The sequence below is a fragment of the Lachnospiraceae bacterium oral taxon 096 genome (genome assembly GCA_018141845.1).
Lineage (GTDB): Bacteria > Bacillota > Clostridia > Lachnospirales > Lachnospiraceae > F0428.
The window spans coordinates 1,740,757-1,856,099 of sequence record CP073340.1; the positions used below are offsets into that span (position 1 = coordinate 1,740,757).

The 115,343-nt window shown below is 39.1% G+C and carries 107 protein-coding genes and 1 pseudogene (2 of these 108 only partly in view); 32 read left to right on the forward strand and 76 right to left on the reverse strand.

The features are described from left to right. On the forward strand, positions 1–1,340 hold the 3' portion of the coding sequence (gene htpG, locus J5A74_08455) for a molecular chaperone HtpG (protein ID QUI95406.1). 523 nt of this gene lie to the left of the window's left edge; 1,340 of the gene's 1,863 nt are visible here — the last part of the coding sequence; the start codon falls outside the window, past its left edge; the stop codon is at positions 1,338–1,340. Positions 1,341–1,350: 10 nt separating this feature from the next. Beyond that, on the forward strand, positions 1,351–2,199 hold the full coding sequence (locus tag J5A74_08460) for a DegV family protein (protein ID QUI95407.1): 849 nt from the start codon (positions 1,351–1,353) through the stop codon (positions 2,197–2,199). A gap of 34 nt (positions 2,200–2,233) precedes the next feature. Here the strand turns inward: J5A74_08460 and J5A74_08465 are convergent, their stop codons facing one another. Continuing rightward, positions 2,234–2,752, reverse strand: coding sequence for a small multi-drug export protein (locus tag J5A74_08465; GenBank protein ID QUI95408.1), 519 nt, complete (start codon positions 2,750–2,752; stop codon positions 2,234–2,236). Positions 2,753–2,866: 114 nt separating this feature from the next. On the opposite strand from J5A74_08465, the gene J5A74_08470 reads away from it, so the two are divergent. From J5A74_08470 to J5A74_08485, 4 genes are all read left to right on the forward strand, one after another. Next, positions 2,867–3,730 carry a patatin family protein gene (locus J5A74_08470; protein QUI96868.1) on the forward strand — a complete coding sequence of 288 codons (864 nt, stop codon included), beginning with the start codon at positions 2,867–2,869 and terminating at the stop codon, positions 3,728–3,730. A 64-nt stretch (positions 3,731–3,794) separates the two neighbouring features. Next, on the forward strand, positions 3,795–4,286 hold the full coding sequence (locus J5A74_08475; protein QUI95409.1) for an IS607 family transposase: 492 nt from the start codon (positions 3,795–3,797) through the stop codon (positions 4,284–4,286). Further along, a complete protein-coding gene (locus J5A74_08480) occupies positions 4,270–4,434 on the forward strand; it encodes a hypothetical protein (GenBank protein QUI95410.1) in 165 nt (54 codons plus the stop codon). The genes J5A74_08475 and J5A74_08480 overlap by 17 nt, the downstream gene beginning before the upstream one ends. Before the next feature lie 14 nt (positions 4,435–4,448). Further along, the gene (locus J5A74_08485; GenBank protein ID QUI95411.1) at positions 4,449–5,783 is read left to right on the forward strand and encodes an IS200/IS605 family element transposase accessory protein TnpB; all 1,335 of its coding nucleotides are present in this window, start codon (positions 4,449–4,451) and stop codon (positions 5,781–5,783) included. Between the two features lie 232 nt (positions 5,784–6,015). On the opposite strand, the gene J5A74_08490 is transcribed toward J5A74_08485, so the two are convergent. After that, positions 6,016–6,486, reverse strand: coding sequence for a hypothetical protein (locus J5A74_08490; protein QUI95412.1), 471 nt, complete (start codon positions 6,484–6,486; stop codon positions 6,016–6,018). Between the two features lie 166 nt (positions 6,487–6,652). Here J5A74_08490 and J5A74_08495 point away from each other — a divergent pair, with 166 nt between their 5' ends. The 20 genes from J5A74_08495 (at position 6,653) to J5A74_08590 (ending at position 30,876) form a co-directional block, all read left to right on the forward strand. Continuing rightward, positions 6,653–7,294: a cytidylate kinase-like family protein gene (locus J5A74_08495; protein QUI96869.1), complete on the forward strand. Its 642-nt coding sequence runs from the start codon at positions 6,653–6,655 to the stop codon at positions 7,292–7,294. Positions 7,295–7,317: 23 nt separating this feature from the next. Further along, positions 7,318–9,015, forward strand: a complete 1,698-nt coding sequence (locus tag J5A74_08500; GenBank protein ID QUI95413.1) for an SH3 domain-containing protein — start codon at positions 7,318–7,320, stop codon at positions 9,013–9,015. A 631-nt stretch (positions 9,016–9,646) separates the two neighbouring features. Beyond that, positions 9,647–11,908: a DUF87 domain-containing protein gene (locus J5A74_08505; protein ID QUI96870.1), complete on the forward strand. Its 2,262-nt coding sequence runs from the start codon at positions 9,647–9,649 to the stop codon at positions 11,906–11,908. Continuing rightward, positions 11,905–13,569, forward strand: a complete 1,665-nt coding sequence (locus J5A74_08510) for a formate--tetrahydrofolate ligase (GenBank protein QUI95414.1) — start codon at positions 11,905–11,907, stop codon at positions 13,567–13,569. Before J5A74_08505 ends, J5A74_08510 begins: the two co-directional genes overlap by 4 nt. Before the next feature lie 11 nt (positions 13,570–13,580). Beyond that, entirely contained in the window at positions 13,581–15,053 is a 1,473-nt protein-coding gene (locus J5A74_08515; protein ID QUI95415.1) for a UDP-N-acetylmuramoyl-L-alanyl-D-glutamate--2,6-diaminopimelate ligase, read from the forward strand. An 11-nt stretch (positions 15,054–15,064) separates the two neighbouring features. Beyond that, positions 15,065–16,450, forward strand: coding sequence for a UDP-N-acetylmuramoyl-tripeptide--D-alanyl-D-alanine ligase (locus J5A74_08520; protein ID QUI95416.1), 1,386 nt, complete (start codon positions 15,065–15,067; stop codon positions 16,448–16,450). Beyond that, a complete protein-coding gene (gene priA / locus J5A74_08525; GenBank protein QUI95417.1) occupies positions 16,422–18,629 on the forward strand; it encodes a primosomal protein N' in 2,208 nt (735 codons plus the stop codon). The genes J5A74_08520 and priA overlap by 29 nt, the downstream gene beginning before the upstream one ends. A 30-nt stretch (positions 18,630–18,659) precedes the next feature. Continuing rightward, a complete protein-coding gene (def, locus tag J5A74_08530; protein QUI95418.1) occupies positions 18,660–19,154 on the forward strand; it encodes a peptide deformylase in 495 nt (164 codons plus the stop codon). A 1-nt stretch (position 19,155) separates the two neighbouring features. Then, positions 19,156–20,103, forward strand: coding sequence for a methionyl-tRNA formyltransferase (gene fmt, locus J5A74_08535; protein ID QUI95419.1), 948 nt, complete (start codon positions 19,156–19,158; stop codon positions 20,101–20,103). Positions 20,104–20,105: 2 nt separating this feature from the next. Next, the gene (locus J5A74_08540; protein QUI96871.1) at positions 20,106–20,822 is read left to right on the forward strand and encodes a zinc metallopeptidase; all 717 of its coding nucleotides are present in this window, start codon (positions 20,106–20,108) and stop codon (positions 20,820–20,822) included. Between the two features lie 56 nt (positions 20,823–20,878). Beyond that, on the forward strand, positions 20,879–22,207 hold the full coding sequence (gene rsmB, locus J5A74_08545) for a 16S rRNA (cytosine(967)-C(5))-methyltransferase RsmB (GenBank protein ID QUI95420.1): 1,329 nt from the start codon (positions 20,879–20,881) through the stop codon (positions 22,205–22,207). 22 nt (positions 22,208–22,229) lie between these two features. Continuing rightward, positions 22,230–23,279: a 23S rRNA (adenine(2503)-C(2))-methyltransferase RlmN gene (rlmN, locus tag J5A74_08550; protein ID QUI95421.1), complete on the forward strand. Its 1,050-nt coding sequence runs from the start codon at positions 22,230–22,232 to the stop codon at positions 23,277–23,279. Continuing rightward, positions 23,280–24,014, forward strand: a complete 735-nt coding sequence (locus tag J5A74_08555; GenBank protein ID QUI95422.1) for a Stp1/IreP family PP2C-type Ser/Thr phosphatase — start codon at positions 23,280–23,282, stop codon at positions 24,012–24,014. Beyond that, positions 24,014–26,305 carry a Stk1 family PASTA domain-containing Ser/Thr kinase gene (gene pknB, locus J5A74_08560; protein QUI95423.1) on the forward strand — a complete coding sequence of 764 codons (2,292 nt, stop codon included), beginning with the start codon at positions 24,014–24,016 and terminating at the stop codon, positions 26,303–26,305. Before J5A74_08555 ends, pknB begins: the two co-directional genes overlap by 1 nt. Further along, positions 26,305–27,186: a ribosome small subunit-dependent GTPase A gene (gene rsgA / locus J5A74_08565; protein QUI95424.1), complete on the forward strand. Its 882-nt coding sequence runs from the start codon at positions 26,305–26,307 to the stop codon at positions 27,184–27,186. Before pknB ends, rsgA begins: the two co-directional genes overlap by 1 nt. After that, the gene (rpe, locus tag J5A74_08570) at positions 27,186–27,845 is read left to right on the forward strand and encodes a ribulose-phosphate 3-epimerase (protein QUI95425.1); all 660 of its coding nucleotides are present in this window, start codon (positions 27,186–27,188) and stop codon (positions 27,843–27,845) included. Before rsgA ends, rpe begins: the two co-directional genes overlap by 1 nt. After that, on the forward strand, positions 27,835–28,503 hold the full coding sequence (locus J5A74_08575) for a thiamine diphosphokinase (protein ID QUI95426.1): 669 nt from the start codon (positions 27,835–27,837) through the stop codon (positions 28,501–28,503). Before rpe ends, J5A74_08575 begins: the two co-directional genes overlap by 11 nt. A gap of 44 nt (positions 28,504–28,547) precedes the next feature. Continuing rightward, positions 28,548–29,144 (forward strand): ECF transporter S component, encoded by a 597-nt coding sequence (locus tag J5A74_08580; GenBank protein ID QUI95427.1) that lies wholly within the window; start codon positions 28,548–28,550, stop codon positions 29,142–29,144. A gap of 89 nt (positions 29,145–29,233) precedes the next feature. Next, on the forward strand, positions 29,234–30,514 hold the full coding sequence (gene serS / locus J5A74_08585) for a serine--tRNA ligase (GenBank protein QUI95428.1): 1,281 nt from the start codon (positions 29,234–29,236) through the stop codon (positions 30,512–30,514). Beyond that, positions 30,514–30,876, forward strand: coding sequence for a VOC family protein (locus tag J5A74_08590; GenBank protein ID QUI95429.1), 363 nt, complete (start codon positions 30,514–30,516; stop codon positions 30,874–30,876). Before serS ends, J5A74_08590 begins: the two co-directional genes overlap by 1 nt. A gap of 126 nt (positions 30,877–31,002) precedes the next feature. Here J5A74_08590 and glmS read toward each other — a convergent pair whose 3' ends face one another. Further along, entirely contained in the window at positions 31,003–32,823 is a 1,821-nt protein-coding gene (gene glmS, locus J5A74_08595; protein ID QUI95430.1) for a glutamine--fructose-6-phosphate transaminase (isomerizing), read from the reverse strand. A 36-nt stretch (positions 32,824–32,859) separates the two neighbouring features. Continuing rightward, a complete protein-coding gene (locus J5A74_08600; GenBank protein QUI95431.1) occupies positions 32,860–33,951 on the reverse strand; it encodes a tyrosine-type recombinase/integrase in 1,092 nt (363 codons plus the stop codon). Between the two features lie 234 nt (positions 33,952–34,185). On the opposite strand from J5A74_08600, the gene J5A74_08605 reads away from it, so the two are divergent. Together J5A74_08605 and J5A74_08610 are read left to right on the forward strand one after the other, a co-directional pair. After that, positions 34,186–35,931: a C40 family peptidase gene (locus tag J5A74_08605; protein QUI95432.1), complete on the forward strand. Its 1,746-nt coding sequence runs from the start codon at positions 34,186–34,188 to the stop codon at positions 35,929–35,931. Between the two features lie 26 nt (positions 35,932–35,957). After that, the gene (locus tag J5A74_08610; protein QUI95433.1) at positions 35,958–37,751 is read left to right on the forward strand and encodes an LCP family protein; all 1,794 of its coding nucleotides are present in this window, start codon (positions 35,958–35,960) and stop codon (positions 37,749–37,751) included. A gap of 100 nt (positions 37,752–37,851) precedes the next feature. Here J5A74_08610 and J5A74_08615 read toward each other — a convergent pair whose 3' ends face one another. Both J5A74_08615 and eno read right to left on the reverse strand, forming a co-directional pair. Further along, a complete protein-coding gene (locus J5A74_08615) occupies positions 37,852–38,211 on the reverse strand; it encodes a DUF1344 domain-containing protein (GenBank protein QUI95434.1) in 360 nt (119 codons plus the stop codon). Between the two features lie 78 nt (positions 38,212–38,289). Next, positions 38,290–39,588, reverse strand: a complete 1,299-nt coding sequence (gene eno, locus J5A74_08620) for a phosphopyruvate hydratase (GenBank protein ID QUI95435.1) — start codon at positions 39,586–39,588, stop codon at positions 38,290–38,292. A gap of 136 nt (positions 39,589–39,724) precedes the next feature. Here eno and J5A74_08625 point away from each other — a divergent pair, with 136 nt between their 5' ends. Further along, positions 39,725–40,780 carry a tyrosine-type recombinase/integrase gene (locus J5A74_08625; GenBank protein QUI95436.1) on the forward strand — a complete coding sequence of 352 codons (1,056 nt, stop codon included), beginning with the start codon at positions 39,725–39,727 and terminating at the stop codon, positions 40,778–40,780. A gap of 82 nt (positions 40,781–40,862) precedes the next feature. Beyond that, the gene (locus J5A74_08630; protein QUI95437.1) at positions 40,863–41,504 is read left to right on the forward strand and encodes a TetR family transcriptional regulator; all 642 of its coding nucleotides are present in this window, start codon (positions 40,863–40,865) and stop codon (positions 41,502–41,504) included. 39 nt (positions 41,505–41,543) lie between these two features. On the opposite strand, the gene J5A74_08635 is transcribed toward J5A74_08630, so the two are convergent. From J5A74_08635 to J5A74_08670, 8 genes are all read right to left on the reverse strand, one after another. Further along, on the reverse strand, positions 41,544–42,152 hold the full coding sequence (locus tag J5A74_08635) for a histidine phosphatase family protein (protein ID QUI95438.1): 609 nt from the start codon (positions 42,150–42,152) through the stop codon (positions 41,544–41,546). A gap of 271 nt (positions 42,153–42,423) precedes the next feature. Then, a complete protein-coding gene (locus J5A74_08640) occupies positions 42,424–43,968 on the reverse strand; it encodes a tetratricopeptide repeat protein (GenBank protein QUI95439.1) in 1,545 nt (514 codons plus the stop codon). Continuing rightward, positions 43,968–44,117, reverse strand: a complete 150-nt coding sequence (locus J5A74_08645; protein ID QUI95440.1) for a hypothetical protein — start codon at positions 44,115–44,117, stop codon at positions 43,968–43,970. The genes J5A74_08640 and J5A74_08645 overlap by 1 nt, the downstream gene beginning before the upstream one ends. Further along, on the reverse strand, positions 44,110–45,342 hold the full coding sequence (locus tag J5A74_08650) for a bifunctional folylpolyglutamate synthase/dihydrofolate synthase (GenBank protein QUI95441.1): 1,233 nt from the start codon (positions 45,340–45,342) through the stop codon (positions 44,110–44,112). Before J5A74_08650 ends, J5A74_08645 begins: the two co-directional genes overlap by 8 nt. An 8-nt stretch (positions 45,343–45,350) precedes the next feature. After that, the gene (locus tag J5A74_08655) at positions 45,351–47,993 is read right to left on the reverse strand and encodes a valine--tRNA ligase (protein ID QUI95442.1); all 2,643 of its coding nucleotides are present in this window, start codon (positions 47,991–47,993) and stop codon (positions 45,351–45,353) included. A gap of 10 nt (positions 47,994–48,003) precedes the next feature. Further along, positions 48,004–48,819 carry a hypothetical protein gene (locus tag J5A74_08660; protein QUI95443.1) on the reverse strand — a complete coding sequence of 272 codons (816 nt, stop codon included), beginning with the start codon at positions 48,817–48,819 and terminating at the stop codon, positions 48,004–48,006. Then, entirely contained in the window at positions 48,810–50,048 is a 1,239-nt protein-coding gene (locus J5A74_08665) for a hypothetical protein (GenBank protein QUI95444.1), read from the reverse strand. The genes J5A74_08660 and J5A74_08665 overlap by 10 nt, the downstream gene beginning before the upstream one ends. After that, a complete protein-coding gene (locus J5A74_08670; protein QUI95445.1) occupies positions 50,048–53,608 on the reverse strand; it encodes a hypothetical protein in 3,561 nt (1,186 codons plus the stop codon). Before J5A74_08670 ends, J5A74_08665 begins: the two co-directional genes overlap by 1 nt. A 144-nt stretch (positions 53,609–53,752) precedes the next feature. Between J5A74_08670 and J5A74_08675 the strand changes: the two genes are divergently transcribed. Further along, positions 53,753–54,268, forward strand: coding sequence for a DUF4364 family protein (locus J5A74_08675; protein QUI95446.1), 516 nt, complete (start codon positions 53,753–53,755; stop codon positions 54,266–54,268). Here J5A74_08675 and J5A74_08680 read toward each other — a convergent pair. From J5A74_08680 to J5A74_08975, 60 genes and pseudogenes are all read right to left on the reverse strand, one after another. Beyond that, a complete protein-coding gene (locus J5A74_08680; protein ID QUI95447.1) occupies positions 54,252–54,845 on the reverse strand; it encodes a YihA family ribosome biogenesis GTP-binding protein in 594 nt (197 codons plus the stop codon). The two genes, J5A74_08675 and J5A74_08680, sit on opposite strands and share 17 nt — an antisense overlap. A gap of 68 nt (positions 54,846–54,913) precedes the next feature. Next, positions 54,914–56,167 carry an ATP-dependent Clp protease ATP-binding subunit ClpX gene (gene clpX, locus J5A74_08685; GenBank protein QUI95448.1) on the reverse strand — a complete coding sequence of 418 codons (1,254 nt, stop codon included), beginning with the start codon at positions 56,165–56,167 and terminating at the stop codon, positions 54,914–54,916. 8 nt (positions 56,168–56,175) lie between these two features. Next, complete coding sequence (clpP, locus tag J5A74_08690) at positions 56,176–56,757, reverse strand: ATP-dependent Clp endopeptidase proteolytic subunit ClpP (GenBank protein ID QUI95449.1); 582 nt, start codon at positions 56,755–56,757, stop codon at positions 56,176–56,178. A 30-nt stretch (positions 56,758–56,787) separates the two neighbouring features. Further along, positions 56,788–58,074 carry a trigger factor gene (gene tig / locus J5A74_08695; GenBank protein QUI95450.1) on the reverse strand — a complete coding sequence of 429 codons (1,287 nt, stop codon included), beginning with the start codon at positions 58,072–58,074 and terminating at the stop codon, positions 56,788–56,790. Positions 58,075–58,334: 260 nt separating this feature from the next. Continuing rightward, positions 58,335–59,141: an RnfABCDGE type electron transport complex subunit B gene (locus J5A74_08700; protein QUI95451.1), complete on the reverse strand. Its 807-nt coding sequence runs from the start codon at positions 59,139–59,141 to the stop codon at positions 58,335–58,337. Positions 59,142–59,154: 13 nt separating this feature from the next. Beyond that, positions 59,155–59,730, reverse strand: coding sequence for an electron transport complex subunit RsxA (rsxA, locus tag J5A74_08705; GenBank protein QUI95452.1), 576 nt, complete (start codon positions 59,728–59,730; stop codon positions 59,155–59,157). Between the two features lie 3 nt (positions 59,731–59,733). Further along, on the reverse strand, positions 59,734–60,495 hold the full coding sequence (locus J5A74_08710) for an electron transport complex subunit E (GenBank protein QUI95453.1): 762 nt from the start codon (positions 60,493–60,495) through the stop codon (positions 59,734–59,736). An 11-nt stretch (positions 60,496–60,506) separates the two neighbouring features. Then, positions 60,507–61,121, reverse strand: coding sequence for an RnfABCDGE type electron transport complex subunit G (locus J5A74_08715; protein QUI95454.1), 615 nt, complete (start codon positions 61,119–61,121; stop codon positions 60,507–60,509). Further along, positions 61,122–62,090 carry an RnfABCDGE type electron transport complex subunit D gene (locus J5A74_08720; GenBank protein ID QUI95455.1) on the reverse strand — a complete coding sequence of 323 codons (969 nt, stop codon included), beginning with the start codon at positions 62,088–62,090 and terminating at the stop codon, positions 61,122–61,124. Next, on the reverse strand, positions 62,091–63,455 hold the full coding sequence (gene rsxC, locus J5A74_08725; protein ID QUI95456.1) for an electron transport complex subunit RsxC: 1,365 nt from the start codon (positions 63,453–63,455) through the stop codon (positions 62,091–62,093). A gap of 170 nt (positions 63,456–63,625) precedes the next feature. Then, entirely contained in the window at positions 63,626–65,395 is a 1,770-nt protein-coding gene (gene argS, locus J5A74_08730) for an arginine--tRNA ligase (protein ID QUI95457.1), read from the reverse strand. A gap of 52 nt (positions 65,396–65,447) precedes the next feature. Continuing rightward, on the reverse strand, positions 65,448–66,008 hold the full coding sequence (efp, locus tag J5A74_08735) for an elongation factor P (GenBank protein ID QUI95458.1): 561 nt from the start codon (positions 66,006–66,008) through the stop codon (positions 65,448–65,450). 48 nt (positions 66,009–66,056) lie between these two features. Beyond that, positions 66,057–66,497 carry a type II 3-dehydroquinate dehydratase gene (gene aroQ / locus J5A74_08740; protein QUI95459.1) on the reverse strand — a complete coding sequence of 147 codons (441 nt, stop codon included), beginning with the start codon at positions 66,495–66,497 and terminating at the stop codon, positions 66,057–66,059. 2 nt (positions 66,498–66,499) lie between these two features. Then, positions 66,500–66,778: a hypothetical protein gene (locus J5A74_08745; GenBank protein QUI95460.1), complete on the reverse strand. Its 279-nt coding sequence runs from the start codon at positions 66,776–66,778 to the stop codon at positions 66,500–66,502. Next, positions 66,765–67,394, reverse strand: coding sequence for a hypothetical protein (locus tag J5A74_08750; protein ID QUI95461.1), 630 nt, complete (start codon positions 67,392–67,394; stop codon positions 66,765–66,767). Before J5A74_08750 ends, J5A74_08745 begins: the two co-directional genes overlap by 14 nt. Further along, positions 67,395–67,889: a YqeG family HAD IIIA-type phosphatase gene (locus tag J5A74_08755; GenBank protein ID QUI95462.1), complete on the reverse strand. Its 495-nt coding sequence runs from the start codon at positions 67,887–67,889 to the stop codon at positions 67,395–67,397. Beyond that, a complete protein-coding gene (gene nrdR / locus J5A74_08760; GenBank protein QUI95463.1) occupies positions 67,883–68,344 on the reverse strand; it encodes a transcriptional regulator NrdR in 462 nt (153 codons plus the stop codon). The genes J5A74_08755 and nrdR overlap by 7 nt, the downstream gene beginning before the upstream one ends. A 126-nt stretch (positions 68,345–68,470) precedes the next feature. Further along, entirely contained in the window at positions 68,471–68,911 is a 441-nt protein-coding gene (locus J5A74_08765; GenBank protein QUI95464.1) for an Rrf2 family transcriptional regulator, read from the reverse strand. Between the two features lie 18 nt (positions 68,912–68,929). Next, positions 68,930–70,240: an O-acetylhomoserine aminocarboxypropyltransferase/cysteine synthase gene (locus J5A74_08770; protein QUI95465.1), complete on the reverse strand. Its 1,311-nt coding sequence runs from the start codon at positions 70,238–70,240 to the stop codon at positions 68,930–68,932. 27 nt (positions 70,241–70,267) lie between these two features. Continuing rightward, the gene (gene cysK, locus J5A74_08775) at positions 70,268–71,203 is read right to left on the reverse strand and encodes a cysteine synthase A (GenBank protein QUI95466.1); all 936 of its coding nucleotides are present in this window, start codon (positions 71,201–71,203) and stop codon (positions 70,268–70,270) included. A gap of 175 nt (positions 71,204–71,378) precedes the next feature. Next, positions 71,379–72,053 carry a GntR family transcriptional regulator gene (locus J5A74_08780; GenBank protein ID QUI95467.1) on the reverse strand — a complete coding sequence of 225 codons (675 nt, stop codon included), beginning with the start codon at positions 72,051–72,053 and terminating at the stop codon, positions 71,379–71,381. A gap of 157 nt (positions 72,054–72,210) precedes the next feature. Further along, entirely contained in the window at positions 72,211–73,611 is a 1,401-nt protein-coding gene (gene gltA / locus J5A74_08785) for an NADPH-dependent glutamate synthase (GenBank protein ID QUI95468.1), read from the reverse strand. After that, on the reverse strand, positions 73,611–74,501 hold the full coding sequence (locus tag J5A74_08790; GenBank protein QUI95469.1) for a sulfide/dihydroorotate dehydrogenase-like FAD/NAD-binding protein: 891 nt from the start codon (positions 74,499–74,501) through the stop codon (positions 73,611–73,613). Before J5A74_08790 ends, gltA begins: the two co-directional genes overlap by 1 nt. 77 nt (positions 74,502–74,578) lie before the next feature. Further along, complete coding sequence (locus J5A74_08795) at positions 74,579–75,091, reverse strand: dihydrofolate reductase (GenBank protein QUI95470.1); 513 nt, start codon at positions 75,089–75,091, stop codon at positions 74,579–74,581. Beyond that, positions 75,091–75,456 (reverse strand): metal-dependent transcriptional regulator, encoded by a 366-nt coding sequence (locus J5A74_08800; protein ID QUI95471.1) that lies wholly within the window; start codon positions 75,454–75,456, stop codon positions 75,091–75,093. Before J5A74_08800 ends, J5A74_08795 begins: the two co-directional genes overlap by 1 nt. Positions 75,457–75,521: 65 nt before the next feature. Continuing rightward, positions 75,522–77,636: a polyribonucleotide nucleotidyltransferase gene (locus tag J5A74_08805; protein QUI95472.1), complete on the reverse strand. Its 2,115-nt coding sequence runs from the start codon at positions 77,634–77,636 to the stop codon at positions 75,522–75,524. Positions 77,637–77,783: 147 nt separating this feature from the next. Beyond that, a complete protein-coding gene (gene rpsO, locus J5A74_08810) occupies positions 77,784–78,050 on the reverse strand; it encodes a 30S ribosomal protein S15 (GenBank protein QUI95473.1) in 267 nt (88 codons plus the stop codon). A 100-nt stretch (positions 78,051–78,150) separates the two neighbouring features. Continuing rightward, a complete protein-coding gene (locus J5A74_08815) occupies positions 78,151–79,107 on the reverse strand; it encodes a bifunctional riboflavin kinase/FAD synthetase (GenBank protein QUI95474.1) in 957 nt (318 codons plus the stop codon). Between the two features lie 19 nt (positions 79,108–79,126). After that, a complete protein-coding gene (gene truB / locus J5A74_08820) occupies positions 79,127–80,029 on the reverse strand; it encodes a tRNA pseudouridine(55) synthase TruB (protein ID QUI95475.1) in 903 nt (300 codons plus the stop codon). Beyond that, the gene (locus J5A74_08825; protein QUI95476.1) at positions 80,010–80,987 is read right to left on the reverse strand and encodes a bifunctional oligoribonuclease/PAP phosphatase NrnA; all 978 of its coding nucleotides are present in this window, start codon (positions 80,985–80,987) and stop codon (positions 80,010–80,012) included. Before J5A74_08825 ends, truB begins: the two co-directional genes overlap by 20 nt. 3 nt (positions 80,988–80,990) lie before the next feature. Then, positions 80,991–81,359, reverse strand: coding sequence for a 30S ribosome-binding factor RbfA (gene rbfA / locus J5A74_08830; GenBank protein QUI95477.1), 369 nt, complete (start codon positions 81,357–81,359; stop codon positions 80,991–80,993). 23 nt (positions 81,360–81,382) lie between these two features. After that, positions 81,383–83,491: pseudogene (infB, locus tag J5A74_08835) on the reverse strand (translation initiation factor IF-2). Positions 83,492–84,041: 550 nt separating this feature from the next. Beyond that, positions 84,042–84,347: a ribosomal L7Ae/L30e/S12e/Gadd45 family protein gene (locus tag J5A74_08840; protein ID QUI96872.1), complete on the reverse strand. Its 306-nt coding sequence runs from the start codon at positions 84,345–84,347 to the stop codon at positions 84,042–84,044. Further along, a complete protein-coding gene (locus J5A74_08845) occupies positions 84,334–84,612 on the reverse strand; it encodes a YlxR family protein (protein QUI95478.1) in 279 nt (92 codons plus the stop codon). The genes J5A74_08840 and J5A74_08845 overlap by 14 nt, the downstream gene beginning before the upstream one ends. After that, complete coding sequence (gene nusA / locus J5A74_08850; protein QUI95479.1) at positions 84,602–85,789, reverse strand: transcription termination/antitermination protein NusA; 1,188 nt, start codon at positions 85,787–85,789, stop codon at positions 84,602–84,604. Before nusA ends, J5A74_08845 begins: the two co-directional genes overlap by 11 nt. Positions 85,790–85,810: 21 nt before the next feature. Continuing rightward, on the reverse strand, positions 85,811–86,275 hold the full coding sequence (locus J5A74_08855) for a ribosome maturation factor RimP (GenBank protein ID QUI95480.1): 465 nt from the start codon (positions 86,273–86,275) through the stop codon (positions 85,811–85,813). 98 nt (positions 86,276–86,373) lie between these two features. Beyond that, positions 86,374–86,850, reverse strand: a complete 477-nt coding sequence (locus tag J5A74_08860) for a VanZ family protein (protein QUI95481.1) — start codon at positions 86,848–86,850, stop codon at positions 86,374–86,376. Continuing rightward, entirely contained in the window at positions 86,832–87,992 is a 1,161-nt protein-coding gene (wecB, locus tag J5A74_08865; GenBank protein QUI95482.1) for a UDP-N-acetylglucosamine 2-epimerase (non-hydrolyzing), read from the reverse strand. Before wecB ends, J5A74_08860 begins: the two co-directional genes overlap by 19 nt. Positions 87,993–88,028: 36 nt before the next feature. Beyond that, positions 88,029–89,261, reverse strand: a complete 1,233-nt coding sequence (locus J5A74_08870) for an NAD-dependent epimerase/dehydratase family protein (protein ID QUI95483.1) — start codon at positions 89,259–89,261, stop codon at positions 88,029–88,031. Beyond that, on the reverse strand, positions 89,261–90,313 hold the full coding sequence (locus tag J5A74_08875) for a polysaccharide biosynthesis protein (protein QUI95484.1): 1,053 nt from the start codon (positions 90,311–90,313) through the stop codon (positions 89,261–89,263). The genes J5A74_08870 and J5A74_08875 overlap by 1 nt, the downstream gene beginning before the upstream one ends. Before the next feature lie 4 nt (positions 90,314–90,317). After that, a complete protein-coding gene (locus J5A74_08880; GenBank protein ID QUI95485.1) occupies positions 90,318–91,784 on the reverse strand; it encodes a flippase in 1,467 nt (488 codons plus the stop codon). Beyond that, complete coding sequence (locus J5A74_08885; protein QUI95486.1) at positions 91,774–92,583, reverse strand: glycosyl transferase; 810 nt, start codon at positions 92,581–92,583, stop codon at positions 91,774–91,776. Before J5A74_08885 ends, J5A74_08880 begins: the two co-directional genes overlap by 11 nt. Next, complete coding sequence (locus J5A74_08890; GenBank protein QUI95487.1) at positions 92,580–93,602, reverse strand: glycosyltransferase; 1,023 nt, start codon at positions 93,600–93,602, stop codon at positions 92,580–92,582. The genes J5A74_08885 and J5A74_08890 overlap by 4 nt, the downstream gene beginning before the upstream one ends. A 16-nt stretch (positions 93,603–93,618) precedes the next feature. Next, a complete protein-coding gene (gene tagD / locus J5A74_08895; GenBank protein QUI95488.1) occupies positions 93,619–94,074 on the reverse strand; it encodes a glycerol-3-phosphate cytidylyltransferase in 456 nt (151 codons plus the stop codon). A 10-nt stretch (positions 94,075–94,084) separates the two neighbouring features. After that, positions 94,085–94,921 carry a LicD family protein gene (locus tag J5A74_08900; protein QUI95489.1) on the reverse strand — a complete coding sequence of 279 codons (837 nt, stop codon included), beginning with the start codon at positions 94,919–94,921 and terminating at the stop codon, positions 94,085–94,087. Next, positions 94,921–96,372 carry an oligosaccharide flippase family protein gene (locus tag J5A74_08905; protein QUI95490.1) on the reverse strand — a complete coding sequence of 484 codons (1,452 nt, stop codon included), beginning with the start codon at positions 96,370–96,372 and terminating at the stop codon, positions 94,921–94,923. The genes J5A74_08900 and J5A74_08905 overlap by 1 nt, the downstream gene beginning before the upstream one ends. 32 nt (positions 96,373–96,404) lie before the next feature. Continuing rightward, positions 96,405–97,514, reverse strand: a complete 1,110-nt coding sequence (locus J5A74_08910; GenBank protein ID QUI95491.1) for a glycosyltransferase family 4 protein — start codon at positions 97,512–97,514, stop codon at positions 96,405–96,407. After that, positions 97,514–98,866: an O-antigen polysaccharide polymerase Wzy gene (wzy, locus tag J5A74_08915; GenBank protein ID QUI95492.1), complete on the reverse strand. Its 1,353-nt coding sequence runs from the start codon at positions 98,864–98,866 to the stop codon at positions 97,514–97,516. Before wzy ends, J5A74_08910 begins: the two co-directional genes overlap by 1 nt. Beyond that, positions 98,867–99,988, reverse strand: coding sequence for a glycosyltransferase (locus J5A74_08920; protein QUI95493.1), 1,122 nt, complete (start codon positions 99,986–99,988; stop codon positions 98,867–98,869). It lies immediately after the preceding gene. After that, positions 99,985–101,187 (reverse strand): glycosyltransferase family 4 protein, encoded by a 1,203-nt coding sequence (locus tag J5A74_08925; protein ID QUI95494.1) that lies wholly within the window; start codon positions 101,185–101,187, stop codon positions 99,985–99,987. The genes J5A74_08920 and J5A74_08925 overlap by 4 nt, the downstream gene beginning before the upstream one ends. Next, entirely contained in the window at positions 101,188–102,615 is a 1,428-nt protein-coding gene (locus tag J5A74_08930) for an exopolysaccharide biosynthesis polyprenyl glycosylphosphotransferase (GenBank protein QUI95495.1), read from the reverse strand. Positions 102,616–102,650: 35 nt separating this feature from the next. Then, on the reverse strand, positions 102,651–103,943 hold the full coding sequence (locus J5A74_08935; GenBank protein QUI95496.1) for a galactokinase: 1,293 nt from the start codon (positions 103,941–103,943) through the stop codon (positions 102,651–102,653). A gap of 14 nt (positions 103,944–103,957) precedes the next feature. Further along, positions 103,958–104,686 carry a YebC/PmpR family DNA-binding transcriptional regulator gene (locus J5A74_08940; GenBank protein ID QUI95497.1) on the reverse strand — a complete coding sequence of 243 codons (729 nt, stop codon included), beginning with the start codon at positions 104,684–104,686 and terminating at the stop codon, positions 103,958–103,960. 80 nt (positions 104,687–104,766) lie between these two features. Next, on the reverse strand, positions 104,767–106,062 hold the full coding sequence (locus J5A74_08945) for an HlyC/CorC family transporter (protein ID QUI95498.1): 1,296 nt from the start codon (positions 106,060–106,062) through the stop codon (positions 104,767–104,769). Positions 106,063–106,068: 6 nt separating this feature from the next. After that, positions 106,069–106,911, reverse strand: a complete 843-nt coding sequence (locus J5A74_08950) for an NAD(P)H-hydrate dehydratase (GenBank protein QUI95499.1) — start codon at positions 106,909–106,911, stop codon at positions 106,069–106,071. Between the two features lies 1 nt (position 106,912). Next, entirely contained in the window at positions 106,913–107,275 is a 363-nt protein-coding gene (gene acpS, locus J5A74_08955) for a holo-ACP synthase (protein QUI95500.1), read from the reverse strand. Continuing rightward, a complete protein-coding gene (locus J5A74_08960) occupies positions 107,272–107,916 on the reverse strand; it encodes a redox-sensing transcriptional repressor Rex (protein QUI95501.1) in 645 nt (214 codons plus the stop codon). Before J5A74_08960 ends, acpS begins: the two co-directional genes overlap by 4 nt. A gap of 133 nt (positions 107,917–108,049) precedes the next feature. Further along, positions 108,050–108,742 carry a CpsD/CapB family tyrosine-protein kinase gene (locus J5A74_08965; protein ID QUI95502.1) on the reverse strand — a complete coding sequence of 231 codons (693 nt, stop codon included), beginning with the start codon at positions 108,740–108,742 and terminating at the stop codon, positions 108,050–108,052. Beyond that, the gene (locus J5A74_08970; protein QUI96873.1) at positions 108,742–109,455 is read right to left on the reverse strand and encodes a polysaccharide export protein; all 714 of its coding nucleotides are present in this window, start codon (positions 109,453–109,455) and stop codon (positions 108,742–108,744) included. The genes J5A74_08965 and J5A74_08970 overlap by 1 nt, the downstream gene beginning before the upstream one ends. A gap of 50 nt (positions 109,456–109,505) precedes the next feature. Continuing rightward, entirely contained in the window at positions 109,506–110,210 is a 705-nt protein-coding gene (locus J5A74_08975; GenBank protein QUI95503.1) for a protein tyrosine phosphatase, read from the reverse strand. Positions 110,211–110,399: 189 nt separating this feature from the next. Between J5A74_08975 and J5A74_08980 the strand changes: the two genes are divergently transcribed. Further along, complete coding sequence (locus tag J5A74_08980; GenBank protein ID QUI95504.1) at positions 110,400–112,322, forward strand: ABC-F family ATP-binding cassette domain-containing protein; 1,923 nt, start codon at positions 110,400–110,402, stop codon at positions 112,320–112,322. Positions 112,323–112,392: 70 nt separating this feature from the next. Here the strand turns inward: J5A74_08980 and J5A74_08985 are convergent, their stop codons facing one another. Both J5A74_08985 and J5A74_08990 read right to left on the reverse strand, forming a co-directional pair. After that, positions 112,393–114,858 carry a glycogen/starch/alpha-glucan phosphorylase gene (locus J5A74_08985; protein ID QUI95505.1) on the reverse strand — a complete coding sequence of 822 codons (2,466 nt, stop codon included), beginning with the start codon at positions 114,856–114,858 and terminating at the stop codon, positions 112,393–112,395. Between the two features lie 24 nt (positions 114,859–114,882). Beyond that, positions 114,883–115,343: the 3' end of an isoleucine--tRNA ligase gene (locus tag J5A74_08990; protein QUI96874.1), read on the reverse strand. It continues 2,662 nt past the right edge of the window; the window shows 461 of its 3,123 coding nt (coding positions 2,663–3,123); its start codon lies beyond the right edge, outside the window — the gene reads right to left on this strand; its stop codon occupies positions 114,883–114,885.

Consider the following 115,343-nt stretch of genomic DNA (forward strand, 5'->3'; position numbering starts at 1 on the left):
TAAATGATGAGAGTCATGAATTTGCAAATGCATATCGTGTGCGAGAGGTACTTGAAAAGTATTGTTCCTTTATGCCTGTGGAGATCTTTTTGAAGGATTTGGATGAAAAGGTAGAAGAGAATCCAGAGAAAGAGAATGAAAAAAAAGAGGAACCAAAACCAATTAATGACATTCACCCACTTTGGAATCGTCATCCAAATGAGTGCAGCAAAGAAGATTATATTGCGTTTTATCAAAAAGTATTTCATGACTACAAGGAGCCACTGTTTTGGATTCATTTAAATATGGATTATCCATTCCATCTAAAGGGAATTTTGTATTTCCCTAAGATTGGTAACCAATATGAGAGCATTGAGGGCACAATTAAACTTTATAATACACAGGTATTTATTGCAGACAATATCAAGGAGGTAATTCCAGAATTTTTGATGCTTTTAAAGGGAGTTATTGATTGCCCAGATCTACCACTTAATGTTTCGAGGTCAGCACTGCAAAATGATGGCTTTGTCAAGAAAATTTCAGACTATATCACAAAAAAGGTTGCTGATAAACTGGTAGGAATGTGCAAAGTCGATCGAGAAAGTTATGAGAAGTACTGGGATGATTTGTCTCCATTTATTAAGTTTGGCTGTTTAAAGGATGAGAAGTTTGAGGAGAAAATGAAAGATTCAATTCTCTTTAAAGACTTGGACGACAAGTATACAACACTTCGTGATCTGTGTGGTGAAGAACAGGAAAAGACATTATACTATGTGACAGATGTCAATGAGCAAAGTCAGTATATCAAAATGTTTAAAGAGGCAGGAAAGAATGCTGTGATTCTTTCTGATGTCATTGACTCGGCCTTTATTGGACAATTGGAATACAAAAATAAGGGACTAAAGTTTTTGAGAATTGATGCAGATATTCAGGCCGCACTAAAGCAGGAAGACAGTGACGAAGAGACAAAAAAGAAATACGATGAAGTGGCCAAGAAGGTCAAAGACGAAATTGGGGATGAGAAGCTCAATGTGGAGATTCAAACATTGCAAAACAATTCTATTGCATCAATGATTACTTTATCTGAGGAATCAAGAAGAATGCAGGATATGATGAAGCAATATGCAATGCCAGGAATGAATAGTGCAATGTTTGATAATGGTGGACGAACCCTTGTGCTCAATGTAAGTCATCCATTAGTGAAGCAACTTGTAGAGAACACAGAGGGCGAAAACTTCGCACTATTGAGCGAACAACTCTATGATTTAGCCAGCCTTGGACATGGCTCATTGTCACCAGAAAGATTGGAAAAGTTTATTCAAAGAACGAATGAACTTATGGAGAAGCTAAACACCGTCTAAGAGGTGAGAAATGGAATATAAGATTATTGGAGATAGTTGTTGCGACTTCAATAGAGAACAACTAGAGGATAGATTACATTTTCAATCCATACCATTGCAACTAGAAATTGGGGATTATCACATAGCAGATGATGCCCAGTTTCATCAAAAAGATTTTCTTGGGCGAATGCGTACCTCCAGTGTTGGAGCAAAAACGGCTTGTCCCTCTCCTGAGGAATTTAAATTGGCAATGAATTGCAGTGCAGAAATGATTTTTGTAGTGACCTTATCAGAGCATCTAAGTGGATCTTATCAAAGTGCAGTTTTAGGGAAGCAGTTGTATGAGGAGGAATATGGGGTGGATCACAAAAAGATTCTAATTATTCCTTCAAATTCTGCAGCTGCTGGTCAATATCGCCTAGTGGTGGCTCTGGAGAGAATGTGCAAATTGAATTTTTCATTTGAGCAAATAAAAGAGAAGATTTTTTACCTGCGCAATCAAATGAAGACCTATTTTGTATTGGAATCATTGGAGACACTGAGAAAAAATGGACGGCTTTCAGGGCTTTCTGCTTTTTTTGCCTCAGCACTCAATATTAAGCCAATAATGGGGGCAAGTGAGGGAAAGATTATTAAGCTTGATCAGGCCCGAGGAATGAATAGAGCATTGGCCAAGATGGCAGAGATTGCAACAAAGGAGGGAGAAAATCTTCCCGAAAAGATTCTGTGTATCACTCATGTTAATTGTCCAGAGCGTGCACAATTTGTTGCTGACCATTTTAAAGCAATGGGGATTTGTAAAGAAATATTTATTACAGAGGCCATGGGGGTTTCGACAATCTATGCGGGGGATGGCGGAATTGTCATAGGGTTTGTATAAAAAAAGGGGGGTATAGTCCCCTCTTTTTTATAACTTATACAACTTTTCCAATAACACCAAAAGAGAGGATCATCATAATCACACTTGCCATGAGTACGCCAAGAAGTGCAGATAAAAAGGCCTTCTTTTTGTCCATCTCTAAGGCAGCGGCAATCATACATCCTGTCCAAGCTCCAGTTCCAGGAAGTGGAACGCCAACAAAAAGAACGAGTCCCCAGAATCCTACACTTTCAATTTTGGAACGATTTTTTTGGATTTTTTTGTCCAGCCAATTTCCAAATGCATTGAGAACACCAATTTTTGAATTGCGCAAATACTCAAAGAAGCGATTAAATAAGATGAGAATAAATGGAATAGGAATAAGATTTCCAATAATACAGATGATGTAGCTTTGAACAGGATCAAGTCCCAGTAAGGAAGCTGCAATCATTCCTCCACGCAATTCAAGAATTGGGAATAATGAAATAATAAAGACGATGAGTTGTTTTCCATAAGTGAGTGCAAGCAATCCACCCATTGCACCAACGAGGTGCTTTGCCAATTTTTCAGCCATAGTTACAGTCCTTTCAATATTTTTTTAATATTGGTATTTTAACAGATTGCATAAGAACTGACAAGGTGATATTATTTTATGATATTATCTTATAAAAAGGAGTGCAATAAATTGATGGAAAGATTAGAAAAAGCTGCATTAGTCTTAGAGGGAGGATCCTTGCGTGGATTGTTTACCGCAGGGGTGTTGGATACTTTTCTGGAAAATGAAATTTATATGTCCTATGTCAATGGTGTTTCAGCAGGGGCAATGAACGGAATGAATTATATCAGCAAACAAAAAGGAAGAGCAAAGCGCATCAGTCTGACCTATCTCCATGACAGAAGGTATATCAGTAAAATGACGATGTTTCGAAAAAGAAAGATTTTTAATTTTGATTTTTTGTTTAATGAAATTTCAGAAAATATAGATGTATTTGATTGGAAGGCTTTCCGTGAGAGTGAACAAAAATTTGAAGTTGTTGCCACAAGGTGCAAGAATGGAAGACCAGAATATTTTGAAAAGGAAAGCTGTTCAAGTATTGTAAAGGCAGTGGAGGCCTCAGCGTCTCTTCCACTACTTTCAAAAATGGTTACTGTGGAGGGGAAAAAATACCTCGATGGTGGTGTCTCTATGCCGATTGCTTATCAAAGGGCATTTGATCTGGGCTATCAAAAAGTTGTTTTGGTGTTGACAAGAGACAAAGGGTACAGAAAAAAGCCATTGTCCAATCTTTCTAAAAAGGTCTATGCTAGTTATTTTGGACCGCTTCCAAATTTTGTTGCCGCACTAGAAGAAGTTCCTGAGCGATACAATCGTATGCAGGAAGAAATTGAAAGGCTTGAAAAGGAGGGAAAGATCTTTGTCATTCGTCCGCAGGAGCCTGTGATTGTGAAGCGACTGGAAAAAAACAGCCAAAAACTTGAAGATTTATATCAACAAGCTGTGGAGTACACAAATGAGATTTTACCAAGGTTAAGAGAATATCTAAACTCCTAAAATCAATTTTAGACGTGACCCTGTATCCGATAGGCGATTCTTAACTAAAGATGACACTATCACATTGTTACGAGAACATAATCTTTTATATGATGATGCAACTGACAAACGACGAGATGTTATCTACGCCCGTGTATCATCGCATGACCAGAAGTCTCATGGCGATTTAGACAGGCAGATTCGGTTTCTTATTGACCAATCAGATAACTTACAAAATGTAGTTGTACTGTCAGAAGTTGGTTCCGGTTTGAATGATAAACGTAAGAAATTACAACAGTTACTTAAAATGGTTATGAATGATGAAGTAAATCGTGTATTTGTAACCTATCGTGACCGTTTAACTCGTTTCGGTTTTAATTATCTCGAAACCATGTTTAATGCTAAAGGTGTCGAAATCGTTATTGTCAAACAACAAACGGAAACAATGTCTGTCGAACAGGAGTTTATGAACGATATGATGTCACTTATCGCATCGTTTTCAGGCAAGCTCTATGGTATGCGGTCAAAAGGTAAACAGGAAAATAAGAAAGGACAAAGCAATGACCCAAAATCATAAAGAAATGACGCTAAAGGAACTAGAGGAATGGTTAAGGAAAGAACAAGTTGAACGTTTGTTCTTAGAACATTATCTAACTCTTGTAGGTAAAGATAATCAAAAGGTAAAACTAGCTGATCATCTTAATTTAGACGATATTATGGAATAGAAAGGCACTCATTCATGCAAAAACGTAAGTTTACAGTTGTAACTCAACTACACGATAAGAACAATTCTCAAATTATTGAATATGTTGAAAATTCTCGTGCGACTTACGCTCACGCTATGAGAAAAACCTTTCAACACATTAAGCATACAGACAATTTTAATAAGTCAGCTTATAACACATATTTACAAAATCAATACAGTATTACTAAGCGTACTGCTAATTCTATTATATCTGATGCACAAGGACGATTGAGTGCTTTAATTGAGTTGAAACGACACGAAAAACAGGTTCTTGAACATAAGATTGATTATTTTGAGACAAAAGTTATCCCTCAATTACAAAAACAACGTGACGATAACTGTGCGATGTTACGAGCTGGTTTGTTTGTCAATCTAACCAAACATCGTAATCTCAAACGAAAGCTGGTTGCTAAGAAAAACAAGCTCAATCGTATGAAACAGAAGCTAAGTAATCTCGATTACCAACTAGAATCAGGTCAAGTCAAAATTTGTTTTGGTACGAAAAACTTATTAAATAAAGATTACGCCGGGTTCATTGAACATCGTGATAATCAGATGTCATTTGTTGGAACAAAAACGGAAACCTCTGGTAATCAACTCTTACAGTTGAACTATAACAAACTGAATAACCAGTTCAATATTAAGCTCCGTAAGGACTTTGGTGGTTTCAAGACGACTCAAGGGAATGATAAATACGCTTTTGGGAAAGTATATTTTAATCATCATAAACAAGAGATTATTTCCATTTTAGAACAAAAGAATAGTCCTCTTTCGTATAAGATTATCAAGCGTTATGGACGATACTATCTCTATTGCACCTTTGAAATCCAACAAGAGGATACTGATATAATGACTCGCAGCACTCATGGTGTCATTGGTCTTGATTTTAATAAGGGGTTTGTGACCTTAACCGAAACGAATGCGTTTGGACACATGATTCAAAACCAATTCTTACCATACAGGTTTCAACAAGGACAGGCTACAAAGTCTGACTTACAAGCTATCGCCAACGATATTGTTAAACTTGCTTTAACTACTGGCAAAGATGTGACGATTGAGGACCTTAATTTTAAGCGTACGAAAGCTAAAACAGAATCCAAGCATGGTAAGAAGTATAATGAAATGATACACTCGTTAGCTTACCGTCAGTTCGTTGAAACAATGGAATCCATTACTTATCGCAACAATGTTTATCTCAATAAAGTCAATCCCGCATGGACAAGTTGGATTGCTAAAAATAAATACTGTCCGCAAATGAAGCTAAATACTCATGTCGGAGCTTCATTTGTTATTGCACGACGTGGACAAGGCTTTAGAGATAAAGTCTAAGAAAAAATAACCATAGACAGATGTAGAACTGCAAGACAAGTCCGCATTTCCCTGTATGGTTATCAATTTAGAAGCGATACCAATAAGTGCTATTGTATTGGTGTTATATCGAAATAGCATGAGGTATGGTGGATGAGGTTAACCGTAGAACCTTTGGTTGAAAAACCATAAAACTAATCTAAGAATACAACTTCTGAATTTTCACTATTTTTAGTTACGGTGCCAAAGTTATTTATTCGTTAATACTTTCTCCGTCATCTTCGTTTTCATCTTCATCATCTTTGTCCTTATCTAGAGCGGAAACAAATAAGAACTTTCGAATAATGAATAAGATGGCGATGGTAATCACACCAATTAAGGTTCCATGAATTGGTAAATGCTCGATAATCATATAACGTCCCACTGCAAAGAGTAAAACTTCAACAACAGAATCTAGGTCGTGGCGACAGAGCATCTTAACTAACTCAATACCAATGATAATATTGAACATTTCACGGAAAAAATCGGTCAGCTCTTTATTTCCATGAGCAATATTGCTGTACATCGATGGGAGGTGGGTTAACTCAATACCAATGCCGATGATGACAAGGAGAGAGATTAACAACTCTAAGATGTAAGTTGCTTTATAAAAAATCATCTGAACCGCATGGACATTCTCACCTGTATAATGAGCATATCTCCGATGTTTATGATTATTCTTCATAGAATATTCCTTTCGTTTATTATTTTTCTACTATGAGATGGGAATTCCATTATACTGTATATGAAAAGATATTGCAAAAGAAAAGTGTGTAATATTTGTGTAATAATTATGTAACTCTTGTGCAAAGCACCATTCTATGGTATCATTGGCGAAAGGAGATGATATGATGAAAAAAAAGCTTATTCTGACAATTAACCGTGAGTATGGAAGTGGTGGAAAACAAATTGGACAGAAGTTATCTGAAATTTTAGATATTCCATATTATGATGATGATATTATTAAGATTTCTTCTGAGCATGCAGCAGTGGCTGAAGAGTATTTTAGAGTGAATGACGAAAGACCTGGAAATCATATTTTGCATAGAATTGTTGGCGGATTGAGGGATGCAATGGATCGCCCTTCTCTGGGAGATAAGTTGACTTCTCCAGATAATTTATTCCGTTTCCAGTCGGAAGTTATTCGCGAACTAGCAAAGGAGCAATCTTGTATATTCATTGGACGCTGTTCCGATTTTGTGTTGGAGTCGTCTGGATTTTCAGATTTTATTCGTCTTTATGTATATGCAGATTTACCAGCAAAGGTACAAAATGTGTGTGCAGTGGATGGCGTTGATACCAGAGAAGCTTTGATGCGCGTACAGCGAATAAATAAAAAACGCAGTGATTTCTACAGATATTATACTGGTGAAGCGTGGAATGATCTGACAAGATATGATTTGCCAGTAAATACAACTGATTTAACATTTGATCAGGCTGTAGAACTGATTTTGAAATATCTCTCATTGAGGGGATATAATAAAGAGAATTAGTTTAAGATGGAGAATATGGATTTATGAACAGACTTAAGGAGTTACTTTCAAATTCACCCCGTGCAAAAAAGGCTGTGACTGCAGCGGGGGCTATTGCAATCGCCGCTGTATTGGTGACATTTGGAAGAACAAAGGTAGTTGCTTCCGGAGCTAATGCACCAAAGGCAGCACTTGCAACAACTGTAGCGACAACAGAGAGCACAGAGACAGCAGAAGAAACCATTGTTGTTCCTGTAGAGACAACGCTGTCTGCTGAGCAGTCACAGGCAGCCGAAGAAAAGAAAAAAGAAGATACAGAAAAAGATAACATTATTGCAGGCTATAGTAATCTCGGCATTGCCAATGTTGATGGATTTGTCAATGTGAGAAAGGATGCCAAAAATGATGCAGATGTCATTGGTAAACTCTACAATGGCAGTGCTTGTAATATTGTAGAGAGTAGAGAAGATGGCTGGCTTCATATCACATCGGGGGAAGTGGATGGATATGTCCGAGGCGAGTATATTCGCACAGGTGATGATGCAAAACAAGCAGCAAAGGACTTGGTAAAGAAGAGAGCACAGATTACAGGGGATCGTTTGAATGTCAGAAGTGCCCCAAGTGCAGATGCAGAATCTGTAGAAGTCGTATTGCAAAATGAGCGCTACGAAGTCTTAGAAGATGATGGTGATTGGGTAAAGATTGATCTTGGCTATACTTCGGGTTATATTAACAAGCAGTATGCAACGATTGCGTATTCCTTAAATGAGGCACAGAAGTTGGATTTAAAGAGTATGATACTCAACGCCTATGATCGTCTTGGGATTTCTAATGTGCAAAATTATTTGAATATTCGCGAAACACCAGATGATGGTGGCAAGGTGGTTGGAAAGTTGCCAAGTAAGGCCGCAGGGAATATTCTTGAAGAGAGTGGAGATTGGTATAAGATTCAATCTGGTGGAATTACAGGATATGTAAAGAAAGATTACATTCTTACAGGAGATGCCGCAAATGAAGAGGCTCTTAAACAAGCTCAACTTGTGGCTGTAGTGAATACAGATATCCTCAATGTCAGAAGTGCTCCAAGCACGGATGCAGATATTTGGACACAAATTACTAATGCACAAAAGTATCCTGTAGTGGCACAGCAAGATGGATGGGTAGAGATTGAGTTGGAGAACGACAATAATGCCTTTGTTGCGACTGATTTTGTGGATGTGCGCTATGCTCTCGACGAGGCAATTCCATTTACGCCTGAGGAAGTGGCAGAGGAAAATACTCCAGTAGACAATGATAATAGTACCAATGCACCGAGTGACAATGGAAATAAGAATGGAAACAAGGGAAATGCCTCTTCAAAGTCCTCTTCGAGATCTTCAAGAAGATCTCAAGTTGTTTCCTATGCCCTTCAATACCTAGGAAATCCATATGTGTGGGGTGGAACAAGCCTGACAAATGGTGCAGATTGCTCTGGCTTTACAATGGGTGTTATGAGTCATTTTGGTGTAGACCTTCCACACTATTCAGGTGCACAAGCAAGTATGGGTTCTCGAGTATCTGCAGAGAATGTTCGCCCAGGAGATTTGGTCTTTTATGCAAATCGAAGTGGAACAATCAATCATGTTGGTATTTATATTGGAAATGGTCAGATTGTCAATGCAGCTAGCCGAAGAAGTGGTATCAAGATTTCAAATTGGAATTATAGAAAACCTGCGGCAATTCGAAATGTCTTAGGAGACTAATAAAGTGTAAGCAAGATGGTTCACTTGATGAACTGTCTTGCTTTTTATTTTTTTGTCTTGTATACTAAAAGATAGACGAATCAATAAGGAGGAAAGAGCAGTGGCGACAAAGAAAAATACAAAAAAGACAACCAAGCGTACAGCTTCAAAGAAGAGTAAAAGTGCGAATGCCACACGCACAAGAAAAGTAGAACAGTCAAAGAAAAAGAAGGGAATCAATCCATTTCAAGCTGAGATGGTGAGCATATTTTCATTGATTATCTGTTTAATTTTGTTTGTGAGTAATTTGGGACTGGGCGGAAGTTTCGGAAGAGTTTTTCGCAGTGTAGACCTTGGGCTCTTTGGCTTGATAGGCTATATATTTCCCATTATTTTATTAGTAGCGATTCTTATTGCTCTCTATGCAAAGAATCGTACACATATACAAAATAAATATCTTGCATCCACGGGTATTTTTATTTCGGTTTGTGCTATTGCAGCTATTTTTTCAGGAGATAAATATGAAGGTATAGCAAGTCTTGCAGAATTTTATTCCAGCCAGACAGGTGGCGGATTTATTGGAGGTGTACTCGCCTCCGTTGTGCGTGCCATACTTGGATCCTTTGGAGCCATCATTGTGTTTTTGGGTATAATGATTGTATGTTGTGTGTATCTAACAGAACGCTCATTTGTCAAAGAAGTAAGAAAAAAGGGCAAACAGGTGTATTCTTATGCAAAGGAAAGTTACCGACAAAAAAGATATGATCAGGATCAAGAAGATGATCAAGAACATGAAGATACACAGGTGTATACGCAAAAAAGAGTTTCTTACAATGAAGCAAAGCACAGAAATATTGGAAATACGGATAGCATACCTCCAGTTAAAGTTTCACCTAGACAAGGAACAAGAAAAACCGAGGTCTCTGAGCCCACGAAAGGAGAAGAACAACGAGAATCTGACCAAATGGTGCTAAAGTCAGGAAATCAACAGGCAGAAAATGCAGGAATTATTGATTCAAAAATTGGAACGAATTCCAGAAAAGGTGACGATTTTAGTACGACAGAAGATTTTTTACACAGAGCACAGAGCAGAAGAAAAAAGGAGAAAACTGTTCGAAAAAGAGAGGATTTTTTTCCATATCGAAAAAAGAAGAATACGATTGATCGTGAGACTTTAGAGAATGTGAGGGACATTTTAAAGAGAAAAGAAGAACTGAGAGCAGAGTTTAGAGCGGAAGAAGGAAAGATTCCATTTGAGGAAGATGAATCAGACTTAGAGATTCAAAATATTCCTGTTGTCGACAAGGAAAATATTATCAATCTAGCCATGGATGCAGAAAACTATAGGCAGGATTCTGAAATGGATTTTAAAAAAGAGGAATTTGCCATTGATTTATCTGAAGAAAAATCAGATTTGCCTACGACATTGTTTCAAGAAGAACACCAAGCAAAACGAGAAAGAGATGGATATCACCTTCCTTCGGTGACTTTACTTGATAAGGGGAACAAAAGGAGTGGACGAATTTCTAAGGATGAGTTTCAAAAAACCGCTTTGAGATTAGAAAAAACCTTGCATAATTTCGGTGTTGAAGTTAGTGTAACAGATTATAGTGTGGGACCTGTAGTGACTCGCTATGAGCTTCGACCAGAGCAGGGGGTCAAGGTGAGTAAAATTGTTGCCCTTACAGATGATATTAAATTGGCTCTTGCTGCAAAGGATATCCGAATTGAAGCTCCTATCCCCGGAAAGGCTGCTGTTGGTATCGAAGTTCCCAATCGAGAGAGCAATGTCGTCCACTTTCGAGAGTTAATTGAGACAAATAATTTTCAGAGCCATCGCTATCGCTTAGCCTTTGCCCTTGGAAAGGATATCTCTGGTCAGCCTGTCATTGTCGATCTTGCCAAAATGCCCCATCTATTGATTGCTGGAGCAACAGGATCGGGAAAATCTGTATGTATCAATACATTGATTATGAGTATTCTGTATAAGTATACGCCGGATGAAGTCAAATTAATTATGATTGATCCAAAAGTTGTGGAATTATCCATTTATAATGGAATTCCTTATTTGATGATTCCTGTGGTTACTGAGGCAAAGAGGGCAGCAGGGGCATTGAATTGGGCTGTGGCCGAGATGAATGATCGATATAAGAAATTTGCTAAGGCAGGAGTTCGAGATTTGCAGGGCTACAATAAAAAAATGGATGCGGATGAAGAAAAACTGCCACAAATTGTGATTATCATTGACGAATTGGCGGACTTGATGATGGTCGCACAAAATGAAGTAGAAGATAGTATTTGTCGCTTGGCTCAGCTGGCCAGAGCTTGTGGTATTCATTTGGTTATTGCAACGCAAAGACCAAGTGTCAATGTGATCACAGGTCTAATTAAGGCCAACATCCCAACACGAATTGCCTTTGCTGTGTCGTCAGGAGTTGATTCAAGAACTATCTTAGACAGTGTTGGTGCAGAAAAGTTGCTCGGAAAAGGAGATATGCTCTATTCGGCACAGGACAGTTCAAAGCCTGTTCGAATTCAGGGAGCATTTATTTCAGATGACGAAGTACAAAAAGTTGTAAATTCCATTGTTCAGAAAAATGGAGTGCCCGATTACAGCAAAGAGACAATGGAAAAAATTGAGCAAGCAGGGTTAGATGCTACACCGAAAGTTAAAGAAGAAAGGGATGAATTCTTTACAGAGGCGGGAAGATTGATTATCCAAGAAAATAAGGCATCTAAAGGATTTTTGCAGAGAAGATTTAAAATCGGATTCAATCGTGCAGCAAGAATTATTGACCAGCTCCATGAGGCTGGTGTTGTAGGCGAAGATAGAGGGACAAAGCCAAGAGAGATTCTACTCAGTGCACAGGAATTTGAAGAAATAGTAAAAGAGGAAGGAAAAAAATCGTTATGACAGATATTCAAATTGCTCAGCAAGCAAAAATGTTACCAATTCGAGAGGTTGTAGAAAAGATAGGTGTCTCTGAAGATGACATTGAGATGTATGGAAAATATAAGGCAAAATTTACAGAGGAATTTTTACAAAAACTTGAGTCAAAGCCAAATGGAAAGTTGGTTTTGGTGACAGCAATCAATCCAACGCCAGCAGGTGAGGGAAAAACAACCATTAGTGTCGGACTTGGGCAGGCACTGAATAAGGCGGGAAAAAAGACCATTATTGCCTTGAGAGAGCCTTCTTTGGGACCTTGTTTTGGAATTAAGGGCGGGGCAGCAGGTGGAGGCTATGCCCAAGTTGTTCCAATGGAAGATCTCAATTTACACTTTACAGGAGATTTTCACGCCATCACATCAGCAAATAACTTGTTGGCTGCATTGCTTGACAATCATATTCAACAGGGAAATGAATTGCAGATTGATACCCGACAAATTTTATGGAAAAGATGCATCGATATGAATGACCGTGTATTGAGAAATATTGTTGTTGGACTTGGGGCAAAGGCCGATGGTGTTGTCCGTGAGGATCATTTTGTGATTTCTGTTGCATCGGAAGTTATGGCTGTGCTTTGTCTTGCCACAGACTTAAATGATTTGAAGGAAAGATTATCAAAGATTATTGTTGCCTATAACTACAATGGGGATCCTGTAACCGCTGGAGATTTAAAGGCTGTGGGAAGTATGGCGGCGTTGTTAAAGGATGCCATCAAGCCAAATGTCATTCAAACTCTTGAGCACACACCAGCCATTGTTCATGGCGGACCATTTGCAAATATTGCTCATGGATGTAATAGTGTTCGAGCAACCAAGGCGGCATTAAAACTTGGGGATATCTGTGTCACAGAGGCAGGATTTGGTGCAGATTTAGGTGCAGAAAAATTTATGGATATTAAGTGCAGATTATCAGGGCTTGAGCCAGATTGCATCGTTTTGGTTGCCACGATTCGGGCCTTAAAGTACAATGGTGGAGTAAAGAAAGATGAGCTGTCATCAGAAAATATGGATGCACTGAAGAAGGGAATTGTCAATCTCGAAAAACACATTGAGAATTTAAAATTATTTGGTGTTCCTGTTGTGGTCACACTCAATGCTTTTGTCACAGATACAGAGAAAGAATTAGAGTTTGTGAAGGAATTTTGCCAAAAATTGGGTTGCCGCTTTGCTCTGGCTAATGTCTGGGAAAAAGGAGGCGAGGGAGGAATTGACCTTGCTGATAAAGTCATCGAAGCCCTCGATGAGCCAAAGAATTTTCAACCGCTCTATTCCGATGAGCTTTCGATTAAGGACAAGATTTTTGAAATTGCGACAAGATTATATGGATCAGATGGTGTAAATTATACGCCAGCAGCAACAAGGGCAATTGATAAAATTGAAAAGATGGGATTTGGACATTTTCCTGTTTGTATGGCAAAGACACAATATTCTCTTTCTGACGATCAAACGAAACTTGGTCGCCCGTCAGGATTTAAAATTAATGTGCGAGATGTCTATGTCAATGCGGGGGCCGGATTTGTTGTTGTGATTACAGGGGCAATTATGACAATGCCAGGTCTTCCAAAGACACCAGCAGCCTATAATATTAATGTAGATGAAAGTGGAGCAATTACAGGATTGTTCTAGTGGGAGAAATCATGAAAATCATTCAAGAGACACAGGGACTAGAGTTTGAATTATTGCAGGGCAGTGTAGAGATTGATGTTGTAGAGGTCTGTTACAATTCAAAGAATGTGGTAGAAGATAGTATTTTTGTCTGCTTAAAGGGAGCAAGATTTGACTCTCATACCATTATCAACGAAGTAGTAAAAAAGGGAGCAAAGGCCATTGTCATTCAGGAAGATTGCTCTTATCCAGAGGATGTCACTGTAATCCGTGTAAAAGATACAAGGAAAGCGCTGGCACTGCTTTCTGCGGCACGTTTTTCTTATCCAGCGAGGAAAATGGTCACCATTGGTGTGACAGGAACAAAGGGAAAAACAACAACCACCCATATGATGAAGACTTTACTAGAACAAAGTGGTAAAAAGGTAGGGATGATTGGAACCAATGGTTGTTTTATAGGTTCAGAAAAAATTCCAACGGTGAATACCACACCAGAGTCCTATGAACTTCACCAAGATTTTCAAAAGATGGTCGATGCAGGGTGCCAATACATGATTATGGAGGTATCCAGTCAGGGATTAAAGATGCATCGAACCGCAGGGATTGAATTTGATTATGCTGTATTTACGAATATTTCTCCAGATCATATTGGTCCAAATGAGCATGCAGATTTTCAGGAATATTTAATGTGTAAGAGCTTGCTCTTTTCACAATGTAAAACCGCACTCATCAACCTAGATGATGAACATGCTCCTTATATCATTGAGCATGCACATTGCCATCGACTCTATACATTTGGAAGTGATGAAAAGTCAGATTTTCATTTTTCGAACATTCAATATGTGGCCAATAAAGATTTTGTAGGTATTACATTTGGTGTGTGCGGAAAAGAAAGTTTTGAAAACTTTGATGTCCATGCTGCTATTCCAGGTCGATTTAATGCCTACAATGCACTTTCTGCAGTTAGTGTCTGTGCATTGCTTGGTTTAAATAAAGAGATTTTGACGAGAGGGCTTGAGCATATTCATGTCGATGGGCGAATGGAGATTGCCTATAAATCTGATCATTGCAGTGTTATCGTCGACTATGCCCACAATGCTATTAGTATGGAAAGTTTACTGGATACATTGAGAAACTATCACCCAAAACGTTTGGTTGTTGTGTTTGGCTGTGGTGGAAATCGAGCAAAGGAAAGAAGGTATGCGATGGGAGAAATTGCTGGAAGAAAGGCAGATTTATCCATCGTAACGGCCGACAATTCTCGATATGAAAAGACAGAAGATATTATTGCGGATATTGTTGAGACATTAAAGCCAACGGGTGGTAAGTACTTGACCATCCCAGACCGAAGAGAGGCTATTTTCTATGCAGTGAAAAATGCACAGGATGGAGATATGATTGCTGTGATCGGAAAAGGTCACGAAGATTACCAAGAGATCAATGGTGTGCGCACACACTTTAGAGACCGCGAAGTAGTAGATGAAGCAGTAAAAGAATTATTATAGGTGGTAAGAAAATGAGAGAATATAGTGTAAGACAAATCATAGAGGCAACAAAAGGAAAGTTGCTTTGTGGGGATGAGAACGCCTTAGTAAAGGATGTGGTCATTGACTCAAGAAAAGCACATCCAGGAGCACTGTTTGTTCCCATTATTGGAGAAAAAAATGATGCCCATCAATTTTTACCTTCTGTTGCAGAGGCAGGTTGTAAGGTCAGTTTAGTGAGTAAGAAAGAAGTTTCCATCAGTGAAGGGATGACCTATATTCTTGTCGAGGATACACTTAAGGCTCTCCAAGATATTGCCTATGCCTATCGAAGGGAATATATTCATATCCCTCTCATTGGTATCACAGGTAGTGTAGGAAAGACAACAACAAGAGAAATGGTAGCTGCTGCACTTAGTGGTGGCTACCGAGTTTTTAAAACTCCTGCCAATTTTAACTCACAAATCGGAGTTCCCCTCACCCTCTTTGCCATTCCAGAGGATGCACAAATTGGCGTTATTGAGATGGGAATTAGTGAACCTGGGGAAATGACAAAGATTTCTCGACTTGTTGCTCCAGATAGTGCCGTGATGACAAATATTGGTGTAGCTCATATTGAGCAACTAGGTTCAAGAGGAAATATTTGTGCAGAAAAATATCATATCTGTGACTATATGAACGCAGAGGGAACATTGTTTTTAAATGCAGATGACGATATGCTCAGTAAAATCAAATCGGAAAGAAAGATCGTCTACTTTGGAAAAAATCAGGTGAGCAATATTTCTATGGAAAATGGTCTGGCCAAATTTGTTGCAAAGATTGATCAAAAGGAAGTCAATGTAGAACTATCAGTATATGGAAAACATCAAATTGGAAATGCTCTCGCCGCTCTTTCGGTAGCCAATTGCTATGGTGTTGACCTTGTTGCAGCAGCCGAGAAATTAAAGGAATTTCATGGATTTTCCCATAGACAACAAATTTTTCGCAAGGATGCATTGACCATTATTGATGATACCTACAATGCAAGTCCGGTCTCCATGAATGGTGCGGTTGACATTTTGGAAGACATCGTGCCAGCCGTAGGGGGAAGAAAGATTGCTGTGCTTGCTGATATGAAAGAACTTGGAGAAGACGCCGAAAAGATGCACTACGAATGTGGTGAGTATCTTGGAAAAAAGAATATTCATATTCTTGTTCATCTAGGAGAGCTATCGAAAGAAATTGAAAGAGGATTTTTACACATCCAGCCAAAGGGCGAGGTTTACGGCTTTCTTGATCGAGAAAAAATGGATCAATTTCTACGAAACTTTATTCGTTCAAAGGATGTCTTGCTATTTAAGGGTTCAAATAGTATGCATTTATCAAAGAGTATAGAGGAATTATTACAAAATGAACTTATATGCAGATGTGATCATTGATATTACCAATGAGAGCCTAGACCGACCATTTACCTATCGGGTGCCAGACACTTTATCTGTGTGCCCTGGGCAAATGGTCAAAGTTCCTTTTGGAAGGACTATTCGGAAAGGATATGTCATTGCACTAAAGGAAAAGACCACATTAGAAGAGGAAAAAATTAAAGAGATTTCTCAAGTTGTCACAGGAGCAATGAATATTGAAGCAGAGCTTCTTTCCCTTGCTATCTGGATGCACGAATATTATGGCTGTACATTAAATCGTGCACTTTCAGTTGTGATGCCCGTAAAAAGCCGTGTTCAACATAAAGTAGAGCGACAGATTACATTAAAGATAACAAATCAAGCACTCCTTGACTGCATTAAAGAATGTGAAAGAAAGAAAAGACATGCATGGCTTCGTGTGTTGGCCGCCTTTGCAAGTACCGATCTGCTCGATTATAAAGAGGCGATAACGAAACTGGGGGTTACTAAGGCGGTACTTGATAAAATGGAAAAAGAAGGGGTCATTTCCATTCATGAAAAACGCATTTATCGCAATCAATTTGAGAAGCCCAGTTTACACCAGACAACGAAAATTCTAAATCCAGAGCAAGTTCATGCTGTAGAAACTTTTTCAAATCATTTTCAAAAGGACATCCAAAAGGATTATCTTTTATATGGAATTACAGGAAGTGGAAAGACAGAAGTCTATATTGAAATGATCAAAGAGGTATTGAGGGCGAAAAGACAAGTTATCGTCCTCATTCCTGAAATTTCTCTTACCTATCAAACAGTCAAGAGATTGATGACTGTATTTGGGGAGCGAGTAGCCGTCATTCATTCAAAACTCTCTGCTGGAGAGCGATATGACCAATTTGATCGAGCGATTGCCCATGATGCCGATATTATGATTGGACCAAGATCAGCCATCTTTACACCCTTTGATCGCATTGGTCTTTTTATTATTGATGAGGAACATGATGGGGCATACAAAAATGATACCATTCCTCGCTATCACAGTGTCGATGTCGTCAGAGAGAGGGCAAGAATCTGTGGAGCTTCCGTTGTTTTATCCAGTGCAACCCCATCAATGATTAGTTACACTCGTGCACTTCGTGGGGAATATACATTGCTTACTTTGACAAAGAGAGCTGTCAAAGATGCCAAAATTCCTAAAGTTCACATTGTGGATTTGAGGGAGGAATTAAAGATGGGCAATCGCAGTATATTTAGCAAAAAACTGCAAGAACTCATAGAAGACCGACTAAAAAAACATGAGCAAATTATGCTCTTTATGAACCGAAGAGGGTTTTCTAATTTTGTTTCCTGCAGAACTTGCGGGGAAGTGATGAAATGCCCGCATTGTGATGTTTCATTGACTCTTCATCGAGATGAAAAATTGCGTTGCCACTATTGTGGTTATACCATAACAAAGCCAAAGCAGTGCCCGCATTGTTCATCGCCTTATATCGCAGGTTTTGGCGTGGGAACACAGAGAATAGAAAGTATCACAAAGCAAATGTTTCCCCAAGCAAGAGTTCTTCGCATGGACTTGGATACTTCGGCCAATAAAAATGCAGGGCGAGAAATTCTTCAGCAATTTGCCCATCATCAGGCTGATATTTTAATTGGCACACAGATGATTGTCAAAGGGCATGATTTTTTTGATGTCACCTTAGTGGGCATTATCGCTGCGGACACCTCTTTGTATGTCAGCGATTATACGGCAACGGAAAAGACCTTTCAATTGTTGACGCAGGCAGCAGGTCGAGCTGGACGAGGACAGAAGGAAGGGGAGGTTGTCATTCAAAGTTATAATCCAGAACACTATGCCATTGTAGCAGCAGCAGAGCAAAATTATGTTCAATTTTATCAAAAAGAATTGATTTTTCGAAAAGTAGCACAGTATCCACCCATATTTCATATTTTGACTGTGCAAATTTCCTCTAGGTCAGAGGAAAAGCTGACTGCTGCTGCACAAATTTATATGGAGATCGCAGAACAAATGGCAGATAAACAGTGTCGAATCATTGGTCCAGTCAATGCAGCCATTTATAAAATTCAAGATTTCTACAGAAAAATGGCATACATTAAACATATAGAATATGGTATACTACTAGGAATGAAAGAAAAGATTGAACAGCAAATTGCGAATCATCCTTCTTTTTTGGGCATTAGTTTGATGTATGACTTTACATAATTTTATATTCTTTAGAATAGAGGAGAAGAAATGGCGTTAAGACAGATTAGAGTTATTGGAGATCCAATTTTAAATAAAAAAGCAAAGGAGGTCAAAGAAGTAACACCAAAGATAAAAGAACTCATTGTCGATATGATTGACACTATGCGACAGGAGCAGGGCGTTGGTCTTGCTGCACCACAAGTTGGCATTTTAAAGCGAGTGGTTGTCATTGAAATAGAAGAAAATTCACCGATTGTCTTGATCAATCCTGTGATTGTCGAACAAGATGGAGAACAAATCGGATATGAGGGTTGTTTGAGTGTGCCGGGCAAGACAGGAATTGTGGCAAGACCAGAACATGTAAAGGTAAAAGCGATGGATGAAAATATGCAGGAGTTTGAACTGGAAGGAACGGACCTTCTTGCCAGAGCCATTTGCCATGAATGTGCCCATTTAGACGGTGAACTTTATGTGGAATTAGTGGCCGAAGGAGAGCTCTTTGACAATGAAGAATTGCAAAAGCTAGAAGAAGAGGAAATGTAGTATGCGCGTTGTTTTTATGGGAACCCCTGATTTTTCAGTAAAACCATTAGAAGGGTTAATTGAACGAGGGGATGATGTGGTCTGTGTCGTGACAAGAGAGGACAAGCCAAGAGGAAGGGGACATCAGATGCAACCATCAGATGTCAAGGCAAAGGCCCTTGAGCATGGGCTTTGTGTCATCACACCAAAGTCAATGAAAGATCGGGCAGTGATTGAACAATTAAAAGAATATCAAGCCGATGTCTTTGTTGTTGTTGCTTACGGAAAGATTTTACCAAAGGAAGTTCTTGAAATTCCAAAGTATGGATGTATAAATATTCACGCAAGTTTATTGCCAGCATATCGAGGAGCAGCCCCGATTCAATGGGCCATCCTTGATGGTTGTAAGACAACTGGAATTACCACCATGCAAATGGATGAGGGATTGGATACTGGAGATATTTTAAAGCAATATGAAATTCCTATTGCTTTAGATGAAACAGGGGGCAGTCTCTTTGAAAAATTGGCTGTTCTTGGAAAAGAAGCAATTATTGATACCCTCAATGACTTAGAAAGAGGACTTCTTCATCCTAAAAAACAGGAAAAAAGTCCTACAGGTTATGCGGTTATGCTCAACAAAACAATGGGAAATATTGATTTTACAAAATCACCACAAGAGATCGAATATCTTGTTCGTGGGCTAAATCCTTGGCCAAGTGCGTATTCTTATCTTGGAAATAAGACATTAAAAATTTGGAAAGCTAAGCCTTACAGCACAGAAGATATTTCGTACACCCCTTCCGATTTTGGAAAGATATTACTTAGAAACCAGCAAATGTTTGTCATTTGTGGCGGTGGACTTTTAGAAATTTTGGAACTTCAGTTGGAAGGAAAAAAGAGAATGGATACAGCAGCCTTTTTAAGAGGAGTTACTTTCAATGAAGGCTATCTAAGGAGTGAGAAATGTTGACGATGTTCAATTTATTTTGGGATCCAACCTATATTTTGATTATTATAGGAATGCTCCTTGCAATGGGAGCATCACAATATCTCAATTCAACTTATCGAAAATATGCAAGAATTGCTAGTAGTACTGAGCTAACAGGAGAGGAAGTGGCCAAAAGAATTCTTGCAGCCAATGGAATTTATGATGTTTTGGTTGTCGGTGTGGCCGGGCAATTGACCGACCACTATGATCCAAAAAATCGAACGGTAAACCTAAGTGAAACTGTATTTCACCAAAGATCAATTGCGGCCATTGCTGTAGCTGCTCATGAGTGTGGCCATGCCATTCAAGATAATCTTGGCTATGTGCCCTTAAATGTGCGTTCCTCTCTCGTACCTGTGGCAAATATTGGAGCAAATATTGCTTGGCCGATGTTTGTCATTGGATTTTTCATCAATCCAATGTCTACTTTTGGAAAAATTGGGCAATTGTTGATTTCCTTGGCAATTATTTTCTATTTGGCTGCACTGTTATTTCAATTTGTCACCCTGCCGGTTGAATTGAATGCCTCGTCTAGAGCATTACAACAATTAAAACAGTTGCAAATGTTAAGTGAGGATGAAATTCATGGAGCAAAAAGCGTATTATTTGCGGCTGCTCTTACCTATGTCGCTAGTGCGGCAGCAGCGGCACTCAATTTTTTGCGCATTATCCTTTTGTCGCAGCGAAGAAGAAACAATTGATTGGGGGTGTGATTTCACACCTCCATTTTTAACACACAAGAAATGAGAAAAAATTTATGCAAAGTGAAAATATTCGTGCCATTGCACTAGAGATTTTATTGTCCATTGATCGGGGAGAACATTCCCATCAGGTTTTAGATCAAGCTCTGACAAAGTATGCCTATCTATCGAAAGTCGATCGAGCATTTTTATCAAGGCTTGTCCATGGAACTTTGGACTATCAAATTCAACTTGATTATATTATTACACACTACAGCAGTGTGCAAAAAAATAAAATGAAACCTGTCATTTTAAATATTTTGCGCATGGCCATTTATCAAATTTTTTATATGGATCGCATTCCTGACCGAGCAGCCTGTGATGAGGCCGTAAAGTTGACCATGAAACGAGGACTTAGAGGATTAAAAGGTTTTGTCAATGGAATATTGCGAAATATTATTCGAGAAAAGGAAACCATTGTATTTCCTGATTTATCAACGAAATATTCAATGCCAGACTGGATTATTGAACTTTGGAAGAGCCAATATGACGCTGATACCATAGAAACCATGTTACAAAGTTATCTTGTGCCCAGAGAAGTCAGCATTCGTGTCAATACATCAAACATCAGTGTAGAAGAAGTGATAAAAAAACTTCAAAAAGAAAATATTAAGGTAAGGATCTCTCCACTCAACCAAACAGTGCTTGAAATTAGTGGATTTGATCGACTTTCTGAAATCGAATGTATTGCTCATGGAGAGTGCAGTGTGCAAGATGCAAGTTCTTCACTGGTTGTTTCTCTTTCTGGAATCAAAGAAAATGATATAGTCATCGATGTCTGTGCGGCCCCTGGTGGAAAAACGATCCATGCGGCTGATCAATTACATGGCTTGGGAGAGGTGATTGCCTGCGATCTTTCAGAAAAAAAGGTGAATATATTGTCGGATAATGTTGCTCGCAGTGGTTTTCAAAATATTCAGGTCGTGCAAAAGGATGCCCTAGAGTTTTATGCCCCATGGAAAGAAAAGGCCGATGTTGTTCTTGCCGATTTACCTTGCTCAGGACTGGGAATTATTGGAAAAAAGGCCGATATTAAGATGAATACCTCCCTAGAAAGTTGTAAAAACCTTGCTCAGATACAAAAGAAAATCTTAGATAATGTCTGCCAATATGTAAAACCAGGCGGGCGATTGGTATTTTCTACTTGCACCATTGATGTCTATGAAAATGAAGACAATGTTGCTTGGTTTTTAGAAAAGCACAAAGAATTTTCACCTGTGGATTTATCAAATGCCCCAGTAAAAATTGATACGCAACAAAAAGGCTATCTGCAACTTTTGCCAGGAATTCATCCATGTGATGGTTTCTTTATTAGTGTCTTTGAAAAATCCTTATCGAAAGGATAGAGATAAAATTTGAGGAGGAAAAATGATCGATATTAAGTCCATGTGTCTTGAAAAGCTTCGGGCCTATCTGGCGGATGAGCCTGCATTTCGTGCGAAACAAATCTATGGTTGGATTCATCAAAAGTTGGTTTCTGATTTTGATGAGATGAAAAATATTCCTCAATCTTTGAGGGAAAAATTAAAAAAAGAGTGTACCCTAACAACACTTTCTCCAGTAGCACTTCGTGTATCTAAAATTGATGACACACATAAATATTTATTCGCCCTAGAGGATGAAAATATCATTGAAAGTGTAATGATGCGCTATACCCATGGCAATTCGGTGTGTATTTCCTCTCAGGTGGGCTGTCGAATGGGCTGTAAATTTTGTGCATCCACCATTGACGGTCTTGTACGCAATTTGACAGCTTCAGAAATGCTTGATCAAGTTTATCGCATTCAAAAACTTTTGGGCGAGCGAATTTCAAATATCGTGGTCATGGGCTCGGGTGAACCGATGGATAATTATGAAAATCTAGTTCAATTTGTTCGAATGATCAGCGACGAAAATGGACTCCATATTAGTCAAAGAAACATTACTGTGTCAACTTGTGGTATTGTGCCCAAAATGAGACAACTTGCTGATGAAGGATTGCAAATCACCTTGGCTTTATCCTTACATGCACCAAATGATGAAATTCGAAAGGAGTTGATGCCCATTGCCAATCGCTATACCATCAAAGAAATACTAAAAGCCTGTCGGTATTACTTTGAAAAGACAGGGCGAAGAGTCACTTTTGAATACAGTCTTGTGCAGGGAGTCAATGACAACGAAAAAGAGGCGAGGCGTTTAATTTCCTTACTCTCTTCCATGCATGGACATGTCAATCTCATTCCCGTCAACCCAATTAAAGAGAGAAATTTTTTGCAATCGACACCAAAATCCATACTCGCTTTTAAAAATCTTCTTGAAAAAAGTGGTATAAATGTTACTATAAGGAGGGAAATGGGACGAGATATTGATGGTGCTTGCGGGCAACTTCGTAGGCATTATGCACAAAGCCCAAAAGATTTTATAAAGGGGGAACAGTAAATGCAATCAGTGGCATTGACAGATTGTGGACAGGTCAGACAGATGAATCAGGATAATATTTTTATTTGTGACCAAAGAATTGGACCACTTCCAAATCTTTACATTGTAGCAGATGGCATGGGCGGTGAAAAAGCTGGTGATGTTGCCTCTGCGGAACTTGTCAAAAGAATGTGTGACCACATTGAAAATTCAAAGGAGCGTCCATTAATTGCACTCAATGAGGCAATTTTGCACGCAAACAAGGAAATTTTTTCAATGGCCAAGACCAATAAAGATTTTCAAGGGATGGGCACAACCCTTGTGACGGCCACCTATATTTCAGGTGAACTTTTGGTGGCCAATGTTGGAGACAGCAGGCTTTATCTTTTGGATCATTCAAAGATTAACCAAGTGACGGTCGATCACTCCTATGTCGAAGAGATGGTACGCCTTGGTAAATTTTCAAGGGATTCCAAAGAATACCAAGAAAAGAAAAATATTATTACAAGAGCTGTTGGTGCTTCGGAAGTGCTAGAGATTGACTATTTTAAGCTGATTCCCAAAAAGGGCAATATTGCTCTTTTATGTTCTGATGGCTTGAGTAATATGGTCAGCGATGAATGTATTTTAGATATTGTCAACCTATCCGATTCATTAGAAAAAGCAGCAAGAGAATTGGTCAAGACAGCCAATGACAATGGTGGTAAGGACAACATATCGGTGATTTTGTTGTCTGGTATGGGAGAGGAAAAATAATGATATTAAAACCAGGAATATTTTTACAGGGTCGATATGAAATTTTGGAGAAAATTGGCTCTGGTGGAATGTCAGATGTCTATAAGGCGAAAGACCATAAACTCAATCGCCTTGTTGCCATTAAGGTACTGAAGGAAGAATTTGGTACGGATGAAACTTTTGTGTCAAAATTTAAGATGGAAGCTCAAGCAGCTGCCGGGCTTTCACATCCGAATATTGTCAATGTCTATGATGTCATGGACGAAGAAAATATTCATTATATTGTGATGGAGCTTGTGGAGGGAATTACACTCAAAAGCTATATCGCAACAAAGAAAAAGCTCAATGTCAAGGAGACCCTTGGTATCAGTATTCAAGTGGCACAAGGAATTGCTGCTGCACACAAAAGAGGCATTATCCATCGGGATATTAAGCCACAAAATATGATTATTTCTAAAGATGGAAAGGTAAAAGTGACGGACTTTGGTATTGCAAGGGCTGTCTCTGCCCAGACCATTGGTGGAGCAGCTGTGGGATCAGTGCACTATATTTGTCCAGAGCAAGCAAAAGGAGCTCTTTCTGACCAGCGAAGTGATATTTATTCTCTGGGAATTACGATCTATGAAATGATTACAGGCAAAGTTCCCTTTGATGGAGATACAACCGTGGCGATTGCTCTATCCCACTTAGAGGATCCACTTCCTTTGCCAAGTTTATCTAGTCCAGACATTCCTGCTGGTCTTGAAAGTATTATTTTAAAGTGTACACAAAAAAAGCCTGAGCGAAGATATCAAACGATGGAAGATTTGCTCGTTGACCTTCGAAAAGCGCTGATTGACCCCAATGATCCTTCTTTGCTTGGCAATACGACCACGATCAATGGGGACACCCGACGCATGAGCGAAGAGGAGATGGGAGAAATTAATGCTCGACATGCCCAAAATCAACACACCCTAGAAAATGTGATGGATGGAGATGTTGATGAGGCAAGGGATGCCTTTGAAGTTCCTGATTTTCCAGAAGAGACATCACAAGATGAGAGTAAGGACTCTTTTTTTGTCCCTGAACTTTTTGAATCCTCTTCTTCGGATGCTTCTGATTTTGGCAAAAAGGAAGAAAAAAATGAAGATGAAGAAAGAGAAGAACGAAGGGGAATACGATCTGAGCAGTTGATGGCTGCTCTTGGTGTTGGCGGTGCCGTTGTTGCGATTGTTCTTCTTTTAATCCTTGGGCGAAATATCGGAAAGGCAAAGACTGTGGTTAGTCCAACAGGACCCAATGGAGAGACAACACTTGCTTCCAATCAAACCAAAGTCCCTGATTTAGATGGGAAGACACAGGATGAGGCAGAAAAAATCTTACAAGAAGCTACACTTTCCATGAAGGTTACAGGAAATGCCTACAGTGATAGCGTGCCAAAGGGGCAGGTGATCTCTCAGGATCCAAAGTCGGATGAGGTTGTTTCGAAACACTCTAGTGTTGGCGTTGTGATTAGCAATGGTTCTCAAAAAGTCGATTTGACCTCTCTTGGCATTACATCAATGAATGCAAAAGATGCAAAGACCGCACTAAAGAGTGAGGGATTTAGTGTAAATACAGAAGAAGAGTATAGTGACAGTGTCGAAGAAGGCGGAATTATTCGATTTGTCCCTGAACAGCCTGAAAAGGGAAGCGAAGTGACCATTGTCATTAGCAAGGGAAAGAAAAATACAATGACGGTTGTACCTAATATTGTCAATCAGCCAGAAGCTGCAGGAACCAATCTCTTGATTTCTTCCAACCTAAAGCCAGGAAATCGTGCAGTGCAGTATAGTGATACCGTCAAAGCTGGAGATATTATTAGTCAATCTCCAGAGCCAGGAGCACAGGCAACTTTAGGTGGAAAGGTGGACTATGTCATCAGCCAAGGCCCTGCTCCAACGGAAAGTAGTACAGAATCAGCCACAAAGGCTACAAAGGCAGAAGAGAAAAAAGATGTCAATGCAACAGCCAGTGCAGAACTTAGCCCAGAGTCAAACTATCAATATGTTGGCTCCATTGATACAACCTTTGAGTTAAAGGATTTAATTGGTCCAGGTGGCAGCAGCAGTAAGGTCAAGGTGATGATTCGCCTTCGCCAAGATGTCAATGGTCAGACCGTATATCGCACTTTAATGGAGCCAAGAAACATTACAGGAGATACCATTTTACCTGTGCGATTTAAATCCATTGTTGGTGCAGATGGCGTAGAAGAGGGCAATGTCGAGGTTGTTGATGCCGATACACAAAATGTACTCAAATCCTATGATGTCCAATTCTTTAAGGTGCAATAATGAAGAGTGTTCAAGGAAAGATTATTAAAGGAATTGCAGGTTTTTATTATGTTGCTTGTGAGGGGGAAGTTTATTCTTGCAAGGCCAAGGGAGCTTTTCGAAATCAAAAGATAAAGCCATTGGTCGGGGATAATGTTCTTTTCGATATGACAGATAAAGAAAAACAGATCGGAAATATCGTAGAGCTTTTACCAAGGAAAAATTCCCTCATTCGTCCTGCTGTCAGTAATGTCGATCAAGCTGTGGTTGTCTTAGCATTTACACATCCTGATCCACAGCTTTATCTACTGGACAAATATCTCATTATGATGAGTCGACAAAATGTAGAAATTGCTATTTTATGGAATAAGGCAGATATCGCAAGTAAGACAGATCGCTTGCGGGCAAACATTTATCAAGATGCCGGTTTTTTTACCATGCAAATGAGCGTGACCGATGGCAAAGGAATTGATGATTTTCGCTCCTATTTGCGTGGAAAATCGACGGTTCTTGCTGGGCCATCGGGTGTTGGAAAGTCGTCACTGACGAATATTTTATGTCCGATGGCTCTGATGCAGACGCAAGACATTAGCAAAAAAATTTCGAGAGGAAGACATACGACTCGACATTCAGAATTTTTTTATGTCGAAGAAAACACCTATATTTGTGACACTCCAGGTTTTACTTCGGTCAATATTGAAGATTTGCCAAAGGAAGCATTGCGAAATTATTACCCAGAGTTTGAAAAATATGAAGGGAAATGTCGCTTCCATGGCTGTGTCCATGTTGCAGAGCCCGATTGCTGTGTCAAGGACGCTGTACATCGTGGTGAAATTTCAAAAATTCGCTACGAAAACTATGTAAAAATTTATAAAGAATTAGAAAGCGTGAGGAAATATTGATGAGAGCACTTTTACCCTCTTTGTTGGCAGCAGATTTTTATCAATTAAAGGATCAAATTGAAGAATTAGAAAAAAATGATGTCCATTTTTTGCACATGGATATTATGGATGGAAAAAATGTGCCGAGCATTAGCTTTGGAATGCCGGTACTTTCAGCTATCCGCAAGCACACAAAGTTATTATTTGATGTTCATATGATGGTGGATGAGCCAGATCGCTTTATTGATGATATGGTTATAGCCGGAGCAGATATGATTACCGTACATCAAGAATGTACCCTGCATCTTGATCGAACAATTGCACATATTCATTCCAAAGATATTCAGGCGGGAGTGGCCTTAAACCCTGCGACACCACTTTCTACTTTGGAAGAAATTTTGCCTGAGCTTGACTATGTGCTTTTAATGACCGTAAATCCAGGCTTTGGTGGTCAAAAGTATATTTCCTATTGTACAGAAAAAATTAAAAAATTGGCCAAAATCCGAGCAGAGAGAAATCTTCATTTCCAGATTGAAGTTGATGGAGGAATCAATAGAGAGACGCTTGCGATGGTATTGGATGCAGGAGCAGATATGATTGTTGCAGGAAGTGCCATTTTTGGCTCAAATATTACAGACAATGTACAATATTTTCAAAAAGTGATGGACAATGAAGAATAAAACCGCATTTTTAATTGCAGGGGGCGAGATATCCAGAGATTTCGCCCTCAATTTTTTACATCAAAAATCAGACACAGATCTCTTAGTTTGTGTCGATGGGGGACTTGCATTTCTCGATCAAATCGGTCGGATTCCCGATATTTTGGTTGGAGACTTTGACACCGTAAATCCAAGTCTTTTGCATACCTATGAAGAAAAAGGAATTGAAGTACAACGGCATAATCCAATAAAGGATGAGACAGATACAGAATTAGCAATTCGAGCTTGCATCGAACGAGGATATCGACATATCTTTGCTCTTGGTTGCTTGGGCGGGCGAATTGACCATGAACTTTCCAATCTCTATCTGACACTGCACTATATTTCTTTTGGCATTCAGCTGGAAATTATAGATGAAAAAAATCGCATCTATGCCATTGCTAAACCAACAGAAATTTTAAAGGCAAAGCAGTGGGGAAAGTATATTTCCTTTTATGCTCTCGCCGGAAAGGTAGAAGGACTATACCTTGTGGGCTTTTTGTATCCCCTTTACAATGTCGTTTTAGACCAACAAAAGACGCCCACTCTTACCGTAAGCAACGAGATTGTTACGGATAGAGCGAAAGTATTTTTTTCTTCTGGTCTACTTTTGGTAGTTGAAAGTAAAGATAAAGTGTGATAGAATGTGACGAAATATTATCAATTCAACTAGGAGGTAGGAGTATGAGAAATTCAGATCAAAGAGTACATAAATTGGTGGTTATGGCACTAATGACCGCACTATGTTATGTAGCATTTACTTTTTTAAAAATCCCTATTCCCACATTTGGTGGAGATATGGTGGCATTGCATATTGGCAATGCAATCTGTGTCATTGCAGCTTTGTTGCTTGGGGGACTTTATGGTGGTATTGCTGGAAGTCTTGGGATGACCATTGCCGATTTACTTGATCCTGTTTATATCACCAGTGCCCCAAAGACTTTTGTTTTAAAATTGTGTATTGGTTTAATTGCAGGATTTGTTGCTCATAATATTGGGCATATCACAAAGACGAATGATCGAAAGAAGATTTTTCTCTTTAGTTTGCTTGCATCCATTGCGGGACTAGGATTTAATGTCATTGCAGATCCTATTGCAGGATATTTTTATAAAATCTATATTCTTGGGGTACAGGCCGATGCTGCAAAGATTATGAGCACCATCGCAGGTGGTGTGACCTTGATCAACGCAATTGCAGGAACGATTGTCGTTGTTGTGTTGTATAATGCCCTCTATCCTGTGCTTGTGCGTGCGGGATTGCAATTTGAAATGAAAAAATAGCCTTTGCTCAATTTGCGATGCCTTGCGGTGCTTTTTAAAGTGTTGTATAATATTTTTTGATTAAATTTGTTTATATAGGCGGAGGAAATATGATTGACATTAAATTTTTGCGTGAAAATCCGGATATTGTAAAGAAAAATATCCAGAACAAGTTTCAAGACGAGAAATTACCTTTAGTTGATGAGGTGATTGAGCTTGACAAAAAGGCAAGAGAGACACAGCAAGAGGCTGATGAGCTTCGTGCAAAGAAGAACAAAGTGAGCAAAGAAATTGGTGCATTGATGGCCAAGGGACAAAAGGACGAGGCACAAAAGGTAAAGGACGAGATTGCACAAATTAGTGCACGCATTGATGTACTTGAGCCATTGGAAGCTGAGTTAGAAGAAAAGGTCAAAAGTATTATGATGGTGATTCCAAATATTATTGATCCAAGTGTTCCTATTGGAAAAGATGACTCGATGAATGTAGAAATTGAGAAGTTTGGCGATCCATTTGTTCCTGATTTTGAAATTCCTTATCACACAGAGATTATGGAAAAGCTCAATGGTATTGACCTTGACAGTGCTAGAAAAGTTGCTGGAAATGGATTCTATTATTTGATGGGAGATATCGCAAGGTTACACAGCGCTGTACTTTCCTATGCAAGAGATTTTATGATTGATCGAGGATTTACCTACTGCATTCCGCCGTATATGATTCGCTCAGAAGTTGTCACGGGTGTAATGAGCTTTGCAGAGATGGATGCAATGATGTATAAGATTGAGGGTGAGGATTTATATCTGATTGGTACGAGCGAACATTCAATGATTGGTAAGTTTATTGATACAATGAATGACGAAGAGAGCCTTCCAAAGACATTGACATCTTATTCGCCTTGCTTTAGAAAGGAAAAGGGTGCTCATGGCATTGAGGAGAGAGGCGTTTATCGCATTCACCAATTTGAAAAGCAGGAAATGATTGTAGTATGTAAGCCAGAAGAGTCAAAGGTGTGGTATGACAAATTATGGCAAAATACAGTGGATTTATTTAGAAGTATGGACATTCCTGTGCGCACATTGGAGTGCTGTTCGGGAGATCTTGCCGATTTAAAGGTGAAGTCCTGTGATGTGGAGGCTTGGTCTCCAAGACAGAAAAAGTACTTTGAGGTCGGTAGTTGTTCAAATCTTGGCGATGCACAGGCAAGAAGACTTCGCATTCGTGTAAAGTCAAAAGATGGCAAGAAGTACTTTGCCCACACATTGAATAATACCGTTGTTGCACCACCAAGAATGCTCATCGCCTTCTTAGAGAATAACTTAAATGAAGATGGCTCTATCCGCATTCCTGTAGCTCTTCGACCTTATATGGGAGGAAAGGAGGTCATTCGTTAATGTTTACCTTTAATCATTTTAATTTTAATGTCTTGGATCTAGAAAAGAGTTTAGATTTCTATGACAAGGCACTTGGACTAAAGCCAGTGCGAAGAAAAGAAGCTGAGGATGGATCGTTTATCCTTGTCTATCTTGGCGATGGAAAGAGTTCCTTTGAATTAGAGTTAACTTGGCTTCGTGACCGAACAGAGCCATATAATTTGGGGGATCTTGAGTATCATCTTGCATTGTCTACTAAAGATATGGCAGCAGCACATCAAAAACACGAAGAAATGGGTTGCATTGCATTTGAAAATCCAGCAATGGGAATTTACTTTATCACCGATCCAGACGGATATTGGATTGAAGTTGTACCAGAATAACATAAAAAGGTTCTATAAAAATGTTGGGGTTGGCAATTGCTAATCTCAACATTTTTTATTTAACAAAGAACCATAATCCCCCCTTACAAGTCACAATCAAAACTTGTAAGGGGGAATTTATTCTACCTATTCTACTGTTACAGATTTTGCTAAGTTTCTTGGCTTATCCACATCAAGACCCTTGGCAAGGGAAGTATAGTAAGCAATCAACTGTAAAGCCACAGCGATTGGATATACCGTAAAGTGATCGTCAATATCTGGAATCGTAATTAATTCATCATATACTCCAGCATCAATTTTTGCACTTTCTTTCGTCAAAAGGATGACATATGCACCTCTTGCCTTTACCTCTCGAATGTTTGAAATTGTTTTGGCAAGAAGATTATCCTGAGTTGCAATGGCAATTACAGGAACCTGATGATCAATTAAAGCAATCGTACCGTGCTTTAACTCACCTGCTGCATAGGCCTCAGCATGAATGTAAGAAATCTCTTTTAACTTCAACGCACCCTCAAGGGAGAAGGCATAATCCAGTCCTCGACCAATAAAGAAGGCATCATCTCTTGTTAAGAGCTTCTTTGAAATCTCTTTAATCTGTTCTTTCTTTTCAATAACAATCTCAATGCTAGAAATGACATCCATCAAATCATTGATAAAATCTCTTGCCTGCTCCTTAGAAAATGCACCACGAAGGAGAGCCATCTTACAAATGACTAAATATAGGGCAGCAAGCTGTACGGTGTAGGCCTTGGTACTAGCCACAGCAATTTCAGGACCTGCATGGGTATATAATGTATAGTCACTTTCTCTAGCAATGGTAGAACCCTTGACATTGACGATGGAAAGCGTAGTTGCCCCCCTTTCCTTTGCTAGACGCATTGCAGCGAGAGTGTCAATCGTTTCACCTGACTGAGAAATGACAATTACGAGTGTGCGATCGTCAATGAGGGGATCGCCATAGCGAAACTCAGAGGCAATATTGACAAGAACCGGAATTCTAACTAGTGGCTGTAAAATAGCTGCTGCAACCATACCGGTGTGCATAGCGGTACCACAAGCTACAATCTGCACCTTGTCACATTTTGTAAAGATTTCATCATTGATGTTGTCATCAGAAAAATCTGGAAGTCCCTTGTTGATTCTTGGCATCACCGTATTTTTAAAGGCATCTGGCTGTTCGTGAATCTCCTTAATCATAAAGTGATCAAAGCCGTTTTTCATTGCGGCTTCTACACTCCAATTTACGGTCAAAATCTCAGGTTCTTCTGTATCCAATGTATCTAAATGGTAGATACGAACCTTGTATGGTGTCATTCGAATGATCTTGTCTTCTGGAACAACAAAGTATTCCTTTGTATAAGGAATGAGTGCTGTCAAATCAGAAGCAACAAATGCCCCTGTAGAAGCGTAGGCAGCAACTAAAGGACTTACCTTTCGAACACAATAGATTTCCCCTGGGAGATCATCAAAGAGAATACAAAAGGCATAAGAACCATGAACTTTTTTCTCAAATCTTTGGATAGAAAGAAGAGGATCCCCATCATATACAGCATCGAGTACCCAAGCAGCAACCTCAGAATCTGTTTCCGAGATTAATTTATCTTCTAAGTGATACTCCGAAATTAAGTCATGATAATTTTCAATAATTCCATTGTGAATCAATGTCACTCGACCTGCGCGGTGAGGATGTGCATTGATATCAGTCACGCCACCGTGGGTAGCCCATCTTGTGTGGCCAATGCCCGTGTGTGCGTTTGATGGCATTTGACTTTTTTCTGCTTTGAGATTTGCAACTTTTCCCACTTTTTTAAAGATAGAAATGGTTGAATCTACACCTGTAAGTGCAAGACCTGCACTGTCATAACCGCGATACTCTAATTGTTCGAGACCATTTAAGATTACCTCACTAGCATCTAATGGTCCTGTGTAACCCATAATTCCACACATATAAACACTCCTTTAAACTTTAACATTATTAGCATATCAATTATAGTTGTTTTTTCCCAAAAGGTCAAATGAATAAATCTTAGTATTTATTAAAGAAACCGCTTTTCTTAACTCCGTCAGATCTTTATGTGTGTAAATACTCTTTCCAATACCCTTAGAAGAATGTCCCATCAGTCGATCAATGGCAACATCATTAGCTCCTGCATTATTCAAAAGTGTCTCAAAAGTATGTCGACAGTCATGCAGGGTGTAGTGCGTGGTGATGCCTGCCGTCTTTAGAGTGCGATAAAAGATATTTCGATAGGTAGAATACTTCATAAATTGTGGACCAAATAGAGAAACATTTTGCTTTTTCATTCTCGCTTTTATTAGTGGAAAAATATCTTCATGGATGGGAACAAGTCGGTTTTTTCCAGCGACAGTCTTTAAACCGCCACGCATTGTAGCAGAAAACAGGTCAATATTTTCAATGGGCATCTGCAAAAGTTCATTCGCCCGCCAACCAGTATGAATGTAAATTAAGATACTATCTACCCAAGGCAAATCAACATGATCCCACAATTTTTTAATATCTTCTAAAGAAAAGGCGATACCATGTTCATCGTCGTCTGGCTGTTGAATTTTTACAAATGCAGCATAATCTTTTTCGATGATATCAAATTGCAGGGCATAGCGAGAAACTTGGCTGAGTAAAACCTTGACAAATTCAATGGAAGCGTGAGAGCAGGAGAGGGAATCGAGTAAATTTTGCATATGTAAAGTCCTGATTTCTTTCATTGGAAGATGATAGAGCGGTTCGCATTTTTTTAGTGCAGCTTTTGTTGCTTGGATGGAACTTTGGCTGTAGGTTCTTACGCCTTTTATATATTTTGACTCAAACCAAAGTTCATAGACCTCTAAAAAACTTAATTTTTTTGTGTCAGGATTATAGGGATTTTTATGATATTCTAAAAGTGCTATGTTGGCTTCTTCTCTTGTGGCAAAATACCCTAAAATTTTACTCTTTGGATAGCCACGCTCATCCATTACCGTATCCACTTTTACCATAAATGGTCGCCTTCTTTTTCCTGACAATTTGGTGACAGACCCATAGCCATTGGGTGCACGCATCGCTCGTCCTCTAGGCATAAAGTTCTCCTTTCTTTTTTGCTCTGCTTTATTTTTATATTTTTTTTGAAAAATTAAGAAAATCACTAGTAACAAACTAGTAACAAAATACTTGAAAAGCAGTATAAAACCGTATATTATAATTAAGGAACCCTTAAGTTGATAAAGATTTATTTTGTCAGCATCTTGTGTTATTATTACAACGATAATATTATATAATGATTTTATTTTTTTGAGAAGAAGAGTGAGAGAAAAATGCTAAAATTAAAAGAACTGAAAAAGTTTTATCGCAATCGTGAGAAATTGATTCCTATCGTCAGTGCTGCGGTCATGATGATTGTTGGTGTTGCAACTGCAAAATACGGTGAGGTCTATGCACTGTCTCATCCACATCCACAAGTGGTGGCACAAAATGGGCAAGCAGAGGAGACAAATACTGCTTTGCCAGAGGTGGCAAACTTTGACAGTGATATCGATTACAATGCATTGTATAGCAATGTATCCACTGTTCCAGCTGCCGACTGGAAACCTTCGGCTACGGATTTAAATCTTGCCCATCGCTTTCCAGAAGGGGTAGATCAGTCAAAGCCAACCAATAGCTATGCAGGAATGCTCTATCAAGAAATTTTTAATTTGGATGCCGATTGGTATTCAGAAATCTTTAACAAGATGGACATGAAACCAGCGAAGATGGCACAGGTCCTTGGAAAGCCACAAAGTTCTGTACTTGGAAAGTATGATATCACAGATAAAGATCAAGATCCCAAAAAACCAGAGACTTGGACCATTAAAAAATGGTCAAAAATCGATGTCAGTATGCATGACGGAAATGGAAAAGCTTTAGAGTATAACTCAAACACCAAGGAAATTATGGCAATGGCCAGTGTCTATGGCTATTATCACGGCTGGGAAGATTATCAACTTTATGTTGATTATGCAAAGAAACTATGGGAAAAGTCACATAGCTATAGTTTGTCTATGAGCGATGTCAGCTATGACAAAGGTTGCTTGACTGATCAAAAGGTGCAAGCTGCGATTAAAAAGGGAAATGCCAGCTCAGCGATTGCAGAGGCTTCGGCAAAGGCCAGTGCGGCAGCGGCATCTAGTGCAGCTTTTTTGGCTAGCCAAGAAGCAGCACAACTAGCGGCAAGTGAAAATCCTCAGGCATCCGTTCCTGTGGCTACACCGCCGACAGCAGCAAGTAGTGAGAGTGCCACAACAACAGAGACTTCTCCTTCCCTAGAAACAGACGCAAATGGCAATCTTATCTTTCCAAAGTGCCCAGGTCATCTGACACTAAGTTTAAATGCTCAGGTAACTATGCTCAATGGAAAGAAAAACTTGTTCAAACTCGATTCTATTGGAAATAATAAAAAGGATTTTAATGATCAATGGAAGGGTTGGACAGAAGATAAGATCAATGAAGTCAATCAATTAGTTGCAAGGGATTGGATGGCCGATTTTGGTCTTTCAGCAAGTTCATTTTCTACAGGAAAGGCCTTGACAGACGAGGAAATTCAAGGTTATTTAAATGAACTTCCTGCAGATTTAAGCCAGCAGCGTCGCAGCATTATTGAGCAAGCCCTTCACAGTGTGGGAAAGATTCCATATTACTTTGGCGGAAAACCAAGTAGCTCTGGATATGAGGGCAATAGCTTTTACTCTATGGTTCAACCTGATTACAAGGGCCGAATCTTTAGAGGACTTGACTGCTCAGGATGGATTAACTGGGTATATTGGAGTGCAACAGGAAATCAGCCAAGTGCATATTCGACATCTACCCTTGTTGATAGTGGAAGGGCAATTAATCGAAGTGCACTTCGCCCAGGCGATATTATTGTCCGCCCAGGAGGAGAAGAATCCATTGGTCATGTCATTATTTTCTTAAAATGGGCAGGGGATGGAGATATGATTTGTATTCATGAAAGTGGAAATCCAGTCAATAATGTTTCCGTTGGAAAGATGAGTGCCTATTGGAATTATAGAAACCTGCTAGATTAAAGCGATGGAGATGAAGGAGTAGATTTATGAAGCAAGATGAAAAGCAGTTTGACACAGAAAAGGAGCATCAAAAGTATCTTGACGATTTGGCACGCCTTCGAAAAATTCGTGAAGAAGAGCGAAAAAGACATCAGATGAAGGAGAGTTTTGACAAAGATACTTTTGTCGTTCCTGATAGTTTTAGTGACGATTTTGTCTTGCCAAATACAGATGACGGCGGTCGCAAAGAAAAGAAGAATCGACCAGGTCAAAGCCAAAATCAACCGAGAAAACAGAGCAAAAAGAAAAAGAAGAAATTTCGTCTTGTCCTTCGCTCTATTTTAGCTATTTTTTTGGTGGTTATTCTTGGCTATGGTGCATTTTTAGCCTATAGCTTCCAAACAAAGCAAAAGGGGTATTATACCTTTGCTGTATTTGGTGTAGATTCAAGAAATGGTAAATTCGGAAAGGGAGAGGCTCTATCGGATGTCAATATTTTAGTCAATATCGACCGTGGGACAGGAGATATTCAGGTAGTCTCTCTCTATCGAGACACCTATTCAAAGATTGATGATAAGACTTATCATAAGTTAAATGAAGCTTACTTTAAGGGTGGGGTTGATCAGACCTTAAAGACCATTAGAGAAAACTTTGATATCAATGTGCACGACTATGTCGTCTTTAACTGGGAAGCCGTTATTCACGCCATTGACATTCTTGGTGGTGTCGATATTGATGTGACGGATGCAGAATTTGCCTATATTAATAGTTTTATCACAGAAACTGTGGAATCCACAGGAATTGGATCTGTTCAGTTACAACACCCAGGTTTGCAGCATCTTGACGGGGTTCAAGCTGTAGCTTATGCAAGACTTCGTTTGATGGATAACGATTTCCAAAGAACAGAACGCCAGCGAAAAGTAATTAGTTTGGCCTTTGATAAAGCGAAGGTAGCGGATAAGAAAAAGTTAATGCAATTGGTGGTCAGTGTATTGCCAATGACATCAACCAACATTACCATTGATGATATTTTGCCAATGGCAAAGAATACCAAAAAATATCATCTATCAGAGACGGTAGGCTTTCCTTTTGACAAGGAAATTATGAAGCTTGATGGTCGTTCCATTGTTGTTCCGATCACCTTAAAAAGCAATGTTATTGCTCTACATCAACTTTTATTTAAAGATGAAAGTTATACGCCTAGTGATTCTGTCCAAAAAATTAGTGATTATATCATTAAAAAGACGGGAAAAGGGGCGGATGATCGTAGTGTGAGCGATTTGCAAGAAAATGGCATAGAAGAAAGTGAAAGTACTTTAGAAACTTCTCTTAGCCCAAATGGACAAAAAAATTCAAAAAAGATGCCAAAGTCGTCAAAGGCCAATAAGGGCAAAAAGGCAGAATCGACAGTTAAGTCAAAGACCAGTGCAATGAATTCTTCGTTGCCGTCCTCAGAGCAAGGGGCGGCAACCGTCGCTGGTGGGGAAGTCATCCAGGGCACCGTGGCACAGTCTCATTCGGGAGAGAGTGCTTTGGTATCATCACAGCAGCAGACCTATTCGGTGGCAGCAGCACCTTCTACACAGGAACATCACAAAAGTACAACAGCACCAACCAAAGCGAATAAGGCAAAAAAAAAGTCAAAGGACGACGAAGAAAAGCCTGATTACTCGGCTTACAACTTACATGATGACGACTACGATGCCGGTGATGCTGGCGATGAGGGACTTGAGGAGTATTTGAGAAAACAAGGAGGAGATGTGGGCGACGAGGACAGCGATGACGACAACAGTTTGCCACGTATGGATTTTGATGCAGATAATGGACCAGGATCAAGATAAAAATAAAGCCAAGCCTAGAAGAGTGTAGGTTTGGCTTTATTTTTTGATATTCAACTATTCGCAAAAGACTTGTTTAACGAATAGTTAGTATAGATTTTTCCTATTTCTTTATTGATACTACTTTTCCTGTAAAGGAATCTGCATCGCTTTTTGGAAGATCTCCAGTATAAGAAACAGTTACTTTATCTCCTTGATTGACACCCTCATATCCCTCTGGTTTCGTTCCATCATAGAAGGCGAAAAGATAAGACTTTCCATCTTTGGCATCAAGAATAAATTGATTTTCCTTTTTTTCCTCAATGGTTCCCTCCACTGTCTTTGCATCTTTTGTATCTTCTGCTTTGGCACTAGACTGCTCAGCTTGTGCTGTAGTCTGTGTAGTGGTGCTCTCTTTTTTTCCGCAGCCTGCTGCAGCAATCATCGCAGCAACCATCATTGTTCCAAATAAAAATTTTTTCATTTTTCAATCTCCTTATTTTTTATTTAACAAAAAACAGCTTTGCAAAGCTGCAAAGCTGTTTTAAGCCATACGCCAAAATTAACGCTTAATGTTGAATGCGTTAATTCCTGGATAAACAGCACTCTCACCAAGCTGCTCCTCAATGCGAAGAAGCTGATTGTATTTTGCAACACGCTCAGATCTACTTGGAGCACCTGTCTTAATTTGGCAAGTGTTGAGGGCAACGGCAAGGTCAGCAATTGTTGTATCTGCTGTCTCACCTGAACGGTGGGAAGAAATTGCAGTATAACCTGCCTTGTGAGCCATTTTAATTGCCTCTAAAGTCTCAGAAACAGAACCAATCTGGTTGAGCTTGATTAAGATTGCATTTGCACAACCATTGTCAATACCCTTCTTTAATCTCTCTGTATTGGTTACGAATAAGTCATCACCAACAAGCTGAACTTTGTCGCCAAGTTCCTTTGTCAGCTCTTTCCATCCATCCCAATCTTCCTCATCAAGACCATCCTCGATAGAGATAATTGGATACTTCTCAACCAATGACTTCCAGTGTGCGATAAGCTCTGAAGAAGTAAACTCTGTACCAGCCTTAGGAAGCTTGTAATGTCCCTTTCCTTTCTCGCTCTTCCACTCACTTGCTGCTGCGTCCATAGCGATCATAAAGTCCTTACCTGGCTCATAACCAGCGTTCTTTACAGCCTCAAGAATTGTCTCGATGGTCTCCTCATCAGATGAAAGGTTTGGTGCGAAACCACCCTCATCACCTACAGATGTTGCAAGACCTCTAGACTTTAACAATTTAGCCAATGCATGGAAAACTTCTGCACACCAGCGAAGTGCCTCTTTAAAAGATGGTGCACCAACTGGCATGATCATAAACTCCTGAACATCAACAGTGTTTGTTGCATGTGCACCACCATTTAAGATGTTCATCATAGGTACTGGAAGTCTGTTTCCAGATACACCGCCAAGGAATCTGTAAAGAGGAATGCAAAGAGATTCTGCGGCTGCTCTTGCTACAGCAATAGATACAGCAAGGATTGCGTTTGCACCAAGTTTAGACTTATCCTTTGTACCATCAGCCTTGATCATTGCAGCATCTACAGCATAGGTATCCTGTGGATCCATACCAACGATGACATCGTTAATAATGGTGTTGATGTTTTCAACCGCTTTTGTCACGCCCTTTCCGAGATAACGGTCCTTTTGACCATCTCTAAGCTCAAGTGCCTCGAATTCACCAGTAGATGCACCACTTGGAGCTGTTCCTCTAGCGACAGTACCGTCGTTTAAGTAAACCTCAGCCTCTACAGTTGGATTTCCTCTAGAATCAAGGATCTCTCTACCAATGACCTTCTCAATTTCTAAATATCCCATTTCAAAAAACCTCCTTAAAGAAAATAATGATATTTCTTTGACTCTATGTCTTTATTATTATCTTACAACTTTCCTATTTTGGCAAGACATTTTTATATGATATACTATAGATATACAAAAAATAAAGGAGAATCGGATGTCATCACTTAGTTATAACGAACAAATTGATCGAGAAAATGTATTAAAACTTCGAAAGCTTACCTTGGCCCTTCCGCCCTATTGCAAGGATTTTTTTCGAGGAATTGAGCCACGCACACAATCGAGAACTCGAATTGCCTATGCTTATGATTTGAATGTATTTTTTCAATTTTTATTGAAGGCAAACCCTGTACTCGAAAAAAAGTATAAAAAAATCCGAGATATTCCCATCGAAGTTTTAGAAAATTTGTCTCCTGTAGATTTAGAGGAATATATGGAGTACTTAAAGTATCGAAAAGAGGAAGAAAAAGAGATTGTCAATAAGGGACAGGGAATTCAGAGGAAACTATCGACCTTAAAAAGTTTATATCGCTATCTGTATCGAACAGAAAAGATTGAACACAATCCCACAGAGCGAATTTTAATGCCAAAGACAAAAATAAAGGATATCGTGCACTTGGATGAGGATGAAGTCGAAATGATGTTGAGTGCAGTAGAAAGTGGAAGGAAATTGACAACAAAGCAACGCACTTACCATGACAAGACAAAACTTCGTGATTTGACTCTTCTATCCCTTATGTTGGGAACAGGAATTCGAGTTTCTGAGTGTGTTGGCTTAAATATTCAAGATGTAGATCTAAAAAATGATGGAATAAAGATTTTAAGGAAGGGAGGAAAGGAAACAACCGTTTACTTTGGGGATGAAGTGGAAGAACTTCTTACGGAATATATGGAGTATCGAAAGTCTATTCTAGCGGCCCCAGGGCATGAAGATGCACTATTTTTATCTATGCAAAAGAAGCGTCTCGGTGTTCGAAGTGTCGAAAAAATGGTAAAAAAATATGCTCTTTCTGTGGAAACATTAAAAAAGATTACCCCACATAAGCTAAGAAGTACCTACGGAACAAATTTATATAAAGAGACAGGGGATATTTATCTGGTTGCTGATGTTTTAGGGCATACAGATGTCAATACGACAAAACGCCACTATGCAGCCATTGAGGAAGACAGAAGAAAAAGTGCAAGAAATAAGATTAAATTGCGAAAACAATAAAGACAAAATAAGTTGCATTTTCTTTCTGTTGAGCTTATGATAGAGATATAAAAAACACTATGTATTTTAAATAGAGGACAGTATGACAAAATTTATTCGAGCAAGAAATGAAGGACAAAAGCAGGAGCGATTTGAAGAAATTAAGGCAGCAGGTAGAAAGATTTTTGATGAGAAGCCCTATTCAGAGATTACCATCTCCGATATTGCCCAAAAACTTTCCTGGTCCAGAGCCAATCTATATAAGTATGTCAGCACAAAAGAAGAAATTTACTTAATGATTTGTGAAGAAGCTAGAGAAAAGTACTACAATGAATTAAAAGCCTCGTATCCTGTGGGCTGTGCTTATTCAGAGGAAGTCTTTGCTGAAATTTGGAGTCGCATTATCGCCGACCACTCAGAATACCTTCGCTATTATCATCTCCTCTCCGTCTTTGAAGAAAATGTTTCTATGGAAAAGTTAGTGGAATACAAGCGGGCTTTTTATTCCGATACAGATGATATTATTACCATTTTTTCAAAAAATTTAGCTCTTCGATTTGTCAGTTCACAAAATCTTCTCCATGCCGTACACTATCAAGCAATGGGAATGTACAATGCCATTGTAGAAAATCGAAAGATTAAAGAAGAAATGGAGTTATTGGGTTATATCCTCCCTGATATGGACTTTAAGCGAGATTTAAAGGAATTTATTTTAATTTATCTTTCTGCTGAAAAGCAAAAATAAAACGGAGAGCTTTCATCTTGAAGGCTCTCCGTTTTATTGCTATTTTTTTAAATAATTGTTCTTTCCATCTCGAAAATTTTCTTCAACGACCCTAAATTGACCATCTTGAATTTCAACGACAAAATACCCACAATTTCCTATTGGCTGTTTCCAAAAGTCGTATAATTTTAGTTGATAAATTTGATTCATCATCGCATGAATGGCTGCTCCATGGGAAAGGATTAAGAGATTTCCTTCTCCTTCTAACTGCTTTAGCCAGTCTAAAAAATGAGAAATGCGCTCAAAAAGATGTGTATAGCTTTCCATTTTTCTCATTGGAATAAATTTCTGAGGATCGTGAAAAAAGTTTCTCATATTCTCATCAATATCTTCATATTTTATGCCCTCATAGCGTCCAAAATCAATTTCCATAAGGCTATTAAAGATTTCCATGTCTTCTTGCCTGGAAACGATTTTTGCCGTCTCTCGAGCTCTAAACAAAGGACTAGAAATAACTCGGTTAAAGAGAATTCCTCTTTGTCGAAACTCCTCTGCTGCAAGTCGAGCTTGATCTCTTCCATTTTCATTGAGTGGAATATCTTTCTGTCCTTGCAAGCGATGAGCTTGATTAAAATCCGTCTCTCCATGACGCATAATAAAAATTTTCATAAATAAAATCCTTTCGGTGTGGAATAACAGGGAGGCGTACTTATGGAACAGATGACAGTTACAGCTAAAATTCAGATATCTGTTGATACAGACAGTAAGGTTTTATTGGATGAAACCATGTCTACTTATCTGGATTTGTTCAATGTAATGCCACTTTAGGTAGGAATACCTATTGGAATAAAGGTCAAAGGCATAAGCCGTCACTACGACTGGGCAGTTACAAGCCCATGACTTAAAGGTCATGGGTAGTTGACACTTCTCTCCCTATTCTTTATTGTGCTGATGGAGCCACAGTCTCTGCGACTGCCACATTTGCTGCCTGTGTCACTTGTGCTGCTGGTTGTGCTGGCTGTGTAGAAGATTGCTCTGAGGAGGCAGGCTGTGTCTGCTCAGGAGCAACGGACTGAGCGGATGAGTCAGCTTGTGCTGCGGTTGGTGCCTGTGATGAAGCGATTGTTGCATCTGGTGCAGGGGTTTGCGGCTGTGTCTGGGCCTGTGCTGCATTCAGCTCAGCCTGAGCTTTTGGGGCATAGGGTGATGTTGGGAAATTAGCAATCAATTGCTTTAAAATTTCATTGGCCGTTGTTGCATCCCCTGCTGCTCGAAGTGCCGTTGAGCGCTTATAAAAAGCTTCCACAAGGTCTGGTTTAATTTTAAAGGCTTCATCATAGTAAACTGCTGCGGTCGCAGGATCCCCAGAAGCCATTGTGCTGTCTCCAAGTTTGACAAGTGGAGCCCACCCCTTTTCATTCAGAATGGCGGAAACTTGGGCATAGACTTCCTGAACGGAGACTCCACTTTCAGGAATATCCACAAGCTGTGCAGGATCAATATAGGCATAGATTTGTGCAGCCATAGGGATATCCTTATTTCGGATATAATTGACAATGGCCGCCAGCTTTTGATATTGGATAAACTTATAATTATTATCCTTGCTGTGCTGTTCAGCCTGCTGAGACAAAGATTCTGCCTGTGATTGCAAATCTATATTGACCTTTTGTAAGTCGGTGTTATCCATTTTTGCTGAACTCAATTTTTCACTGATAGAAGAAACCTCTGCATTGCTTCTATGTGAAACAGAAGCCATTTTAGTTGGCATATATAAAAATAATACCGCAGCAGCACCAACTAAAATGCCAACGCCAATGTTGAGTGCGGTCTGCCAACCGTTGAATTCCTTATATGTCGGTGGAATAATAACATCATCATCCGTCATTTGTCGATGAGAAAATGCACTGCTCATTTTCTTATTTTCGATATCTGCACGCCCTGTATTTTCCTTGACAAATGCCATATAGCGAAGTGCTTTTTCATTGGTCTTGTCTGTTCGCAAAACCAATAAAAGTGCCTTTCCTGCTTTTTTATACTCCCCTCGATTGATATATAAAAGTGCAAGTAAAAGCTGTGCTTTGACAAAACTTGGTTTTTCTTGCACAACTCTTGTCAGCGTCAAAATAGCTAAATCTGGATTGCCGTTGTTTGCATAGTTTAAACCTTGATTAAACTTAATCAAATTTTGTTCATATATTTCCAGACGACCTGCTCGCTTTTTTAAATCCGCTAGATATCGCTGTGCAATATTTTCTTTTGGCCTTTGATTACTACTGATTACCCACTGCACAATGGCCTCTCCCACCTCTCCAATTTCGTAGTAAATCAAACCGAGAAGGTTTCTGGCATCGGTGTGATACTTATTAAAGTGCAGGGCATTTTTTAATTGCACAATTGCACCAGAGAGGTCTCTCACTTTGGCTTTTTCTAAACCAAGATTATAATAGCTATTGGAAATTTGCTGACATTTCCGTCTTAGATCCATTATTCGTCCTGTCCTCTCGTTTCTTTCTTAATCAATTCCATCAAAAGGTCATTGGCATCCATCATATCGCTCTTGATGATGGCATCTTCTACTGCCGAAACCTCTAGGCTCGGTGTAAAGTTTACAATTTCATTTTCAAAATTAATCATTACATTCTCCTAAAATCTCTCCCACAAGATAGAGTGAACCTGCACAAAACAAAATTTCATCCTCTTGTCTTGATGAAAGTGCCTTTTGAAAGGCATCGACGACACTGCTGCAGGTAACAATCTCACAGGATGTTTTTGTGTACTTTTGAAACCAATCTGCAAGCGTAAGTGTATCAGATGCACGGTGCGTGTGCAAGTGGGGAATCCATACTTTTTGTGGGGCTAATGAATCACAAATGTTTTCAATCATCTCCTGCGAATTTTTATCTGCCACCGTAGAAAACAAAAGAAGTGGCTTTTTTTGTCTACTCGAACAAAGTGTTCGAGTGGCTTGAATAAAGGCTTGGACGCCACCAATATTGTGGGCACCATCGACAAAGATATCCGCCATGATTTCTTGCATCCTTCCCTTCCACTGCACTTTCTTTAAGGAGGCTAACTGACTCTCTAGGGAAAAACTTGGGCAAAGAAGCCGCATCGCCATCATGGATAAAATTGCATTGTCCTTCTTATAATCGGCATTGAAAAAAGAAAGAAGTGGAAAATAAACTTCTTTTTTTTCTGTCAAGGCAAAGGTTTGAATCCCATAAGACCTAGCTGTCTCCTCAATCACTTTTGAAGCAGCAGGGAATTGATCATCAAATACTAAAGGTACCAAGGGCTTAATAATTCCTGCTTTTTCTTTCGCAATCTCTTCGATGGTTTCTCCAAGATATTGCATATGATCAAAACTAATGCTTGTAATAATGGTCAACTTTGGTGAAGAAATCGCATTGGTGACATCTAATCTTCCACCCAATCCCGTTTCCAATATACAATAATCGACCTTTGCATCAGCAAAGGCCTCGATTGCAGTGTAAAACAAAAACTCAAAATAGGTTGGATGAAAAAGTCCCTGTGCACAAAGTGTGGAGGCTAGATCCTTGATCTTTAAAGCGGCCAAAGAAAACTTGACATCATCAATCGGAACTTGATTGATTAAGATTCGCTCATTGATCCGAACAAGATGGGGAGAAATAAAAGTTCCCACACGGTAACCAGCATCCACAAGCATTTGTGTCAAGTTCGCACAGACAGAGCCTTTTCCATTGGTCCCTGCAACATGAATGATCTTCATCTTCTTTTCTAAAGATCCCATTGCAGACAAAAAAGTTTGAATGTCTGCAATACTGTTCTTTTTTGCTGCCCAGAGGGGCAGATCTTCAATAAACTGTTGTATCGGCATCTCTTTCTTTATTTCTGTAAATGTGCAAGTTGTAAGGTTACCTGCTGCATCATTTTTTCATAGCCAGAAAGCTTTTCTCTTTCTTCATCAATTTTTGCCTGTGGTGCCTTACTGATAAACTTTTCATTGCCAAGCATTCCCTTTGCTCTAGCAATTTCCCCAGCTAAGCGCTTTTCTTCTTTCTTTAGGCGTTCAATTTCCTTTTCAATATCCACAAGCTCTGCAAATGGCATATAAAAACTTGCTCCAGCAATAACGGCAGAAACGGCATCATCATCAATTTTTGACTTATCCTTTTGAATAATCACATCGGAAGCTAAAGCGAGCATACTAAAGAAATGTTTTGATTCATCAAAGATCTTTGCAATCTCCTCATTTTCCGTAACAACATAGACCAAAGCCTTCTTACTTGGTGGAACATTCATAGAACTTCTCACATTTCGGATATTTCGCACAGCTTCTTTGATGGTCTCCACCTTGGATTCTTCGACAGGCAGATGATACTTTTCTTGATACTTTGGCCAAGGAGAAAGCATAATCGTTTCCTCTTGCTCATTTAAGTTACAAAAGATTTCTTCCGTAATAAATGGCATATAAGGGTGAAGAAGCTTTAACATATCATTTAAGACAGTCTTTAGTGTCCAAAGCGCAGCATTTTTTGTCGTATCTGTTTCACTCCAAAGACGAGGTTTTACCATTTCAATGTACCAATCACAGAATTCTTCCCATACAAAATCATAGACCTTTGATAGGGCGATACCGAGCTCATATTTATCCAGATTTTCGGTCACATCTTGAACAAGAGTATTGGCTTTTGACAAAATCCATCGATCAGCAAGAGTGAGAGAAGAAAGCGGAGTATTTTTATAGGCATCATCCTTTAAATTCATCATAATAAAGCGAGAGGCATTCCAAACCTTATTGGCAAAGTTTCGACTGGCCTCGACTCTTTCCCAATAAAAACGCATATCATTTCCAGGAGCATTGCCGGTCATTAATGTCATTCGAAGGGCATCGGCACCATATTTTTCAATCACTTCGAGTGGATCAATACCATTGCCAAGAGATTTACTCATCTTTCTACCTTGAGAATCTCGAACAAGTCCATGAATGAGTACGGTGTGAAAAGGACTCTTTCCTGTCTGCTCATAGCCAGAAAATACCATTCGAACAACCCAGAAAAAGATAATATCATATCCTGTCACTAAGACATCTGTTGGGTAAAAATAATCGAGTTCTTCGGTGTGTTTTGGCCAACCCAAAGTCGAAAATGGCCAAAGAGCAGAAGAAAACCAAGTATCTAGTGTATCTTCATCTTGTACAAAGTGCGTACAACCACACTTTTCACAAGTCGTCGGTTTTGTTTTAGAAACAACAATGTCACCACATTGCTCGCAATAGTAAGCAGGTATGCGATGCCCCCACCAAATTTGTCTAGAAATACACCAATCCTTAATGTTTTCCAGCCAATGTAAATAAGTTTTTCCATAACTTTCTGGAATAAATTGTAAATCGCCATTTTCAATAGCAGAAATCGCCGGCTTAGCCATTTCTTCCATCTTGACAAACCACTGCTGCTTAATCATTGGCTCAACCGTTGATTTGCAACGATCATGTGTACCGACATTATGGCGGTGAGGAACAACCTTTACTAAAAGTCCCTGTGCCTTTAAATCTTCAACCATTGCTTTTCTAGCTTCATAGCGGTCCATTTTGTCATACTTTGAACCTGGACAATCGATTGTTGCATCATCATGCATAATACAAAGTTCTTCTAAGTTGTGGCGTTTTCCCACTTCAAAGTCATTTGGATCATGTGCAGGGGTAATCTTTACACAGCCAGTTCCAAACTCTTTATCTACATATTCATCGGCAATCACAGGAATTGTTCTATTCGTCAGTGGCAACTGCACTCTTTTTCCAATGAGGTCTTGATATCGCTCATCCTCTGGATGGACAGCCACAGCCATATCGCCAAGCAAGGTCTCTGGTCTTGTTGTTGCAATTTCTACAAACTTTCCCTCTTCTTTAACGATCGGATAAAGAATGTGCCAGAAAAATCCGTCTTGATCGACATGTTCAACTTCCGCATCAGAAATCGAAGTCTGGCAGATCGGGCACCAGTTGATAATTCTTGAACCACGATAGATGTATCCTTTTTTATAGAGCTGAATAAAGACTTCCTGAACAGCCTCTGAACAGCCCTCATCCATGGTAAATCGCTCTCTGTCCCAGTCAGCACTGACACCAAGTTTGTAGAGCTGATTAATGATTTTTGAGCCATATTCTTCTTTCCATTTCCAAACTTCTTCTAAAAATCCATCTCTTCCAAGATCATGTTTATCGATGCCTTGGTCTTTTAGGCGATTGATCACTTTTACTTCTGTGGCAATGGCCGCATGATCGGTTCCTGGTTGCCACAAAGCTTCAAATCCTTGCATTCGCTTATATCGGATCAAAATATCTTGCATTGTATTATCTAGTGCATGTCCCATATGTAATTGCCCCGTAATATTTGGCGGTGGCATGACAATGGTAAATGGCTTTTTGTCACGGTCGACTTTGGCGTGAAAATATTTCATCTTTAGCCATTTTTCATAGGTTTTTCCCTCCATTTGGGATGGATTATAATTTTTTTCTAGTTCCTTCATTTTGTCTCCTCTACATCATATTTCGGTATTCCTGTTTCCAGGTCTGAATGATCGACTCCACTTTTTTGTCTGTGTCATCGGTATGGTCATGGGAAAACCATTGTGAAATTTCTTTCAATATTGGAAGCGATGTTGCCTGTTCTAGGCTATCTCTAAATTCTGCATCCCATTCCTTCTTGCTCTGTTCATCGAGGTCTTGAAAATATTGTTCATCAAAGCTTAAATCAGGAGCAATGAGCATAATATGATACATCTCTTTTAGACAGTGCCTATCCTTTATCTGATTGTAGGCGATGGCATATTCTTTATAGGCGTCTAAAAAAAGAAAAAGATTGGCATATGCACTGCCAAGATTGGCATGAACACTCGCTAAAAATTCGTCCGTAACGACCATGTCTTTTGGAAAATTCAATACTTTTTGATAAGTGTCTGCTGCCCGTTGATATCTTTTTTGTTCAAACAGTGTATTCGCCATTTCAAATAAATATTCTGCTCTATGCAATTTTCGATAAGCTTCCAGTTTTTTTCGATAGTGATTGAGTTCAACAGCACTATACATACGGGTACAGTCAAGAAGAGTCAATAAAATCTCATCATTAGAAGCCTGTTCTTTTTTCATTTTTTGCAGATAGGAACTGAATTGCAAAAGTCCAAGCTCCAAATCTAAAAACTCAAACAGTGGTTGAGAAATCAAGCTTTCTCTGGCAAGAATAGGATTTTCATAAACGACATACAATAATTCTTCCAAAGAATAGACATGAATATTTAATTCTGCAATATAGAGAGGATGTAAAACCTCACTTTGTTCACATACAATTAATCCCATAAGTTCACCTCTTTAATTAAATGGGCTCTTTTGCCCATGGGATAGATGTCTCCAAAGCCCGCATCTTTGATTTCTACCATCATCGTCTGTGCATCTTTAAATACAGTCCTTACATCGATGCGTCGAGTCTTTTGTGGCCTTTTTGGTAAAAAGTCAAGTGAAATCTTCACCACTTTCATTCTCCGCTTTCGAAGGTCAAGTGGGGTAATCTTAAAGTCAAGTGAATTGACTCCGTCTGCAATCATTCGCCATTGACTAGAAGCTGTGTACCAATTATCTCCCGCCCTAGCAATCGGGGTATCACATTCTTTGGTCTTATGGATTAATGGAAGCGATACCGTAGAACTTAATCTTCCATCGCAAATGCAAGTAAAATGAAATGGTGATTTTGGGCTTGCAAAATCCACACCTCTATAGCAAGCACCCATAGCAAAAAGAGCTTGCTCAGAATAAACTTTTCTTCGCTGACATACCACACGCATAAAATTTTCTGCCCAAGAAACTTCAGAAAAGCATCGTCCCACCAATAAAATCGAAGAAAAGATTTTTCTAGCTAAGACTTCTTTTCCAATCGAAGTCAGGATATCATCAGCAATTTTAATCCCCTTTGGTGTGTTGAGGATATCTTGGTCAAATCCTTCATGGATATCCTCTCGCTGTGCAATCACTACAGGCTTTGGTCCACTACCTCGATGCACCCGAAGTTCATAGTAATGGATTTTGGTATCGGATACAAAAAAGAGTCCGACATTGTTTGTCCACATATCTTTATTTTGGCTCATCACATAATAGATAAAACTCTCACTTCGACTAATGACATGAATATGTGATCTATAGTAGCCCAAGTCAACAAAACAATCCATAATCTGATTGGTAATGTCCGATTCTACTTTTGGTATGGAAATGACAATTTCATCTGGGTATCGGGCATCAAATTTATTGACGCTCTTTTCAATGATTTCTTTGAGAAAGTGACGTAATAATTCATTGCCATGATACTTTTTCCCCTGAATGGTTGCGGTTCCATGCTTGGCTGTCAAAGTCAACAGTCGATCTGTCAGGGTAAGTTCTCCTAGACTTTGGTCAAAAGCATCATCCCCAACATACCAGGTCTCTTTTAATTTTTCTCTTGCGACCAATGTTTTAAAAGTCAACGCCTCGGTTTCTCCAAAGTAAACCAATGTGGTACTCTCATCGCTCAGGTCAATCCCCAGTACTCTGGCCTCCATTAATCTTTACTCCCTTTTGTCTGAATTGTAAATAATAACTTTGTCATGGCATCTTTACATACATAATTTTCTAATTCAGCCTGCAAATGAGACTTTGGAATACTTGCCAGTTTATTTAGGCAGATAAAGCGACTATCTTCTTGGTGGTGATCGATCACTTCCCCCTTTAAACTGCCTTCAAGTAAAGGAATGCCATTATTTTCGCTATAAATTTTGTAGTCCCACTGTTCCCCAGAAAATAGCGTCTTTGTGGCAACATAGAAGTTTTGATACATATTTCTTATGTTGTCTCTATGATATTCTTTGTCATACGGTGAAACCTTGCTGTGCAAGAAAATTTCCTCTCCCTTCGTGTGATAGACCAAAATGGAGCTTTCCAAAATTTCTTCAGGAATCGGAATAAACTTTGCAAGCTTTTTGTAGTAATCAAAGAGAATATCTTCTTCAATCAGTAAAAAGACTAAGCTTTTTGCTAAAGCCTTTTGTCTTTCACTTAATATGTCTTTTGTAGTGTAATACTTTGTCAGTGCCATGGCATAAAGAAGAGGGATCTTTTGAATATTTGAGCTTGTCTCCATACTGGCCTCTAGATACTCAAATACTTGTAAAGAGGTATCTTCATGTTCAACAAAATAGGCATAGGATTTCAAACTAAAAAATGCTTTTACCAAAGTGTCACTGACTTTCATTCGACTGATATACCAGTAAAAAGTCTGATCAATATGCTCGCTGTGGTTACTAAAGAGCATCTGGGCCAGCAGGCGTTCTTCTAAATCCGCTGTCTTTGCTCCAACTTCAATGGCTTTTTCTAAGAGAAGATACATATTTTTGCTACTACCATTATATTTTTTTGCTGCAAAATCAAGGATAATCTCCTCTTGACAACCATTGATAACCGAAGTGAAAACTAAGTTAAGCAAGAGATCATCATCGATCTTTTCTTGATTGATTAATAGTTTCGTGCAAAGATTGGATAAGTCTTTTGAAGAAAGCTTATCGCAACCAAATGTCTTTATCATAGCATAGGCTTTTTTCACTCTTCCTCTGGCAATAAAGGTATTGCAAATGAGCTGGCGTTCCTTTTGGTCGAGTAAACTCTTATCAATGCTGTCTAAAAACTCATCTGCCCCCAAAGACCACTGCTCCATGGCCTGTTGCTGATAAAATTGAACCAGAACAGATAAAATCTTTGTCTTAAAGGCAGCAGTAATTTTTACATCACGCATTGCATCCTGTAATAGTTCAGCTTTTGTGGCATCTACTTGTTCTTGCTCTACCATATGCTTTAAATTTGCAATGTGCAATAATGGATGCGACGGATATATATGGTAACACTGCGTCAACACATCCACAAGATCCAGAGCCATCTGTGCTTCGTTGCCAAACCGAGCATAGCGATTTCCATAGGCATCTTGGAATAAAACAATAGTATCATCTGTTGGAATGGGAATGAAGCTTTCGCCATCTTCAAATGCATAAATATGCTCTCCTTTTAATTGTGGATAGATGACCACCACTTGTTTAATCAAAGGATCTACCTTTTGAATGCGATAGGCACAAAGAATGGATGGCAAAACCCTTGCCAACTGTTCATCCACAATGTCTACAGATAAAACTTCCTGATAAATCACAGCAAGAGAAGAATCAATATGGGCTTGTTTTGCCTCTTCTAGGGCATAACTTGTCATTTCATCAATATAGGCGAGGTAAATTTCGCTATTTTTTGGATAAAAGGATAAAATATTGGCATACAGATAGGCTCTATGCTGTTGGTCAAGAAGTCTTTTTTTATCTGCAAAATACCAAAGCACCTCTTCGGGAATGACTTGGTCATAGTTTTTTGGTAAAGATAAAATAAAGGCCTCATTGATGCCAGTCAGAGCAATCTGCTGTTCAATGCCAAGTTGATACCAATAGTGGACGCTGTTATCCTTTATCTTCCCTCTTAATAGTGCAGAACAAATTCCTGATAAAAATTCTCGCTCTGGTGTATCCTTATATAACTTCTTAAGTAACTGAAAATGTAAGCCTTCAAATGAACGAATACTAATGGCACGTTTGGCAATGATTTCGGCCAGTTCTCTACTAATTGCATGATACTTTGCACCACAGCAAAAAGCATGGACTTCAAAAGCACCAATATCATGCAAAAATTCAGTGTGCTTTGCCAAAAATTGACAATAACAAATATAGAGGTAAGGGCTGGTACAACCATCTTGATATACAACTTTATATAACTCAAACAATTCCGACGCATCATTTTGTAATGCGATGTCAAGATGAATCAGTCTTGGCAATAATTGATGAAGATGATTTTCCGTAATCATTCTTCTCATTAAGCGAATAAGGCTTGGTCGTTTACTTTCCTTTGCAAAGACAACAACTTCAAGGTATTCTAAAAGAAGATATTCTTCTACTAGATCCAAACGATTTTCTTTTATATTTTCTCGGATCGTATCGATAATATCCGCTGCCTTACTCTTTTCACCTGCAAGATAATAGACTTCAGCAAGCAATAGTTTTCGATATTCGACTTTCGTTTCTTCACCTTCTAGATTTTCAAGTGCATTGACCATGGAGGCAATACAATCCTTTTTTTCCTTCTCCTTGGTCATAAAGGCGATGCGTGCCCTAGTGTAATCAAACCAATACCTTCTGGTTTCGTAGGATTTTTTCTTTCTCTCTTGTCCACTTCCTGAGTAGACATCAATGTCTACACAAAAACTTTCTCCCACACTGATGAAATAAATCTTTCCCACATTGTGCCCTCGATAGAGACGGCTCTTTTTTATGGTAAATGTGTAGTTTGATTGATGATTTGTAAAATTTTCATTAGTTAAAATCCGAGTAGATAATTCCACAAAATCACCATCGGCGTGGATGGCAAAGCCAAGATATCCCCACGTATTTCTCTTGATTGGGACTTCAACGACAACATCCTCCAAAAGATCAGAAAATGAAAATTTTTGTTGTTCAAAGCTTAGGTAAACGGGAGTCTTTACTCCAGCAGCAATTAAAAACTCCTCCAGTGCATTATTTTTATTGGTACGGTCAAAAAAGGCACTATATAGAGCACAGAGTCTTGGCGTATTCATAAACTTGGCATGCAAAAAGTGTTTATATTGGAAAAGCTCTAGAGCACTTTCCCAATCTGCTTTGGCAATGAGAGCAAAGTCCTCAATACTTTCAATATCATCTAAAATGTCCGTATTTTGCCCAGGTACAACCGTAAATGAAAAAGGCAAAACCATTTCCCCTGCATTGGTCACAAGGTCGAGCTGGCCTTTCATTACCTCTTTGGGATTTAAAAAGCGAGTATCAATCTCTAAGGTTACTTTATTTTTTATTCCACCAAAAGAAGGCGCAAGAACTCTTACGCGATAATTGGAAGAATAAACTAATCCCTTTGCATATATGCGATTTTTGCTCTCAATATTGATTTCTATTTTAATTATTTCGCCTGATTTTACTGGCATATCAATATTTTCTGGAATTACAGAAATTTCTGGAAGAACTTGATCGATGATTCCCTTAGCTAGTCGATTGATTTTCTCTCTCATAAAGCACCCATTCTAAATTTATATTCTCTACCTCAAGCGGCTTGTACCATTATAGCATAAATAACTTTAAAATTACAATTATACTTGAATTAAAAGATTAAGCTTGGTATGATGTTATATTATATAGGAAAGTGGAGGTCAACGATGTCTGTAACGACAATCCTTTATAAATTGATGGTTTTGTATATGTTAAACCGCGTCAACTTTACCTTGACCAATGCACAAATGTCGGAGTTCTTTTTAAATCATAAGTACACAGATTATTTTTCTTTTCAAGAGACGATATCTGAACTTGTGGAGGCCAAATTAATTCATGTCCGTTCCAATCACCATGCATCGCGCTATGAAATTACAAAGGATGGAGAGGAAACGTTAAAGTACTTTAGCCATAAAATTTCTCCACCGATTATGAATGAAATTGATGAATACATCAAGGAAAATAAGTTTAAATTGCGCAATGAGGTTGGAAATATCGCCGATTACTACCAGACTTCCAACCTCGATTATGTGGTTCATTGTGAAGTGCGCGAAGGAAAAAACATTCTCATTAGCCTTGATTTATCTGTTCCTGATGAAGAAACTGCTGCACATATGTGTGATAACTGGCGTGACAAATGTCAAGAAATTTACCAATATCTATCTTTTAACCTTCTTGGTTAACAATCTTTTCAATCAAGGCATAGAGCTCTTCTTTTCCTTGTTTGGACTGTGAGGAGAAGGGTAAAATTGTGGTGTTTTCGCTACAATTGAGCCCTTCTTTTATTATCTTTATTTGCTTTTGAATCTGACTTCTCTTTATTTTGTCCAACTTAGTCGCAATAATGATAGGTTCATATCCTTGATGACAAATCCAATGATACATTAGTTTGTCATTTTCTGATGGTGCGTGGCGAATGTCAATCAACAAGAATACACCGCACAATTGTTTTGAAGTGTGCAAATATCGCTCAATCATCTTTCCCCATTGTGCTTTTACTTCTTCTGATGCCTTGGCATATCCATAGCCTGGCAAATCGACAAAATATAAATTCCCATTGATCTTATAGTAATTGATGGTCTGTGTTTTTCCAGGCGATGATGAAGTCCTAGCTAGGGATCTTCGGTTCATCAATGCATTAATTAAACTTGATTTTCCTACATTTGATTTTCCCGCAAAGGCAATTTCTGGAAAATCATTGTCAGGAAAGGTGCTTGTTATACCACATACCGTCTCTAATTCTGCACTCTTAATAATCATATTTTTCCTCCTCTTCGTTCTTACTTAAAAAAATGCGTTTGCCTTGAGGCAAACGCATTTTTTGTCTTCTATTCTGTCTTCTTTACCTTCACATCTCGAAAAGTCACTTCAGGCTCTCCGCCATCAATCGCTTCTTTATTGATCTTACATATGCCAATGCTTTCATTCGATGGAATTTCATACATCATATCCATCATGACATCTTCCATAATGGAGCGCAATCCCCTTGCTCCAGTCTTTCGATCGACAGCAAGTTTGGCCACTTCATGGATGGCATCATCTGTAAATTCAAGTTTAACATCATCAAGTTCAAAGAGCTTTTGATACTGTTTGGTCAAGGCATTCTTTGGCTCAACCAAAATACGAACAAGTGCATCCTCATCGAGTAAATCAAGAGAAACCGTGATCGGGACACGACCGATAAATTCTGGAATTAGGCCAAACTTTACCAAATCTTGTGGCATAACTTGACGGAAAAGCTCATCCACAGCTTGAGAATTTTTCTCAACAACCTCTGCATTAAATCCAATGCTTCCCTTACTTAGTCTTCGTTCGATAATCTTTTCCAATCCATCAAATGCACCTCCACAAATAAAGAGGATATTGGTGGTGTCGATTTGAATTAGCTCTTGGTGTGGGTGCTTTCTTCCCCCTTGTGGTGGAACATTGGCAACACTTCCTTCCAAAATTTTTAGAAGTGCCTGCTGTACCCCCTCTCCGGATACATCTCTTGTAATGGAGACATTTTCTGATTTTTTGGTAATTTTATCAATCTCGTCAATATAGACGATACCATATTCTGCCCTAGCGACATTGCCATCCGCAGCTTGAATCAGTTTGAGCAAAATATTTTCGACATCCTCACCTACATATCCAGCTTCTGTCAATGTTGTCGCATCTGCAATGGCAAATGGAACATTTAAAATCTTTGCCAATGTCTGTGCAAGATAGGTTTTTCCTGATCCTGTTGGTCCAAGCATCAAAATATTACTCTTTTGAATTTCGACATCGGATTTAGATGTTGCTGTAATTCGCTTATAATGATTATATACCGCAACAGAGAGCACCTTTTTTGCCTCATCCTGACCAATGACATACTCATCTAGAAATTTTTTAATTTCCTTTGGTTTGAGCAAGTTAATTTCTGCAAAGTCTGCCGAAGCCTTATCATGTGCCTCTTCCTCGATAATCTCACTGCAAATACCAACACATTCATTACAAATAAATGCATTATGACCTACAAAGAGTTTTCTAAACTTATCCTCTGGTCTGCCACAAAAGGAACAAACAGCTTTCTTTTTGTCGTCAGATTTTCCTGCCATATTTCCTCCTAGTGATGCTCAATCACTTGGTCAATAAGACCATATTCTAGGGCTTCCTGAGCGGTCATATAATTGTCTCGCTCAGTGTCTCGCTCAATCACTTCGATTGGCTGACCTGTATTTGCTGCCAGCATCTCATTCATCTTTTTCTTGGTCTTTAAGATGTGTTCTGCTGCAATTTTAATCTCTGTCGCCTGTCCTTGTGCACCACCTGATGGCTGATGGATCATAATCTCTGCATTTGGAAGAGCAAATCTTTTTCCCTTTGTTCCACCAGCAAGCAAAAACGCACCCATACTTGCAGCCATACCCATACAAATGGTGGAAACATCACACTTTACATATTGCATTGTGTCATAGATGGCCATTCCAGAAACAACGCTTCCTCCTGGACTGTTGATGTATAAATTAATGTCCTTTGTTGGATCCTCAGATTCAAGAAATAAAATCTGAGCGACAACAAGGCTTGCGGTCACATCATTGACTTCATCAGCTAAGAAGATGATTCTGTCCTTAAGTAATCTCGAATAAATGTCAAATGCACGTTCGCCACGACTTGTCGATTCGATGACTGTAGGGACTAAACTCATAACTTTTTACCTCCTTAGTTTATTATTGAATTAAACGAACTTTGCATTCTCTACAAGGAAGTTTACTGCCTTTTGAACAGCAAGATCCTGCTTTAATTGATCAAGACCCTGTGCATTAAAGATCTCTTTGATCTTTTCAATATCCATCTTGTACTGATCTGCCATCTTTTGAAGCTCAGCATTGATCTCTTCCTCAGTTGCTGCAATATTTTCTGCCTTCACTACGGCCTCTAAAACAACTCTATTGCGAACTCTCTGGAAAGCCTGTGGCTTCATCTGCTCTCTAATCTGCTCCATTGTTGTTCCAGTAAATTCCATAAACTGATCAAGAGGAATGCCTTGGCTTTGCATACGTCTTGCATAGTCATTGACCATTTGATCAATCGTTGAGTCAAGCATTGGATCTGGAATATCAACTTCTGCCTGTGCAGATACCTTATCTACAACAGTGTTCTCATTCGCAATCTTCGCATTCTCTTCCTTTGCAACAGCAAGCTTCTTCTTTAAGTCTTCCTTAAATGCATCGAGGGTATCAAATTCGCTCACCTCACTTGCAAACTCATCATTGAGTTCAGGAAGTTCCTTCTTCTTTGCATCCTTAATCGTTACAGCAAATACAGCAGCCTTACCAGCAAGATCTTTTGCAGCATAATTTTCTGGGAAAGTAACATGAACATCAAAACTCTCACCGATATTATGTCCCTTGATTTGTTCCTCAAATCCTTCAATAAAGGCATGGGATCCAATAACTAATGGATAATCTTCACCCTTTCCACCCTCAAAGTGCACGCCATCAATAGAACCATCAAAGTCAATCACTGTGTGATCTCCCTCTTCAATGGCACGACCTTCTACAGTCACCATACGAGAGTTGCGATCTTGCTCGCCCTTTAACGCATTTTCAATATCCTCATCGGTCACTTCAGCATTGGCCTTTTCTACTTCAATTCCCTTATAGTTATTTAACTTAACCTCAGGGTATACAGCAACAAGTGCCTCATACTCAAAATCTTCGCCCTTTGCAACTTTAGTGATGGTAATCTCTGGTCTTGAAACAATTTCAAGCTTTGACTCCTGCATTGCTGCTGGATAAGAATTGTCAATGGCAACATTTATTGCATCATCAAGTAATGCACCTAAGCCAAAGTGCTTTTCTACCATAGCTTGTGTAGCATGTCCTTTTCTAAAACCTGGAACAGCAAATTTGTTTTTATTCTTCTCATAAGAAGTCTTGATCGCTTTAGTGAAATCATCAGCAGCCACAGTAATTGTGAGCTTTGCCATATTTTTCTCTAAATTTTCTACCTTTAAACTCATAAATGGATTCTCCTTTAGTGTTTTGCGTTTCAAATCCACATTATATCATATAAAAATACTCTATTCAAGTGATAAGATAATAAAAAGAACGCCCAGCGAATCTAGCCGCTTGGACGTTCTTTTTTTCATTAAATAGATGAAATCGCTTGTGCAACGAGGCAATCAACCGATGCATTATCTAATGTAGTCTCTGGCCTCTGGCAACTGGACTTTTATCATCTCTTTTAGTATACCCCAAAGTTTTTTCTTTTTCAAGACCATCAAGCAATCTTTTTGTCAGTTTGAATAACCTTTGTTGGACACTTTTGTGCACAAGCTCCACAATTTACACACTTACTGTAGTCAACCTGAGCAACATTGCCATTCATGTGTATTGCATCAAACTTACATTGTTTTGTACAGAGCGTACATCCAATGCAGCCCACACTACAATGACTTTTCACATCTTTTCCTTTATCCTGTGAATAGCACTGTACAAGATGATGGGATTGATATGGTACAAGCTCAATCAATTTCTTTGGACAAGCCTCCACGCACTTTCCGCAGGCAACGCATTTTTCTTTGTCAACAACTGAAATTCCATCGACAATATGAATAGCATCAAATGCACATGCCTTGACGCAGGAACCAAATCCCATACATCCATAGGAACAAGACTTTCCGCCAAATCCTGGAACAACACTCGCTTGATTACAATCTGTGATACCAAAGTAATTGTATTTTTCTTTGCTCTTATCGCATGTTCCCTTACAGCGAACAAAGGCGACCTTTTTTTCGCTCTCTCCAGCAGAAACACCCATAATTTCTGCGATCACTGCAGCTACTGGAGCACCACCTACTGGACAGCGGTTTACTTCTGCTTCTCCACAGGCAATGGCCTTTGCCAAACCATCACAACCTGGATATCCACAACCACCACAGTTATTTCCTGGAAGCGCTTCTCTGACTGCAATTTCTCTTGGATCAACTTCAATTGCAAATTTTTCGCTGGCTACGCCCAATAACACACCAACCAAGATGCCAACAACACCAACAACAATGGCGGCAATAATTACACCTGTTATCATATTTTCCTCCCTCTTAAATCAGTCCTGAGAATCCACAAAAGGCAATGGCCATTAATCCTGCGGTAACCAATACAATTGGCATTCCCCGAAAGTTGAAAGGAACTTCTGACTCATTAATTTTCTCACGAATACCCGCAAGTAAAACGATAGAAAGTGCAAAGCCACATGATGTACCTACACCGTAAATAATACTCTGTGCGAAATTGTATTCCTTAGCAACATTGTCAAGAGCCACACCAAGTACAGCACAATTCGTTGTGATCAGTGGAAGGTACACACCTAAAGATTCATACAGACTATGCATATTCTTTTTCATAAACATTTCTACAAATTGTACAAGTGCTGCGATTAAAAGAATAAATACAATCGTTTGCATATATTCAAGGTGCGTAGGAATCAATACCAATTTATAAATACGATCAGCCAAAATAGAAGACAGCGTAATGACAAAGACAACGGCAATTCCCATTCCAGAGGCTGTTTCTACCTTCTTTGAAACACCAAGGAAGGGGCATAGTCCTAGGAAACGGCTCAATACAACATTGCTGACGAGTATGGAACTAATGAGCAATAAAATAAGATCTCTCATCGTTTATTCTCCCTTCTTTACTTGTGCTGCCTTGGCAGCAGCCTCTTTTTTCTTTTCTGCTTCTTTAGCCACTTCTTCAGCTAAAGTAATGTGATTTTCTACACTGCTTGCCCCATGACAATGCAAGCAATCGCCACCACAAGAAAGTTCAGAACGGACAACAGAACCATTGGTTGCACTTGGCATCTTTAATTTATTTTGCAATGCAGAGAGCACAGCTAATACAAAGAATGCACCAGGTGCAAGGACAAAGATGGAAATTCTAAAGTCCTGTGGGATAATTTCAAATCCTAAGATGGCACCTGCTCCAATTAGCTCACGAACAAAGGCAATACAGCTAAGAGAAATCGTAAATCCAAGTCCCATACCAAGTCCATCAAAAAAGCTTGGAATAGCAGGATTCTTTGATGCGTAGGACTCCGCGCGTCCAAGAATAATACAGTTGACAACAATCAAAGGAATATAAATGCCCAGCGAAGTGTAAAGTGCTGGAAAGTATCCTTGCATTAAGAGCTGTACAACCGTTACTAAAGATGCAACAATAACAATAAATGCTGGAATTCTCACTCTGTCGGGAATGATATTTCTCATTGCACCAATAATCATATTGGAAAACATCAATACGGCGGTTGTCGAAAGTCCCATACCTAAGGCATTGATAACGGATGTTGTAACAGCAAGTGTTGGACACATTCCCAACATCAATACAAAAGTAGGGTTTTCTTTGATGATACCATTGTATAATCGTTCAGTATTTCTATTCATTTTTCTCCCCCTTACTTTCCTACATAGTTATTGGCAAAGAATAATGCAGCATTGACCGCGTTAGTGACGGCCTTTGAGGTAATGGTCGAACCACTAATGGCATCAATTTCATTGTCTTGCTTCTTTCCAGTTTTTGTGACAACAAATGCATCAACTTTTTTGCCATTGTATTGTTGGTTAAATTTTGGTTCTTTGGCACGCATACCAAGACCTGGTGTCTCTGCAAGAGTTAAAAATGCAATGCTATTTACTGTGCCATCCTTTGTAATTCCAACAGAAATCTTGACATCTCCACCATAGCCATCCTTTGATGTGGATGTCACTACACTACCAACAACATTTCCTGATGCATCCACTGCATCGACGACTTCATTGATCAAAACTTTTCCAAAACCTTTATTGGCAAGTTCTGTATTAGCTTGTTCAATGGCAGCAGTTTCGCTCTCATTTTCCTTGAAACTTTCTGCATCGGCAAAAACCTTTTTGTATGCTTCTTGTTTTGCCTTTTCCATTGCGATGGCAATGGGTTCTGCTGTGATTTGATAGACAGCACCCAATAAAACACCAGAAATCAGTGTAATCATAAATAGGGTAAAAGCATCCTTCATAAATCCTGATTTTTTCATTTATTTGCCCTCCCTTCCAAATGCCTTCGGAATGGTTGCTTTCTCAATCAAAGGTGCGACAATGTTGCCAAGAATAATGGCATAAGAAACACCTTCTGCGTTTGCACCAAAGAGACGGAAAATTCCTGTTAAAATACCAATAAAAATTCCATAAAGAATTTGTCCATTTGGCGTAATTGGTGTTGTTGTGTAATCTGTAGCCATAAAGAAAGCACCAAAAATTAATCCACCACCTAAAATATGAAATAAAACAAAAGAAGGGTCATGTTCTCCAAACACGAACACAAATACTGCAACAGTCAAAATATAAGCGATTGGTGTTCGCAGGTTAATTACTCTTCGGATCAACAAATAAGCCACACCAATTAAAAGGGCAATGACAGATACTTCACCAATTGTTCCAGGAATATGTCCAATGAACAAGTCAGCGAAAGAATAGCTTTCCTTGATGGTAGCCATCGTGTTTCCTGTCGCTCTTGCTGCACGAAGAGCTGCAAGAGGAGTTGCTCCTGTAATGGCATCAAAGCCTAATCTCTTTGAAGTAAAATTGGTCATTTTACCAGCAAAGGAAATCAACAGAAAACATCTTGCGGCGAGTGCAGGGTTCATCCAGTTAAATCCGATGCCACCATAGAGTTGCTTTACAACAATAATGGCAAAAACACCACCGAGCATTGGAATCCATACAGGAATCTCTGGTGGCATATTAAGTGCCAAAATCATACCTGTGACCACGGCAGACAAATCTCCAATGGTCTGCTCTTTTTTCATTCCTCTTTGAAATAAATACTCTGCTGCAACACAAGCAAATACAGTTCCAACGAGAATAATCAATGCGGAAATACCAAATTGATAGATACCAAAGACGCTCGCTGGGAGCATCGCAATAATGACATCGAGCATAATCCCTCTGGTTGATGAATTATCACGCACATGGGAAGATGCTGATACATTGTATAAATTTTCCATTTACTTTCCCTCCCCTGCAGCGGCCTTTTCCTTTGCTGCCTGTGCAGCCTTTCTTCGATTTGCTGCAACAATTGCTCTCATAAATTTAAATCCTTGAGTCAATGGTCTTTTTGCTGGGCAGACATAAGTGCAGGAACCGCACTCCATACATTCCATACCATTTAGTTTTTCAAAAGCCTCTGCATCATTTGCGATTGCTGTCTCCATCATCAACTGTGGCACTAGATTGCTCGGGCACACCTTGACACAACGACCACATCGTATACATGCCGTTGTCTTTGATTGAGCCACCTGATCTTTTAGCATACAAGTGAGTGCTGATGATGTCTTAGCTACAGGAATATCTGTCGTAAATAAAGCTTGTCCCATCATTGGTCCACCAGATACAATTTTTTCTGGTTGTGATTTAAATCCACCTGCGGCAGCAATTAACTCATTGTAGTTTGTGCCAAGTCGCACATTAAAGTTTTGTGGATTTTGAATAGCATCGCCAGTAATCGTAATAATTTTTCGTATCAATGGTGTCTGCTTTGCCACAGCCATATAAATAGAGATGACGGTATCCACATTGTCAACAACACATCCTGCATCTGCTGGCAGCATTGACGAATTAATTTTTCTACCTGTGACAGCCTTGATAATCGATCGCTCTCCACCTTGTGGGTACTTGGTCAACAGTTCACAAACCTCTATTCTTGATTCATTTTTTACCAACTCTTGCAACTTTTTTATTGCTTCTGGCTTATTGTTTTCAACAGCAATAACACCCTTGGCCTTGTCAAATAATTGCAAAATGATTTTTAGGCCACCAACAATTTTTTCTGGCTCCTCAATCATCATGCGGTAATCGCTTGTCAAATATGGCTCGCACTCTGCACCATTGACAATGACATAGTCAATCGCATTTTCATCCTTTGGTGTGAGCTTGACATGTGTTGGAAATCCCGCACCACCAAGTCCGACAATTCCTGCCTCTTTGATAATGTCTCGAATTTCCTGTTTTGATAGCTTGCTTGCGTCTCTATCCTTCCCAAAATTTGGAATGGTTCGGTACTCCCCATCATTTTGAACAATGATGGAATTTACCATACTTCCGTTGGCAACTCTTCGATTTTCAATCTTAGTTACCTTTCCGGACACTGAGCAGATGACATTGGCAGAAATAAATCCCGACGCTTCACCAATTTTTTGACCAACAAGCACTTCGTCTCCCACGGACACCAGCGGTTTTGCTGGTGCGCCAATATGCTGTGCCATTGGATATACGAGCTCACCTTGTGGTAATACTACCTTTACTGGCTTATCCATCGAAAGTTCTTTTCCCTCAAATGGATGGATTCCACCTCTAAATGTCGCTAATTTCATAGCTTTTCCTCTTCCTTTCTTACTTGTTTTTTTGCACAAAAAAGCACTACTTAAGCACAGCGCTCCATTAAATTATACCATTCGATTTTTGGCTTTTCAATGTTTCGCTAACTTAAGTAGTGCATTTTTTCTAAAACATTTTGATATTTTTTTGTCGTTTTAGTGATTTCTTACATTCTCTCTGGTGCCTTCATTCCCAATAAATAAATACTAGACACTAACACATCTTGTGTCAACAAAATAAGTGCTAAATAAGACTTCTTTTTCTCTATATCTTCCTCACTCAAAATTTTCACTTCATGGTAGAAAGTATTGAATGCATTGGCAATCGCATAGACATATTGGCAAATCTTATGTGGTGCCTGCTCTTCCCAAGCACTTTTGATTACTTCTGAAAAACGGGCAAGTTCAAGTTCCAATTTTTTCTCTGATTCCTGATTGGCTTCCCTTAGATCTTCTGGAGATATCATTTCTGTTGTGCTCTGATTTGCATACTTTGCAAGAATGGATTTAATTCGCACAATTGTGTAGAGAATATATGGTCCAGTATTTCCTTCAAAGGAAACAAAGCGGTCAATATCAAAAATATAATCTTTCCCTGCTTGATTGGACAAATCTCCATATTTAATGGCAGCTTGTCCCACAAGTTTTGCAATTTCTCTCGCTTCGACTTCATTGATATCACGATTGTCTAAAATCTTAGTGTAGACGGCATCCTCTACCTCTTTAATTAAATCCTCCAACCGCATCACACCGCCAGCTCTTGTCTTAAATGGTTTACCATCTTTTCCATTCATCGTTCCAAATCCAATAAAAGTTAGTCTGCGATCTTTAGGAACAATCCCTGCCTTTTTGGCTACTCTAAAGAACTGAGTGTAATGTAAATCCTGACGCTTGTCTGCCACATAAATATAGGCATCCGGTTGATATAATTTTTCTCTCTCCACAAGTGTAGCTAAATCTGATGTAGCATATAGTGCAGCTCCATCAGATTTTCGAATAATACAAGGTGGTAATTCCTTGCTATCTCCCTCTTCAGCAATATCAACGACCAAAGCACCTTCCGATTCATAGGCAATTTTTCGATTTTCCATATCTTCAATCATTGTTGGGATGTATGGTTGAACATCGGATTCTCCTTTCCACAAATCAAAGGAAACATCAAGATTATCATAATTTTTTTTCAAATCAACCTTTGAAATCGCAAGAATATGTTTCCAAATCGCACGATATGGTGCATACCCACTTTGTAACTTTAAAGTGGCCTGTTGTGCTTTCTCCTTAAATTCTGGGTCTTCTTTGGATTTTTTTGATGCTGTTGGATAAATTTCTTCCAACTCTGCAATCGTAAAAGGTGCCTCTTCTGGGTACTCTCCAGTAAAGTCGGGATCAAAATAGCAAAGATTTGGTTGTCTTTCTTTGAGTTCCTCAATAATTAAACCCATTTGTAGACCCCAATCTCCAAGATGTACATCACCAATAACTTCATGTCCCATAAAGAGCCCAATGCGCTTGATGCTTTCTCCAATAATAGCAGATCTTAAATGTCCAATATGCAATGGCTTTGCGACATTCGCCCCCCCAAAGTCCACAATAATTTTTTGTTTTTCTGGCAATTCCAATCCAAATTTTTTATTTTTTGCCATGGCTTTGATTTGGTTGAGTAAGAAGCTCTTGCTCACCTTGATATTAATAAAGCCTGGCATCACAGCCTCTATGCTCTCGAATATCTTTTCTCCTTCTAGTTTTTTTGCCACTTCTTCTGCAATATCCATTGGTCTTTTCTTATAAATTTTAGCCGCAACCATTGCTCCATTGCACTGAAATTCGCATAAATCCGGGCGATTTGAAATTCCCGTTTTTCCATATACTCTATCATATTGACAGTGATAAAAAGCATCACTCACTGTGTCATTGATTTGTTCTAATAATGTTTTCATTCTTCCTCCATAAGAAAAAGGCGGTCAATTGACCGCCTCCCATCGTTTTTGATTAAACTCTTGAGAGATACTCACCTGTACGGGTATCAATCTTGATTACATCGCCTTGATTGACAAATAATGGGACATATACTGTTGCTCCTGTCTCTACTACTGCTGGCTTTGTTGCACCCTGTGCTGTATTTCCTGCAAATCCTGGCTCTGTGTCTGTAATCTCAAGCTCAACAAAGAGTGGTGGCTCAACGGAGAATACATTGCCGTTGAAAGAGCATACCTTACACATATCATTTTCTTTTACAAACTTCAATGCGTCGCCGACCTTATCTGCATTTAATGCAATCTGCTCATAATTTTCTGTATCCATGAAGTTGTACATCTCGCCATCGGAATACAGATATTGCATTTCTCGTCTGTCAATTCTAGCTGCTGGGAACTTCTCTGTTGGACGGAATGTTCTCTCCACAACACTACCTGTGATGACATTCTTAATTTTTGTGCGGACAAAAGCTGCACCCTTTCCTGGCTTTACATGCTGAAATTCGACAATTTGAAATACCTGTCCCTCTTCTATCTCTAAAGTAAGACCATTTTTGAAATCACCTGCTGAAATCATTGAGTTTCCTCCTAAAAATCGTATTATTACAGTATTTTATAACAAAACCTACGCTTTATCAAGTTCTTTTTTTATATAATCGCAGGCAAGCAAATAGCCATTCAACCCAAGACCAGCAATTTGTCCATCACATTCTGGGGCTGTCACTGAGGTGTGACGAAATTGCTCTCTCTTATGAATATTAGAAATATGTACCTCGACTTTTGGACAATACAATGGCTGCAGAGCATCCCGAATCGCATAAGAATAATGGGTAAATGCCCCCGGATTAATCACCACACCATCAACCTTTTTTTGATAAGCTTCCTGCAACTTATCAATAATTGCTCCCTCATAATTACTTTGAAATAATTCAATTTCAAAGCCCTCATCTTCTGCTTTTTTTCTGAGCAGATTCTCTAGATAGGCAAAATTTTGACTGCCATATTGCTTTTCATCTCGTATTCCCAAAAAATTTAAATTTGGTCCATTTACTACTAAAATTTTCATCGTCACTCTTCCTTATTCATACGCTGATTTAGAATCTTTTGCAATGTTTCCATCGCTCTTTCCTTGGTTTCTTTGCTCAATATTTTTCCTGTCCACCATTGCCAAGAAATCGCCCCCTGGTATACTAGCATTCCTAACCCATTGCAGACCTTTTTTCCCTTCAATTTAAAATTTTTTATAAATGTGGTCTCTTCAGGGATATAGACAATATCAACACCTACATCACATTTTTCAAAAAATTGAGGATTTGATACAATACAATCTTCGCTATTTGGGTACATTCCTACGCTCGTTGCTTGAATTGCAAGATAACCTCTGTGTGGAAGATATTGATTTATCTTTTCTTCCACATCCCCCAAGGTGCACACCGCAATCGAAAATTCTGGAAAATAGGATAAAAGTTCTGTCTTTAACATTTCTGCCGCCAATCCGCTTCGATTGACAATGGTCAAAGATTTCGCTCCTTCCTGACAAGCCAAATAAGCAGCCGCCTTGGCGGCCCCCACCTGCTCCAAGTAACACAACATCTTGATTTTGTAAAGAAATGCCCTCCATTTCAAGTAGCATCAGTAGCCCCGGAAGATCAGAATTTTTTCCAATATATCCTCCATTTGCTCTCACTAAAGTGTTGACAGCACCAATTCGCCTTGCCTCCTCGTCGATATCAATAAGATATTTCATTACATCCTGCTTATATGGAATGGTGACATTCATTCCGTGAATTCCCAAAGAATAGGCACCCAAGATTGCTGTCTTTAGATCTTCTTTCACCTGCAATGGCACATAGATAATGTCCTCCCCCATTTCCCGATTAAAACAGTCATGCAATGCAATTGACATACTATGTCCAATCGGATTGGCAATCAAGCCGCATACCTTTGCTTTTGCCGTAAACATTTACCCTCTCTTTCTATACTGATGAAGAATCCACTTTTCTGGAATTCGCTTCAATACAATCTGTATTTCTTCTTTTTTATTAATTGGTTGAACTAAAATGGAATAAATTCCCAGGCGTCTTGCTCCCCAAATATCTGTAAAAATTTGATCGCCCACCATCAAAGTCTCTTTCTTTTTTATGCCCATTTTCTCTATACCAGCCAAATATCCCCTTTTTCTCGGTTTTTTTGCATCACATACATAGTACGAATTTACCTCTTTTGCAAAAGGCAAAATTCTAGGAGCCTTATTATTCGAAACCAGACAAGTAGTAAACCCAATCGTTCTTAAATTTTCAAAGAAGTGAATAACCGATGCCGTAGCTGGTGCTCCATGTTCTGTCAATGTGTTATCAATATCAAATAAAACTCCACGATATCCCATGTGATAGAGTTTTTTAAAGTCAATATCATAGATGGAATCGGAAAGAGCATCAGGAAAAAATTGTTCTAACATTCTTCCTCCCTCTTTGATAACTTTCCAATCTCCTCCATAAAAGTTCCCACATCTTCAAATTCACGATACACCGAGGCAAATCGAACATAGGCAACTTCATCCACTCCTTTTAATGTTTCCAGCACAATTTCGCCAATGTCCCTTGTTGAAATTTCCTTGCTCCCCAAAGAATAAATTTGTGTCTCAATATCTTCCATCATCTTTTGCATTTGCTGATTTGTCACTGGACGCTTGTGACAACTGCGCAATAGCCCCGCCTCAATCTTATCTCGATCATATTCTTCTCTAGATTGATCCTTTTTAATCACCAATAGGGGTATGGTCTCAATTTTTTCAAATGTTGTAAAACGACGCTTACACTTTTCACATGCTCTCCTTCGCCTTATTGTAGAATTGTCTTCTGAGGCCCTTGTATCTACTACTTTTGTGTCGCCCCCACAAAATGGACATTTCATACTTAAATCCTTTCATCATCCTAAATTCTGCTCTCATTGTGTATATTGTAACATATCTTTGCCCAAAATACTATAAAAGTACGACAAAAGGAGCTGCTGTCTTAGCAACTCCCCTTGTGTTTCTACTTAGATATAAAACATCGACTGATCAAAATCTCTATATTCTATATAAACTTTCGTCAGATCTTCTAATGTCACATTTTTTAGAACTTCATCCAGATGCTGATTAATCTGATCAATCACCAAACTTTGAATTGCCATTGAAGCCGGCAGCCCAGAAGTCTGTGCACTCTCTGGCTCAATCTTATACTCTCCATCCAAAGCAATAAGAATATCTGAAACTTTGATTTCTGATGCAGGGCGATTGAGTTTATATCCCCCTTGTGCTCCCTTAACACCAAGCACAATCCCTGCTCTTCTTAAGGATGCAAACACCTGCTCAAGATATTGCTGTGAGATATTATTGTCTGATGCGAGTGTAGCCAAAACGACATACTCCTGTGAAGTCCTCGTTGATAAATCCACTAAAGCTCTCAATCCATACCTACATTTATTTGAAAGTTTCATCTTCTTCTCGCCTCCAAATTACTGAACTGCCTTAAATGCCTCATCAAGATCTTGAATGATATCGTCAATATTCTCTGTACCAATAGAAAGACGAATTGTATTTGGCTTAATTCCCTGATCCAACAGCTCCTCCTCTGTACACTGAGAATGTGTTGTTGTTGCTGGGTGAATAACCAATGACTTTACATCCGCTACATTAGCTAAAAGTGAAAATAGCTCTAAGTTGTCAATAAAGTCCATTGCCTTTTTTGCGTCCCCCTTGATCTCAAAGGTAAAGATTGAACCTCCACCATTTGGGAAATATTTTTTGTAGAGCTCCTTCTGACTTTCGTCATCGGTCACTGCTGGGTGATGAACTTTTTCCACCTGTGGATGATTCTTTAAATACTCCACTACCTTTTTCGCATTCTCTGAATGACGCTCTACACGAAGAGAGAGTGTCTCCAATCCCTGCAAGAAGATAAAGGCGTGGAATGGAGAAAGGCAGGCCCCTGTATCTCTCAAAAGGAGTGCTCGAATTTTGGTAACAAACGCTGCCTTTCCTGCAGCCTTTGTAAAGCTCACACCATGATAACTTGGATTTGGCTCCGTTAGAGAAGGAAACTTTCCTGAAGCTTCCCAATCAAATTTACCTCCATCTACAATCACACCACCGATTGCTGTGCCATGTCCACCAATAAACTTTGTTGCTGAATGAACAACAATATCTGCACCATGCTCAATTGGACGAACAAGAAATGGTGTTGCAAAAGTATTGTCAACGATCAATGGAATATTGTGCTTATGTGCAATCTTTGCCACAGCTTCAATATCTACAACCTCTGAATTTGGATTACCCAGTGTCTCAATCAATACAGCCTTTGTATTCTCATCAATGGCATCTTCAATCTCCTTTTCATTGAAGATATCAACAAATTTTGTTGTCACACTGTAATCTGGCAATGTATGCTGCAAGAGGTTAAATGACCCTCCATAAATATTCTTTGCCGATACAACATTGTCTCCGGCCTTTGTGATGTTTTGGATGGCATAAGTAATTGCTGCTGCTCCAGAAGCGACAGCAAGTGCTGCCACACCGCCCTCAAGAGCTGCTATTCTCTGCTCAAAGACATCATTGGTTGGATTGGTCAAACGACCATAAATATTTCCTGCATCTTTTAAGGCAAAGCGATCCGCTGCATGCTGTGAATTATGAAATACAAATGATGTACTCGCATAAATTGGCACAGCCCTTGCATCTGTCACTGTGTCTGCATGCTCTTGTCCAACATGCAACTGTAATGTTTCAAATTTAAAATTTCTATCTTTTCTCTCAATCTTCTTTCCCATGATCATTTACCCTTTTCCTTTAATCTATTATGCCTCTGTGAAAAGAGGTGTCGAATAGTAACGATCTCCAGAATCTGGAAGTAAAGCTACAATCGTCTTTCCCTTGTTTTCAGGACGCTTTGCAAGTACAATCGCTGCACTCAGTGCTGCTCCAGAAGAAATACCGGTTAAAAGTCCTTCTTTTCTTGTCAATAACTTACTATACTCAAAGGCATCCTCATTGCTCACCTTAATAATCTCATCATACACCTTCGTATTTAATGTATCTGGAACAAATCCAGCACCAATACCTTGAATCTTGTGTGGTCCAGTCTTTCCCTCTGAAAGAACTGGTGAACCTTCTGGCTCCACAGCAATAACCTTTACGCTAGGTTTCTGCTCCTTTAAGTATTCGCCAGTACCTGTGATTGTTCCGCCTGTTCCAATACCTGAAATAAAGAAATCAACTTCACCATCTGTGTCCTTCCAAATCTCTGGTCCTGTTGTTGCCTTGTGAACTGCTGGGTTGGCTGGGTTTGAAAACTGTGATGGAACAAAACTGTCTGGAATGTCCTTTGCAAGTTCATCTGCCTTTGCAATCGCACCCTTCATTCCCTTTGCTCCCTCAGTGAGCACAATTTCCGCACCATAGGCCTTTAAGATATTTCTTCTCTCCACACTCATCGTTTCTGGCATTGTAAGAATTACCTTATAGCCCTTTGCAGCACCGATAGCGGCAAGTCCAATTCCCGTGTTTCCTGATGTTGGCTCAATAATAGTTGCCCCTGGCTTTAACTTTCCAGTCTTTTCAGCCTCTTCAATCATTGCCAAGCCAATTCTATCCTTAACACTTCCTGCTGGGTTAAAGTATTCAAGCTTTACTAAAACCCTTGCCTCCAATCCTAATTCCTTTTCAATATTTGTAACTTCTACAAGAGGAGTATTTCCTACAAGCTCTGCATTACTTTTATATATACGACTCATTGTTTTACCAACCTTTCCTACTCTTTTAATATGTTTTATGTTGGTAGTATATTCCTTTTTTTCCTATATGTCAAGTATGTTTTTTATTTTTCTTTGATATATTTTCTCAATTTAGTATACTAGTAGTTTAATCAATTGAGCGAAGCTTCTCGCTTCGCCCAACAATCCACTATTTCTAACCATATTGCTCAATTAACTTCCTCGACAAATGAACCTCTCTATCTCGATGTTCATTCATTTTCTTCACTGCAAATGCAAAATCCCTACTTTGCAACACTTCGATCATCTCTGCATTTTCCCTCAACAAATATTCTGTAATGTGGGTATGGGCAATCTCAAAATGCCGATATCTCTCAAGGTGCAGCAGATTATCTCCCACAATATCCATTACCCGTTGTCTCTTGGCCTTTTCCATAATCTTTCGATGAAACTCCCTATGCAATCGCATAAATTCTGGATAACTTCCCCCTTCCTGTGCAAATATTTTCTGTTGAGACAATTGCGCCTCCAACTCACCAATCATCACTTTTTGTTCCTGCTCGCTGAGATTCCAAAGAATATCGTTGACGGCTTCTTTTTCAATAGCTGATTGCAAAAATAGCAAATCTTCAATATAATTTGCGTCAATCTTTGAAACATAGCTTCCCCTCTGCGGCAATATATCAATAAATCCCATCTGACGCAACCGCCCAAATGCACTTCGAATTACTGACCGAGAAACTTGAAAGTCTCTCCCCATTTTGTTTTCACTAATGAGCATCCCTGGCTCAAGTAGAAGATGGACAATGTCTTCCAATACCTTGTCAAAGACATCTTCGCCTGTATAAACTTTTGGAGACTTACTTATCATTTTCCTTCCTCCTTCAAATCATTTGCATTTCTGTAACTTGTATTCTTGTATTTCTATTGCTTCTGTCATCATTATGCCACAACTATCCTTTGAAAACAATAAAAAATAGAGGCTGCAAAAAAAATTGCAACCTCTATCTACTCTTCTATTCTATATTTTATTCTGCCTTTCCAGAGAGATATGCATCGATACCTCTTGCACCAGCTTTTCCAGCCTCCATTGCAAGAATAACCGTTGCAGCACCTGTAACTGCATCGCCACCAGCATATACACCATCGCGACTTGTCTGTCCATTATCTTCCTGTGCAACAATACATCTCCTCTTGTTGATATCCAATCCCTTTGTTGTATTGGATATTAATGGGTTTGGTGATGTACCAAGGGACATAATGACTGTGTCGCAATCAATAACATACTCGCTACCCTCGATTGGAACAGGTCTTCTTCTTCCAGATGCATCTGGCTCGCCAAGCTCCATCTTAATGACCTTCATTCCCTGTACCCATCCCTTTTCATCTTCAAGGATTTCTACTGGATTCGTCAAAAGATCAAAGATAACGCCCTCTTCCTTTGCATGGTGAACTTCCTCCACACGAGCTGGCAACTCAGCTTCACTTCTTCTATAGACAATATGAACTTCTGCGCCAAGACGAAGAGCCGTTCTTGCTGCATCCATAGCTACATTACCACCGCCAACAACACAAACTTTCTTTCCTCGTGAAATTGGTGTCCTATATCCGTCCTTAAAGGCCTTCATCAAGTTATTTCTTGTAAGGAACTCATTCGCTGAGAACACACCATTTGCATTTTCGCCTGGGATTCCCATAAATTGTGGAAGTCCAGCACCTGATCCAATAAATACTGCATCAAATCCCTCTTCCTCAAATAGCTCATCAATGGTCAATGTCTTTCCAATAATAACATCTGTCTCAATTTTTACACCAAGCTTCTTTACATTCTCTACCTCTGGATGTACAACTCCATCCTTTGGAAGACGAAACTCTGGAATACCATAAATGAGCACACCACCTGGCTCGTGAAGTGCCTCAAAAATTGTACAATCATAGCCCATCTTGGCCAAATCTCCTGCACAAGTAAGACCTGCAGGACCTGAACCAATGATGGCAACCTTCTTATTCTTCTTTTCTGCAGTTACCTTTGGAACAATACCATTTTCTCTTGCCCAGTCAGCAACAAATCGCTCAAGTTTTCCAATAGAAACTGCCTCGCCCTTGATACCACGAATACATACACCCTCACATTGGGTCTCTTGTGGACAAACACGACCACAAACTGCTGGAAGTGCACTAGACTGTGCAATAATTTCTGATGCCTTTGCGAAATCCCCTTGAACAACCTCATGAATAAATCCTGGAATATTAATTGAAACAGGACAACCAACAACACATTTTGCATTCTTGCAATTTAGGCATCTTGTTGCCTCAGCCTGTGCCTCTTCCTGTGTATATCCAAGGCAAACCTCTTTAAAGTTTGTTGCTCTTACCTTTGGCTCCTGCTCAGCTACAGGAACTTTTTTCATTTTATTCACTTCGATCATTATTTGTCACCTCCACAATTACCGCAACCACCGTGATGTGTTTCTCCTTCAAGAAGGGCAAGCATTGCTCTTCCCTCTGCAGTCTTATATGTCTGCTGACGCTTCATTGCCTCATCAAAATTGATCAGATGTCCATCAAACTCAGGACCATCTACACAGGCAAACTTCACCTCATCACCAACAGTCAATCGACAAGCACCACACATTCCTGTACCATCGACCATAATTGGGTTCATACTTGCAATCGTTGGAATACCCAGTTCCTTGGTAAGCATACAAACAAATTTCATCATAATCATCGGTCCAATAACTACGCAGGCATCATACTTTCTTCCCTGATTATTTACGAGATCTTTAATTCCCTCTGTAACCATACCCTTGTGTTCATAAGAACCGTCATCTGTCATCACATAAAGTTCTTTTGCCACTGCACGCATCTCATCTTCAAGAATCAATAGATCCTTGTTTTTTGCACCCATAATGGCATCTGCTGGAATTCCGTGCTCTTTCAACCACTTCAACTGTGGGTATACAGGAGCTGTACCAACACCTCCAGCCACAAACAGAAGGTTTTTATTTTTGAGCGTTTCAAAATCTTCTGTAATTAACTCGCTAGGATTTCCAAGTGGTCCAACAATATCCATAAAGGCATCTCCCTCATTGAGCTCTGCCATTCTTGTTGTCTCAGCACCGACCTCCTGAAATACAATCGTCACAATTCCCTTTTCTCTATCGTAATCGCAAACGGTGAGTGGAATTCTCTCTCCCTCATTGTCAATCTTGACAATTAAGAATTCTCCTGGCAAACACTTTTTTGCGATACGCTTAGCTTCAATATCCATCAAGATAATCTTTTCAGCTAATTTTCTTTTTTTTACGATTGAAAACATATCTGCACATCTCCCTTACTTTTTTATATAAAGCAATGGCTATTATAACATAATATTTAATTTTTCATCAAGGCTTTTTATTGAAATTTTACATACTTCGACCTGACATATAGCTTAAATGTATAAGTCAAGTCAAAGTATGTCTCCTCGTCCGATTCCGCCATTATCTTCCAATCTGGCAGGGCATCTAAGTTTTCCATACGAGCATCCGCAACATAAGTAAAATCAATTGCGGTGATATGAGCCACCTGCACATAGGGCAAAAACTCGCTATAGATGCTTTCTCCACCAATAACAAAAATATCTTCATCACAAATTTGATGTTCTCTCAACCAATGAAGACATTCCTCTAAACTATGGACAACAACCGCTCCCTTGACTCGATAGTTCCTATTCCTTGACAGCACAATATTTGTTCTGCCATAGAGTGGCTGTCCACCAGGAAGGGACTCCAATGTCTTTCTTCCCATAATAATTACCCTGCCCATCGTCTCTTCGCGAAAAAGTTGCTTATCCTTTGGAATCGAAACAAGGAGTTTGCCATGATGTCCAATTCCCCATTGCCTATCTACTGCTGCAATTAAATTCATTATTCTTCACCAAAATGCTTTTTCAATGCATTAAAGGTTTCCTCACTGATATAATGTTCCACTCGACAAGCGTCTTCAACTGCAGTGTCTTCACTGACACCAATTTTTTGAAAAATTTTACTCAAGACATGATGTCGATCCAGTGTTCTCTGTGCAATTCTTTCTCCGGAAGGAGTTAAATGAATGTGACCATCTGCATCTACCTCAACAAAGCCATTTTCTCTGAACTTTTTCATCTGTTCTGATACTGTTGGCTTTGAGTATCCCATTTCTCTAGCCACATCTACAGAACGCACTACGCCCAATTTATTCTTCAGTGAAAGAATTGTCTCTAAATACATTTCTGCCGCTTCTTGTATAACCATTTTTCTCCTCCATATATACAAGATGCCACAGCAAAACTCACACTGTGGCATCTACTTAGCTTCTCCTAATTTTTTGTTTCTGCTAAATCAGACGCCCTCAAAGAAAGATCAATTCTTCCTTTTGCTGTATCCACTTTAACAACCTTTACCGTAACCTCATCTCCAATATTGACAACATCTTCAACCTTATTGACACGCTGATCGGAAAGCTTGGAAATATGAATCATTCCATCTTTATTTGGTGTCAATTCAACAAACGCACCAAATTCAAGGATTCGGACAACTTTTCCTGTCATCACCATTCCTGCCTCGATTTCTGTCACAATATTCTTGATCATCCGAATTGCTCGGTCGATCATTTCCTTATCTGTGCCACAGACAGAAACATTGCCCTCTTCACTGATGTCAATCTTTACACCAGTTTCTTCAATAATCTTATTGATGACCTTACCCTGCTTTCCAACAACGTCACCAATCTTTGCTGGATCAATTGTGATTTGTTCAATCTTTGGTGCAAATTCACTCAGCTGTGCTCTCGGTGTATCAATACAAGGCTTCATACAATTCTCCATAATAAAGTCTCTTGCCTCATGACATCTAGAAATAGCACCCTCCACAATGTCTCTAGTGAGACCATGAATCTTAATATCCATCTGGATGGCAGTAATTCCTGTATCTGTTCCTGTCACCTTAAAATCCATATCGCCAAAGAAATCTTCAAGTCCTTGAATATCGGTAAGCAATACATATTCATCATCGCTCTCTCCTGTGACTAATCCACAGGAAATACCAGCAACCATCTTTTTAATTGGAACTCCTGCCGCCATCAAGGACATACAGGATGCACAGGTTGAAGCCATAGAGGTCGAACCATTAGATTCAAATGTCTCTGACACTGTACGAATCGCATATGGAAACTCCTCCTCAGACGGAAGCACTGGAATAAGGGCTCTTTCTGCCAATGCACCATGTCCAATTTCTCTTCTTCCTGGTCCTCTGCTTGGCTTTGTCTCTCCTACAGAGTACGAAGGGAAATTATATTGATGCATATATCGCTTTGTCGTCTCTTCCATATTCAACCCATCGACTTTTTGTGCCTCTGAAAGTGGTGCAAGCGTAGTGACATTACAAATCTGTGTTTGACCACGGGTAAACATTGCTGAGCCATGCACACGAGGAATAATATCTACCTCTGCAGCCAATGGACGAATTTGTGACAACTCTCTTCCATCAGGACGCTTGTGATCCTTTAAAATCATCTTTCGAACCGTCTTTTTCTGATATTGATAAATGGCCTCAGGAAGAAGAGTTAACCACTCTTCATTTTCTGCAAACTTCTCGTTCAACTCCTCAGTAATCACTCGAATATTTTCTTCCCTTGTCTGCTTATCATCTGTAAAAACAGCCTCTTCCATCTTTGCTGGCGGTACGACTTCCTTCATTGCCAAAAAGAGATCCTCTGGCACGGCACATGAAGTATAACTATGTTTTGGCTTTCCACACTCGGCAACAATTTTATCGATAAATTGAATAACCTCTTTATTAATGTTATCTGCAATATAGATCGCTTCAATCATCTTTTTATCTGATATTTCATTTGCTCCAGCTTCTATCATAATCACTTTTTCTCTCGTCGAAGCAACGGTCAATTTTAAATCTGACACTGCCATCTGTGCATTATTCGGATTGATGATAAATTCATCATCAATCATTCCCACCTGTGTGGTCGCACAAGGACCATCAAATGGAATATCTGAAATCGCTGTTGCAATGGCAGAGCCAAGCATTGCTGTAAGTTCAGGAGAGCAGTCTGGATCTACAGACATCACCAAATTATTTAGGGTGACATCATTTCTGTAGTCCTTTGGAAAAAGTGGACGCATCGGGCGATCAATAACACGAGAGGTCAATACAGCATTCTCACTTGCCTTTCCCTCTCTCTTATTAAAGCCTCCTGGCATCTTCCCCACAGCATACATCTTCTCCTCATATTCCACAGAAAGTGGGAAAAAATCAATGCCATCCCTTGGCTTATCTGAGGCTGTTGCTGTTGACAATACTGTGGTATCGCCATAGTGCATAAACGCTGCTCCATTGGCCTGTGCAGCTACTCTTCCAATATCTACCGTCAGCATTCTTCCTGCTAACTCCATGCTAAAGCTTTTAAATTCCTTACTCATAATTTCTCCTTGTTTATCTATTCAAAGGATACCGAAACTACTGATACATCACTGATTTTTCAGGAACATATCAGTGGTCTCGGGATTTATCCTTTGTCTTTGCAAAAACAGGGTGGAGAAAACTCCACCCTGCTCCATATCTCTACATTACTTTCTCAAGCCTAACTTCTCGATCAATGCACGGTAGCCCTCAAGATCATTCTTCTTTAGGTACTGAAGAAGTCCTCTTCTCTGACCAACCATCTTCAAAAGCCCTCTTCTTGAGTGATGATCCTTCTTATTTGTGCTCAAGTGCTGGTTCAACTCATTGATTCTCTCTGTAAGAATTGCAATTTGTACCTCTGGTGAACCTGTGTCTCCAGGCTTTCTACCAAAATCTGCAATAATCTGTGCCTTTAATTCCTTTGTAATCATTTCTTTCTCCTTAAAAAATATTATTATACTAACCTCAAACTAAGAAAAAGGTTGGAGTGTCCAGTTCCTAGTCTGGGCGAAAAAATACGAGACTAGGTTATCATAAGATGCATAAATCTGTCAATACCTTTTGAACATTCTCCCTGTCATTTTTCAGTTGTTCCTTAAGTTCATCTAAAGAATAAAACTTTTTCTCTGACCGAATAAATTCCAAAAACTCCACAGTAATCTCTTCGCCATAGGCATCACGATGAAAATTATAGAGCCAAGTTTCTACTCGAATGCGATGATGGGCACCATCTTCTTGTACTGTTGGATTTCTCCCCACATTGGTCATTCCAAAGAAAACTTCCCCTGTTTTTTGCATTTGAACTCTCGAAGCATACACTCCAAGTTTTGGAATTGTCTTTTCCTTTGGAATCACAATATTTAATGTCGGAAACCCAAGAACAGATCCACCAAGGCGATTTCCAATACAAACTCTCCCACTCACACAATAAGGTTTCTTTAAAAGCTGATTAGCTCTCCTCACTTCTCCCTCTTCAATGAGGTGCCGAATGAATGTGGAACTAATCTCCTGTTGCTCTTCATCCATTTCCTTTTTAATAATGTAAACGGCATAGCCGTATTCCTTCGCATAGGTATAAAGAAGCTTAGCATCTCCACTTTTTTTGTAGCCAAACGCACAATCTGGACCTGCTACAATCGCCTTCATCTTCATTTTTTTTATTAAGATTTCTTGAATAAAAGTCAAACCATCGAGCATAGAAATTTCTTTTGTAAAGGGATATTCCACAATATAGTCAATTCCCTCTTGCTCAAGATTTCTTCTTCTCTCCATATTGGTGTAAATCTGCTCCTGCACCTTCCCATTGATCACATCGGCAGGCGGAGTATGAAAGGTAAAGACGGCGGTCTTTAGATTGCCTTCTCTTGCAACCTCCTTCATCTTTTGAAAAATCTTTTGATGCCCACGGTGCTTGCCATCAAACTTTCCAATCGTCACTACCGTTGGCTCATTGATTTCTACATTGCTGTCATTGATGAATTCTACCATTTCAAAACTCCTCACTACCTTATTGCTCTCGAAATAATTTATATGGCTTTAAGCAATTTTCGTCGGCGATATATTCATACACGCCAAAGAAATGCCCTGCCTTGTCTCGCAGGCGAAGCTGTGTCTTGTCTACAAGTCTATCTTTAATTTCCAAAAAATGCAACTTTAATTTATTCCCATTGTCTGCATACTTTTGATATTCTTCCTTGATTACGGCCAATGGTAAATCTATAAAATACTGTTCTGTGTGAATAATATACTTTTCAACTTCATCAGCATCTCTTGCCTTCTCAAGTTGATCCAGTGAAATTGCATTTTCCAATGTAAAACTAGCCACTCTGGTTCTAATTAAACTTTCCATTGTCCCAAGGCATCCCAGTTTTTCTCCAATATCTGCACAGAGCGTGCGAATATAAGTTCCCTTGGAACAATGAACAAGAAAACGCACCCTTGGAAGATTAATTTCTTGAATTTGAATATTAAAAATTTCTACTGGTCGGGCTTTTCGCTCAATTTCAATTCCTGCTCTTGCTAAATCAACAAGCTTTTGTCCATTAACTTTTAATGCTGAGTACATTGGCGGAATTTGCATATATTGGCCAATAAAGCTAGAAATGACCGCCCTTATCTTTTCCTCGTCACATTCTACACTTCTCTCTTCCATTATCTTTCCTGTGATATCTTGGGTATCTGTTGAAACACCAAGCAAAAGCACGGCCTGATATTCCTTACTTTTATCTGTCATCATATCACAAAGTTTTGTGGCACTTCCAAGGCAAACCGGCAATACTCCCTCTGCATCGGGATCCAAAGTGCCCGTATGTCCTATTTTTCTCTGCCTCAAAATGCCTCTCATCTTGGCCACAACATCATGAGAAGTATACCCACGTTCCTTATAAATATTAATGATTCCGTTGATCATCTTGATACGCCTCAAATTGCTTATCGATTAATGCAGAAATATTATTGATGATATCATGTGTCGAACCATTAAACGAGCAACCCGCAGCATGAATATGTCCACCACCACCAAATTGAAATGCAATGGCACTGACATCGACAAATTTATTTGAACGCATACTCACCTTATAGCATTGTGGACCAATTTCATACATAAAAATGGCCACTTCAATTCCCTTAGTATTGCGCAACTGGTCAACAACACCTTCCATATCTTGACTTGTCACACCATAAAAGTCCATCACTTCTCTAGATATGGAAGAAAATACACATTTTCCACTATGGAAAGTTACACTTTCCAGCAAGGCCCGTCCCAAAATTTGATTCTGTACATAAGTCTTTTGATAAAAGCTCTCATCAATAATCTTTCCAAAATCAATGCCTTTCTCCATCAATTCGCCAGCAATCTGCATTGTCTTTTTTGATGTGTTTGAATACTTAAACACACCTGTATCGTGAATAATCCCAGTATAGAGACATTCTGCGATATCTCGATCAATTTTATCTGGCTGTAAAAGACCATAGAGTACCTCACAAGTTGAACTAGCCTGTGCCTCAAGTACCATATCCTTTGTAAAGCCACAATTGGTAATGTGGTGATCCACACAAAAAGAATCTTTTGCCTGATCTAAAATAACTGCCCGTGCTCCAAGTCTTTCTCTATCAGAACAATCTAAAGTAATACAAAGATCCATCTTGACTTCGTCAAAGTGCTCTTCAATAATATCAGAAAACCCCTTTAAGTATTGAAATCTTCCTGGTTTTTCCTCAATATACACTTTCACTTCTATCTGTGGATCATACTTTCTTATGTAATTATATAATCCAAGGCAAGAGCCTATGCAGTCGCCATCTGGGCGAATATGCCCCAGAATAGCAACTGTATTTGCTCCCCCCAATTTTTGCTCTAGAATATTCATCTCCTACTCCTTAGTAGACTCATTTCCCATGACCTCATCAATCAACTTTGACATCTTCATTCCATAGGCCATGGATGTATCCAAAACAAACTTTAATTCTGGTGTGTTTCGCAAATTAATTTTCTCTGCAAGTTCGTGGCGGATAAATCCTGCTGCCTGCTTTAACCCTGCAATTGTCTCCTCTGCCACCTTGTCATCTCCTAAAACACTGATATATGCTGTACAATACTTTAAATCTGGTGTCACCACTGCCTCTGTACAACTTGTCAACTCATGTATTCTAGGATCCTTTAGTCCTTCACGAATAATCTCCGAAAGTGCTCTTTGCACCTCTGCATTAATTCGTGTATTCTTTACACTATTTTTTCTCATTTCTATCGCCTTTCCACTGCGAATTAGCTACGTGGCACCTCAACCATAGCATAGGCCTCTACTTGATCAAGCTCCTTTACATCATTAAACTTCTCAAACACAAGACCACACTCATAGCCTGCTGCGACTTCCTTGACATCATCCTTAAATCTCTTTAATGATGCCAAATTTCCATCGAAAATTTGTTCGCCATCACGAGTAATTCTACACTTACATCCTCTTTGGAACTTTCCATCCAGTACATAAGATCCCGCAATCGTGCCGATACCAGAAGCCTTAAACAGCTGTCTAATCTCTGCGTGACCAATGATCTTCTCCTCATAAATTGGCTCAAGCATTCCCTTCATTGCAGATTCTACATCTGCAATGACCTGATAAATTACCTTGTAGAAACGAAGATCCACCTTTTCATGCTCTGCAGTTGTCTTTGCCATCGCATCTGCACGTACATTAAATCCAATGATAATAGCATTACTTGCTGCAGCCAATGCCACATCTGACTCCGTAATTGCTCCAACACCATCGTGAATAACTTTTACCTGCACTTCTTCATTAGAAATCTTAATTAAGGATTGCTTTACTGCCTCAACAGATCCTTGCACATCGGCCTTTAAGATAATTGGAAGTTCCTTGACATTTCCAGCCTTAATCTGGCTAAACAAGTCATCGAGCGAAAGCTTTGCCTTTGTCTCCTCAATCAACTTATTCTTGCCCTCACTGATAAAGGTTGCTGCAAATGCCTTTGCCTCATTATTGTCCTCTGTTGCAACCAAAACTTCTCCTGCATTTGGCACATTATCAAGTCCCAAAATCTCAACTGGTGTGGATGGTGTCGCCTCTTCAACTCTTCTTCCCTGATCATTGATCATGGCTCTTACCTTACCAGAACAAGCACCTGCAGCCACAAAATCTCCCACATGCAAAGTTCCCTTTTGTACAAGGATGGTTGCCACTGAACCGCGACCACGATCAAGCTCTGCCTCAATAACAATACCTCTTGCCTTGCGGTTTGGATTGGCCTTTAATTCTTTCACTTCTGCAGTTAGAAGTATCATCTCTAAGAGGTTCTCAATTCCTCTACCTTCCTTTGCAGAAACTTCACAAAAGATCGTTGATCCGCCCCAATCCTCAGGAATTAACTGATACTCGGATAGCTCCTGCTTTACTCTTTCCACATTAGCTCCAGGCTTATCAATCTTATTGACAGCAACAATAATCTCTACTCCAGCAGCCTTAGCATGATTAATAGCCTCTACTGTCTGTGGCATAACACCATCATCTGCTGCAACAACTAAAATGGCAATATCTGTAGACTTTGCACCACGCATACGCATAGCTGTAAATGCTTCATGTCCTGGGGTGTCAAGGAAGGTAATCTTTTGCCCCTTAATTTGAACCATATACGCACCGATATGCTGTGTAATACCGCCAGCCTCTGAACTTGTGACATTGGTCTTTCGAATTGCATCAAGAAGTGAGGTCTTTCCATGATCGACATGTCCCATAACACAGACAACAGGTGGTCTAGGCACAAGATCCTCTGCATTCTCCTCATCTTCCTTCAAAAGCTCTGCAATGACATCGACCTTCTTTTCCAATGTACAAATGACATCATACTCCAGTGCAATTTCTTCTGCCTTTTCAAAGCTAATCTCTGAGTTTAATGTCATCACTTCACCCTTTAAAAAGAGTTTCTTTACAATTGCAGAAGGTTGTAATTTCATCTTACTTGCCAAATCCTTTATGGTGATGGTCTCTGGAATGATAATCTCTTTGATATCCTCTTCTACTGCCTCTACCTTTGGCTTAACTGGCATAATAAATGGATGTCTGCTCACTCTTCCACCCTTTGCTGGGCCATCCTCTGTGCGATGCTTTTTGTCATTTTTTTGGTTTTTGAAGTTATTCTTATTCAATCGTGTTGTAGATGTCTTCTTAGCCAATGCACCATCTAAGTTTGCTGTACTTGGCTTACTACTATTATTTTTTGATTGAAAGTTTCTGCTTGGTGCAGCATCCTTATCTTTATCAAAACCGCCCTGATAACCTCGGCTATAATTGCCACCTCTGCCATCTCGATTACCCGGATTCCCATTGCGATTTCCAGCATTGCGATCACGATTTCCCTGATAGCCTCCTCTTGCCTCGCGATTTCCATCACGGCTTCCCTGATAGCCTCCTCTTGCCTCGCGGTTTCCGTCACGATTTCCCTGATAACTACTTCTTCCGTCACGGTTTCCCTGATAACTACTCCTTCCGTCGCGGTTTCCATCGCGATTTCCTTGATAACTACTTCTTCCCTCACGGTTTCCATCGCGATTTCCCTGATAACTACTTCTTCCCTCGCGGTTTCCATCGCGATTTCCCTGATAGCCTCCTCTTGCCTCACGGTTTCCATCACGATTTCCCTGACGATTTCCGCTTCGCTCACGATTTCCTGTGGAATTTCCTCCTCTCTCACGATTACTATTACGTTCTCTATTACCTTGATCTGCTCTTGGTGCAGTTGGCCTTCCATTATCATTTCTCTTTTCAGCCACCGATTTCACCTCTTCCCTCTTATTTTCTTCTCTTCCTGCCTTTGGCTGCTGTGCATTTTGTGGGCGAAATACCGCACTCACTTTTTTTGTATGCACCTCAGTTTTAACCTCTTGATTATCTTTCAAATCGTGTACCCCCCATCTATTGTTCAAGTAATTTTATCAACGCCATTGCAAATCCATGATCACTCACACCAACAGACGCCCTCGCCTGTTTTCCTATGGCATGACCTAAACTGTCCTTATCACCATATACATACATGGGCACTTGATAATATGTGCTCTTGTCCTTAAAAAGTTTTTTTGTCGGATCTGAAGCGTCCAAAGCCACAAGGACTAGCTTTGCTTTATTGGCTTTAATTAACTTCTCCACTGAAAATTCTCCACTGACAACCTTTCCTGCTCTGGCTGCAAGACCTAGAAAATTTAAAATTTTATCTTCCATTATATCTTACCTCCATCTCCTCTTTTAACTTTTCATAAACTTCCTTTGATACTGGTGACTTATAGGAACGATCAAGCCCCCTTGTCTTCATTGCCTTGGACAGGCATTCTACATTTTTGCAAATATAGGCTCCCCTGCCATTTTTCTTTCCTGTATCATCTAGGCAAATTTCGTCCTCTACCGTCTTTACAATGCGAACCAATTCTGACTTCATCTTTAACTCACCACAGCCAATACAAAGTCTCATCGGAACTTTTTTATTTTTCAAACTCATCCCCCATTTCTGATGCTAGCTCGTTAGCATCTTCCTTGGCTTGTCCACTTTCCAGTGCAATTTCCATATCTGAAATTCCTTCTGGTTGATAATCAATGCCCAGCTCATCAAATAATCCCAATTCTCTTGCCTGTGTCTCGCTCTTGATATCAATCTTAAATCCTGTCAAGCGTGCTGCCAATCTCGCATTTTGACCTTCTTTTCCAATAGCCAAAGAAAGCTGATAATCTGGTACAATCACCTGTGCCTCACGCTTTTCCTCATCTGCTACAACTGCAATCACCTTTGCTGGACTGAGTGCATTTTCAATGAGTGATGCTGCATTGTCATCCCAATTAATAATATCCACCTTTTCACCATGAAGCTCCTCAACGACAGCATTTACCCTTGCTCCGTTTAATCCGACGCAGGCACCTACTGCATCGACATTTGGATCATTGCTGATAACAGCCATCTTTGTTCTTGACCCTGCCTCTCTGGCAATAGATTTAATCTCCACTGTTCCATCCTTAACCTCTGAAACCTCTGTTTCAAACAGTCTCTTCACAAGATCTGGATGAGTTCTGGACACAGAAATTCTTGGTCCCTTTGTGGTGTCCTTTACTTCCAAAACATAGAGCTTAATTCGATCCATTGGCTTAAATTCCTCTGTCTTCACCTGCTCATTTTCTGAAAGAATGGCATCGCATTTGCCTAAATTAATTGAAATATTTTTTCCCAAATATCTTTGAACAACACCAGTGACAATATCTTTTTCCTTAGTAAAATAATCGTTATAAATAACTTTTCTTTCTTCTTCTCGAATCTTTTGCAAAATTACATTCTTAGCTACACCTGTTGCGATTCGCCCAAACTCCTTTGACTTTACAGGAACCTGTGCCCGATCTCCAACACTATAATCTGGATCAATTTGCCTTGCATCTGCAAGAGAAATCTTTGTGGCCTTTTCCTCAAGCGTTGGCTTTTCCAACTTTTCCACAACTTCCTTTTCCTGAATCACTGTATAATCACAAGTCTTTGGATCAATGGTTACAGTGACATTGTCCGCTGTACCAAAGTTATTCTTGCAAGCAGAAATCAAGGAATTCTCAATTGTCTCCAACAAAGTCTTCTTGCTAATATTTTTTTCTTTCTCCAGAATGTCCAACGCTTCCATTAATTCTTTACTCATTTTTTCATTGTCCTCCAAATATTAAAAATCAATCGCCAAGCGAACATTTGCGATGTCCTTTCGGCTAAATGTCAAGGTATTTCCATCTTCTTCGATGGTCAGCATATCCTTATCAAAAGCAACCAATGTTCCAGAAAAATCTTTTCTCTTTTCTATTGCCTTATACAATTTAACTTCAACTTCCTTACCCATCTCACGAACAAAATCCTTGTCCTTTTTCAAGGTTCTTCCAAGTCCCGGTGAACTTACCTCCAAAATATACCCTTCAGAGATAAAATCCTCTTGATCAAGCCAATCGCTCAAGGCTCTGCTAATATCTGCACAGTCATCGACTCCGATACCCCCTTCTTTGTCACAATAGGCTCGAAGATAATACTCCCCTGCTTCCTTTACAAACTCCACATCCACTAACTCAAATGGCATTGTTTCTTGTAATTTTGTCAAAAACTCTTCTGTCCGCTTCACATAAGTGTCGCTTTTACTCATATACACATCCCCTTCTCTTCTAGATTTCAATATCTGATCATACGCAATCGAGTGGACCGACAAGCGGTCCACTCGACATCAGTTTCTGTATATGTTCCCTATTCTAGCACTTTCTTTTGTGCTATGCAAGAAGATTTTTTATATTTCCAAATTTTTCGCACCACGGTTGCAATCAATAAACCAATGCTTGCCCCCAACAAGTCCACCCAAACATCTCGAATTTGTGGACCTCTACCTGAAAAAATTTGAATAGTTTCGTCAATAAATGCGACAAAAAAGCACATATGCAAAACCTTATACCTGCGAATCTTTTTCTTGTCAAGACACATCCTGACAAACACTGCCATCGCAAGCCAAGAATACTCTGTGGCATGAGCCATCTTTCTGACCAACTCTTCTGTGGTATTTTTTTCTCCTACAATGTTACTAAGCCACGGTCCAACCTCACCCAATACTTTTGTGCTCTCCCTAGAAGAAGCTGCTCTTGGCACCATCGAATGTCCCCAGATAAAACATAAAATGAGAATAACAAAAAGAGTAGCTATGCTTTCCTTACTTATAATTCTTTTCGCCATACCATCTTATTCACTACATTTGTAAAACTTTGAATGATCTTTACCACCTTTGTTGACACATTCTCATCAACATAATCTGGCACTGGAATTCCATTATCTCCATTTTCTTGCATAGCTACTGCAGTCTCTACGGCCTGCACCAAGAAATTTCCATCAATTCCTGCGAGTACAAAACATCCCTTATCAATTGCCTCTGGACGCTCTGTCGAAGTTCGAATGCAAATCGCTGGAAAAGAATGTCCCACCGAAGTAAAAAAGGAAGATTCCTCTGGCAATGTTCCTGAATCCGATACTACAGCAAAGGCATTGATTTGCAAGCAGTTGTAGTCATGAAAACCAAGTGGCTCATGCTGAATAACTCGAGAGTCAAGCTCAAATCCTGATGTTTCCAGTCTCTTCTTGCTTCTTGGATGGCAAGAATATAAAATTGGCATATCATATTTCTTTGCAATGGCATTGATCGCATTAAACAGAGAATTAAAATTCTTTTCTGTATCAATATTTTCCTCTCGATGTGCAGATAAAAGAATATATTTTCCCTTTTCTAATCCCAGTCTCTCATGAATATTAGATGCCATAATTTTGTCTAAATTATTGTGTAAAACCTCTGCCATTGGAGAACCTGTGACAAATGTGCGCTCCTTTGGCAAACCACAATCGGCCAAATACTTTCTTGCATGCTCTGAATAGGCCAAATTGACATCGGAAATGATATCTACAATGCGGCGATTTGTTTCCTCTGGAAGGCACTCATCTTTGCAGCGATTTCCCGCTTCCATATGAAAAATTGGAATATGCAATCTCTTTGCCCCAATGACGGACAGACAGCTATTGGTATCTCCAAGCACAAGCACTGCATCTGGACGAATCTCGCTCATCAATGTATAGGACTTTTCAATAATATTGCCCATTGTTGCACCCAAATTCTCGCCCACAGCTTCCATATACACCTCTGGTGGATCCAGTTCCAAATCATCAAAGAACACACCATTTAAATTATAATCATAATTTTGTCCTGTGTGTGCAAGAACAACATCAAAATACTGTCTACACTTTTTAATGACCGCTGAGAGACGAATAATCTCAGGTCTTGTGCCCACAATAATCAACAGCTTTAATTTTCCATTATTTTTAAATCCCATGCTATTTTCCTCCACTCTAATCTTTCACCCTTCTTCCTATACAGGATCTCCAAAAGTATCTGGATGTTTTGGATCAAAGGCTTCATTGGCCCACATCAATGTCACTAAATTTTCTGTCTCACTCAAATTAATAATATTATGGGTGTATCCTGGTAACATATGTACAGCTTCAATCTTTTCTCCACTAACTCTAAATTCAATAATTTCATCGCTGTCAATTCTTCTTTGCTGAATTAACCCCTGTCCTGATACCACAATAAAAAATTCCCATTTTGTGTTGTGCCAATGTTGTCCCTTTGTAATTCCTGGCTTACTAATATTTACAGAAAACTGTCCATGATCGCTGGTCTTTAACAGCTCAGTAAATGAACCCCTCGGATCACAATTCATATGCAATGAAAATGCAGCTTTTTCCTTTGGCAAATAAGACAAATAGGTACTATACAACTTCTTCTCCAGCGAATGATTTGGAATGGATGGCATAAGTAATGTTTCTGGCTGTCGATGGACGGCCTCCAAAAAGTCAACAATTTCTCCAAGCGTTGCAAAATGTGTTGTTGGCACAAAGCAATAGCGACCATTTTCTACTTCTCTTGGTGTCAAGCCATCATATGTCCTTCCGTCAATCACTTCATCGGCCGTTGGATACTCACAATGATGTTCGCGATTTTCCAGAGCAGCAAACATTTCCTCTACCAGATCATCAATATAGAGCAATTCCAGTTTTGTCGAGCGGTCATTGACTTGAATTGGCAAATCATTGGCAATATTATTACAAAATGTTGCCACCGCACTATTGTAATTTGGTCGGCACCACTTTCCAAATAAATTTGGGAAGCGATACACTAAAACCTTTGCTCCTGTCTCTTTGGCATATTGAAAGAAGAGTTCTTCTCCCGCAAGTTTTGACTTTCCATAGTCCGATGTGCCATAGCGACCAATTAAGGTCGCCTGCACAGATGAACTTAACATCACCGGACAAGAATTATTTGCAGCCTTCAATTTCTCAAGCAATGTACTAGAAAAACCAAAGTTTCCTTCCATAAATTCTGATTGATCCTTTGGACGATTGACACCAGCCAGATGAAATACAAAGTCTGCCTTTTGACAATACTCCTCCAAAAGTACTGGATCTGTATCGATGTCATAGCTATACACTTCATCGACAACAAAATTTCGATTGCGATCTTTTCCCTCCTTGACATTCATCAAGTTGGCAACCAAATTTTTTCCAACAAATCCTCTCGCACCTGTGACTAAAATCCTCATTACTTTCTATTCTCCTCAAACCATTTTAATTGCTCATTGACATAGTCTGTTGTCATCAATTTCTTGATGGTTCCCTCGACATCCAAGCGATTGGTATTATGGCTTGTGTAGGACTCATCTGCCATAGTTTGTACCTGTCCATTGACAAAGTACTTGTCATAATTTAAGTCACGATTATCAGCAGATACACGGAAGTACTGTCCCATATCCTCACTGCGAAGTCTCTCTTCTCTTGTCATCAATGTCTCATATAACTTCTCACCATGTCTTGTTCCAATAACCTTGGTCTCTGTCTCCCCAAAGAGCTTTTGAACGGCCTTTGCTAAGACACCAATGGTCGAAGCATCTGCCTTTTGAATGAAGAGATCTCCTGGCTTTGCATTGTGGAAGGCAAAATCAACAAGGTCAACCGCCTCATCGAGATTCATCAAAAATCTAGTCATATTTGGATCTGTGATCGTGATTGGATTTCCATGCTTAATTTGATCGATAAAAAGTGGGATAACGGATCCACGGCTGCACATTACATTGCCATAGCGAGTACAGCTAATAATCGTATCTCCTCTTTCTGCTGCCACACGTGCATTGGCATAGATCACATGCTCCATCATAGCCTTTGAAATTCCCATTGCATTAATTGGATATGCAGCCTTATCTGTGGAAAGACATACCACTCGCTTTACTCCCGCCTCAATGGCTGCATGCAACATATTGTCTGTTCCCTCAACATTTGTCTTTACCGCCTGCATTGGGAAGAACTCGCAAGAAGGAACCTGCTTTAGTGCAGCAGCATGGAAAATGTAGTCGACACCCGGCATAGCATCCTTAATGGATCTTGGATCTCTAACATCCCCGATATAAAATTTCACCTTGCCATAGTAATCTGGATACTTCATCTGCAAATCGTGACGCATCTCATCCTGCTTTTTCTCATCTCTTGAAAAAATACGAATCTGACCAATATCTGTAGTCAAAAAATGCTTGAGCACCGTATTTCCAAATGAACCTGTACCTCCTGTAATCATCAATGTTGCTCCTGAATATAATGACATAATCTTATACACTCCTTTTTTCTTTTTTTATAATTTCTCTTATCTTTTGAAATATTGTAATAACTGCTTCATTTCTTGCAACTACACTCACCAAAAAATAAGTCATTATCCCAATAAAGGTTGACCAAGCCAATGAAAGAATTGCCCCAGGAATAGGGCATAGCTTGCTCACCATAATTGCAATCGACATCATTGCCGTAGCTAACAATGTCTTGAGGAAAATCGACCATTTCACCCGAATTTTTACCTGCTGTCTCACATAGTAGAATAAAATTGCATTGACTACCAATTCTGACAAAATTGAGGCAATGGCTGCACCATTTTGCTTCCATATGGGAATGAGCAATAAGTTACAAATAAAGTTGACACCACTGGTCAAAATACTGGCAAATAGTCTTTTCTTTTCCATTTTTATACTAATCAATAGCCGATAACAGATTAAATCTGCCATCGGACGGATAATCATCATTGGGGCAAAAATTTGTAATGTGGCACCTGCCATTAAAAAATGTCTGCCATACAGTGCCACAACAATTTCCTTTCCAAGCAAAGCAATGCCCATACTTGCTGGCAAAGAAATGATGATCAAAAATTGTAATCCCTTTTCTACAAGGCTCTCCAGTTTTTCATTGTCTTTTTCCTCGTACATTCTGCTCAATTTAGGAAAGATAACTTCTGAAACCGATTGGCAACTAATCATTGCCAAAACAATAATTTTACTTGCGATAAAATAATATCCAACCGATGCATCATCTGCCATCTTTCCAAGCATGGTTGTATCTAATTTATTGTAGAGATTCCCAAAAAAGGCCACTCCTGCAAGCTCTAGCATACTCTCCATATGCCTCTTGAGATTTAAGCCCTGAAAAGTAAAACTCACATACTTTCTTGCCCGAAAAATGCTCACAGCATTATTATATACCGTGCTCATACTCGTCAACAGTGCATAGAGCACAAAGTCTTTTTTTGTATGGACAAATAGTAACATAGAAAGCAAGGAAACGATCTTGACAATAGTACTTCTCCCTGTGATAAAGCCATATTCTTCCTGACCTCGATACAGCCAATCAATATTGGCATAGTTAGAAAAAATTACCAGTCCTGTGGCCATATAGAGCCAAAAATCTACACGCAAATTTGCCCGAGAACACACCAATAAAATGTATAGCACCGTGGCAACTGTTGTGGACAAAATATTGATACAAAATAATTCTGAAAAGACAATATTTGTCTTTTCTCTGTCCTTTGCTACATTTGCCATCTCCCTTGTGCCATATTCTGAAAAGCCCAATAGAGCAAGTGCAAGGAAGTAGGAAGCAATATTTTGTGCATAGGCAACCTTTCCAATTCTATCTTCCTGCAAAACTCGTGACACATACATCGAAGTTAGCATCGGAAAAATCAGTACCACTGTCTTATAGAGCATATTGTAGATGGCATTTTTTGCCACAGCTTTTGACTTAACGGCCATTGCTCTTCCCCTTTTGTCTCTTTATCTTTCTTGTGATATAGAGACGAATATGTCGAATGAGACCGAACATCTTTGTCAAGACAAAAAGCAAACCTTTGCCAAATACACCAAATCTTGGCAAAAACCAACGAAACCATTTCACCACTCTATTCTCCCAATCAATCCAAGAGGCATCGTAGTGATGAATGGAAAAAGTATCTGCTTTTATAAAAAGTCCTCCATCCCAAAAATCCTTTGGTGCAAAAAATGACTTGGGATAAATCTCCAATTCGTTCCCAATACACTGTCTTTGATTTCTGACAAGTAGACCTTTCTTTACCAAGAAATCCGTCATCAGCCTTGGACTAGGGGTCATGTCAATGCTTTTGTCCTCTCTGCAAAAATGCCGATTTCCATAGATATCTTTCATCATCTCAAGCAAAATGGGATTATTTTTCTCTGCCCCAAAACCAAGACCAGGATTAATTGCTACTCCATCCCTTTCCCCCTCAAATCCCATATATGCCCGATGATATAAGAGCTCGTCTAATGGTCGAATAAGTTCCACATCGGTATCCAAATAAATGCCACCATTTTGATAAATAATATCTAATCTAGCAAAATCCGGAACAAATCCCCACTTTTTCTGAAGGTAGGCCTCTTCCATATAGGAATTTTTGTGAATGTCATAATTTTTCTCATTCCATTCTACAATTTCATAATCTGGACAAAATCGCTTCCAAGATTGAATACACTTTCTGGCAATCTTAGGAAGTGGCTTCCCACCAAACCAGCAATAATGAATGACTTTAGGAATCATAGCACCGCCCTTCTAAAAAAACAGTCCTTAGAAACTAAATTCCAAGCTTTCTTTATCTTCGTTAAACCTTTTTTGAGAAATACATAAACCCTTGGTGATCCTGCATAGATAATCGCTTTCCCAATGGTCATTCGGCGTTTCGCATTGCGAAATGGAAAGTTTTTATCTGAATTAGCTGTCTTCACATCTAAAAAATGATTTTCTAGTCCCACACTAGTGGCACTCATATAGAGAACAGCCATATGGTCTCTCAAGTAACAAGTATTCTTTGGACTCTCTCCCCTATCTTCTAAAAACTGTTCCAATTCCTTACACAATGTGCGGATATCTTCCACATGCTTTTTTTCCCTTTTATTTGAAATTGAGCCTGGGCGATTTCGATGATAGTAAAACTCAAAATCCCCATCCACCACTCGTTGAGCACAAATCATAGCTTTGGGGGTAAATAACTCATCCTCATGGACAAGACCTTCCTTAAATCTCAAATTTTTTTCCTCAATAAAGTCTCGTCGATAGATGTAAAATTGACTACATGCAAAAAGATAGTCTCTGCGGTACCCGTCCTCAAGAAAATCTCGTCCCTTCATAACCCCCACAATGGGACTTTTATTTCCTCTCTTTTTACTGATACAAGTGCCATTCAAGCGATAGGCATGTCCTGCAATAATATCAGGTTGATCATATTCTTCAATCTTTTTCCTAAAATTACTAAGGGCATCTCTTGAGAAGTAGTCATCACTGTCCAAAAAGACGATATACTCCCCTCTGGCCATTTCTATCCCTTGATTCCTTGCTGCCGAAAGACCTTGATTTTTTTCATTGTATGCCGCAATGATCTCTCCACGCTTTTCATATCCTTCGACAACTTCTCTGGAACCATCACTTGAATCATCATCAATCACAATAATTTCATAATCTGTGCAGTCCTGCTTGAGCACAGATTCAATCGCCATAGGCAAGTAGTCTCTGGTATTGTAGACAGGTATAATTACACTAAATAGAAGTTTTTCTATTTTCATGTTCTTCACCTCAGAATTAATTCTTTGGATCAGTATTGATGTCCCCGTGCTCTAACTTTGACTCACCATCTACAGCATTGGCATCATAGAGATCCCTCTTAATCTGAGAAGAACTAATTTCTGGTGTCCTCTCTAAATAGACAACCTCAACGCCCTCTTCCTTCAAGAAATCAAACTTGCCCTTCCAATCATCTCCCATCACAAAGGTGTCCACATGATACTCATGCATATCACTGCGTTTTTGTTCCCACCTTGTCTCTGGAATAACCAAATCCACATAGCGAACAGCCTCTAACAACTGCTTTCTCTGCTCATAGGTAAAATAAGTCTTCTTGCGCTTTTCATTCCAATTAAACTCATCTGATGAAAGCACAACAATTAAGTAGTCACCATAGGATTTTGCACGGCGCAGCAAATTGATGTGTCCATAATGTAATAAGTCAAATGTTCCGTAAGTTATCACTCTCTTCATAATTTTCACCCTATCCCTCAAATGTATAATTTCCAAGATCAAATTCACAAATATTGTGTCGATTTTCTCTTTGATCCTCTGGTGGCAACTTCATATAGTCACCATACAAGCTCTTTAAATATGCGTCATAGGCCTTTGGAATTGGAAAATAATCGTCCTCAAAGCGCACAATCTCGGTAGTCTCTAACCAGAGCCTCTTCTTCTTTTCCTTCCAGTAGCCATAAGAGCCACCTATAGCCACAACTTCCTCTGTCTTTTGTCCATTATAGGCCAACATCTGTGCATCAATCTTTGCCTGAATTTGCTTTTTTGACATCACACTCGTTGCCATGCGAACCAATCGATAAATGGATTTTTTCTTCCAATCTTTATCATCCCAGAGCACATAATGATTCTTAGCTAACAGACATTTCCAATAAAAAGAGGTCTCCTTCGCCTGCTTCTTTTGTGCCTGCTCATCAGCTGGTACATTGTCAAATGGAAAAATGTCAATGTAGATTCCCTTGTGCAAATCCACATCCTTTGTGTTTCTCTCCACAAACTTTGTTCCCTCTAGACGCAACTTCAAAAATGGAAGTGCATAATTTTCATCAGTATCCCAAGTCTGCATAAAGATGGTCTTTGGCAACTCCTCCTTTGCATATTCCATAAACTTGTCATAGTCCTCTCGAAGCATACCAATGTCCAAATCATCATCCCATGGAATAAATCCCTTGTGACGAACGGCACCCAATGCCGATCCTGCGAGCAAAAAATAATTGAGATTATGTTTCTCACAGATTTTTTTCGTTTCCTTTGCAAGCAACAGCTGTGCAAGCTGTGCCTGTCGCAATGACTTCTTATCCATTACAACTCCCTTCTCCCTAACATTCTTCCTCTAAATTTATTGATAAATTCAAGGATAACTTGATCCCTGAAAATCATCAGCAACACTACATAACTTATACCACCTGAAATCACCTGACTGGCAATTCTTAATGCTCCTCGCATATGCATCTTATTAAATTGATAGACCAAAAGTCCCATCAAGACTCCTGCAAGGATATATTTCAAAAAGCTACCTAAAATTTCTTTAAAGTGCAATACACTCTTGCACTTTACTGCAAAGACAACTGCAATAAAAATTTCTGAAATAATAGATGCAATACAAGCCCCCAATGCCTGATAGCGGATAATAAAGACATAGTTTAATACCAAATTCATCAATACACCTGTAATCATTATGACATTATAAAACTTTTGCTTTTTCATTGGAATCAAGATTTGCGTTCCATAAAAATCCTTTATACTATCAATGACAACCAAAGTCGCAAAGAGCTTTAAAATTGGAGTCGCAGGAATAAACTTTTCTCCCAAAAACCAAGGTACTAAGGTTTCTGAGACAGCAATAATTCCCATACAAATCGGCACTGAAATCATCATCATCACAGATGATGATTTCTTTAAAATCTTTTGAATTTCTGAATTATTATTTGAGCTAAACAAATAGGCAATTCTTGGCATAATGACGACACTTAATGAACTCACCACAGTAATGGAAATATTTTCCAACTTATAGGCCTGCTCATAGTAACCATTTTGAACCGAAGAATGTGTAATCAAACCAATCATTGTCTTATCAAAGTAAGCATAGAGCGTTGTTGCAAGTGTCGGTACAAAGTAGACTAAACTATTTCTTAAATGTTCAAAAGTTCCCCACTTTAACACTTTCACTGGCACAAGATACTTCTTAAGACCAAACCAAAGACTGAGATTTCCAAGCACCATTGATCCTTGTAAAATTAATGTGTACTTTAAAACATCCGATTCTTTTTTTACAAAAATGAAAATCAATGCCAAACTTGTCAGTTTGATAACATAATTTCGAATAACCGTCTTTTTAAATTCCTCAAGTGCTTGTAAAAACCATGAAATATCCAAAAATGTTGCAGCCACATTCATTGTCAGTGCAAATGCAACTACTTTATTTTCCTTGGCCACAAAAAAGACATAAGCTAAGTAGGAAATGACTGCTATACTTGCGGTCAAAAACTTTGCCAAAATAATCTGATAAAACAGGGCCGTTAACTTTCCTTTGTTGTTTCTCACTGAAGCAATTTTTAACTGCCCATATACCTGCATACCCAACGCTGCAAATATTGCAAAATAGGCTTCAATCGAATAGGCATAGCTATAAATACCAATACCACTTGCCCCTAAAGTTCTAGAAATATAAGGTGTGGTAATTAGCGGTGCCAATAAAACAAGAATTTGATAGGAAAGATTGTATAAATAATTCTTGATAATCTTAGAGTTCATCCATTATATCCTCCTGTACTCTCTAACCAAATCTAACTCATAAATGAACGAATATGTACTTTTACCATTTCTTCAATGGTGTATCCTTGCACTCTCTCCAGTGCCTTCTCTCCCATCGCCTTTAAATCCATCTTTGAAATTTTTTGAATTGCCTGTGCCAAGGCATCTACATCCCCTGTCTTTACTACAAATCCACTCTGACCATCTTCGATCAGCTCAACTCCTGCACCACAGCGATCAGTACTAATGGTTGGCAACCCATGAGCCATAGCCTCATTGATGACCAATCCCCAAATATCTTCTCTTGTTGGACAGACAAAAAAATCTGCAGCATCATAATAATAACTCAATTTATCTTTTGGCATAAAATCTAAAAATTTAACATTAGAAATTTTTTCTTTTTCAATAATTTCTTGATATTCCTCTGTTGGCTTTCCACCAACAATCAAGAACAGAATCTCTGGATCGACCTTAGCAATTGCCTTTAACAAAACATCCACACCCTTGCGGTGAATAAATTGCCCAATATTTAAAGCAATCCTTTGATCACTTGAAAATCCTAAAAGTGCTCTGCTCTCCTCTTTTTTCTTTGCCAAGTCTTCTTTCTTCATCAAATCCTTTTGACAAAGAGAAGAAAATGGATAGGTCACAATCTTGCTCGCATCTGCTCCATAGTGCGTCAAATACTCACTTGTCACCCTTCCACTACTATACCACTTACTTGGCATACTCAAAAAATGGGACTTAATCTTATATTTTATTGTACTATCTTCGGAAATTAACCCGCCATCTGCTTCCATGCTAAACGGTCTCTTGTTGCGCTTTAAAAACTCCATAGCCCACATAAAGGAGGGGTAGGAATAGCCACCAAAAATAATTTCATCAAATGGCTTTTTTACCCAAGAGAGTAATTCTGGATGAATCACTCTCTTTCCTCCAAGAGAAATCTTTTTTGTCAAAAAGACCGCCTGAAAAAAGGAATAATCTGTATTAAACCAGTCCTTTGAACGATGAGTCTGTTGTGACGGGTTCTCTAGAAAAATAACAGTTAAATTGATTTCATCTACCGCACCGAGTTGGTTAAAAAACTCCACTCGGTATGGTGATGGATAATTAGAAATAAAAAGAATATTCTTTTTCATTATGCTTTCTCCTCTATCACTGATAACTTCCATATCACACTTCCTACAAAATAAGTCGCAAAAAAATACGCCCATGATGACAGCAAATCACCTCTCATCATAAAGAAAAATTGTAGCAAATTAAATGGATAAATCATTCTCACTCTAGCAAATTCATCTTTGGTCTTCCAATACTTATTGTCTGCACTACCCGTCATTATGCCCACAATAAATCCCATCACAATGGTTCCTAACATACCACCATTGACATAAGCCTCTCCAATGAGAGGAGCAGATACATTGGCAAATGACTGACTCATTACTGGACCAATTACCGTTGCACCAGTACCAATCGGCTTTGTTGGCCATATTTTTCTTGGCACAAAAAAGAGCAATACACCTAACAACTGTCTTCCTAATGTCGCCCCATTATCAAGAACATATCTTCGAATAATCATAATCATCGAAAAGGCATCATAATCTCCTGTCAGATAAGTATCTCCAAGAGATGTTCCCTGTACCATTTCCATTCCCTCTGTTGTCGACGTTGCGTTTCTCATATTTCCAAGCAAAGGGAAGACGACGACTAGACCAACAATCAAAATAATGGGCAACCACTGCGTCTTTCTAACTTTTGGAAAAGTCAAAATAATCAGTCCCATATAGTAGGCCGCAGCTACATTTCTTGATACTGCTGTTGGAAAACAACTGACCAAAAAACACACCGCAGCAATAATACAAATGGCATCGACCTTTCCCTGCTTCCTACAGTACACAATATTAAAGGCCAAAGAATACAAAGAAATATTTCTCAAGCCATGCACTGCAAGCAATGCCGTCGTCGTATCTACAGTTTCACCATAGGAATTTGTACTTCTAAGAAATAAGTTTGAAAGTCCAATGGTCTTAATATAGTACAACATAATAAAAATGGAAAAGAAGCATAAAATGTATCTTGCATTTTTTCGCATTGTATACTTCTTATTAAAATCATTTCCCTTTAACACAATCTTTACATTGCGTCCTGAATAAAAGAAGACTGCCCAAAGAAAAATAATAAGATTACAAATTAAAACTTCTGCACTTTCAGCCTGTAATCTCCATATAAATTGATTGGTAAAAAACTGCAAAAGTGCTGCAAATCCAAAGAAAAATAGGGCAAACATATCAAAAAACAGACAAAAACTAAAGCTTCGCTTGCTCACTTCCTTCAAAATATGGATTAAAAAGATACCAATATTTAAATAAAAGGTAAATACAATATAGACATCATATCTCTCGTGCTCTTTGACATGCAATATGACATAGCCAATGACCACTAACAATACAGCAAGAAAGATTAAACTTCCTAGCTTTCGTGCTGAAACTACCATCTACTCTTGTCCCCCACTCTCTGCAACGGATACAATGGCTTTATACAAACTGTTGATATCCATGTTCACTGCAATGCCACCATACATATCAACAATCTCCTCACAAGCTGTTCCCTTATATACAATTGGTGTTGCACCACAAGCCAAAGCTTCCACCGTCGTCATTCCAAAAGTTTCTTCTTTACTAGGATTGACAAAGACATCTGCTGTGGTATAAATCATGGCCAATTCCTCCTGATTATTGGTCCTTTCAATGCCAATAACATTCTTTGGTAAATTCTCACATTGTTTCTTTGACAATCCAATCAACACAATGGCATAATCATCACTGAGCATAGAAGATAACTGTAAGAAATCATCAAGCCCTTTTCTTGGCTCCCACACACTAGCTACACCAAGCACCACTTTTTTATTCTTAATGCCATATTTCTCCCGAAAATTTCCTGGAGTTGGCTTAAAGATATTGTGATCAATCGTATTGTAACTAACTTTTATTGGATATTGTCCAAGAAAGCTCTCTTTGACTAAACTAGCCAACCATTTCGAAGGTGTAATCAATGTCATATCCTTTACACCCAAAAAGGCCTTCTTTTTTCTTTGAAAATTCTTATCACTATTGTCTACTCCAAGGCTACTTGGATACTCCTTTAATTGTGGACAACCTCCGCATCCACTCTTCCATTTTTCACAGCCAACATAAGAAAAATATGCACAATGTCCTGTAAATGCCCAACAATCATGCAATGTCCAATAGACCTTCATCTTCGGTCTTGACTTAATCCAGTCAAAGAGCAACTCATAATGAATATAATAGCCATGAATATTGTGCAACCACAATTCATCTGGATTGTACTTTGTTGCCCACTCAAGAAACTCCTTTGTCGCCTTCTTACTTCCCAAACCATGGGCATCCCAAAGTTTGCTCTTTAGTGCATGCATCTTTACTTCTGTGCTATTTCCAATTTGCACTGCATACTTTCGATATTCCTCGGGAACCTGTGCATCTCTACCATAGGCAATTTTGACTTCATAACCTTTTTTTTCGTATTCTTTCGCAATTGCCCCACAAATCTTTCCTGTACTGCCAATTCCACAAACTGAGTTTATAAGCAGTATCTTCATTGATTGATCATCTCCTTTAAGCGTGCTTCTAAAGTTTCAAAATGTTTTTCCTGCGTAAAATTCTCTCGAAAATACTTTCTTGCCGCTTCGCCACAATTTGCATACTTCTGCTGATGGGCAATATATTCTAAGAAAGCATTGGCAAGCCCATCGCTATCCCCTGCACGAACACTTAATCCACAGCGACTTTCCTTAATTACCTCATTTCCAGCACCGTTAATTGCTCCAATGACAGGTTTTCCGGCTGCCATATAGGTCTGTAACTTTCCTGGCAAAGTATCACCAATCCGATTTTTTCCATCTAAAGTCAGCATACAAGCATCAGCAATCTTATAATAGGTCATCGCTTCCTTAAATGGCTTTGGTCCATAGAATTTGACGATATTTTCTGCCCCCGCTTCCTTGACCATCGCCATCGCATGCTCATACTCTGAACCACCACCTACAATGTGGAAGGTGACATCTTTCCGATCCTTTAATTTGGCCATTGCTGCCACCAAACATGGAATATCTTGAACTTTTCCAATATTTCCAATATACAAAAAGTCAAAGTGACCATTGGGTTTTTTCTCAAAATTTTTCTCCAACATATCCGATGAGGCAAACTGTGGAAGATAACTCATCTTCTTTCGAGAACATCCATCCACCTTTTCGAGATAATCAAAAAATGGCTTTGACGACACAGCAATATGATCGCATTGCTGATAGATATGAGCACTCAAATTTTTTATCTTGGAATAGAAGAAAGTGCCCTCCTTAAATCCCATCGCCTTTACACACTCTGGCCAAATGTCCATGCAATACAAAAACAATGGCTTTTTATACTTCTTCTTCAGTGCAATCGCAGGAAGGGCCATGGTCACCGGCGAAACCTCCCAGACATAAATAATATCAAATTCTCCAAAATCAATTTTCTTCGCCGCCCGATTTCCACTAAACACAAAAGAAAGATAATTTAAACTTCTCCAAATTGGTCCATGTCTTCTTGCAATCGTTGGCACACGATAAACCTTAGCACCATGATAAACTTGTTCTCGATTCTTTCCATGCTTGTATTCTTCAGGAATATAGGATGTCGTATAATCTGGCAAACCTGTGAGCACAGTCACCTCATGACCACGCTCACCAAGAATTCGCACAATATCGTTAATTGCAAATGTGTCTGGATAAAAGTTTTCAGAAACAACAAGAATTTTCATTCACTTTTTCTCCTTCCCACTTGCATACTCCTGCATCTCATGCTGACCTCCCTCGTCAAATCCCTCTGTACTTTCTTTCTGAAAGATAACCTTGACGGTCTCAAAAATAATCTGAAGGTCCAATCGGAAGGAATAGTTTAAAATGTAAATCATGTCCAGCTTTAACTTGTCAAGTGCAGTGGTATTGTACTTTCCATAAACTTGGGCATAACCAGTAAGCCCACCTTTTACCTTTGTTCTAAATACAAACTCAGGGATATCATTCTCATATTTTTCTACATGTTCCACACGCTCTGGTCTTGGTCCTACAATCGACATATCACCCGCAAGAATATTAATTAACTGTGGCAACTCATCCACTCTCGTTGCACGAATTACCTTTCCCACTTTGGTAATACGGTCATCATTTTCTCCTGCTGGGTGTGGCTTTCCATCTTTTTCTGCATCTTCAATCATACTTCTAAACTTCAAAATCCAGAACTTTTTTCCACCAAAAGTTACACGCTCCTGGCGATAAAAAACGGAACCACCATCATTCAATTTAATTGCAATAGCAACTAAAATCAAGATTGGAGATAAAATAATCAAAGAAATACCGGACAATGCAATATCAAACAGACGCTTAACCGCACGCTGGGACAGTGACATATCCGTATTTTCACTTAAATATAATGGAGTATCAAAAAGATTGACCTCTTTAGACGATTTTGCAATAATATCTGATAGCTTTGGTGTAAAATACACACGCTTATTTACCTTATAGCAAATCTTTAGAATTCTATTCTTATCTTCACTCGGCAAGTCGTTCAACAATACAGCATCATATTTTTGAATTTCTCGAATAATGCTCTCATCATCTTCTGCAAAGCTAATACGCTTACATACATTGTACTTGTCATCACGGCGATTGATCTTTACAGAAAGTGTATTCTTCCTCGTTCCCATCACTTCTAGCATTTTTAGTGGTGGAAATAACATAATATACATATGCACCATTAAAAAAGTCAATAGACCAATGATAATGGACTCAATCACCCACACAAGAATATAGCGCACTAAGAGCACAACAAAAAATCGTATCTCGCCAAGAATTGCCAAAGATACAATCAACTCAATAATATTGACAACACATAATGCAACAACTTGCGATGAAATAATATTCATCGTTTGATTTACGCCGATTTTATATCCACCTGTCATATTCATTACATAAATAACAACAACCAAATAAATGATGGTAGACATCAAGAGATTCGCTGTTCCCAAAAGGTGCCCTGTCTGATTGTTGACACTGACAAAGGAATACCACATATTAAAAAATATCCCTGTGCAAATCAAGGTAATCACTAGACTACAAAACCATTGATATGTCGGTGCCTTTCGATAGATCTTCTCTCTTTTTTCTGCATTCATTACACTTTCTCCCATATACCTCTCCTCACTCATAACCTAACCTCACTCTTTCAATCTAACATAGATTGCACACAAATTGATCCCATCGGTCGAATGCGCATGCGATGTGCGTTTCCTTCACCCATATAGCGTTCAATATATTGGATGTACTCATCTGCAATTGCATCAGGAACCATGGCCATAATAACTCCTGCAAAGCCACCACCATGTACTCGGCAAACACCACAGCCTTTTTGCTCCAAAAACCGCTCACTAAGTGCCAATGTCAAACTAATTCCCTGCACATTGACCTCTGCTGTTGTATAACAGTTTTGCAAGTACTTCCACGATGAATTTCCACTTGCCGCAATATTTTTTAGAAAGCTCTCAAAATCATTTTTCTCTAATGCTGTAATCTCCCTGTCCACCCGCTCATTCTCTTCAAAAAAGTGAAGAGCACGAAGAACTGCTCGATCTTTAGCATATGCTCTGAGCTTTGAAAATTGATCAAGAACATCATCTATTGAAATCTCTCTGAGAACTTTCTTTCCAAAATACTCGGCCACCTTGTTCATCTCCTGAGGAATTGACGAATAGTCTGCCGAAAGATCGGCGTGGCCACGGCCTGTCTGTACAATAATCAAAGAATGCTCTGCGTTAGAAAAATCATAATTTATCTTCTTTACCAGTGGCTTATCTGGATTTTTAAAATCAATGGCAATCAACCCACCCACTGCACAACACATTTGATCTAAAAGCCCACTGGCCTTGTCCCAATACACATTCTCAGCATACTTTCCAATGTGTGCATAGTCAACAGTATCCAATTTTTCCTCATTAAACAATGTATTGATGATTTGACAAAGCAAGGTCTCAAATGCTGCCGAAGAACTTACCCCCGCACTAGCAATGACATTGCTTGTCATATAGACATTAAATCCTTCTACCTTGCAACCTCGATTTAAAAATCCCTGAATCAATCCCTTGACTAAATCCTGTGTTCCAGCTTTTTGCTCACTTGGCTCTAACTCATCCAAATTGATCACAAAATCCTGTTGAAATGTCTCACTGATAATATGAACTGCCCTTTCCTCTGTCTTTGCAGCAGCGGCCACACAGTCCAAATTAATGCTTCCACCAATCACCTTGCCATGATTGTGATCTGTGTGATTTCCACTAATTTCTGTTCTTCCCGGAGAGGAAAAAAGAAAAATATCTGCATCACCAAAAGAATGAACATAGCCGTCAACTACTGCTTCATATCGCTTTGTCTGCATCGGGCTCTGTTCTGATCCATAAAGTTTTCCAAAAAGCTCCTGCACTTTTGGCGTATATAATAACTCTTTTACATCTGTACTGCCCATCTTACTCCCCCTTTTTACTCATCCCAACTGTGATATACATTTTGTACATCATCATCGGCATCCAAAAGATCCAAAATGCGATTCATCTTTTTGATATCCTCTTCCGAAGATAAATCCACATAATTTTGTGGAATCATTGTGATTTCTGCATCGGCCATTGGAATATTCTTTTTCTCCAACTTCTCTCGAACCTCAGAGAAATCTTCTGGACTTGTAAAAATCTCATAGCTGTCTTCTTCTTCTGAAAAGTCCTCTGCACCAGCATCAAGTGCAAGCATCATCAATTCATCGGCATCTATGTCACATTCTTCCTTGTCAACCACAATGAGACCTCTCTTGTCAAACATATATGATACACAGCCCTGTGCACCAATATTTCCGCCACCCTTTGTAAATGCTGCACGCACATTGGCAGCTGTTCTATTCTTATTATCGGTCAATGTCTCCACAATAATGGCCACACCACTTGGTCCATACCCCTCATAGACATTCTGCTCATAATTTACAGCACTCAAATCTCCTGCTGCCTTTTTGATTCCTCTCTCAATTGTGTCATTTGGCACATTATTTGCCTTTGCCTTGGCAATCACATCACGCAATTTTGAGTTATTATTTGGATCAGATCCTCCTTCTTTTACTGCAACAGCAATCTCTCGACCAATAACAGTAAAAATCTTTCCCTTTGCAGCATCATTTTTCTCTTTTTTGTGCTTAATGTTTGCAAATTTTGAATGTCCTGACATCTCTTCCCACTCCTTGCTCTACTAAATATCGTTTTTATTTTACTATATCAAAGTTTTTCCGTCAATTAAAGCACTCTTTTTTAAGAATTCTTAACATCTTCTGTAGAATCCTCTTCTTTGTCCTTGTGTAAAGTGACTTTTATAGAACGAATAATCTTATTTTCCACCTTGATTGCAGTAAATTCATAGCCATACATTACTAACGAAAACTTTTCCCCATCCTCTGGAATATGCCCAATCTTTGCAATAATCAATCCATTGAGTGTATCAAAGTTATCATAATCTTCCTCTGTAAACTCAATATGCAAGGTTTCTTGAACATCCTCTAAATGAGTCATTCCCTTCATAATATAGCTTCCATCACCAATTTCTGTAATCATCTCTTCATCAATATCATATTCATCCATAATATTTCCGACAATTTCTTCCAAGATATCCTCCATTGTTACAATGCCTGCTGTCTGTCCATACTCATCGACAACAATTTCCATATGGATTTTATCTGATTGCATTTCTTTAAAAAGCGCATCTAACTTCTTTACTTCAGGAATAAAATTTGCCTCGCGCAAAAGACCATCAATCTCCTTGATTTTTTTCTCCTGATAGATGCCCTTATTTGAAAATATCAATGCGTCCTTCATATTCAAGATACCAATGATGCCATCAATATCACCCTCATAGACTGGAAACCTGGAATTGTTTCCTTCCTTCAATATAAAGTCCACAGCCTCTTCTAAAGTCCAGTCGCCATCAATGCAAACCAAACTATTTCTGTGTGTCATAATATCTTCTGCGTGCTTATCATTGAGCTCAAAGATATTGGTAATCATCTCGGCCTCACTGTGCTCAAGAATGCCCTGTTCATGGCCTTCATTGACCATACTCATAATATCTTCTTCTGTCACATTTTCCTCTTTTTTATTTGGATCAATGCCAAAAATGCGAAGGATTACAAAAGAAATCACACGAATAATCAATGTAAATGGAGTGAAAACTCCCATAACAATGCGCACAAGTCCAATATACTTTTTTGCAGTCTTTTGAGGATTTTTAATCGCCAATCGCTTTGGAACTACCATTCCTATACTCACCATCGCCATGGCCGAAATGATGGCAACCAACACAGCCATCCAAATCTTTGAAAAATTTCGAATAATCACACAGCCTATTGCAATAGCAAAGGCCATTTCTAATGTTTGTATGGTATTGACAAATTTCTCTGGACGATTATAAATGCGAAGCACTCGCCCTGCCTTGACATCACCACCCTCCATCTCTTTTTCAAACTCTGTCACATTGATACTTTGTATTGCTGATCCAAATGCAAATAGCACTGCGTCCATAAACACAAAAATCAACAATATAAAAATTAACATCACTTTCTAATTCTCCTTTTTCATCACACAAGAAATACTCTCAATAATATCCCTTGCAATGGTGCTATGCTCTCCATATTTTTTTGCTGCCACTTCTCCACTCTTTCCATGAATATAGGTTCCTAGAGAGGCTGCCGAAAATATATTATAGCCCAAGCAAAATAAACCTGCAATCACTCCTGACAAAACATCACCACTTCCTGCCTTAGCCAGCGCAGGCGAACCCGAAGTATTTTTATACTCCTCTCCACTCGGACTGACAACCAGTGTTTCTTCTGATTTTAAGAGGACATGAACTTGATGATGGAGTGCATACTTTCTTGCCACAGCTAATTTATCCTTCTTAATCTCATCAATGCTCATTCCCACAAGTCTTGACATCTCCCCTAAATGTGGTGTAATTACCATATTTTTGCCAAACAACACCGACATCTTTTTCTTTGCCACAATATTTAGGGCATCCGCATCGACAACCATAGGGAGTAGAGAGGAAGCAAGCACCTGCTCTGTGATCTTTTTTGCCATCTCCCCCTCACCCATTCCTGGTCCAATCACAATGGCTGTTGCCCAAGAAAGCACTTCCTTTAATGTTTTCACATAATTGTCTGGTTCATATGTAGTAATAATCGCTTCTGGCAACATGGTCTGCAAAATAATTCGATTTTCTTCAACTGTAAAAATCCGCACAAGACCTGCACCCACTTTATATGCAGAAAGTGCACTAAAATATGCTGCTCCACTCATACCTCTGCTTCCAGCGATCACCAGTACATGACCATAAGTTCCTTTATTTGCATCTTTTTTTCTCTGTGGAATTTTCTCTAGAACTTCATCTGTATAAACCAACATTTCATTCTCCCTCTACCAGTGCAAATGCCATTGCATATTCATTGGTATTACTAATAGAAACCAAAATCCGCTCTGCTCCTATTTGTTTGGCACGCCTCAATGCCCCATGATATAAATTGACATAGGGCTTTCCAAGTTCATCCCTAAGCACCTCAATATCTCTTGGCATAAACCCCAAAAAACCTGTGCCAAGACTTTTACTCACTGCCTCTTTTACAGCAAAATTACCGGCTAGAAAAGAACTTCTTTTCTTCGCTAGCCGGCACTCCTTTTCTGTATAAATTTTTTTCAGAAAATGTTCCTTTGCACAGGCCTTTTCAATTCGTGAAATTTGAATTAAATCTGTCCCTATCCCAATGATCATTTCTTTGTTTTATCCATCTCCCGATTGACACGATAGGACAGACGCATTAAGGATTCAGAAAGATGTACATTCTCCACAACGACATTGTCGGGAACTTGAAGATCAATATGAGCATAATTCCAAATGCCCACAATCCCTGCTGCAACCAATCGCTTTGCCACTTCTTCGGCCTGCAATTTTGGAATAGCCAGGGCTGCAATATGGATATCATTTTTTTTGATAAAATCTTCGAGTTCGCCCATACTATAGACTCTCACTCCACGAACTTCTTTTCCAATAATCTCTGGATCAATATCAAATATTGCCTTAATATAAAATCCTCTGCGCTCAAAATTAGCATAATTGGCAATGGCCTGTCCAAGGTGTCCTCCACCAATAACAATTAAATTGTTCTCTCGATCGATGCCCAAAATCTTGCCAATCTCATTGTGCAAATACTTGACATTGTACCCATATCCCTGCTGTCCAAAACCGCCAAAATTATTTAAATCTTGTCGAATCTGTGAAGCAGTCACCTTCATTCGGATACTCAACTCCTTTGAAGATATTCTCTCCACTTTTTCTTGAATTAATTCCCCCAAATAGCGATAATATCTCGGTAATCTCGAAATTACTGCTTTTGAGATTCGCTTTTCCTCCATACTAATCTCCTTGTTAATAATTCTACATTTATACCCTAAGTATAGTGAATGATAAGAACATTGTCAATGTATTTTTGCACATACCTAAAAGACAAAACTTTGCCCGATAGCAACAAGGGCTATCGGGCAACAATTACTTCTTTTTTGTTTTTGCTAATGCTCGAGAATAATGATAATTATTCTTATGCACTTCCACCTTATTTAAAACCGTGCCAAGGATCTTGCAATTGACCTTTAACAACTGCTCCTTTACTTTTTGTACCAACTTATAACTAACTTCTCCACTTTTAATGACAATGACTGCACCATCTGTGCATCGCCCAACAACTGCCGCATCGACAATGTTAGAAAGTGGTGGCGTATCAATAATAATGTAGTCATACTCTCGTCTTGCCCGCTCCACAAGGATGGAAAATTCTGCCTCAGCCAAAAGTTCTGCTGGATTTGGTGCATAAGGACCTGCAAAGATAATATCTAAATTAGGAATATTGCTCTCATAGACGATGTCATCGAGTCCCTTTTGACCACTGAGATATTGACTCAAACCATCGACCTTTGAAGAGACAGCATGCTTTGCTATAAATACCGTTCGACGAATGTCAGCATCCAAATATAAGACTCTCTTTCCAATTTGTGTCAACGAATGTGCCAAATTAAAACTTGTATCGGATTTTCCCTCGCCAGGCACGGCACTAGTCAACATAATCACTCTCAAATCATTGCCTGAAAACTGCAAATTTGTTCGCAATACCTTCAATGATTCCTCATATAAGTAGCCATAATTCCCTACATTTAATTCTACTTTTTTCTTTCTCTCTACCAGCATTATTTTCTCCTCCTCTCATACCTACTCTTTTTGGTGTGATCAGGAAGACTTGCCAATACAGTAATTCCAAGGTACTTCTCCACATCTTCCTCTGTCTTAATGGTATCATTTAATAACTCAAAGACAATCAATATGACTGAAACAGCAACAATGCCGAGAAAAGCACCAATCATTGCATTTTTCTTAACACTTGGGCTAGATGGTGCCTTTGGAATCACACCTTTTTCCAAGATCTTCGCTGGTCTCATCTCCATCAATGATCCAATATAGGAAGAAGAAGACTCTGCCACCTGATTGACAATTCTTGTTGCCTTTTCTGGATCTGGATCAGTAATCGTCAAGGACAAAATTCTTGTATCTGTCGGATTCTCCACCTTGAGCTTTCCCTTTAATTCATCATAGCTCATATCAAGGCTCATCTTTCCAATGACTTCCTCAAGTACAGCCCTACTTCTAGCAATTACCTTGTAATCCTTTGTGAGCTTACTTCCAATTTCCAAATCCGCAAGCGATGTCAATGAATTCTCCTTAGAGAGAATATAAATCATTGCTGTCGATTGATACTCTGGTGTGACCATGTAGCGGCTATAACCAAAACCAATGCCCCCCATTACAATGGCGGCCAAGATAATCATCCAGAGACGCTTTTTCAATACTAGAAACAGTGCCACAAGATCGATTTCTAGCTCTTTTGCTGATACATCCTGCTCCATGTTGTTGGCTGAATTTCCCATGTGTTTTTTCCCTTTCATTTCACTCTGTTTTATGCTCGAATCGGCCGATTGTGAAGAATTGCCAGTGCATTATGATAAGTCAATGCTTCAATATGCTCACTTGATAGATTTTTCTTTAGCCAGGTCAATGCTACTTTTGTATCTGGTGGCCGCCAACCTGGTCTGTGCATATCGGTAGACAAAAAATCCACCTTTCCTTCTAGTACAATCTTTCTGCACCATCGAGTATTTTGATCAAAAATATTTCCGCTAAGAGAGAGATAATTCATCTGAAATAATGTGCCCTGATGCTTAAGCTCATCCAAGCGTTCCTTTTTTTTTCTCAGACAAGCATACCTTTCGACATGGGCTAAAATGGGAATATAAGACGAGACCATCAAGTTTCGAATGTTGTGGAGCATATTCTTGTAAGAAATCACAGGCTGAAACTCCACCAATACATATCGGCTGCCTGCAAGCGTTGATATTTCTTGATTTTCCAACCTATTTAGTACATCTACAGAATACAATATCTCCTCACCAAAAAACAATTCCATCTCTGGCAAATCTTTTGCAAGTACCTTTTGCAACACTCTTAATCTCTTTTTCATTATCTCCACGCCTATTGTCGAGTAAGAATGTGGCGTAGCGATGATTTTTTTCACTCCTTGCTGATATGCCATTTTTATTAAATGAATACTTTCCTCAATACTCTGTGCCCCATCATCCACACCATAGATGATATGTGCGTGCATATCTATCAGATTGATTTTTCCGCCCTCTTTTGCTTCTTATTTTTCATCCCTTATAACTTAGCTATTATAACATATTTTTAGATATAATGTCTACATTTCAAAAAGGTAAGGTTTTTTTAAGCTCTTGTCTTGTGTCATACAATAAGTTATACTCATTGTATCTATTTTATTTATACAAAAGGAGAAATTATGATTTTAAGTGCCACGCATATTACAAAATCGTTTGGAAGTGAAACGATTATTCGTGATGCTTCCTTACTTATCAATGAGCACGAAAAGGTTGCTATCGTCGGTCTAAATGGTGCTGGAAAAACTACACTCTTGCGAATTCTTTCCAGAGAAAATCAACCAGACGCTGGCAGTGTTATTTTATCAAAAGATGCTAAACTTGGCTACTTACACCAAATTAATGATATAGATTCTGACTATACGATTCAAGAAGAACTCTACACTGTCATCGAACCCATCATTGCTATGGAAGAAAAGATTTCCAAAATGGAAGAACAAATGAAACATCTTCATGGCGAAGAGCTCGAAAAACTCTATGATGACTATAACCATCTCACTCACCAATATGAACTGGCTGATGGCTATGTTGCAAGAAGTAAAGTCTCTGGAATTTTAAAGGGTTTAGGCTTTTCGGAAAATGATTTTCAAAAAAAGATTCATTCCCTCTCTGGTGGACAAAAGACGAGAGTCTTTCTTGGAAAACTTTTATTGTCTGCACCAGATATTATTCTTCTTGATGAGCCAACCAACCATCTTGACCTCTCAAGTATCGAGTGGCTGGAGGGATATCTTCTCAACTACAAGGGAGCCGTTGTCATCGTCTCCCATGACCGCTACTTTTTAGACAAAATTGTGGGCAAGGTCATCGATGTAGAAAATGGCGAGGTCAATACCTATCTTGGCAATTACACAGCTTTTGCACAAAAAAAAGCAATGCTAAGAGAAGCTGCACTCAAGGCCTATATGAACCAACAGCAAGAAATCAAACACCAAGAGGCAGTGATTGAAAAACTTCGCTCATTTAACCGTGAAAAATCAATTAAGCGAGCTGAGAGCCGAGAAAAAATGCTCGATAAGATTACACACATCGACAAACCGATTGAACTAAAAAGTGATATGTCTCTCTTCTTTACACAATCCGAAGAAAGTGGAAATGATGTTCTCAAAGTTTCCAATCTCTCTAAGTCCTTTGGAAATCAGCAACTTTTTTCCAATCTTCATTTTGAAATAAAGCGCGGCGAACATGTCGCCATTATCGGGGACAATGGTGCTGGAAAAACAACCATTTTAAAAATGTTAAACCATATGATTTCCCCTGATACCGGAAGTATCACTTTTGGCTCTCGCATCCATCTCGCCTATTACGATCAGGAACATCAAGTCCTACATATGGAAAAAACGCTCTTTGATGAAGTGCAGGATTCCTATCCAAATCTAGATAATACTCGTGTGCGAAATGTTCTCGCTGCATTTTTATTTACTGGAGATGATGTGTACAAAAAGATAGCTGACCTCAGCGGTGGTGAGCGTGGTCGTGTCTCTTTGGTCAAGTTAATGCTCTCAAAGGCCAATGTTCTCCTTTTGGACGAGCCAACCAACCACCTTGACATTGTCAGCAAGGAAATTCTTGAAAATGCCATTGCCAATTTCACTGGAACGGTCATTTATGTCTCCCACGACCGCTACTTTATCAATCGCACAGCCAATCGCATCTTAGATCTTCGCCACAAACAATTATTTAATTACATTGGAAATTACGATTACTATCTTGAAAAAAAGGAGATCACAGAAGCTGCTCATCGAGCTGATATTGACAATGTAAGTGAACCGACCACTTTCACTACAACAGAAAGCAAAAGTGATTGGAAGTCGAGTAAGGCTTTGCAAGCCGAACAGCGAAAGAGAAAAAATGCGATTGCACGCTGTGAAAAGGAAATTGAAAAACTTGAAGAATGGATCGCCAAAATTGACGAGCAATTTCTTGATCCTGAACTTCAAACAAATGCTATCGAGCTTGCTCGCCTTCAAAAAGAAAAGGAAGAGCACAGCCAAAAGCTAAATGATTTATACCTTGAATGGGAGGAACTTTCATCAAAAGAATAACTTTCCCAAAATAAGAAAACCCCATGGAGCCGATTTTCTTGAATCCATGGGGTTTTTATACTATGCAAAATTACTTTAATACAACTTTCTCAAGTTTCCAAATATCTCTTACATACTCCTCGATTGTTCGATCAGAAGAGAACTTTCCAGCAGATGCGGTCTGCAAGAGGGCCATTCTTGCCCATTCGTCCTCATCTCTGTACGCTGCATCCACTCTTTCCTGTGCGTCTGCATAAGACCGGAAATCCTTTAAGATAAAGTAAGTATCTGCTCTATCTGAGCTGAGTGTATTGAGCAGAGAATTGTACAAATCTCTAAATAACTCAGGATCAACTGGTGAATAGTAACCATTGATTAACTGCATTAGTACACGGCGGATATCCTGATCATTATTAAATATCTCCATTGGATCATATCCACCATTCTTCTCGTAGTTAATGACCTCATCTGAGCTCATACCAAAGATAAATGCATTTTCTGCACCGACCTCATCGACAATCTCTACATTTGCACCGTCCATTGTTCCAAGTGTAGGGGCACCATTTAACATAAACTTCATGTTACCTGTTCCTGATGCTTCCTTACTTGCTGTAGAAATCTGCTCGCTGACATCAGCTGCAGCAAAGATAATCTCTGCATTAGATACACGATAGTCCTCGATAAAGACAACCTTAATCTTTCCATTGATGGTAGGATCATTGTTAATGACATCTGCCACAGAGTTAATTAACTTAATCGTCAACTTCGCACGGCGATATCCAGCTGCGGCCTTAGCACCAAAGATAAATGTTCTTGGCACAATATCAAGCACTGGATTGTCCTTTAACTTATTGTACAAATACATTACATGCAAGATGTTAAGCAGCTGACGCTTGTACTCATGTAATCTCTTTACCTGAATATCAAAGATGGAACGAGGATCAACATCAACGCCATTGTGCTCCTTGATATAATTCGCAAGGCGAACCTTGTTTTGGTACTTGATGTTCATAAATTCCTGTTGACTCTTCTTGTCATCAAGGAATACCTTTAGCTTTGCAATCTTTGAAAGATCGGTGATCCAATCGTCTCCAATCTTATTGGTAATCCAATTTGCAAGCAATGGGTTGGCATGGAGAAGGAATCTTCTCTGTGTGATACCATTGGTCTTGTTATTGAACTTTTCTGGTGTCATTTCGTAGAAATCCTTTAACTCTTGCTTCTCCAGAATTTCTGTGTGCAACTTCGCCACACCATTGACAGAAAAGCTTCCAGCAATAGCCATATAGGCCATTCTCACCTGACCATCATGAATAATCGCCATTCTATGTACCTTGTCATTATCGCCAGGATACTTTGACTGAATTTCCAAGACAAATCTTCTATTAATCTCTTCCACGATTTGATAAATTCTTGGTAGCAATCTGGAAAAGAGCTCGATTGGCCACTTCTCAAGAGCTTCTGCCATAATCGTATGATTTGTGTACGCACAGCACTGTGTTGTAATGCTCCAAGCATCATCCCATGACAGTCCCTCTTCGTCAATCAAGATGCGCATAAGCTCTGGAACTGTAACAGTTGGATGTGTATCATTCATCTGGAATACTACCTTCTTTGGAAGGTCATGAATATCACTGTTCTTTTCCTTAAACTTTAAGACTGCTCTTTGAATACTTGCAGAAATAAAGAAATACTGTTGCTTTAAGCGCAACTCCTTACCCGCATAGTGATTATCATTTGGATAGAGCACCTCACAAATATTCTTTGCAAGATTGTCCTGCTCAACAGCCTTTTGATAATCTCCCTTGTCAAATTGCTCAAGGCTGAAGTTAGATACAGAACGAGCATCCCAAATACGCAATGTGTTGACAATGCCATTTTCATAACCAACAATTGGCATATCATATGGAACAGCGAGCACAGAAGAATATCCATCCTGAACGAACTTATTCTTTCCATCCTTTACTTCTACACGAACATGACCACCAAACTTAACCTCAACCTGATACTCATCGCGACGAAGCTCAAATTGATATCCGTCTTTTAACCACTCATCTGGAACCTCAATCTGATATCCGTCCCTAATCTCTTGCTTGAACATACCATAGTGATAGCGAATACCACAGCCATACGCCGGATAGCCAAGTGTTGCTAAAGAATCAAGGAAACAAGCAGCAAGTCTTCCAAGTCCACCATTTCCAAGTGCTGGATCTCTCTCCTGATCCTCAATGAGATTTAAATCAAATCCCAACTCATCAAGAGCTTCCTTCACTTCCTTCACTGCTCCAAGATTAATAATATTATTTCCCAGAGCACGACCAATCAAAAACTCCATAGAAAGATAATAAACGGTCTTTACATCCTTCTCTTCATAAGCTTTTTGTGTCTTCATCCAGTCATCAATAATGAGCTTTTGCATAGTCAAGCTCACCGCCTGATAGACCTCCATTGGGTTGGCCTCTTCAATTGATCTTCTATAAAGAATCTTTACATTACTAATAATATCTTGTTTAATCTGATTCTTATCAAACTTTTTACTCCGAATCAGTCCTGTCATTAACATACCTCCACCTTGCATTTTTTAATTGTTTTTTACTACCTTCTCAACTCCAAGCAAAACACTCTCACCATTGAGGTTCCAATGCTTGTTGTATCCACTGACACTGCCAAAGACAATATCATCAGCTAAAGTTTCCGACTTCACCTGATCGACATTTGCTTTGATAATCTCAGCCAATTTATCATTATCACTCTGTGAAAGAATGATGTGATCAGTAACCTCAAATCCTGCTTCCTTGCGCATTGTCTGCACTTTTGAAATAACCTCGCGAACAAATCCCTCTTCAATCAGTTCTGGTGTAAGACGAATATCGAGTACAACCGTCACCTGATTGTCTTCCTGAGAAACAAAATTTTCACTCTTTGCTGTCTCGATCAACAAGTCATCCATTGTCAGTGAAATTTTCTCGCCATCAAAGTCAAATTCCAATGCCCCATCGCTCTTTAACTTTTTCATTGCTGCTGGACCATCCAGATGAGCCA

Bases quoted from the DNA above. Each gene is read 5' to 3' on its own strand.
- J5A74_08460 (QUI95407.1), top strand. From the start codon at position 1,351: ATGGAATATAAGATTATTGGAGATAGTTGTTGCGACTTCAATAGAGAA.
- J5A74_08465 (QUI95408.1), bottom strand. From the start codon at position 2,752: ATGGCTGAAAAATTGGCAAAGCACCTCGTTGGTGCAATGGGTGGATTG.
- J5A74_08470 (QUI96868.1), top strand. From the start codon at position 2,867: ATGGAAAGATTAGAAAAAGCTGCATTAGTCTTAGAGGGAGGATCCTTG.
- J5A74_08480 (QUI95410.1), top strand. From the start codon at position 4,270: ATGACCCAAAATCATAAAGAAATGACGCTAAAGGAACTAGAGGAATGG.
- J5A74_08485 (QUI95411.1), top strand. From the start codon at position 4,449: ATGCAAAAACGTAAGTTTACAGTTGTAACTCAACTACACGATAAGAAC.
- J5A74_08490 (QUI95412.1), bottom strand. From the start codon at position 6,486: ATGAAGAATAATCATAAACATCGGAGATATGCTCATTATACAGGTGAG.
- J5A74_08495 (QUI96869.1), top strand. From the start codon at position 6,653: ATGAAAAAAAAGCTTATTCTGACAATTAACCGTGAGTATGGAAGTGGT.
- J5A74_08500 (QUI95413.1), top strand. From the start codon at position 7,318: ATGAACAGACTTAAGGAGTTACTTTCAAATTCACCCCGTGCAAAAAAG.
- J5A74_08505 (QUI96870.1), top strand. From the start codon at position 9,647: ATGATTGTATGTTGTGTGTATCTAACAGAACGCTCATTTGTCAAAGAA.
- J5A74_08510 (QUI95414.1), top strand. From the start codon at position 11,905: ATGACAGATATTCAAATTGCTCAGCAAGCAAAAATGTTACCAATTCGA.
- J5A74_08515 (QUI95415.1), top strand. From the start codon at position 13,581: ATGAAAATCATTCAAGAGACACAGGGACTAGAGTTTGAATTATTGCAG.
- J5A74_08520 (QUI95416.1), top strand. From the start codon at position 15,065: ATGAGAGAATATAGTGTAAGACAAATCATAGAGGCAACAAAAGGAAAG.
- priA (QUI95417.1), top strand. From the start codon at position 16,422: ATGAACTTATATGCAGATGTGATCATTGATATTACCAATGAGAGCCTA.
- def (QUI95418.1), top strand. From the start codon at position 18,660: ATGGCGTTAAGACAGATTAGAGTTATTGGAGATCCAATTTTAAATAAA.
- fmt (QUI95419.1), top strand. From the start codon at position 19,156: ATGCGCGTTGTTTTTATGGGAACCCCTGATTTTTCAGTAAAACCATTA.
- J5A74_08540 (QUI96871.1), top strand. From the start codon at position 20,106: ATGTTCAATTTATTTTGGGATCCAACCTATATTTTGATTATTATAGGA.
- rsmB (QUI95420.1), top strand. From the start codon at position 20,879: ATGCAAAGTGAAAATATTCGTGCCATTGCACTAGAGATTTTATTGTCC.
- rlmN (QUI95421.1), top strand. From the start codon at position 22,230: ATGATCGATATTAAGTCCATGTGTCTTGAAAAGCTTCGGGCCTATCTG.
- J5A74_08555 (QUI95422.1), top strand. From the start codon at position 23,280: ATGCAATCAGTGGCATTGACAGATTGTGGACAGGTCAGACAGATGAAT.
- pknB (QUI95423.1), top strand. From the start codon at position 24,014: ATGATATTAAAACCAGGAATATTTTTACAGGGTCGATATGAAATTTTG.
- rsgA (QUI95424.1), top strand. From the start codon at position 26,305: ATGAAGAGTGTTCAAGGAAAGATTATTAAAGGAATTGCAGGTTTTTAT.
- rpe (QUI95425.1), top strand. From the start codon at position 27,186: ATGAGAGCACTTTTACCCTCTTTGTTGGCAGCAGATTTTTATCAATTA.
- J5A74_08575 (QUI95426.1), top strand. From the start codon at position 27,835: ATGAAGAATAAAACCGCATTTTTAATTGCAGGGGGCGAGATATCCAGA.
- J5A74_08580 (QUI95427.1), top strand. From the start codon at position 28,548: ATGAGAAATTCAGATCAAAGAGTACATAAATTGGTGGTTATGGCACTA.
- serS (QUI95428.1), top strand. From the start codon at position 29,234: ATGATTGACATTAAATTTTTGCGTGAAAATCCGGATATTGTAAAGAAA.
- J5A74_08590 (QUI95429.1), top strand. From the start codon at position 30,514: ATGTTTACCTTTAATCATTTTAATTTTAATGTCTTGGATCTAGAAAAG.
- glmS (QUI95430.1), bottom strand. From the start codon at position 32,823: ATGTGTGGAATTATGGGTTACACAGGACCATTAGATGCTAGTGAGGTA.
- J5A74_08600 (QUI95431.1), bottom strand. From the start codon at position 33,951: ATGCCTAGAGGACGAGCGATGCGTGCACCCAATGGCTATGGGTCTGTC.
- J5A74_08605 (QUI95432.1), top strand. From the start codon at position 34,186: ATGCTAAAATTAAAAGAACTGAAAAAGTTTTATCGCAATCGTGAGAAA.
- J5A74_08610 (QUI95433.1), top strand. From the start codon at position 35,958: ATGAAGCAAGATGAAAAGCAGTTTGACACAGAAAAGGAGCATCAAAAG.
- J5A74_08615 (QUI95434.1), bottom strand. From the start codon at position 38,211: ATGAAAAAATTTTTATTTGGAACAATGATGGTTGCTGCGATGATTGCT.
- eno (QUI95435.1), bottom strand. From the start codon at position 39,588: ATGGGATATTTAGAAATTGAGAAGGTCATTGGTAGAGAGATCCTTGAT.
- J5A74_08625 (QUI95436.1), top strand. From the start codon at position 39,725: ATGTCATCACTTAGTTATAACGAACAAATTGATCGAGAAAATGTATTA.
- J5A74_08630 (QUI95437.1), top strand. From the start codon at position 40,863: ATGACAAAATTTATTCGAGCAAGAAATGAAGGACAAAAGCAGGAGCGA.
- J5A74_08635 (QUI95438.1), bottom strand. From the start codon at position 42,152: ATGAAAATTTTTATTATGCGTCATGGAGAGACGGATTTTAATCAAGCT.
- J5A74_08640 (QUI95439.1), bottom strand. From the start codon at position 43,968: ATGGATCTAAGACGGAAATGTCAGCAAATTTCCAATAGCTATTATAAT.
- J5A74_08645 (QUI95440.1), bottom strand. From the start codon at position 44,117: ATGATTAATTTTGAAAATGAAATTGTAAACTTTACACCGAGCCTAGAG.
- J5A74_08650 (QUI95441.1), bottom strand. From the start codon at position 45,342: ATGCCGATACAACAGTTTATTGAAGATCTGCCCCTCTGGGCAGCAAAA.
- J5A74_08655 (QUI95442.1), bottom strand. From the start codon at position 47,993: ATGAAGGAACTAGAAAAAAATTATAATCCATCCCAAATGGAGGGAAAA.
- J5A74_08660 (QUI95443.1), bottom strand. From the start codon at position 48,819: ATGGGATTAATTGTATGTGAACAAAGTGAGGTTTTACATCCTCTCTAT.
- J5A74_08665 (QUI95444.1), bottom strand. From the start codon at position 50,048: ATGGAGGCCAGAGTACTGGGGATTGACCTGAGCGATGAGAGTACCACA.
- J5A74_08670 (QUI95445.1), bottom strand. From the start codon at position 53,608: ATGAGAGAGAAAATCAATCGACTAGCTAAGGGAATCATCGATCAAGTT.
- J5A74_08675 (QUI95446.1), top strand. From the start codon at position 53,753: ATGTCTGTAACGACAATCCTTTATAAATTGATGGTTTTGTATATGTTA.
- J5A74_08680 (QUI95447.1), bottom strand. From the start codon at position 54,845: ATGATTATTAAGAGTGCAGAATTAGAGACGGTATGTGGTATAACAAGC.
- clpX (QUI95448.1), bottom strand. From the start codon at position 56,167: ATGGCAGGAAAATCTGACGACAAAAAGAAAGCTGTTTGTTCCTTTTGT.
- clpP (QUI95449.1), bottom strand. From the start codon at position 56,757: ATGAGTTTAGTCCCTACAGTCATCGAATCGACAAGTCGTGGCGAACGT.
- tig (QUI95450.1), bottom strand. From the start codon at position 58,074: ATGAGTTTAAAGGTAGAAAATTTAGAGAAAAATATGGCAAAGCTCACA.
- J5A74_08700 (QUI95451.1), bottom strand. From the start codon at position 59,141: ATGATAACAGGTGTAATTATTGCCGCCATTGTTGTTGGTGTTGTTGGC.
- rsxA (QUI95452.1), bottom strand. From the start codon at position 59,730: ATGAGAGATCTTATTTTATTGCTCATTAGTTCCATACTCGTCAGCAAT.
- J5A74_08710 (QUI95453.1), bottom strand. From the start codon at position 60,495: ATGAATAGAAATACTGAACGATTATACAATGGTATCATCAAAGAAAAC.
- J5A74_08715 (QUI95454.1), bottom strand. From the start codon at position 61,121: ATGAAAAAATCAGGATTTATGAAGGATGCTTTTACCCTATTTATGATT.
- J5A74_08720 (QUI95455.1), bottom strand. From the start codon at position 62,090: ATGGAAAATTTATACAATGTATCAGCATCTTCCCATGTGCGTGATAAT.
- rsxC (QUI95456.1), bottom strand. From the start codon at position 63,455: ATGAAATTAGCGACATTTAGAGGTGGAATCCATCCATTTGAGGGAAAA.
- argS (QUI95457.1), bottom strand. From the start codon at position 65,395: ATGAAAACATTATTAGAACAAATCAATGACACAGTGAGTGATGCTTTT.
- efp (QUI95458.1), bottom strand. From the start codon at position 66,008: ATGATTTCAGCAGGTGATTTCAAAAATGGTCTTACTTTAGAGATAGAA.
- aroQ (QUI95459.1), bottom strand. From the start codon at position 66,497: ATGAAAATTTTAGTAGTAAATGGACCAAATTTAAATTTTTTGGGAATA.
- J5A74_08745 (QUI95460.1), bottom strand. From the start codon at position 66,778: ATGTACCCAAATAGCGAAGATTGTATTGTATCAAATCCTCAATTTTTT.
- J5A74_08750 (QUI95461.1), bottom strand. From the start codon at position 67,394: ATGTTTACGGCAAAAGCAAAGGTATGCGGCTTGATTGCCAATCCGATT.
- J5A74_08755 (QUI95462.1), bottom strand. From the start codon at position 67,889: ATGTTAGAACAATTTTTTCCTGATGCTCTTTCCGATTCCATCTATGAT.
- nrdR (QUI95463.1), bottom strand. From the start codon at position 68,344: ATGAAATGTCCATTTTGTGGGGGCGACACAAAAGTAGTAGATACAAGG.
- J5A74_08765 (QUI95464.1), bottom strand. From the start codon at position 68,911: ATGAAACTTTCAAATAAATGTAGGTATGGATTGAGAGCTTTAGTGGAT.
- J5A74_08770 (QUI95465.1), bottom strand. From the start codon at position 70,240: ATGGGAAAGAAGATTGAGAGAAAAGATAGAAATTTTAAATTTGAAACA.
- cysK (QUI95466.1), bottom strand. From the start codon at position 71,203: ATGAGTCGTATATATAAAAGTAATGCAGAGCTTGTAGGAAATACTCCT.
- J5A74_08780 (QUI95467.1), bottom strand. From the start codon at position 72,053: ATGATAAGTAAGTCTCCAAAAGTTTATACAGGCGAAGATGTCTTTGAC.
- gltA (QUI95468.1), bottom strand. From the start codon at position 73,611: ATGATCGAAGTGAATAAAATGAAAAAAGTTCCTGTAGCTGAGCAGGAG.
- J5A74_08790 (QUI95469.1), bottom strand. From the start codon at position 74,501: ATGTTTTCAATCGTAAAAAAAAGAAAATTAGCTGAAAAGATTATCTTG.
- J5A74_08795 (QUI95470.1), bottom strand. From the start codon at position 75,091: ATGAATTTAATTGCAGCAGTAGATAGGCAATGGGGAATTGGACATCAT.
- J5A74_08800 (QUI95471.1), bottom strand. From the start codon at position 75,456: ATGGTTATACAAGAAGCGGCAGAAATGTATTTAGAGACAATTCTTTCA.
- J5A74_08805 (QUI95472.1), bottom strand. From the start codon at position 77,636: ATGAGTAAGGAATTTAAAAGCTTTAGCATGGAGTTAGCAGGAAGAATG.
- rpsO (QUI95473.1), bottom strand. From the start codon at position 78,050: ATGATTACAAAGGAATTAAAGGCACAGATTATTGCAGATTTTGGTAGA.
- J5A74_08815 (QUI95474.1), bottom strand. From the start codon at position 79,107: ATGGTAGAATTCATCAATGACAGCAATGTAGAAATCAATGAGCCAACG.
- truB (QUI95475.1), bottom strand. From the start codon at position 80,029: ATGATCAACGGAATCATTAATATTTATAAGGAACGTGGGTATACTTCT.
- J5A74_08825 (QUI95476.1), bottom strand. From the start codon at position 80,987: ATGAATATTCTAGAGCAAAAATTGGGGGGAGCAAATACAGTTGCTATT.
- rbfA (QUI95477.1), bottom strand. From the start codon at position 81,359: ATGAGAAAAAATAGTGTAAAGAATACACGAATTAATGCAGAGGTGCAA.
- nusA (QUI95479.1), bottom strand. From the start codon at position 85,789: ATGAGTAAAGAATTAATGGAAGCGTTGGACATTCTGGAGAAAGAAAAA.
- J5A74_08855 (QUI95480.1), bottom strand. From the start codon at position 86,275: ATGAGTAAAAGCGACACTTATGTGAAGCGGACAGAAGAGTTTTTGACA.
- J5A74_08860 (QUI95481.1), bottom strand. From the start codon at position 86,850: ATGGCGAAAAGAATTATAAGTAAGGAAAGCATAGCTACTCTTTTTGTT.
- wecB (QUI95482.1), bottom strand. From the start codon at position 87,992: ATGGGATTTAAAAATAATGGAAAATTAAAGCTGTTGATTATTGTGGGC.
- J5A74_08870 (QUI95483.1), bottom strand. From the start codon at position 89,261: ATGAGGATTTTAGTCACAGGTGCGAGAGGATTTGTTGGAAAAAATTTG.
- J5A74_08875 (QUI95484.1), bottom strand. From the start codon at position 90,313: ATGTCATTATATTCAGGAGCAACATTGATGATTACAGGAGGTACAGGT.
- J5A74_08880 (QUI95485.1), bottom strand. From the start codon at position 91,784: ATGGCCGTTAAGTCAAAAGCTGTGGCAAAAAATGCCATCTACAATATG.
- J5A74_08885 (QUI95486.1), bottom strand. From the start codon at position 92,583: ATGATTCCTAAAGTCATTCATTATTGCTGGTTTGGTGGGAAGCCACTT.
- J5A74_08890 (QUI95487.1), bottom strand. From the start codon at position 93,602: ATGAAAATAGAAAAACTTCTATTTAGTGTAATTATACCTGTCTACAAT.
- tagD (QUI95488.1), bottom strand. From the start codon at position 94,074: ATGAAGAGAGTGATAACTTACGGAACATTTGACTTATTACATTATGGA.
- J5A74_08900 (QUI95489.1), bottom strand. From the start codon at position 94,921: ATGGATAAGAAGTCATTGCGACAGGCACAGCTTGCACAGCTGTTGCTT.
- J5A74_08905 (QUI95490.1), bottom strand. From the start codon at position 96,372: ATGAACTCTAAGATTATCAAGAATTATTTATACAATCTTTCCTATCAA.
- J5A74_08910 (QUI95491.1), bottom strand. From the start codon at position 97,514: ATGAAAAAGAATATTCTTTTTATTTCTAATTATCCATCACCATACCGA.
- wzy (QUI95492.1), bottom strand. From the start codon at position 98,866: ATGGTAGTTTCAGCACGAAAGCTAGGAAGTTTAATCTTTCTTGCTGTA.
- J5A74_08920 (QUI95493.1), bottom strand. From the start codon at position 99,988: ATGAAGATACTGCTTATAAACTCAGTTTGTGGAATTGGCAGTACAGGA.
- J5A74_08925 (QUI95494.1), bottom strand. From the start codon at position 101,187: ATGAAAATTCTTGTTGTTTCTGAAAACTTTTATCCAGACACATTTGCA.
- J5A74_08930 (QUI95495.1), bottom strand. From the start codon at position 102,615: ATGGGAGAAAGTGTAATGAATGCAGAAAAAAGAGAGAAGATCTATCGA.
- J5A74_08935 (QUI95496.1), bottom strand. From the start codon at position 103,943: ATGGGCAGTACAGATGTAAAAGAGTTATTATATACGCCAAAAGTGCAG.
- J5A74_08940 (QUI95497.1), bottom strand. From the start codon at position 104,686: ATGTCAGGACATTCAAAATTTGCAAACATTAAGCACAAAAAAGAGAAA.
- J5A74_08945 (QUI95498.1), bottom strand. From the start codon at position 106,062: ATGTTAATTTTTATATTGTTGATTTTTGTGTTTATGGACGCAGTGCTA.
- J5A74_08950 (QUI95499.1), bottom strand. From the start codon at position 106,911: ATGTTGGTTTATACAGATGAAGTTCTAGAGAAAATTCCACAGAGAAAA.
- acpS (QUI95500.1), bottom strand. From the start codon at position 107,275: ATGATCATTGGGATAGGGACAGATTTAATTCAAATTTCACGAATTGAA.
- J5A74_08960 (QUI95501.1), bottom strand. From the start codon at position 107,916: ATGGAGGAAAAGCGAATCTCAAAAGCAGTAATTTCGAGATTACCGAGA.
- J5A74_08965 (QUI95502.1), bottom strand. From the start codon at position 108,742: ATGCTGGTAGAGAGAAAGAAAAAAGTAGAATTAAATGTAGGGAATTAT.
- J5A74_08970 (QUI96873.1), bottom strand. From the start codon at position 109,455: ATGGAGCAGGATGTATCAGCAAAAGAGCTAGAAATCGATCTTGTGGCA.
- J5A74_08975 (QUI95503.1), bottom strand. From the start codon at position 110,210: ATGCACGCACATATCATCTATGGTGTGGATGATGGGGCACAGAGTATT.
- J5A74_08980 (QUI95504.1), top strand. From the start codon at position 110,400: ATGATTTTAAGTGCCACGCATATTACAAAATCGTTTGGAAGTGAAACG.
- J5A74_08985 (QUI95505.1), bottom strand. From the start codon at position 114,858: ATGACAGGACTGATTCGGAGTAAAAAGTTTGATAAGAATCAGATTAAA.